Origin of the sequence: Acinetobacter calcoaceticus (genome assembly GCF_900520355.1) — a bacterium.
Classification (GTDB): domain Bacteria; phylum Pseudomonadota; class Gammaproteobacteria; order Pseudomonadales; family Moraxellaceae; genus Acinetobacter; species Acinetobacter calcoaceticus_C.
Map to the genome: position 1 here is coordinate 634,091 of NZ_LS999521.1, position 115,343 is coordinate 749,433.

Consider the following 115,343-nt stretch of genomic DNA (forward strand, 5'->3'; position numbering starts at 1 on the left):
GGATTTTTAGCAAACAGACTTTGCTGATCAAGCGGATGCTCTTGCTCGCCAATCTCCCACATCCATTTTAAATCAAGTAAATCGCCACCTTTAAAAAAGCGTTTGTAATCGATAAATTCAGGACGTAGTGAGTGATCAATATAAAATGTTAACGTGCGGCCTTGTTGACCTGCTAAGTAGTTTGCAACGTTGGTTGAGCCAGATGACACGCCAACATATAAATCGAAAGGATTGAACTGTTGTTGTAAAAATGCGTCAAGTACACCACTGGTAAAGGCACCACGCATGCCTCCACCCTCTACAACAAGTGCATTACGGGAAAAATCTGTCATTTGATATCTAATTACTGAGTTGAGTTCTGATGTTCTTTCATATCCATTTCAGACATGTTGTTACTATGTTGAGCGTGTTGCTCTGTGGAATTTTCAGCTTTTTGCTGCATTTGCTCTTGTTGTGCTTTGCGCTGAGCTCCTGGCATATAGTCAGGTTCATTACTCATCGCTAAATAGAAAAAGCCAAGGAAAATCGCACTCAAAACACCAACGATCAGAACAAATTTCCAGCCTAAAGCTGCTGACTCGGAAGAATTTTTATCGGACATAAGGATTTCTCGAATGTGCTGTAGAAGCACAAAAATGAAGTCTATTTATAGCATATTTAGGCGTGAGGCTGAAATCTTAAAGGTCATAAAGAAAAACCCATATAAATAAAATATATTTATATGGGTAAGGTTTATGCAGTTTTTAAATATTCGTTAAACCTAAGTTATTGAATATTTTGTTTCTGCTCAGCTTTAGTTTTTAGTAATACTGGCGGTGTAAAACGTTCGCCATATTTGGCAGCCAATTCTTCAGCTCGCTTCTGTGCTTTCTCGATACCATATTGGTTGAGGAACTGGATTGCACCTCCGGTCCACGGAGCGTAACCAATTCCAAATATAGAACCAACATTGGCATCAATCACCGACTCCAATACGCCTTCTTCATAACAGCGTAGAGTGTCTAAAGCCTGTACAAACAAAATGCGATCAATCATATCTTGCTCAGAAATATCATGATCTTTTTGCCAGCGATTTAAGCCTTCCCAAAGGTGCTTTTTACCATTTTCAGGATAGTCATAGAAACCTGCACCCGCTGCTTTACCTTTACGGTTCAATTCATGAATCATGGTATGAACCACTTCATCTACAGGCGTTTTAGGTAAATCTTTACCTTCAGCTTGTAATGCTTTACGTGCTTCACTGGCAACATGTTCGGTTAAGGTTAGAGATACTTCATCTTGAATAGCGAGAGGACCTATAGGCATGCCTGCCTTAAGTGCTGCCATTTCAATACGCGCTGGGTGGACACCTTCAGCAAGTAGACGCATACCTTCTTGAATGAAAGTACCAAATACACGACTGGTAAAGAAGCCACGGCTATCATTTACAACAATCGGGGTTTTTCCAATTTGTTGTACAAAGTCGTAGGCTTTAGCAAGTGTGTCGCTTGAAGTGTTTTTCCCTTTAATAATCTCAACCAACTGCATTTTGTCGACTGGGCTAAAGAAATGTAGTCCAATAAACTTCTGGGCATCTTTACTCGCCGTTGCCAAACCTGTGATTGGTAGGGTGGAGGTATTCGATGCAAAGATTCCACCTCCAACTAAATATTGTTCAGCTTCTTGAGTGACTTTGGCTTTGAGCTCTTGGTTTTCAAATACGGCTTCAATAATTAAGTCACAACCTTGGAGGTCTTCCGCTGAAGCTGTAGCCGTAATCAGAGATAAAACCTGATCACGTTTTTCTGCGGTCATACGACCTTGAGAAACACGTTTATCAAGAAGCTTTTGTGAGTAAGCTTTACCTTTCTCAGCATTCTCAGAAGAGACATCTTTCAACACTACAGGAATGCCTTTAATTGCGGCTGAATAGGCAATGCCTGCACCCATCATGCCCGCGCCTAGCACACCAACTTTGGTCGCTTGCCATTTGGCAACATCGGCAGGACGGCTAGCCCCAGACTTAATTGCATTTAGACCGTGCCAGAACGTACCGATCATATTTTTAGAGATTTGACCGGTGGTGAGTTCGGTGAAGTAGCGAGATTCGATGCGTAAAGCAGTATCTACATCGACCTGAGCACCTTCAACCGCTGCCGCCATAATTGCTTCAGGGGCAGGATAACAACCTTTGGTTTTGTCTCTTAACATGGCTGGGGCAATCGCAAGAACTTGAGCAACTGCCGGAGTTTTTGGATCGCCACCTGGAATTTTATAACCTTTAACATCAAAAGGTTGTTGAGACTTAGGATTAGCTTTTACCCATGCGATCGCTTTATCTAAAAGCTCTTGTTCGTTTTCGGCAGTGTCGTGGATTAAGCCTAAAGTTTTTGCTTTATCGACACCAAACTGCTTGCCTTCCATTAAAAACGGGAATGCATTTTGAAGGCCTAGTAAGCGTACCATGCGAACAATACCGCCACCGCCCGGTAATAGGCCTAAAGTAACTTCTGGTAATCCAAATTTACTTTTAGTGTCATTGATTGCAATACGATGGTGACAGCTTAATGCGATTTCCCAACCACCACCTAGAGCTGTACCATTTAATGCTGCAACCACAGGAATGCCTAGAGTTTCAATGGCACGTAAATGACCTTTTAGTTTTTCAACCATATTAAAAAAGTCAGTCGCATTTTCAGGCTGAACTTGAATCAGCTCATCTAAGTCGCCGCCAGCAAAGAAAGTTTTTTTGGCTGAGCGGAAAATAACGCCCGCAAGTGCTGTTTCTGCTTTTAGTTTTTGGGTTGCCTCATCAAGCGAGTCTCGAAACTCGGCATTCATGGTGTTTGCAGATTGACCAGTTGAATCAAGCGTTAAAATGACAATATTGTCGGCATTTTTTTCGTATTGGATTGCACTCATCTTTTATATCCCTAATCTTTATACGCGTTCAATAATGGTGGCAATACCCATACCACCACCAACACAGAGCGTAGCTAAACCGCGCTTTTTATTTTGACGTTCAAGCTCATCAAGTAGCGTGCCTAAAATCATGGCACCCGTTGCACCTAATGGATGGCCTAAAGCAATCGCACCGCCATTTACGTTGACTTTTTCAGGGGGAACGTTAAGTTCATTGATAAAACGCATCACAACTGCTGCAAAGGCTTCATTGACTTCAAACAGATCAATATCATCAATGGTGAGGCCAGCTTTTTCTAAAGCTTTACGTGCAGCAGGAGCAGGGCCAGTGAGCATGATCGTTGGGTCTGTACCAACGAGTGCGGTAGCCAGAACTTTAGCGCGTGGTTTTAAGTTTTGTTCTTTCACAGCTTTTTCTGAGGCTAATAAAACAACAGCAGCTCCATCAACAATGCCCGATGAGTTACCTGCGTGATGAACATGATTTATTTTTTGCGCTTCAGGATATTTTTGTAAGGCGATGGCATCAAAACCCATTTGTCCCATCATTTCAAAACTTGGGTTGAGTTTAGTCAGGCCTTCAACTGTTGTATTTCCTTTAATAAACTCATCTTTTTCTAAAATCAAAATGCCTGAGTGATCTTTTACAGGAATCACTGATTGATCGAAATAGCCGTTTGCCTGAGCCGCCGCTGCTTTTTGTTGAGAATTCACGGCAAATGTGTCTACATCTTCGCGACTATAGCCGTCTAAAGTTGCAATGAGGTCTGCACCGACACCTTGTGGAACAAATGATGATTTAAGGTTTGTTTCAGGGTCTAACGCCCATGGTCCGCCATCAGACCCCATTGGAATACGTGACATTGACTCAACGCCACCTGCAACAACTAAATCTTCCCAGCCTGAGCGAACCTTCATTGCTGCCATGTTGACTGCTTCTAAACCTGATGCACAAAAGCGATTGATTTGCACACCGGCAACATCATCATTCCAACCCGCTGCAATCGCTGCTGTTTTTGCAATGTCACCGCCTTGATCACCAATAGGAGTTACACAGCCCAGCACAATATCGTCGACTTTAGAGGTATCGAGTTGATGGCGTTGCTGTAATTCATTTAATAACGTGGTGAGTAAGGTAATTGGTTTTACTTCGTAAAGAGAGCCATCTTTTTTTCCTTTTCCGCGTGGTGTGCGAATGGCATCAATAATATAAGCCTCGCTCATAACAGTTCCTTTTTTATTACTTAAACTTTGTTGTGTTTTGAGTGTACTGGTTTTAAAAGGCAACGCAATGACGATAAGCGCACCAGTCAGGTGATGATTTTTGCCAATAGAAATACAAAAAAGCCCAAGTTGAACTTGGGCTAAATGTGAAACTCGAAAGTGAAGTTAAGAATTAGTGGTAACCGTGTAGCTGGCGATATAAACCAGGAGTTACACCAGTCCACTTTTTAAATGCGCGGTGGAATGTACTGGTTTCACTAAAACCAACTTGTTGAGCAACATCTTCAAGTGTTAATTCAGGGTTGAGTAATAAGTGAATAGCCGCATCTCGACGTAAAGCATCTTTTACGCCTTGATAGCTTTTCCCTTCAGCAGCCAAGCGGCGACGTAAGGTTTGTGGAGATAAATACAACATTGATGCAACGTCGTTAAGCGTTGGCATTTCTTCACCAATCTGGCTCTTAAGCACTTCACGAATACGAGAAGTTAGCGAGTTGGTGTTTTTGAATTTTACTAAAAGCTGAGCAGGTGCTGCTTTTAAGAACTCTTCTAGTGTTTTTTCATCTTGGCGAATTGGCAAATCAAGATAATCAGCCGCAAATGTAATTTCAGTACGCGGTGCATCAAATTGCATGACTGGTGCAAAAAATAATGCATCATATTCATCTGCATGCGCAGGGCGTGGATAGCTAAAATGAACACGTTCTAATGGCAAGCGGCGTTCAATTAACCATGATGCTAGACCGTGCCAAATCATGAGCATACTTTCAGTAATGAAATGATCTGGATCTAAAGTTTTTGGAATGAGCGGAACTAGACGTGCTTCATGTTTGTCACGCTCTAGGCTTACAGACCATTCATCGCCAAATAATTTGTAAAATTGAGATGAGAGTTCAAGGGCTTGGCCCAATGTTTTTGCGTGAATAATCAACTGACACATAATGGCAAAAGTGCCCAGACGACGTGGTTGTACATCAAAGCCAACGTGTTCATCTTGTGTGACCATCCACAACATTTTTATAAAACGAGTGTATTGTTCTGGTGAGATTCGAGCTTTAGGTTGACGTAATAATTCCGCTTCAATGCCCACATGTGAAAGGAGTATTTCAACATCCATGCCAAGGCGCTTTACGCCTGTTAAAGCCGCATTCACGAAGTGGATGCTAATCGTATCGCGACTCATATTGAATCCTTCAGTCTCTTTGATGTTCACTTTAAATTGACCTAAATGACCGTCTAAAAAAATAAATTGGCTATTTACAACAGAGTAAAAGCACTTTTTACATGTTAAATTGCCGAAATGATCAAGGTAAATGGCTGAACATGACATTGTTTTAGAATATTTGCTTAACTAATATAAAAGAAAATATGAATAATAGTGGTTAATAAAACGATGACGACAGCATTAAATGGACTTAAAGTTCTCGATTTCTCGACACTCTTACCCGGACCTTTTGCCACAATGTACTTAGCCGATATGGGGGCTGAAGTCATCCATATTGAATCTCCATCGCGCCCAGATTTAATTCGGATCATGCCACCCTACGCAAATGGACAAGCAACGGCACATAGTTATCTAAACCGAAATAAACAATCGATTGTTCTCGATTTAAAAGATCTGGCGAGTATTGATCTAATTAAAGCCAAGATTTCCGAATTTGATATTGTCATCGAGCAGTTTCGGCCTGATGTCATGCGCCGTCTAGGATTAGACTATTCAACGCTTGCAGAGATTAATCCACGTTTAATTTATTGTTCAATTACCGGATATGGACAGACAGGAAGCTATAAAGACAGAGCTGGGCATGACATTAACTATCTAGCTTTAGCTGGTATTGCTGGGTATAGCGGCCGACAAGACAGTGGTCCACCACCGTTGGGCATTCAAGTTGCAGATATTGCAGGTGGTTCACTTCATGCTGTCATTGCTATTTTAGCGGCGGTCGTTGAACGTGGTCGCAGTGGTATGGGGCAATATATTGATATTTCCATGACTGATTGTGTTGCTAGTTTAAATAGTATGGCTGCATCAGCCACACTTGCTGCACAGGTCGAGCAGGTACCAGAGCAGGGCATGCTCAATGGTGGCATTTTCTATGATTACTATATGACACAAGATGGGCGCTATCTTTCAATTGGCAGTCTTGAACCACAATTTATGTCAGGTTTATCAATAGCGCTTGATCTGCCTTTATTATTACAAAAGGGTGCTTCATTAGATGCCGAAGATCGACAAGAAGTTAAACAAGCTATTCAAGAAAAAATTAAAACCAGAACATTTAAAGAATGGCATGAAATATTTGCAAATCTTGATGTGTGCGTAGAACCTGTCTTAAGTCTAAATGAGGCGTTAAATTCGCCTTTAGCACAACAACGTGGATGGATTGTGGATGTACCATTGCAAAATAATACAGCAGATACAGAACCACAGTTGGCTTGCCCAATTAAGTTTTCAAGATCAAAAATGAGATATTCCTTTATAGGTCAAAAGCTTGGTGAAGGGCAATGGTAAAGAGCTGAGGCCATTTCTTATACAATGTGTAGTAAGATTATTATTAGATTAATCAATTGATTAACATTTTGAATAATTTCTTTACATAAAATTAGCGTACCCTTTATAAACAAAGACATAAAAGGTATGTAAACATGAAAACACATAAATCCTTGATGGCTTCCTGTTTATCCGTTTTATCAATTACTCTTTTTATACAGCACGCACAAGCTGCTGCTGCATTTGACCCAAATAGTCCGTGGATGTTGGGTGATTGGAACGGTCAACGCTCCGCGTTACAAGCACAAGGTTATGATTTTTCTTTTGGATATACCGGTGAATATGCCGGTATTTTAGATTCAAAAAATACATCTACGCATGGTAGTGCTTATACGGGGCAACTTGCTCTAGGAACCCATTTTGATCTAAACAAAATTTTAGGGTGGCAAGATACAGAAGCTCAAATCACATTAACTTATCGTGATGGTCAGTCGCTTTCTGAGCATTCACCAGCTTTAGCGGGACATTTGAGTTCTGCACAAGAAGTGTGGGGGCGCGAGCAAACTTGGCGTTTAACAGATTTATGGATTAAGAAAAAATTCATGGATCAAAAATTAGACGTTAAAGTGGGTCGTTTTGGTGAAGGTGAAGACTTTAATAGTTTTGACTGTGATTTCCAGAACTTGGCACTGTGTGGCTCGCAAGTGGGGAACTGGGTAGGCGATCAGTGGTATAACTGGCCAGTCAGCCAATGGGCAATGCGTGTTAAATATAACTTGCAACCAGACTTATATACGCAAGTGGGTGTATATGAATACAACCCAGAAAATCTGGACCGAGGCAAAGGTTTTAACTTAAGTACAGACGGCTCTCACGGTGCAATTATTCCAGCTGAAGTAGTCTGGTCACCGAAACTCGGTACACAAAGCATGGCTGGTGAATACCGTTTAGGTTATTACTACAGCACTGCTGATGCTAAAGAAATTACAGATGAAACCAAAAACTCTCATAAGCAAGGTGTTTGGGTTACTGCAAAACAAAAATTATTCCAGCCTGCTGATCAAACAGACCGTGGTTTGACCGGTTTTGTGAATCTGACATTCCACGACTCTGATACCAACAAAATTGATAACATGCAAAATGTAGGCTTAGTCTATAAAGGTTTGCTCAATCAACGTCCTCAAGATGAGTTGGCATTAGGTGTTGCGCGTATCCATATCAACGATGATTGGAACGATGTCCAAAATAAAGAATACGACACTGAATACAATACCGAGCTTTACTACGGTATTCATGCTACCAACTGGCTGACTATTCGTCCGAATGTACAATATGTTCGTCATGTGGGTGCATTAAAAAATGGTGATAATACTTGGGTAGGCGGTGTTAAATTCTCAACCGCATTCTAAGCGTATTTACTACTAAAACGGATTGTCGAGATTAAATCACTGATTGAAATAACTTGACCTTCCGTTTTTTGTTTATGCCTGAGTTTTGTTTTAGATGTATCGATGATGCCGAATTTTTAATTAAAAGTTTGGCCTATCTTTCCGATAAAAATGATGATTGATAAGAGGTGGTTTATGACTCAACCTACTTCAAGATCAGGATTAACGACTTTTACCGTAATTATTGTTGGGTTATTGGCGTTATTCCTGTTAATTGGAGGTATTTGGCTCGCTACATTAGGCGGTTCAATTTACTATATTATTGCTGGTGTATTACTCCTTATTGTTGCATGGCAACTCTATAAGCGCGCTTCCACAGCATTGTGGGTGTATGCTGCTTTAATGCTAGGCACCATTATTTGGGGAGTCTGGGAAGTTGGAACTGACTTTTGGGCTCTTGCACCTCGTTTAGATATTTTAGGTATTCTTGGTTTATGGTTATTGGTTCCAGCTGTAACTCGTGGAATCAACAACCTTGGATCAAGTAAAGTTGCCTTATCTTCAACGTTAGCAATTGCAATCTTGTTGATGGTCTATTCGATTTTCAACGATCCGCAAGAAATTAATGGTGAAATCAAAACACCTCAGCCGGAAACTGCTCAAGCTGTACCTGGTGTTGCAGAGAGTGACTGGCCAGCTTATGGTCGTACTCAGGCAGGTGTGCGTTATTCTCCGTTGAAACAGATTAATGACCAAAACGTAAAAGATTTGAAAGTTGCTTGGACTTTACGTACTGGCGATCTTAAAACGGATAATGACTCTGGCGAAACAACCAATCAGGTTACTCCGATTAAAATCGGTAATAACATGTTTATCTGTACGGCTCATCAGCAATTAATTTCGATTGATCCTGCTACAGGTAAAGAAAAATGGCGTTTTGATCCGAAGCTTAAAACGGATAAATCGTTCCAGCATTTAACTTGTCGTGGTGTGATGTATTACGATGCAAACAACACAACTGAGTTTGCAACAAGTCTTCAAGGCAAGAAATCTAACTCTACGCAATGTCCGCGTAAGGTCTTTGTTCCTGTTAATGATGGCCGTTTAGTTGCTGTAAATGCAGACACTGGTAAAGCATGTACTGACTTCGGTCAAAATGGTGAAGTGAACTTGCAAGAGTTTATGCCATATGCTTATCCAGGCGGTTACAACCCAACATCTCCAGGTATTGTGACTGGTTCAACCGTGGTGATTGCTGGTTCAGTAACAGATAACTACTCAAATAAAGAGCCATCTGGTGTGATTCGTGGATACGACGTTAACACTGGTAAACTTCTTTGGGTATTTGATACAGGCGCGGCAGATCCAAATGCAATGCCAGGTGAAGGTACGAACTTTGTTCATAACTCACCAAATGCGTGGGCACCTTTAGCATACGATGCCAAACTTGATATCGTTTATGTGCCAACAGGTGTAGGTACTCCAGACATCTGGGGTGGTGACCGTACTGAGCTTAAAGAGCGTTATGCAAACTCAATGTTAGCGATTAATGCCTCTACAGGTAAGTTGGTATGGAACTTCCAGACAACCCATCACGATTTATGGGATATGGATGTACCATCGCAACCATCTTTAGCTGATATTAAAAATAAAGCTGGTCAAACTGTTCCTGCAATCTATGTATTGACGAAAACAGGTAATGCCTTTGTTCTTGATCGTCGTAATGGTCAACCAATTGTTCCTGTGACTGAGAAACCAGTTCCACAAACAGTTAAACGTGGACCACAAACTAAAGGTGAGTTCTACTCAAAAACTCAGCCATTCTCTGACTTGAACTTAGCTCCACAAGACAAATTGACAGATAAAGATATGTGGGGAGCCACTATGCTTGATCAGCTCATGTGTCGTGTTTCTTTCAAACGTCTAAATTACGATGGTATTTACACTCCACCATCAGAAAACGGTACTTTAGTTTTCCCTGGTAACTTAGGTGTATTTGAATGGGGTGGTATGTCAGTTAACCCTGACCGTCAAGTTGCTGTAATGAACCCGATTGGTTTACCATTCGTAAGCCGTTTAATTCCTGCTGATCCAAATCGTGAGCAAACTGCAAAAGGTGCGGGAACTGAACAGGGCGTACAACCGATGTACGGCGTACCTTATGGTGTAGAAATTAGCGCATTCCTATCTCCGCTTGGTTTACCTTGTAAACAACCAGCTTGGGGATATGTTGCAGGCGTTGATTTAAAAACTCATGAAGTGGTATGGAAAAAACGTATTGGTACAATTCGTGACAGCTTACCGAACTTGTTCCAGTTACCAGCTGTGAAAATTGGTGTGCCTGGTTTAGGCGGTTCAATTTCTACTGCCGGTAATGTCATGTTTGTTGGTGCAACTCAAGATAACTACATACGTGCGTTTAACGTCACTAACGGTAAGAAACTTTGGGAAGCACGTTTACCAGCTGGTGGACAAGCAACACCAATGACGTATGAAATCAATGGCAAGCAATATGTTGTGATTATGGCCGGTGGTCATGGTTCATTTGGTACGAAAATGGGCGACTATTTAGTGGCTTATGCCTTACCAGATAACAAATAAAAAGCTTCTCTTGAAAGGGCCCGGATTTATCCGGGCTTTTTTTATATCGATTTATATTAAAGCTTATCAATAAAACCGTTATTAAATATGCAAAAAAAGCATTTTATTGATGAATAAAAGCTCGCTATGCTATCTGCCTTAATAATGAAACTACTAGCCGTACGCCATGTATTTATATACCGATTTCGATCAGCAGCTGATTAATCAACGAGTTGCTCAGTTCCGCGATCAGACAGAGCGCTATTTAGCGGGCAAACTTTCTGAAGATGAATACCGTCCATTACGTTTGCAAAATGGTTTATATGTGCAACGCTATGCGCCTATGCTGCGTATTGCTGTGCCGTATGGCTTAATGAGTTCAAAACAATTACGTAAAATTGCTGAAGTTTCAACTGAATATGATCGTGGCTACGCACACGTATCTACACGTCAGAACATTCAGTTAAACTGGCCAGCTCTTGAAGATGTACCAGAAATTTTAGCTGAACTTGCAACGGTACAAATGCATGCCATTCAAACCAGTGGTAACTGTATTCGTAACACGACGACTGACCAATATGCGGGTGTGGTTGCAGGTGAAATTGCAGACCCACGTCCAACATGTGAATTGATCCGTCAGTGGAGTACGTTCCATCCTGAATTTGCATTTTTGCCACGTAAGTTCAAAATTGCCGTTTCTGCACTTGAAGAAAAAGACCGTGCAGCAACAGCATTTCACGATATTGGTGTATATATCGTGCGTAATGAAGCGGGTGAAATCGGCTACAAAATTATGGCTGGTGGTGGTTTAGGCCGTACTCCAATCATTGGTAGTGTTATTCGTGAGTTTTTACCACGCGAAGATTTAATTTCTTACTTAGAAGCAGTTCTACGTGTTTATAACTTGCATGGCCGTCGTGATAACAAATATAAAGCGCGTATCAAAATTCTAGTTAAAGCGTTAACTCCTGAAGTTTTTGCTCAGAAAGTTGAAGCTGAATTTGAACATACACGTGAATCATTAAGAATTCAGCCAGAAATCTTGAAAAAACTGGATGAAGAGTTCATCCCATTTGATTATCAAGATTTGGCAGATGAAGACTTCACTGCTTTATTTGCTGAGCATCCAAAATTCAAACAATGGTTCAATATCAACACACATGCACATAAAGTGAAGGGCTATCGTATTGTTACGATTTCTCTGAAACGTGCAGGTATTGCACCGGGTGATATGACTACCGAAGAAATGAACTTTATTGCAGATCTTGCTGATAAATATACTTTCGGTGAACTTCGCACGACTCACGAACAAAACATTGCTTTGGCAGATGTACCTCAAAAAGATTTGTTCGATGTGTGGCAAGCGCTTGAACAGCAAAATATGGCACGTGCGCATATTGGTTTCATTACCGATATTATTAGTTGCCCGGGCGGTGATTTCTGTTCACTTGCAAATGCAAAATCAATTCCAATTGCTGAAGCAATTACACGCCGTTTCGATGACTTAGATAAAGTGTATGACCTTGGTCATTTGGACTTAAATATTTCTGGTTGTATGAATGCCTGTGGTCACCATCACGTAGGTAACATCGGCATTTTAGGTGTAGATAAGAAAGGCGCTGAATTCTACCAAATTACATTAGGTGGTAATTCAGACCATGATGCATCAATCGGTGATATCTTAGGGCCATCATTTGCAGCAGATGCTGTTGCCGATGTAATTGAAGAAGTATTAAATACTTATCTTGATTTACGTACTGAAGGTGAGCGTTTTGTTGACACATATCGCCGTGTAGGAATTCAACCATTTAAGGAGCGTGCATATGCTTAATACAGCTCTACCAGTGCTTTATAAAGATGGCACGATTGCAGATAATACTTATCAAATCATTGCTGAAGATGGTGTTATTCCTCAAGGTGACGTTGTGGTAACAACGGCTCAACTTGATCAATTAGCAAACATTCAAGGTAAAAAAGCTTTGTATGTAACTGTGAATGATTCGCCTGAAGATCATACGTTCCCATTAAATGAACTTGATGCAATTTTTATTGAGTTTGCTGGTTTTGGCGATGGCCGAGGCTACTCATTTGCAGCACTATTACGTCGCCAAGGTTTCCAGGGTGAGTTACGGGCAACGGGAGATGTGTTTAAGGATGTCTTAAACTACTTAAAGCGTTCTGGTTTTGATAGCTTTGTCGTAAAAGAAGGCAAAGATGTGCAAGAAGCAGCGGCGGGTTTACAAGACTTTACCAACCCGTATCAAGCTTCAACGGCTGTACCGCAAGCAAGTTATCAAACAGGTGCTGAATAAGTCCTGATATAAAAAATCCCGCAAATTGCGGGATTTTTTATGCTGAAATTTATGTGTCCAATTGGCAATTAACCATCCACTTTATGCCAAATTGATCGGTAAAAGCGCCGTACAATGCGCCCCAGAATGTTTTTTCTAGAGGCATTTCAATTTGACCATTTACAGATAAAGCATCAAAAAGTTGTTTTGCTTTCTCTTGCTCATCCTTTTCAAGATTAATCGAGATGTAGTGATTATTACCTTGGGTAAAAACACTGTTAGGAGCACAGAACTGATCATTTGTATCTGATGCCATAAGTACGGTATATTCATTAATTGGCAGTGAAACATGAAGAACCAGATTCTTATCAGCTTCAGATAAAGTCACACCTTCTGTTGGTGGCATATCACCATAGCGGCTCAATATGCCGAACTCGCCGCCAAAAACTGACTTATAAAAATTAAAGGCTTGCTCTGCCTGACCTTGAAAGTTGAGATAGTGATTGAGTTGCATTGTTATTGTCCATTGTTGTTTTCGTTTAAAAGAATAAGTTAAAACTTAAAAGTGATTTTGTGGGTCATTTTTTGTAGCTTTTTCATAAAAAATCCCACCGAAGTGGGATTTTAAAATAGTTATTTTTAATTAAATGAGTTCAATTGCAACGGCTGTAGCCTCACCACCACCAATACAAAGTGCAGCAATACCTTTTTTACCACCCGTGCGTTTCAATGCATGAATAAGCGTAAGAATAATACGAGAACCTGTAGAACCTACTGGATGGCCTAGTGCACAAGCACCACCATTGATATTGACTTTTTCAGCATCAAGTTTGAAGTCATCAATTGGGCACATGGTAACCATGGCAAAAGCTTCGTTAATTTCCCATAGGTCAACATCTTGAGCATTCCAGCCAGCTTTTTTCAGAACTTTCTCGATGGCACCCACAGGAGCGATTGTAAATTCTGAAGGATGCTGAGAGTTTGAAGCTGTTGCGATAATTTTCGCAAGCGGCTGTAAACCACGTTGAGTGGCAACTTCACTCGATGTTAATACTAATGCAGATGCACCATCTGAAATAGAACTCGCGTTTGCTGCGGTGATTGTTCCGTCTTTTGCAAAAGCTGGTTTAAGTGAAGGAATCTTGTCGATTTTTGCATTTAAAGGTTGTTCATCTTGGTCAACAACAACATCGCCTTTGCGACTAGGTACGGTAACAGGAACAATTTCATCTTTGAAATAACCTTCGGTAATTGCTTTTTGAGCACGTTTCAAAGAACGAATTGCAAAGTCATCCATTTGCTCACGTGTATAGCCACGTGTATTTGCCATATCTTGAGCAAAAGAACCCATTAAACGACCAGTTTCGGCATCTTCAAGCCCATCAAGAAACATATGGTCCTTAATTTCACCATGGCCCATGCGGTAGCCAGCTCGTGCTTTTGGCAAAACATAAGGTGCATTTGTCATAGACTCCATGCCGCCAGCAACAACTACTTCAGCACTACCTGCTTTAATCATATCAGCAGCTTGCATAACAGCTTTCATGCCAGAACCACAAAGCTTGTTAATTGTTACTGCACCTGTAGAATCTGGTAAGCCAGCTTTACGCATGGCTTGACGAGCAGGGCCTTGTTTTAAGCCAGCAGGAAGGACACAACCCATAATAACTTCTTCGACATCAGTAGGCTGTAAACCTGCTCGTGCGATTGCTTCTTTAATTGTTACCGCACCCAATTCAGGCGCCGTAAGTCCTGATAGTGATCCTTGAAAACCACCCATGGCAGTACGAGCACCATTAATAATTACGATGTCAGTCATTGTTGTAATCTCCGGTTATTCTTAATCTCAAAATAAGAAATGTTTAAAACCTAGGCAGTATATTGCAAAAAACACAGAGAGATATCTTCTGCATTAGACTGTAGAGTTCTAACAATTTTTAAGGTCTTCTAAACGAATATGTCCCATTTTGCTGAGAACTAATTTAAAGTTTTTAAGCTGGTCATAAGAACAATATGTAAAACTGCCGTTAGACTCGCGTGGCAGTCCAGTGTCTCCCTGAAATACGATACTATTTAATTTTTTTCCGAATTTTTGAAATTTTAAAGAACCATAACGATGATTAAGTTCAACATTGGTCAATATCTCTTCGTCGTTTTCTCTTTGTAGATTATGATTTGTGTCTACAAAGCTTATAAGGCTTGTATCCCAATTACTATTACACAGCGTTAAATCAACACTTGGGCAAAGTACGACACTCTTATGTCGTAGAATTGCGTCGTATTTGGCTTTTTGTATATGAATTGTCAGTAGTCGAGGCGTGTTTTTTAATTCTACCGAAGCCATAAATTGATGGTATAAAGGAAGCGCTATAGTGAACATAATCATAAGAATTGCGAGCGTTATAGTGAGTTCCATCAATGTGAAACCAAGAGATTTGAACATTAAAATTCCTTAATATATGAATTGATATTTTGATTTTATGCGTTCTATCAATGATTTATAAGGCTTTTTATAATGAGGAAACACAAAATTAAATAAAGGTTATCAGGACGCTAGAATACTGGTAAAATCACCCTAAGCGAAAGAAAGAAGTTGTCCATATTTGCTAGTTGAGTAAAAAATTACCGAATTACAACGGAAATTGTAAGTAATTTTGTCAATAATTTACTTGATTAAAATTATCAAGCACTTGGAAAGTCTATCAAGTGTTTGTATGATTCAAATGTGAATAGCTTAAAAATAATACTGGGGTAAAAATATCTCAGGGGCCAATAAATTTAGGCTGAGCTTGAACAACAATTGTTATCTCTGGAGGATATCCATGAAATTGAGTCGTATTGCACTTGCTATGCTTGTCGCTGCACCTTTAGCTGCTGCTAATGCTGGCGTAACTGTTACACCATTATTGCTTGGTTACACTTTCCAAGACAGTCAACACAACAATGGCGGTAAAGATGGCGAGTTAACTAACGGACCTGAACTACAAGACGATTTGTTCGTTGGTGCAGCTCTTGGTATTGAGTTAACACCATGGTTAGGTTTCGAAGCTGAATATAGCCAAGTAAAAGGTGATGTAGACACTAACTATGGTGAATACAAACAACAACAAATCAACGGTAACTTCTATGTTACTTCTGATTTAATCACTAAAAACTATGACAGCAAAATCAAGCCATACGTATTATTAGGTGCTGGTCACTATAAATATGAATTTGATGATGCGCGTTTAGCTTATCGTGATGGTGAAGAAGGTACTTTAGGTAACGCTGGTTTTGGTGCTTTCTGGCGCTTAAACGATGCTTTATCTCTTCGTACAGAAGCTCGTGGTACTTATAACTTTGACGAAAAATTCTGGAACTATACAGCTCTTGCTGGTTTAAACGTAGTTCTTGGTGGTCATTTGAAGCCTGCTGCTCCTGTAGTAGAAGTTGCTCCAGTTGAACCAACTCCAGTTGCTCCACAACCACAAGAGCTAACTGAAGACCTTAACATGGAACTTCGTGTGTTCTTTGATACTAACAAATCAAACATCAAAGACCAATACAAGCCAGAAATCGCTAAAGTTGCTGAGAAGTTAACTGAATATCCTAACGCTACTGCACGTATCGAAGGTCACACAGATAACACTGGTCCACGTAAGTTAAACGAACGTTTATCTTTAGCTCGTGCTAACTCTGTTAAATCAGCTCTTGTAAACGAATACAATGTTGATGCATCTCGTTTGTCTACTCAAGGTTTCGCTTGGGATCAACCGATTGCTGACAACAAAACTAAAGAAGGCCGTGCTATGAACCGTCGTGTATTCGCGACAATCACTGGTAGCCGTACTGTAGTTGTTCAACCTGGTCAAGAAGCGGCAGCTCCTGCAGCAGCTCAATAATTTGAGTTCTTGAATAGTAAAAAAGCGACTCGTTAGAGTCGCTTTTTTTATTGCGGTTTTTAAAATATTTAGTCATTTCTATATCTCCTTCATAATAATTACTTTCGATTTTGGTTTAAATTATTTACCAATCACCTTTTTTCAATTGCTGTTTAGTATCTTGTCTATCTCTACGGTGTTGGGCACGAGGCTTTTCCGTTTCATGCATCCCACCTTTGTGAAGTAAAGGGGAAAGAGCCACTTGATTACGGACTTTGATTTTTGACATTTCTTTAATTTTCATATTTTAACCTTTAATACATAAAACTTGTTTAAGTGTATGGACAACTTCAATGAGGTCGGCTTGATTTGCCATGACTTCATCAATATCTTTATAAGCACTTGGGATTTCATCGACAACGCCACTGTCTTTGCGGCATTCAATACCTTGGGTTTGTTCGATAAGATCTTGCTGGTTAAAAAGAGTTTTCGCCTTGCTTCGACTCATCTTGCGGCCTGCTCCATGAGAGCAAGAACAAAATGACTCAGGATTGGCTTTACCTTTGACGATATAAGAGCGTGCACCCATTGAACCTGGGATAATACCTAATTCATCTAAGCCTGCTCGAATTGCTCCCTTTCGGGTAATCAATAAACTTTCGCCGAAATGTGTTTCACGGCTTACATAATTGTGATGACAATTAATAGCCTCCTTGGTCATTTGAAAAGATGGTAGAAGAGGGCGAATCGCTTCTAAAATTAAACGCATCATTTCTTTGCGATTTTCAAAAGCGTATTCTTGAGCCCATTCCACTGCTTCTACATAATCATCGAAACTTTTTGAGCCTTCGGCAAAATAACTTAAATCTTTATCAGGTACATGACCAAAACGATGCTGAGCTTCTTTCTTGGCTAACTCAATAAAATAAGTACCAATGACGTTACCCAATCCTCTACTACCTGAATGTAGCATAATCCATACGTCTTGATTTTCATCAATACAGAGTTCTATAAAGTGATTGCCGCCACCTAAAGTGCCTAGCTGTTTTTGCCATGTTGCATCAAATTGTCGGAGCATTCGAACCAGACCAGGATGCTTTTTGATAATCGGTTCTAAGCTTTTTTCAAGTGGAATAATACTTGAAGCTTTTGCTTTGACTTGTTTATGTAAAGTAAATCCAACCGGTACTTTACGCTCAATTGCATCGCGCAAACGGCTTAAGTTATCAGGTAATTGTACAGCCTTTAGACTTAAGCGGATTGCATTCATTCCACAACCAATATCTACTCCTACAGCAGCAGGAATAATGGCATGTTTAGTTGGAATAACACTGCCTACAGTAGCGCCTTTTCCCACATGAACATCTGGCATTACTGCAATATGAGAATAGATAAATTGCAGCTGCGCCATTTTCTTCAGTTGTTCAATACTTTCACTATCTATATCTTGAGTGAAAATTTTAACGGGAACACCGTAAAGTGCTTCCTCGTTTAATATTTTTTGTATGCCCATAATTTTTCTCTTATTTTTGTCCGTGCAGACATAAAAAAACCTAGCGAATGCTAGGTTTTAAATTTGAGCATTCGGACAAGTGAAGTGAATTTGTACACTTGTCCGTGAGCTGACATCGTGCCAAATTATTTAATCTGTTTTACCTTGTAGTGTTGGCATGATGTCCTCCTTATTTAAAAGCGCCGTTGAAAATATGAACGGCATTTTACGCTTTTTAAATCAAATATCAAGTTTTTGATCTTTGATTTATTTTTAATTACTACTTTTTAGTCTTGCTCTGGCTTCACGTTCATTTGATCGTAAGGGATCAGTTTGGTTTTATTTTTCCACTTATAGCCTAACCAAATAATTAAGAACAATGGCAAGCTAATATAGGTTGAAAGTAGGCCTAACCAGTCAATTTTTCCACCTAAAATGGCTTGATAGTTTTGTCCCAAAATAATGATTGAACAGAGGATAAACGCGAACCAAGGGGCAAATGGGAAAAATTTGGCACGATAGGCTAAATCTTCTAATTTATATCCTTGAGCAATATAACCTTTGCGGAAACGATAATGCGAAATAGCAATTCCTAACCAAACAATAAAACCGCACATACCTGACATATTGAGTAGCCAGTTAAATACTTGTTTTTCACCAATAAAAGTCGTCAAGAAACAAAATGCAGCGATAAATGTTGTGGCATATAGTGCATTCATCGGAACGCCACGACTATCAAGCTTTCCAAACCACTTTGGCGCACGTTCTTCCTGAGCCATTTTAAACAACATGCGAGTTGAAGAGTACATGCCTGAGTTACCTGCTGACAAAATAGCAGTAAGAATGACAGCATTCATTAAACCAGCAGCAAAGGCAAAGCCAACTCTTTCATAGAGCAATGTAAACGGAGAAAGTGCAATATTTTCAGTGGTAGCAGCTTGTAATAAGTTTGGATCATCATAGGCGATGAGGGTGCCGATAATGAAAATACATAAGATATAAAATAATAAGATTCGCCAGAAAATCTGTTTGATTGCAAGAGGAATCGTTTTCTTTGGATCTTTAGACTCACCAGCAGCAACCCCAACCATTTCTGTCCCTTGGAAAGAGAATCCGGCAATCATTGCTACACCGATCATGGCTTGTAAACCACCTACAAAAGGCGCGTCTTTATAGGTCCAGTTTCCAAAAGCTGCGACACCTGGAGTTAGCATAATCTTAATGATCATGGCTAATCCAATAATAATAAAGGCAACGATGGCGATCACTTTTACCATTGAGAACCAGAATTCGCTTTCGCCGAATCCCTTTACTGTCATGGCATTAATCATAAAGATAACGATAAGGAACAGGGCACTCCAATAGAACCCAGGAATATCCGGGAACCAGAACTTCATAATAAACTGAACTGCAACAAGTTCGAATGCAACTGTAATTGCCCAGTTATACCAGTAGTTCCAACCTAGAGCGAAACCAAAGCCTTCTTCGACATAACGACTACCGTATGTAAAAAAAGCACCAGAAGTTGGAGTGTGGGTTGCAAGCTCACCTAAACTGGTCATTAAGAAGTAAATCATAATGCCAATGAGAGAGTAGGCGAGAAGCGCTCCACCTGGGCCAGCATTTGCAATGGTTGATCCAGAAGCAAGGAAGAGGCCTGTACCAATGGAACCACCAATGGCGATCATATTCAGATGACGAGCCCCAAGCTTACGCTGGAGTTTTTCAGGAGCATGTGTTTCGCTCATGGAGATTCCTTACATAGTTTGTTATGCACAGGCATATAACACCTTAAAGCCTTGAAGATCAGTTTTAATCTGGCACTGACCAAAGTGCTTCTCAATTAAGATCGGATAGTTTAAAAAACGGTTTGCTACAATCCATAGCTCACCTGATGCCTTTAAATGTTTTTTAGCGTTCTGGCAGAGTCCTTCACTTGCATCATAGTCGGTATGAATACCTTGATGGAAAGGGGGATTACTGACAATGGCATCGAGTTCTGTTGGAGCGTCTGCAATACCTATAACAGGCTGCAATCTCAACTGGTCTGAACTTATTCCATTTCGACTAAAAGTCATTTCCGTTGACCGTAAAGCGAAAGCATCAATATCTAGGGCATGAATAATATTACTTGAATTTATTTTTGCCAAATAGCAACTGATAATTCCAGCACCACACCCGAAGTCGGCAATTCTACCTGATTTCACCTGATTAAGATAAGGGAGTAAAACAGCAGTTCCGATATCTAGATGATTTTGGCTAAAAACACCGGGTAGGGCGCAAATCGTAAGCTCTTGTTCATTCACCTGAACAGTATAAGTTTTAAGCCATTTTTCCAGAGGTTTAATCTGTTCTGTTTTCTCAATCTTTAAGTGCCACAATTGACAGTGACGGGCACTATCAAGTTTGAGTACTTTGCCGAAGTTTTGTAATTGTTTAGCGGCTCTTTCTACGCCACCCTTTTTTTCACCGACTAAAAAAACAGATTGATTGGTTTTCAGATGGCTCATCACTAAATGCAATATGTAATTTAAGAGCTCTTTAGATTTTGGAACAAAAATGATTGCTTGGTCGAAGTCTTGTGATGGAAACTCAACTGAGAAGTGCGCTTCTGTTCCATTATTTATAAATCCCTGATAGTCGGCATGGTTCCATGTCCAGACTGACGCATCAGTCCCAGCGGGTAATTGACTGACTAAGGCATCATTCGGTGCATTAATTAACAAGATTCTACCTTTTAAATAGTCTTGCTGTCTTAATACCACTTCACTTCTAGGATCCATGTACATCTCTCATGAAGAAGAATGCCCAGTGGGAGCTGGGCAGTAATCAAAATTAAAAGTTAGTTATTTATGAGTTTCAGGAAGTACAACATTTAAAATTAATGCTGCAATACCGCCTGTCGCCACGCCAGAGCTAAAAATATTTTTAAATAATTCTGGAAGGTGCTCTAAAATTTGAGGAACTTGAGCAACACCTAAACCTAATGCAAGTGAGATGGCAATAATTAACAATGCTCGGCGGTCAAGGTGAACAGAAGAAAGAATGTTAATACCTGATGCAGCCACTGCACCGAACATGACCATAACAGCGCCACCTAACACTGCTTGAGGAACTGCTTGTATAACACCAGCTACCGCAGGAAATAAGCCTAATAAAATAAGTAAGGCAGCAATCCATATACCTACATAGCGGCTAGCAACCCCAGTGAGTTGAATTACACCATTGTTTTGAGCGAAAACAGAACTAGGGAAGGTGTTAAATAATCCAGCCAGCAAAGAGTTTGCACCATTAACTAACACGCCACCTTTAATACGTTGCATCCATACTGGACCGTTAACAGGTTGGTTGGAAAGTTTACTGGTTGCTGTCACATCGCCAATTGCTTCTAAAGAAGTCACCAAATAAATGAATGCCATTGGAATGAATAATCCCCAAGAGAAGCTCAAACCAAAGTGCATTGGTGTTGGGATTTGTACAAGTGGCGCATCTTTAATACCAGAGAAATCTAGATGACCCATAAATCCAGCAAGAATGTAACCACTCACTAAAGCGATTAAAATAGCTGAACTTTTAATCCAAACCACTCGAATACGATTTAGAACAACAATAATGGCAAGTACGGTACATGACATAATAAGGTTGTCCGCACTTGCAAAAGTATGATCTTGCATGGCTTGGTAGCCACCACCCATACTAATTAAGCCTTCTTTAATAAGCGTTAAACCAATTAATAAAACAACAATACCTGTCACCAAAGGCGTAATTAGTCTTTTTACCCATGGAAGAATTTGCGAAACCCCCATTTCAATGAAGGAACCTGCAATGACCACACCAAATATTGCAGCCATAACTTGGTTTACAGGTGTTCCTGCGGCCACCATTGCACTACCAATACCAATAATAGGACCAATAAAGTTAAAGCTTGTGCCTTGAACAATCAGAAGGCCTGCACCAAATGGACCAACTTTTTTACATTGTAAAAAAGTAGCAATACCTGAAATCACCAAAGACATCGATAAAATCATGTTAGTTTCAGTGCGTGAAACGCCTAAAGCTAAACAAATTAAAAGGCCGGGTGTAACAATTGGTACAATAATCGCAAGCAAATGCTGGAAAGCTGCTAAAAAAGCGATCAAAGGTTTTGGTCGATCATTTAAACCATAAACAAGGTCTAAATGGTCTTGAGAGTGTTGATTGGACATGGGTGTAGGTCCGCCGCAATTTTGCAAATTGGCGCTATTCTAATCGAGATAACTATCTTTACAAAACGAAATACAGGCTATTAGAAATTTTTTTGTCAATGTCAATAAACTGTCACTACTCAAGAGTAGTGTTTTTCTGTATAATTTGCCCTCAAACTTTAGGCGTATCGAATTTACATGTCAGATATTAAAACACTCCGTAACATTGCCATCATTGCGCACGTCGATCATGGTAAAACGACTTTAGTCGACAAACTTTTACAACAATCAGGTGCATTAGGTGATCGCGCGGGTGAAATCGAGCGTGTGATGGATTCAGGTGCAATTGAAAGTGAACGTGGTATTACCATTCTTGCAAAGAACACTGCAATTAAATGGACCGATGCTCGTACAAATACAGAATACCGCATTAACATCGTGGACACCCCAGGACATGCTGACTTCGGTGGTGAAGTTGAACGTGTAATGTCGATGGTTGACTGTGTATTGTTATTGGTTGACTCTCAAGAAGGTCCAATGCCACAAACTCGCTTTGTAACTCAAAAAGCGTTTGCTCGTGGTTTAAAACCAATCGTAATTATCAACAAAGTTGACAAGCCAAGCGCGCGTCCAGACTGGGTTATTGACCAAGTATTTGACTTGTTCGACAACCTTGGCGGTTCTGACGAACAGCTAGACTTCCCAGTTGTTTATGCATCTGGCTTACGTGGTGTTGCTGGTCCTTCTCCAGAAGAATTGGCTGACGACATGACTCCATTGTTCCAAACAATTGTAGATATCGTTGAGCCACCAGCAGTTGATGTTGATGGTCCATTCCAAATGCAAATCTCTTCACTTGATTATAACAGCTTCGTTGGTGTAATCGGTGTTGGTCGTATTCAGCGTGGTTCAGTTAAATTAAACACACCTGTAACTGTTATCGACAAAGAAGGTAAAACACGTAACGGTCGTATCTTAAAAATCATGGGTTACCATGGTCTAGATCGCGTTGACGTTGAAGAGGCAAATGCTGGTGATATCGTTTGTGTAACAGGTATCGATGCACTTCATATTTCTGACACGATTTGTGATCCGAAAAATGTTGAAGCTTTACCGCCGTTATCTGTAGATGAACCTACTGTTACGATGACTTTCCAAGTAAACAACTCACCGTTTGCGGGTAAAGAAGGTAAATTTGTTACTTCACGTAACATTCGTGAACGTTTAGATCGTGAATTGATTCACAACGTAGCATTACGTGTTGAAGATACTGACAGTCCAGACCGTTTCAAAGTGTCTGGTCGTGGTGAACTTCACCTTTCAGTTCTTATTGAAAACATGCGTCGTGAAGGCTTCGAAATGGGCGTATCACGTCCACAAGTAATTTTGAAAGAAGTTGATGGCGAAAAGCAAGAACCATACGAAAACGTAACATTTGACGTTGAAGAACAGCACCAAGGTTCTGTGATGGAACAAATGGGTTACCGTAAAGGTGAAATGACAAATATGGAAGTTGACGGTAAAGGCCGTATCCGTATTGAAGCAACTGTTCCTTCGCGTGGCTTAATTGGTTTCCGTTCTGAATTCTTGACCATGACTTCTGGTACAGGGATCATGACATCAAGCTTCTCGCATTACGGTCCAATGAAACAAGGTACTGTTGCGAAACGTCAAAACGGTGTGTTGATTTCTATGGTTCAAGGCGTTTGTTTGGGCTATGCATTATTCACATTGCAAGACCGTGGTCGTTTATTCGCTAAACCTCAGTTAGAAGTTTACGAAGGTATGATCATTGGTATTAACTCTCGTTCAGATGATATGGTTGTTAACCCAACTAAAGCGAAACAGTTAACAAACGTACGTGCATCTGGTACAGATGAAGCGTTAACGTTGACACCAGCTGTTGAATACACGCTTGAACAAGCACTTGAATTCATTGAAGATGATGAGTTAGTGGAAGTAACACCAAAATCAATCCGTATCCGTAAGCGTTACTTGACTGAAAACGAACGTAAACGTAACCGTGATAAATAATTTTTCTTAAATGAAAAGAAAAAACCGCTAAATTAATTTAGCGGTTTTTTTAATCGTTAAATCATATTTTTCTTATCAGACAATATGTTGTTAAAGTGTGAAATAACTTTCTTTTTTTGATAAAAATATTAAATTATCAATATCATGGCGAGTACTATCTAAATGGATAAGATGCCAATGAAAAAGAAAAATATAACGTGTTTTAACCCCCGACATCTGGAGATGTTTAGATGAGTATTATTCAAGAATTTAAAGAATTTGCCGTGAAAGGCAATATGATGGATTTAGCCATTGGTGTGATTATTGGTGGTGCTTTTGGTAAAATCGTAGACTCTTTAGTAAAAGATATTATCATGCCGCTTATCAGTGTAATTACTGGTGGTGGTGTCGATTTTTCACAGAAATTCATTGTTCTAGGAGCAAACCCTGCCAATCTGCAATCTTTAGATGCTTTGCAAAAAGCAGGTATCAATGTTTTAACCTATGGTAATTTCCTCACCATTTTAATCAACTTTATTATTTTGGCTTGGGTAGTTTTCTTAATGGTGAAATTATTAAACAGACTTCGCCGTGATAAGAATGAGCCAGAAGCTCCAGCTGCAACTCCTGAAGATGTTCAATTGTTACGTGAAATTCGTGATGAGTTGAAAAAACAGGCTTAACAGTCTTCTCATAAAAATAAAAACGGTACTAAAGGTGCCGTTTTTTATGACTAAGTATTTTATATTGGACTGAAGAAATTGATAAAATTGAAAAGCTACCAATAAGCTCAGCTACGCATATTGTAAAAGGGGTATAAATAAATGAATCAACTTTTTGTATATGGAACCTTATGCCCAAATAAAGCCAATGCTCATATTTTAGAGCAGATCGGTGGCAGTTGGACAAAAGCCAGCTTGCGAGGCGTGATTCATATTTTAGATTGGGGGCCAGATAAAGGATTAACTGCAATTGTTTTAGATCCCAAAGCCGATTGGGTTGAAGGCTATGTGTTTAGTACAGAAAAGCTGGAAGAAAACTGGAAAATGCTTGATGATTTTGAAGGATTTCAATATCAGCGTGTCGTCACGGATGTAAAGCTTGAGTCAGGCAAACAGATTAAAGCCTGGACATACCAACTGAATGCGCAGGCTCAAAGTTTTAAAAACCATAATTAATATAATGGAATCAACGTAAACTGCCCATTCTGAATTTAACTTCTAAAAGATGATAACCAAACTGACTCTTTATTGGACCTTGCAGTACGCGTTCAGCGGCTGTAAAAACGATTTTATCAATAACAGGTACCAGTTGCCCTTTTTTTACTTCACCAAGCTCACCACCGCGTTTTGCTGAGTTACACGTTGAATATTGCTTGGCAATTTTGGCAAAGTCAGCCCCATTTTGTAGCTTCTTTTTTAGCTGTTCAGCTAAGTCTTTATCTTTGACCAGAATATGGCGGACGATTGCTGTTTGCATTTTATCTTCCTCTGAAAATTAGAGCTTGTTGGGCTTTTTGAGGGGCTGGCACTGTGGACAAAATACACTAGCGCGTTGGCCGAGTTTAAGATTTTCTAATGTAGTCTCACAATTAACGCACATTTCTCCAGCACGTCCATAAGCCAAAAGGGTTTGCTGGAAATAACCATTTTCGCCCATAGCATTGCTGTAGTCCCGTAAAGTTGAACCACCTAAATCAATCGCTGATTTTAAAATGCGTTTGATTTCGACCACCAGTTTTTCTATCTGCTGGAAATTTAGGTCAGTAGCAGGCTGAGCTGGGTGAATGCCGACATTAAATAAACTTTCAGTTGCATAGATATTGCCTACGCCAACCACAACATGATTATCCATAAGTGCAATTTTTATGCCGACTGATTTATTTTTAAGTTTTGAAGCTAAATATTCTGCATTGAAGTCATTAGTTAAAGGTTCCGGCCCTAAAGTATCAATTAACTTCCCTTGTGTTTCAGGGTTTAGCCAGAGAATGCAGCCAAAACGACGTGGGTCGTGGTAACGTAATTCATGTTCTTCAAAGCGAATAATGAAGTGATCATGTTTTCGTAATTCATCTTGAGGATTGCATAAACGGAAGCTTCCTGACATTCCTAAATGCCAAAGCATTTGATCTTGTTCGAACTCTGCCAAGATATATTTTGAGCGGCGATTTAATCCAATAAGACGTTGCCCAACAAGTTTTTGAACATCATCAGGTATTGCCCAGCGTAAGCTTGGGTTACGTACTTCCACACTTAGAACTTTTTGATTCAATAGAGGAAATAAACTGGTTTTGGTTGTTTCGACTTCGGGTAACTCAGGCATGCCAACTCGCAGAATTAACAGATATACTGGAATAATCAAGTATATCGTGTGGTATGTAATATTTCAGAGATTACTATGTCAGATATTTTACCATTAAGCTGGTTTCAACGTGAAACTTCACAGGTTGCTCATGATTTAATTGGATGCGTGCTATGTAAGCGACAAGCTGATGGACACGTTGTTCGGTGTACGATTACCGAAACGGAAGCTTATTTAGGAATTCGAGATAAAGCCTGCCATAGCTATAATGATAAACGTACAGCTCGAACTGATGTGATGTATGGTTCAGGTGGCACGATTTATGTCTATTTAATTTATGGCATGTATGAAATGCTCAACCTCATTACTCAGATAAAAGGCATCCCGGAAGGGGTGATGATTCGTTCTGCATTTTTAAGTGGGGCTTCAACCAAAAAAGAATATAAGCTTTTAGCTGGACCCGGCAAACTGACACGCTATTTAGGTATTGATCGGTCTTTAAAAGGCCAGACTTTAGGTGAAGAATCTGGGCTATGGATTGAATCGGCATCAACGCAGCCTGAAGTGGTGATGACTCCACGTATTGGAATTGACTATGCCGAAGAAGCAAAAGATTGGCCGGAGCGCTATTGCTGGAAAGATCATCCATCTTTAAGCCGTTAATTCAAATCTGGAAATCAATTTTCAGATATCGAAAAGGCTGTTTTAGATTTATAACAATGCAGAGCGAATTCAATATCCAGACAAGACACTACTTTTTGTTATCATAACTACAATATAAATAAAGGAAATAAGCATGTCCTTCTTACGCTTAGACCGACTTCATTACTGTATTTTGATGAGTATGGGCTGTATTTCTAGCCCACTTGTTTGGGCAGATGACTTAGCTCAAGACATTACGGTATTGCCAACTTTACATGTTGAAGCAACCCGTACAGATACAACTTATTTGCAAACACCAGCTTCGGTTTTTCGAATAGATGCGCCTCAAGTTGATACTTCTTCACAAGTGAATTTAACTGAAGTTGTGAAAGGTATACCGAGTTTACAGATTCGTAATCGTGAAAATTATGCGCAAGATTTACAGCTCTCAATGCGTGGTTTTGGTGCACGTTCTACTTTTGGTGTTCGAGGTATTCGCCTGTATGTTGATGGTATTCCTGCAACAATGCCAGATGGACAAGGCCAAACCTCTAATATTGATTTAAGTAGTCTGGACCATGTCGAAGTACTAACAGGACCTTTTTCTTCACTGTATGGAAACTCATCTGGTGGAACGATTTTAACGTCTACAAAAGAAGGGCAGGGTAAAGACTCGATTGAGCTGAGTTACTCGGGTGGTAGCCACGATAAAAGTCGAGCGGGGCTTGTGCTACAAGGTGGTGCAAAGGGTGTGAATGAACCAAGTTATGTTATTAGTTCATCATATTTTGATACCGATGGTTACCGAGAACATAGCGGTGCAGAAAAAGTATTAAACAATGCAAAGCTCAGTTGGAATCTTGATGATGGAAGTAAAATCAACTGGGTGACCAACTATGTCAAAATCCATGCGGATGATCCGCAGGGTTTAACCCATGATCAGTGGAATGCTAATCCAAAGCAACAAGTGCCTTTTTTAAAGCAATTTAATGTTCGTAAAGATATTGAACAAACTCAAACGGGCGTGACGTGGTCTAAGCCAATTAATGATAAAAATGAACTTTATGCGATGGCATATTTAGGCAATCGCCAAGTGACACAATATCAATCTATCCCTAAGTCGACACAAGATGCCAGTATAAATCATGCTGGTGGGGTAATTGATTTTGAGCGTAATTATTATGGCGCTGACTTCCGTTGGACGGGTAAAGAACTATTGCCGAATATGACGATCAGTGCAGGTGTTGCACTTGATGCAATGGATGAAGATCGCAAAGGCTTTGAAAACTTTAACTTAGTAAACGGTCAGCCTTCTTATGGTGTTAAAGGTAATTTACGCCGCGAAGAAGATAATACTTTGTGGAATATTGACCCCTATTTACAAGCTTCGTGGCAGTTCTTACCAACATGGCGTTTAGATACGGGCGTACGTTACAGTAATGTCCACTATAAGTCGGAAGATCATTATTTGAGCAATGGCGACGATAGTGATAAAACCGATTACAATAAAGTTTTACCTTCTGCTGCTTTAAGCTGGCAAATTTTACCTGAACTTATGGCGTATGTGAGTTATGCCAAAGGTTTTGAAACACCGACATTTACTGAAATGGCATATCGTCCAGATGGGGAAAGTGGTTTTAATTTTGATTTAACAGCATCAACAAGCGATACCTATGAAACAGGTTTAAAGTCACAGAATCATTTGGGTGATTTTACTTTGGCAGTTTTCCAGACTAAAACCAAAGATGATATTGTTTCAGCAGGGAATTCTAACGGCCGTTCAACATTCCGTAATGCAGATAAAACCTTACGTGAAGGTGTCGAGTTTGCATGGAATAAAAAATTGTGGCGAGATTTAACTGCAACTGCTAGCTATACCTATTTAGATGCAACCTTTGATGCTGATATTCCAGCCTCAGGAAGTGTTGCTCAAATTCCATCAGGGAATGCGATACCGGGTATTGCTAAAAATCAGGCTTACGCATCTTTGGCTTGGCAACCTACGCACGGTTTATATGGTGGTGTAGATATACAGTATATGGATAAAGTATACGTGAATGATACCAATAGTGACGCAGCGCCAAGCTACAGTGTAACCTCAGCTAACGTTGGTTATGCATGGGTGATGGGCGATTGGAAAGTAAATAGCTTTGCCCGTGTTGATAACTTGTTTGATAAAAACTATGCAGGTTCAGTGATCGTAAATGACGGTAATGGACGCTACTTTGAGCCAGCGGATGGACGTAACTGGAGCGCAGGTTTACGTGTAATTAAGCAATTCTAGGAATTAAAAATGGCAAAATTATTTGAAACGGTTAACTTTGGTTCACTACAACTGGTCAATAGAATTGTAATTGCCCCAATGTGCCAATATTCGGCAACAGATGACGGTGAAGTGACCTATTGGCATGAGCAGCAATGGGCAAATTATGCGTTGTCTGGTGCAGGGCTTTGTATTGTAGAGGCGACGGCTGTACAAGCTGAGGGACGTATTAGTTATGCTGACCTTGGACTTTGGAATGATCAGCAACGTGACCAAATCAAAACGTTATTGGGTAAGGTTCGCACACTTTCACCGATGCCATTTGGAATTCAGTTAGCACATGCAGGTCGTAAGGCTTCTACTGAAAAACCGTGGTTAGGCAAAGGGCAAATTGCAAAAGATCAGCCACATGGTTGGCAAACGGTTGCTCCAAGTGAAAGTACCTTTTCAGTGCATGATGCAGCGCCCCATGCTTTGACCATTGCTGAGATTAAACAAGTTCAACAAGACTTTGCAGCAGCAGCAAAACGTGCTGTAGAAGCTGGCTTTGAGTTAATTGAAGTGCATGGTGCGCATGGTTACTTGTTACATCAATTCTTATCGCCAATTGCGAATCAGCGTACTGATGAATATGGCGGTTCTTTAGAAAACCGTATGCGCATGACACTTGAGGTTCTTCAGGCAATTAAACTCGCTGTTCCAGATGGTTATCCAGTAGGAGTTAGATTGTCTGCTACCGATTGGTTGGATGGTGTAGAACACTGGGATGTTGAATCTACAGTTGGTTTATCAAAAGCTTTAGAGCAGTTGGGTGCAGCCTATGTGCACGTGTCTAGTGGTGGTTTGCATGAGCATCAATCTATTCAGATTGGAGCTGGCTACCAAGTTCCATTTGCTGAACAAGTCAAAAAGCATGTGTCTATTCCAGTCATTGCTGTAGGGCTAATTACTGAGCCAGAACATGCCGAACAAATTTTGGAAAATCAGCAAGCTGATGCCATTGGTCTTGCTCGTGCAATGTTATATGACCCACGATGGCCTTGGCATGCAGCAGCGGCTTTAGGTGCGGAAGTTAAAATTGCGCCTCAATATTTACGTTGCCAACCTCATGGGGTAAAACAGCTTTTTAATTCTTTTTAACTGTATCGGGCAAAGTCATCTTTGCCCGTTTTTCTTTAGATGAGTGAGGGTGGGCGGTGGTTTTTCAGGTTATTTTACCTATCTTGATATTGCTATTGATGGGCTATGTTTGTGTCCTCATCAAATTGGTAACGCCTGAACAGATCAAGGCACTTAGTGCATTTGTAATTAAAATTTCCTTACCCACCTTTTTAATTCATTCTTTGGCAAATAAAAATTTACAAGATATTTGGCATCCTGCCTATTTTATTGCTTATGGCGGTGGCTCTTTAATTTTATTTTTCTTGGCTTTTATTCTCTATCGAAAATATTTTAAAAATAGTTTAACCCATAGCGCTGTAATCGCGATGGGCGCTTCTATGTCCAATACTGGATTTATGGGAACTGCTATTTTGACCATGTTGATTGGCAACCATGCAGCAATCTATATTTCTTTAACCTTAATCATTGAAAATTTATTGATTGTGGCACTCATGCTGATTTTGGCCGAGGCTGGGTTACATCAACAACAAAATCTTTTACCGCTGTTAAAACAAACCTTTTTAAATTTACTAAAGAATCCAGTGATTATTGCTATTTTGGTTGGCATGGGATGTATCCTTTTAGATGTTAATCTTCCTACCATGCTTGATCAGTCTTTAGAGTTACTTGGGCGCACGGCATCACCTTTGGCTTTGTTTGCAATTGGCGGCAGTTTAGTTGGGATTGGAATCACAACAGTAAACATGCAAAGTGTTTTATTGGCGACATTTAAAGTCATCTTAATGCCATCTGTTATTTTTGCGCTTTTTTTAATAACTCCCAATGTAAGCCGTGAAATGCTTTACGCAGGAACGTTAATTGCTGCTTTACCAATGCCAATTGCTTTTGGAATTTTTGGACAAGCATATGGCCTAAATGAAAAGGCCTTAACACCTTTAATGATTAGTACCGTTGTTGGCTTTATTGGGGTGAGCGGACTTATCGCTTTGTGGTGGTAAATTAAAAAGCCCCTCGCGGGGCTTAAATCATTCACTATTTTTTCGGGGCTGGCTGTGCAGGAGTAGTGGCTGGTTGTTTACTTTTTTCTGCAATAATTTTATCAACTGAAGCTAAAGATTCTCTAGCATTGGGAACATTTTGGTTAGCTAACTCAGTAAAAATCTTTTTAGCCTGTGGCAAATTTTGCGGAATGATATTGCCATTGGCCATCATGGTCGCTAAAGCCATAGACGCTGGTGCATAACCTTTTTGCGCAATTGATTGTAAAGATTCAATGCCTTGACGTTTCATGAGTGGGTTTTTATTTTCCACACCTTGGCTAATATCATAAAGCGCTTTGACCTGAATCGCAGGGTAATTGCCTTTTCTAATTAAAGGCGCTAACTTTTGCAGGGCAATTTGATGCGACTGCGGTTTTTTCTGAGCAAATAAAATCGTAGCAATTTTTACAGTCGCATCATCAGAACCTTGAGCTGATGCCTTTTGAATATATTGACTGAATTTGTTGCTATCTTTGCCAACTCCTAGTTTACCTGTCTCATAGATTTGAGCGAGTGTGTAACTCGCTTGTGCATAACCTTTATTAGATGCATCTTCATAATATTTAATAGCTTTAGACGAATCTTTTGCTGTGCCTTGCCCCATTTGAGTCATATAACCTAAGTTATAGATTGCTTGAGCATTACCCGTTTGAGCTAGGCGTTGCATTTCCTGAAATGCAGCTGGGTAATTTTTTGCTGCATAGAGTTGTTCAGCTTGTTTAAAAGCATCTGTTTTAGCAGCAGTCGTAGTGTTGTTATCTGCCGCAAAAATTGATGCACTTGAAAGGGTGATTAGGCTTGCGATTAGTAATTTCTTCATTTCTTTTTAACCTTTTACTTCGTAGCTACATCAATCCATTGATGCATTAAATAGTTTCAAGTTTTCATCATAAATCTTGAACGCTGAAAGTAAACAGCCGATTTGTATATAAAGCACTGCACTTTGGGCAAATTGTGGAGAAAATAATAGCCACTCTGACAAAGTTCAAAATGGCTATCTGTATTATTTTGCTGACTTGAGTAATGCTTCAATTTGTTTAGCATCACTTGGTACACCCGAAATTCTTTGACCATCTTGCAAGAATAGGGTAGGCGTTCCATCAATATTTAATTTACTACCTAAAGCTATATTTTTCTGAATTGGAGTTGAACAGTTTTTGCTGGTTGTAGGTAACTTACGGTTAAGCATATAGTTTGTCCAAGATTCTGCCGGATTTTTTGAGCACCAGATTTGAGTTGATATTTTTTCGGCGTTTGGATGCAAACTGGTCAGAGGATAAAGGAAGACATATACCGTTACGTTATCAACCCCAACCATATTTTGTTCTAAGTGTTGGCAATACGGGCAATCCGGATCGCTAAAGATATAGATCGTGCGTTCGCCTTTTCCTTTTACGTATTTAATCGCTTGATTGAGCGGTAAGCTTTTAACATCAATCTTACCCAATTCAGCAATTCGTTCATCAGTCATATTTTTTTGTTGTTTAATGTCGACTAAATTACCTACAAAAAAATATTTGGCATCTTGGTTGGTATAGACAATACGACCGCTTGTATACACTTCATAAATGCCTTGTACAGGAGATTGAAAAACACCCTTTACAGGCAAATCGGGATAATTTGTCTTAAGATTTTGTTCAAGTGTTTTAACGTCAGCATGAGCAGAACCGAAAATAGCCAAACTCAACATGAGTGTAGCAAGTTTAGTCTTCATCTTTTTTCTCTTTAATTTCAACAGGGTTAATGATGGCATATAAAACTTAAAAAATTGACGTTCTAATTTAATGAATTCATTAGTATTTTGTATCTATTAAAAAGCCCACGATGTTAAAGGTGGGCTTTTAACTAACTATAAAATTAACTATTGTGGTCTAGCAACATCACCGCTTAAGGCTTCTGGTAAATCTAGAATTTTAAGGCCTAGTTCTTCAAGGACTGCGGGTTTAGCAACGACCAAGGCAAGATAGCCCTCATCATTTGCAACACTATTGACCACTTCAACATCGTTATGGAGTTGAGCTTTCGCCGCAGGTACTTCACCAATGCCTTGTACTACATGTAACCAATGTTTAGGTTTAGCTTTAAACCAAAGACGTGCCACGATTTCTTGACCTAGGTAACAGCCCTTGTCGTAATTGACACCTTCACGTTGATGTAAACGCAATTCTTGTGGTTGGAATTCATGTTCAGTTGCCTGTGTAATCCAAGCTTGTCCAGAAAGAATCGCTTGTTTTTGCCATTCAGAGATATCTGTTTCTACGGTAGAGAACTCAGTTTGATGACCTGCAATTTTTGGAAAAACAGTGCCTTGTTCACTTAAGGCCATTTTCGAAAAAGCACCAAACTTTTTAATATGTTTGGTAAACTCTTCTGCTTGATCTTGAGCAACTACAATTTCAAAACTTTCCGCATTAATCTTTTTTAACCATAAGCCAAAATGAATACGACCTTTAAGGTCACAAATGGCTGTATAGCGAGTTTCATTTTCAGCTAAACGTTCTGTATCTACAGTAACTTGGCCTTGTAAAAACTTTTGTGCATCTACGCCGTTTAAAGCATATGAGGAGAAAGCAAGCAGACTCATGATTAATCTCAAATTCAATATGTTTCTTTATGATTGCTGACTATTTTGCTCCATTTTTACTAAAAAAACAGCCATAGTTTTCGTAATTTGATTTTCTCCTGAAGATTGCTTTTTGTTTAAAAAAACACCAAAAATATACGTTCGAATAAATCGGAAGGTTTAAGCTAATAAACATAATTTCAATAATTTTAAGGAAATTAAAATAAGGAGAATATGATGGCAACAGGAACAGTAAAATTTCATCGCGTGTTTAAGGCACCAGCCGAGCGAGTTTATCGTGCATTTTTAGATCCAGATGCTTTAGTAAAGTGGTTACCACCTCATGGCTTTACTGCAAAGGTCCATAGTTTTGATGCAAATGTTGGTGGTTCATATAAAATGAGTTTTACCAATTTTTCGACAGGGTCAACTCACGCTTTTGGTGGAACCTATGTTGAGTTAGTTCCCAATGAGTTAATTCGCTATAACGACCAATTTGATGATCCAAATTTACCGGGAACCATGCAAGTCACTATTACATTAAAAACTGTAATGGTGGGTACAGAAGTACACATTACACAAGAAGGCATACCTGAAGTTATCCCTGTGGAAGCATGCTATTTGGGATGGCAAGAATCCTTATCTTTACTGACTTTGTTAATAGAAGCGGATATTCCTGATCAATAAAACGATTAATGAGAAATAAAAAAGCAGGGCTATAGCCATGCTTTTTTGATATTTCAATATAGTTCTAATTGATTGTGTTGTTCCAATATTTTAACTACAGCAGAAAAATCTATGTTTTGAGCATCGGTTTTATGTATCTGGTTAAACTGTTGTTGAATCAGATTTAAGGTGGGGAGATCTAAGTTACTTGCTGTGATCAAATCTATTGCAATACCAATATCTTTTTGCAATAAATTTAGAGCAAAGGTTTTATCAAACTTTCTGCTTAGAACACGTTGAGCCATAATATTTTCTGAAATATTGCTTTTTCCACTGGAGTGATTAATGCAATTTATAGCTGAATGTAAATTAACCCCATGAGCTTTTAGTACACAGAGTCCTTCTGCAAGTGCCCACAAATGGGTTGCCATTAAAGTATTATTTACGGCCTTTACTGCAAATGCTGAACCACTGTCACCGACATATTCAATTAAACCTGCAAAAGCTTGAATAATTGGGCGAGCTTTTTCAAAGGAGATCTGATTTCCCCCAACCATCACTGTCAATGTCCCACGTTCGGCACCTATAGTCTGCCCAGAAACGGGAGCATCTAAATAATCCACACCTTGATGCTTGAGTTGTTGATTAAGTCTTTTGGCTATGTCGGGTACCCCACTTGTACAGTCTATCCAGATACTACCTTGCTTTGGTGAGCAGCTTTCAAGCAGATTTTCTACATTTTGACTCGTGGGCAGACATGAGAAAATAATATCGGCCTGTACAGCTTGTTGCAGACTCACTGCTCTTGTAGCAAAAGTCTGTTGATGTTGTTTTGCTTTTTCGAAGTTGCGATTCCATACATAAACCTGACGAGATACTTTTGTAAGATGAGATGCCATATGCCACCCCATCGCTCCTAAACCAATAAAGGAAACACTTTGAATCAATGGATATCTCCTGATTTAGATATGTGGTACATGGTTAAGAGACTCCACAGGTTTCTCTACAGCATTAGTTCCTGTTGCTTCTGTACGATTGAGTAATAGGTTAAGAACAATTGCTGCAAGTGTCGCAGTTCCAATACCTCCTAAGTCAAATGGCCCAATATGTAGACTGAAATTTCCAGCGCCCATAATTAAGCTGACTGCCGCAATAATTAGCGTACTATTTTTAGTAAAATCAACTTTGTTATCGATCCAGATTTTTGCACCCGCAACAGTAATCAGACCAAATACTACAATCGAGGCGCCGCCTAATAAGGCAACAGGAATCGTACTGATGACTGCTCCAAATTTAGGAGAAAGGCCAAGCAAAATTGCGAACAGCCCCGCAACTACAAAAATAGTGGTGGAATAGACTTTTGTAACGGCCATTACCCCAATATTTTCAGCATATGTTGTCATGCCTGTACCGCCTATCGATGCAGATAAACTTGTACAAATACCATCGGCAAAAAAAGCACGACCCATATATGGAGATAGATTACGCCCTGTCATGGCAGAAACAGCTTTGAAATGTCCTAAGTTTTCAGCCAATAGAATAATCGCGACAGGTGCAATCAGTAAAATAGCATTGGTATTAAAAACAGGGGAATGAAAAGTAGGTAGACCAAACCATGCTGCTTGATTGATCACACTAAAATCAATTGGTTTACCTAACCCTAAGAGATTGGTAAGTAGAAAGTAAATAAAATAAGCACTGACTAGCCCGATGAGTAATAGAAGGCGGCGAATCATGCCTCGTGTAAAAACTGCAACTGTACTAATACATAAAATAGTAAGAACAGCCATCCATGTATCAAAGCTATTAGTAGAGACACTTTTAATTGTTACCGGAGCAAGATTTAAACCAATAATCATGACGATAACCCCAGTGACAATTGGCGGCATGAACCGTTCAATCCATGCAGTTCCAGTTTTCATGACCACTAAACCGATGAGTGCATAGATCAAACCACAAATTATGGTTCCTCCAAGAGCTAATGCAATGTTTGGGTTTGCTCCTACACCTGTGTAGCCTGTTGCTGCTGCGACTGCTCCAATAAATGCAAAGCTTGAACCAAGGTAGCTTGGCATGCGGCCACCCGTGATTAAAAAGAATAGGATTGTACCGATGCCCGTTATAAAAATAGTGAGGTTTGGATCAAAACCCATCAACAATGGTGCTAAAACGGTTGCTCCAAACATGGCAAAGGCATGCTGTAGCCCCAAAATCATACTTTTGCCTGGTGGAAGATATTCATCAAGCTGCACAGGTGTTTCTAAATTACCTGTATAAGGCGTAAATTTAGGAAACCAAGATTCTTTTGTTCGCATAACAGATCCTCTTTTTCATTTTTATCTGCATTAGCATGCTGTTTGTAATTCGCAATAACTGCGGTTGAAGTACATAAGTGCATTAAGTCCACTTTGGTGTTTCATTGCTTTGACCGCACAAAATAAGACATCATGACTACCGATACTCATGCTTTGTACAATTTCACAATCAAAGGACACCAAGGCCTCATTCAAAATCGGAGAACCAGTGATTAGCTTGCTCCATTCCCCATGAGCAAAGCGTTCTGGCATTGGTGTTTTCCCGCCGAATATTGTAGATAGCGTACTTTGATGGGCAGCTAAAGTATTGACGCAAAGCACCTCATTCTGTTTAAAAGTATTAAAAACTGATGCTGAGCGATTCAGGCAAACTAATAGAGTTGGTGGTGTATCGGTTACACTGCATACTGCCGATGCAGTAAAACCAGCCTGTCCAGCAGGGCCTTCTGTTGTAATAACATTGACTGCTGCTCCAAGATTTGCCATTCCTTGTCTAAAAATATCCTGATTAATTTCTAAATGTATAGAACTGGGTTGGATATGAGATGTAGATAATAATAAGTCTGAAGCATTTTTTTTATTACATTTTTGCATGATTGGTCTCCGGCCCCGATACCTTTTTTCATGACGAATCGAGGCTAATACATTGTGTTATACCTGATTTGAGTTGGTTTAATTGTTGCCATCCTTCATCCCACGTGGGCAATTGATGCAATCTCAACTAATGCATCTGGCTTGACCAATCCTGTTTGAATACAGAAACGGGCAGGCTTGTCGCCTGGAAAATATTCTGCATAAACTGTATTGATCGACGCATAATCTGCCCAATCTTTAATAAAAATTGAATTGAAGGTCACATCGTCCATTGAACCGCCAGCAGTTTCGATTACCTTTTTTATAGTTTCTAAAATATGGCGAGTTTGACCAGCAGCATCACCTACGTAGACCACTGTATTATTTTCATCAAAAGCTAGAGTTCCTGAAACATAAACAATATTGTCGGCTTTAGTTGCAGGTACATAAGGGGCTAGAGGAGCCGAGGTTCCTTCAGGAATAACAACTTGTTTTGGCATATTCTTTATCCTCATTTAGGCGTCTTTTTTGAAATATTTTAGGCGCGATGTTTATGCCGATTTACTGAGCAATTCTGGTGTTGTTTGAAAGCTTTCTATAAAAGAATTGGTATCAGATACCCAACCAAAGAAAGTCTTGATGTTATATAAGGCAGCGTCGTGAGCCTCTTGAGGTCCGGCTTGATAGCAAGCATCTTTAAGTGCAACACCGAAATATTCCAAAAAGAAACCATCACGTAAGGTGGATTCAACGCAGACATTAGTCGCAATGCCAACGAAGACTAAATTACGAATACCTCGAGCACGTAAAATGCTGTCGAGTGCAGTGTTAAAGAAACCGCTGTAGCGTGGCTTTTCAATAATGATGTCTTGTGGAAGAGGTTGTAACTCATCAATTAAGGCAAAGTCCCAACCGCCTTTAGATAAAAGTTGACCTTGTAACTCGGGCCGTTTACTCATGGTTTTTAAGGCATTAGATTTATGAAAATTTGGTGAACCTAAACCACCAGCCTCGACGTAGTTCTTATCCCAACCATTTTGAAAATAGATGACTTGAATCCCTGCACTATGTGCAGCATCGATCGCCTTTTTAATATTTTCGACTACAGGTTTAGTCTTTGAGACATCAAAACCTGCTAAATCTAGGTATCCACCTAAAGATGTATAAGCATTTTGCATATCAATCACGATCAGTGCAGTTTGTTCAGGGGCAAGCTGAATAGCTTCTGGTTCAGCTTTTAATACTTTGCCCGTCCCAATTTGTGCAGTGAAATCGGCACACACGATATTAGAGGTAACACTGCTCATGCCGTTTTCTCCAAAATATTCAAGCTAGAAGAAGGTTCAACCTCAATTTCAATATGTTTACGACATGCCATTAGAGGTTGGATACGTTGGCCAAAATCTTCAACACCTTGTACAAAATCATCAAAGGTCAGTAAAATGCCTTCAGTACCTTCAATGCTAGAAATTTCATCTAACATTTCAGCAACCTTTTCATAAGAACCAACCAGAGTTCCCATGTTGATATTGACGGGAGAAACGCTGGATGCCATTTGTCTAATATTGGTGTCATTACCTGATTTTTTATCTTTATTGCCTTGGTTCGTGAGCCAGTTGATAGCCTCCAGATCTGCACCATCGTTGTAGTGCTGCCACTTTGCCATTGCTTCTTCATTTGTTTGTGCGGCAATGACCATAAACAGCACATAGGTTTGAACATTGCGTCCAGTTTTATCGGTGTGTGCTTTTAGACGGTCGTTGATTTCTGCATATGCTGTTGGCGTGTTTAGCCCTTTTCCAAATACAAAGTTGTAGTCTGCATATTTTGCAGAAAAGGCAAGTCCACTTTCAGATTGACCTGCACAAATAATTTTCATATCTGCTTGAGGCCTAGGTTTAACTTGGCAATCTTCCATTTGGAAAAACTCGCCTTTAAAGTCAGATTTTCCTGTTGCCCAAAGCTCTCTTAAAATTTCGACATATTCTGATAAGTACTCATAACGTTTGCCGAAGTACTCATCCCCAGGCCACATATTCATTTGGGTATATTCAGGTGCTTGCCAGCCTGTCACAACATTTAGCCCAAAGCGACCATTTGAAATCGAGTCAATTGTTGATGCCATGCGTGCAACAATTGCAGGGGGCATGACTAAGGTTGCTGCGGTTGCATAAATTTTAATTTTACTGGTGACAGCTGCTAGGCCAGCCATAAGCGTAAATGTTTCTAAGTTATAGTCCCAAAATTCAGTTTTTCCGCCGAAACCACGTAATTTGATCATGGATAAAGCAAAGTCAAAACCATAATGTTCAGCGCGTTGAACAATCTGTTTGTTGAGTTCAAAACTCGGTTTATATTGCGGTGCGTTCTCAGAAAGCAACCAGCCATTATTTCCAATTGGAGTAAAGATGCCGATCTTCATATGGAATCCCCATCATGAGTTTGTAAGATCACACCGAAAATATATAAAGCTTTAAATTTCCGGTGTCTCGTTTTGTGTTTTTAATAATGCATACTATGTGCCAACTTATTAAAATTAATATTTATTAATAACTTGAATATATTGTTTGGTATAAAATTTATCAAATGGTAAAAAATATGGCATTTATGCACCATGATAAGTCCAAAGTGCTTCATTGCGTATCTTCTGATCAATTTTGGAAATAAAAAAACTGCATGTTTAGAGCAGGCAGTTTTTAAAATTTAAAAAAAGAAGGAATGAGCTATACAATTTTGCATGTATCTTCAAAGCTTAAACGTGGCAAGCGCTTATAAACTTTTTGATTATCTCCATAACCAATATTAATTATCAGATTAACATGGTGGTGGGTATGTGCAAAAAACAGTTCATCCACTTGTTTCGCGTCGAAGCCAGACATAGGACCTGTATCTAGTCCTAAGCTACGACAAGCCATAATCAAATAGGCTGCCTGCAAAGAGCTGTTACGAAAAGCAGTTTCGTGTGCCATTGCTTCACTTGATGTAAACCAAGATTTTGCATCGGCGTAGGGAAATAATTTAGGCAATTTTTCATAAAATTTTGTATCGGTTGCAACCAAAACAGTGACAGGAGCTGTCATCGTCTTTTCTATATTGCCAGACGACAATGCTGGCTTGAGTTTTTGTTTAGCTTCCGGTGTGGTTAAAAATACAAAACGAGCAGGACTACAATTGGCAGAAGTCGGTGCCATTTTGGCCAGATCATAAATTTGTTGAATTTGCTCAGGGCTGACGGCTTTGTCTAACCAATTGCTGTGGGTTCTGGCTTCTAAAAAGAGTTGATCTAAAATATTTAATGTTTGTTTATTCATGATAAAACCTTAATGCTATGGAAAAATTGGATGAACGTTTGATTTAGTCGTTGAGATTCGGTCACTGTGGAAGCATGTGCACCAGAAGGCAAAATATTGATTTGAGCATGATCAAGTTGAGTAAACAGATCGTGTGATTTATGTACTGGAACTAAAAAATCATCTTGATTAGCAACGATATGAATTGCGGTGTCTTGCAATGCCTGTAGGTGCTCTGCTTGTAATTGGAAATCCATTAATGCTTTGAGTCGGGCAAATACATTTGTCTTAGGTGGAAAGTTTTGGAGTTGAATATCTTCGGTATTTTTAATGTGACTATGATTCTGAGAAATCCATGCTGGAGGATACAAAAACAATGCCTGTGCACGCACATAGGCTTCAGCGCCTGCTGATGCTAACAATGCAATACGGGCATCAAAACATTTTTGCGTATGGGTATCTAACTCATCCCACGCATTAATCAGTGTAAGGCTGAGCATGGTAATTGAGCTAGATTGTAGTTGTTTTGCGAGTTCCATTCCTATGATGCCACCCAAAGCATGCCCGATCATATGGAACTCATGAATTTGAAGATGTTCTAATAAGTGTAGTACTTGATTCGCCATGTCACACATATGGTAATGTGCAGGTAATAAAGCACTGTCTTGGTGGCAACCTTCTTGGTCATAAGTCACGACGTTGAAATGTGCACTTAACGATTCGAGTTGTGGACTCCAAAAACTAGCATGGCCACCTAACCCAGATGACAAAATCAAATAAGGGGCATCTTTCTGAGATGAAGATGGATAAATATAATATTTCATTTTTTACCATTTGATAAAATAATGAAGAATTAAAAAGCAATTTGTATGCCTGAATTAATGAATAATGGCAAATTTAGACAATATTTAGAGCAAAAGATTCAAATTGTACAGGTAGGCAAATCAATGTGATGATTAAGCCAATACTATTTAGATTAAGCTGAGTAGGTGTCAGAAATGGATATACACATTAAAAGAATTTATGAAAATGTTGACCCTAGTGATGGAAAGCGTATTTTAGTTGACCGCCTGTGGAGTAGGGGAATTAGTAAGGAAAGTGCGCATTTAGATTTGTGGCTAAAAGAAGTGGCTCCTTCAAATGAACTTCGGAAATGGTTTCATGCAGCAACGCCGGACCATTGGCAAGAATTTAAACAGCGTTATTTAGAAGAACTTGAGACCAATCCAGCAGTTAAAGAATTACACGAGATCGCATCGAAGCATAAACTCACGCTCTTATATTCAGCAAAAGATCTTGAAAATAACCATGCAATTATTTTGAAGGAATATTTATTGAACATAAATTAAAGTGAATATATAAATTTTTTTTTGGTAAAAGTCTTTTATATAAAACTTTAAAAAATGAGTCATATCTCGCATAATATACTTTTTGAGGTTTTTTTCATGTCTTTGCCTAATTGTCCAAAATGCCAATCAGAATATACTTACCAAGATGGCGAATTATTGATTTGTCCTGAATGCTCGAATGAGTGGAAAGAGGGTGAAGTTTCAGCATCTGAAGAACAAGAAATTATTAAAGATGCAAACGGCAATGTTTTAGCAGACGGTGACAGCGTAACTGTTATTAAAGATCTAAAAATTAAAGGTTCGTCATCGGTTGTGAAAGTGGGAACTAAAGTAAAAACAATTCGCTTAGTTCCAGATGCAAGTGATGGTCACAATATTGATTGTAAAATTGATGGTATTGGGCAGATGAAGCTTAAGTCTGAATTTGTAAAAAAAGCTTAAACTGTTAATTTTAATTACATTTCAGTAGAGATATACACTTATATCTCTACTTTTTAAATTTCTAACATCATTATAATTTTATTACGAAAAAGTATAAAAAATGGGCTATTCAAGGAATGATTGCCCCTTTATATTGTCATAAATAACAAATAACTTTCGTCCAGAATAATAACGAAAGTCATACCCACACCAACAAAAAAATGAGGTTTTTATGGCAGGATGGTACGAAATTTCACAAGCGAGTGATGGACAATACCGCTTTATTTTAAAGGCAGGAAATGGTGAACCTATTTTAAATAGTGAGCTATATAAAGCAAAAGCTTCTGCTGTAAATGGTATTGAATCAATTCAGAAAAACAGTGGTGATGACGCCCGATATGAGCGTTTAACTGCAAAGAATGGAAAACCCTATTTCAATTTAAAAGCTGCGAATCATCAGATTATTGGCACGAGTCAGTTCTATGCGAGCGAAGCTTCACGAGATAAAGGAATTGAGTCTATTAAAACCAATGGTTCATCAACGAACATCAAAGATTTAACAGTTCAAGCATAAAATTGAGTTAAAAAAAAGCAGCTTTTAAAAGCTGCTTTTTTTATTTATGTATGTAATTAACGCGCTAATTTAGTTAAAAGATCTTCTTTAGTTAAATTGCTCGCTTCAGCATCACGACGGCCTTTATATTCAAAAGTACCAGCATCAAGGCCTTTTTCACCAATCACAATACGGTGTGGAATGCCCATCAATTCAAGGTCAGAGAACTTAACACCCGGACGTTCGTTACGGTCATCAAGCAACACATCAAAACCTTGAGCTTGAAGTTCTGCATAAAGTGCTTCTGCTGCTTCAAGAGTACGTGGAGATTTGTGTGCATTCATTGGAACAATTGCAATCTCAAAAGGTGCAATGGCTTGTGGCCACATAATGCCTTTGTCATCGTAATTTTGTTCAATTGCAGCTGCAACTACACGTGTTACCCCGATACCGTAGCATCCCATTGTTACTGTAAATGGTTTGCCATCTTCACCTAAGACTTTACAGCCTAAAGCTTCAGAGTATTTAGTCCCAAGTTGGAAAATATGACCTACTTCAATACCACGTTTAATTTGTAGCGTGCCTTTACCATCTGGAGATGGGTCGCCTTCAACCACATTACGTAAGTCAAAAACTTCGGTAATTTGCGCATCACGTTCCCAGTTTACGCCTACTGCATGTTTATCAGTTTCATTTGCACCAGCAACGAAGTCTGAAAGAACAGATGCAGCGCGGTCAACAATTACAGTTAAGCCTTTTTCGACTAAACCTTGTGGACCTGTAAAGCCAGCAGTTAAACCAAATGCTTGAAGTTGTTCTTCAGTTGCAAAAGTAAGAGGCGCAGCCACTAAAGGATGCTTCTCGGCTTTAATTTCATTCAGTTCGTGGTCGCCACGTACAAATAGAGCAACGACAGGAACCTGACCTTTTTCGTCAGCAACGCCTTGAACCAATAATGCTTTAACAGATTGCTTCGGATCAGCATTTAAGAATTGGCAGACGTCATCAATCGTTTTTTGATTTGGTGTTTCAACCAATTTAAATTCTTGTGTAGGTGCTGCGCGTTCACCGACTAAAACAGCCTCAGCCATTTCAACGTTCGCTGCATAGTCAGATTCAGTTGAAAATGCGATGTCGTCTTCACCACTTGCAGCTAATACATGGAACTCGTGTGAAGCTGAACCACCAATAGAACCTGTATCGGCTTGTACTGGACGGAAGTCTAAACCTAAGCGAGTGAAAATACGGCTATAGGTGTCGTACATCACATCATAAGTTTCTTGTAGTGATTCTTGAGTTGCATGGAAAGAATAAGCATCTTTCATAATGAACTCACGTGAACGCATTACACCAAAACGAGGACGAATTTCATCACGGAATTTGGTTTGAATTTGGTAGAAATTTACAGGAAGCTGCTTATAACTTTTAAGTTCGTTACGCGCCATATCTGTAATAACTTCTTCATGCGTTGGCCCAAGTACAAATGGGTTCGCATGACGATCTTTAAAGCGTAATAATTCAGGACCATATTGTTCATATCTACCCGATTCTTCCCAAAGACTTGCGGGTTGAGTCACGGGCATGAATACTTCCATTGCGCCTGAGCGGTTCATTTCTTCACGAACAATCGCATCTACTTTTTTAAGCACACGTGTTCCCATCGGCAGCCATGTATATAAACCAGATGCCAATTTACGAATCATCCCCGCACGTAACATGAGCTGGTGTGAAATCACTTCAGCATCATTTGGGGTTTCTCTCAACGTTGCAAATAAAAAGCGGCTTGCGCGCATGGAAAAAGTCCTAAAAGTTAAGCGTTATAAAAACGCAGATTATACGATAATCGCTGCATTATGACATGAATCGTTGAGTTTGACGCAGCATAAAGTTTTTCAAGTCATCTAGATAAGTGAAAATGACGGGTACAACCACAAGAGTCAACAGGGTAGAGGTAATCACGCCTCCAATCACAGCGTGAGCCATTGGTGCGCTTTGCTCACCGCCTTCGCCAAGACCTAAAGCTAAGGGAACCATCCCCATCACCATGGCGCTTGTCGTCATTAAGATGGGACGTAAACGGGTTTTGCCCGCTTGTAAAATTGCATCATAACGGCTTATACCCTGATCCATTGCTTTCTTAATAAAATCGATAAGCAAAATCGCATTTTTGGTAACCAGCCCCATCAACATGATAATGCCAATAATTGAAAAAAGGTTCAGGGTACTTTTGAACAAGAAGAGGGCAAGAAAAACGCCAATGAGTGACAATGGTAAAGAGGTCATAATTGCCGCTGGATGAATAAAGCTATTAAACTGAGAGCCTAAAACAATATAGATAAATACAATTGATAGGGTAATTGCTGTTAATGCATATCCAGCAGATTCGGCCATATCAGCATTGGCACCTTGAGTATCAAACGTATAGCCAGCAGGTAGCTTAAATGCCTTTTGCATTTTATCGATGTCTTGACCAATATCACCACTAGGTCGCCCAGATGTATTTGCCTCAATGAGTACTTCACGCTCAAGATCGCGTCGGTTAATTTGTGAAGCGCCGAGTTTTTCTTCGGTTGTTGCAACTGCGCTAAGTGGAACTAATATATTTTGCCCAGCTGCATTGGTTTTATTAGAGTTGAGATACAGGTTCTGCACATCTTGCGGAAGCATACGTTTACTTTCATTTAAACGAACATTAACGTCATAAGTTTCACCATCGTGATCTTCCCAAGTCGTTACGTTATCGCCAGCAATTAATGGGCGAATCGCGTTCGCAATCTGAGAAACAGACAAACCCAAATCACTTGCCAGTACACGATTAATTTGAACCCCCAGTGTTGGTTTAGGTTCTTTCAGTGAACTTTCTAAATCTACGACACCTTTGATTTTTTCCATTTCAGCAATAAATCGATCTGAAATTTTTTGTAGCTCATTCAGATCTGTTCCTTTAATAGAAATCATGATTGGCTTTTGCCCACCAGAGACTGAATCTTGAGCCGCAGCAATGGAAGTTACTCGAATACCGGCAACTGTTTGCAAGCGTTCACGGAACTTATTATTGAGTGTATTAAGATCTGAGCTACGTTCTTGTTTTGGTTTTAAGGTAATACCTAAACCTGCATGGTTTTTACCGGAGTCTACTTCACTGTTTACAACACCATAAGTGGAAACAACATCGGGAAATTGTCTAATAATCTGATCAACTTGATGTAGTTTAGCTTGGGTATATTCCAAGGAAGCATCTACAGGAGTTTCGAACTGAATGCGAATTTCACCTTTATCTGGGGTAGGTACGAATTCAGTTCCAATGAGTTTAGAAAGTCCTAATGCAGCAAATAATGAAGCGATTGCAATAATCACCGTGATCAAACGGAAACGTAAAGCCAACTTTAAAAGTTTTTCATAAACATGGGTAAGTCGATCTAACACATTAGAAATATGGTTAAAAAAGCGTTGTAGCCAACTATCTTTTTTCTTGACCGGATCTTTCCAATGGGCAGAAAGCATTGGATCGAGCGTAAAACTAATAAACATTGAAATTAAAACGGCTGTACTGACCGTTACGCCAAACTGATAAAAGAAACGCCCAATCAGCCCCCCCATGAAAGCAACAGGTAAAAAGACGGCCACAATCGTAAGGGTAGTTGCGAGTACAGCCAAACCAATTTCTTTTGTCCCTTCAAGGGCCGCTGTGACATGATCTTTGCCAAGTTCTGTATGTCTTACAATATTTTCCCGAACGACAATTGCATCATCAATTAATAGACCAATACTGAGTGATAGGGCTAACAGCGTCATCATGTTAATGCTAAACCCAAAAGCCCAGATAAAAGTTAGGGTTCCAAGAAGGGTAATGGGTAAAGTTAAACCTGTGATGACGGTAGAGCGGAAAGAGCCTAAAAATAATAAAACAATTAAAACTGCTAACGCGGCACCTTCAATAATGGTGCGGGTCACATCTTTAATTGAAGCACGAATGCCTTTAGAGCTATCAGCTACGACTTTATAATTTAAACCCGCAGGCATCTGAGTTTTTAACTTCTCTAAAGTTTGATAAGTTTTGTCGACGACTTGAATTACATTGGCATCGGAACTTTTTAAAATATCAATAGAGACAGCCGTTTTACCATTATAAAAAGCGCTTGATTGTAGTTCTGCTTGAGTGTCTTCAACAGTTGCCACTTGTTTTAAAAAAATCGGTGAACTATTTTTATTGGCAATCACCAAATCGCCAAATGCAAGCGGATGAATAACCTTTGATTGAATCTGTACAACCAGTTCAGAGTTCTTTTGTTGTAAGGTTCCAGCAGGAACTTCAATGTTTTCATTTTTTAGCGTATTGATGACCTGATCAATACCAATACCGTAACTTTGCAATTGCTCAGGAAGAATTTTTATTCGTATTTGCCGTTTGGCATCCCCCAATAAATTCACATTACCGACACCTGAAACTGTTTTGAGTTGAGGCACGATACGTTTATCTACATACGAACTTAATTGAGCCAAACTCATGCTACTAGATTCAAATACAACTGACATGATTGGGCTAGAGGACGGGTCGTAGCGTTGTACAATCGGTGTATCAATTTCATCACGAAATTGAGCTGTAACGGGTGCAATTTTGTCACGAACATCTTGTGCTGCAAGAGCTGATGACGTATCGAGATTAAACTCTGCCACAATCATTGAAAAGCCTTCACTTGAACGTGAAGTGATTTGTTTAATCCCTGATATTGTATTGATCTGATCTTCGAGTTTTTTTGTAATATCTGATTCGACAGCTTCAGGTGAAGCACCAGCATATTGCGTAGTGACTACAACGAATGGGAAATCGATGTTCGGAAACTCTTCAACGGTCATCCGTTTCCAAGAGGCCAGCCCCAGTACCATTAAGCTGATCATCATCATAATAGTAAAAACGGGGTATTTCACACTGATTCGAGTAAACCACATACGCTATTTGCTACCTTATTTATTTTTTTCGGTTGTAACCGTCACTTTTTTATTAATGTCGGAATCTTCAAATTGGATACGGCTCACCAGATCTGTGTTTTGTAAACCATCAACTAAAGCAATATTGTCGTTATAGCGCTGTTCAATCACTCTAATTTTCACTTTTTGAATGGTGTGATTACGTATCACCCATACAAAAGGATCATGTTGCATATTTTGAATGCTGTCTAAAGGAATTGTTTGGCCGTGCTGAGTGTCACTACGAAGAATATTTCCATTAATGAAAGCTCCTATGCTTAACGAATCAATTTTTTCTTTAGGAACTGCAAAAAATTCAATTTGTCGGCTGTTTTGATCTGCAACAGGTGAAATACGCGTAAGAGTCGCGTTTAATTGTTTAGAATTTCCCTGAATCTGATATTGAATGCTGCTACCCACTTTAAGAGCAGACTGTTGCTCAATTGGTAACTTGGCCTGTATTTCAAGTTGGTCTGGATTTACGATTTCAAACAGAGTCTGCCCAACTGATACAGTCTGACCAGGTTCTACTTGTCGTTTAGTAATTACGCCTGAAATTGGACTGGTGATAATACCGTCTTGATCGGCCTTACGGGCAATATCAACATTAGCTTGTTGGGCTTTTACGCTTTCAAGTTGCCCTTTATAGTCAACCTGACTCTGTTCAAATTCGACACGAGCAATAAACCCTTGATTAAAAAGTCGTTGCTTTCGGTTCATTAAATTGCGTGCAAGTTCAGCTTGTGACTGAGCTGAGGCAAGGTTGGCGCGCGCTTGGGCTAATCGTGCAACATTGTCCTGATTATTCAATCTCACTAAAACTTGGCCTTTTTGTACCTGCTGACCAACATTTGTAGTTACAGTGGTGGCAGTAGCACTTACTTGAGCCTGAATTGAACTTTGCTGAACCGCACGAATAGTACCCGTAAATGCAGTTTGAGAGTCAAGTGCTCCCTCTTTAACAGCTATCAGGTCTTGAGGAATGAGTTCAATTTTTGCTGGAGCTGATGCTGTTGTTTTATTTGTTTCTTGCTGATTACATGCAGCTAAAATCAAACATAAACTAATAATACTCAGTTTAAAAATAGTGGAAGGGGTGAGATGCATCTTGTGCATACAGCATCGTCCTATAATTCAAATTTTATTTTGCCCCTATTCTTGATAAACCTTTACAGTTATTCAAGCTTTTTTAAACGTTCGATAATATTTTCATACTCGCTGTTGGTACGGTTGTAGGTCTTGGTAAGTGTTTCAATTGTTTGTTTGACCCTGTAAATATTATTTAGATTGTTTTCAATCAATATCTTATGGTGCTCAGGAATAACTTCTCTCTTTCTGAAATATTCCATTTCTTGACGCTTAAATAAAATTTTGTCTTGTTGTAATTGGTCGAGTTGTTCCTGTTGATAGTTAATTTGCTTCTTTATGGCAAGTAATGTTTGATCTCTTTTAATCGTGGCTGTTTTACTATTGCTATAGGCTTTTTTTAATTTGATATCTAGTTCTCTATGCCGTGCTGACAGTGCTCGTTGACTTGATTGATTTAAATCAGCCTCGGCATTATAAGAGCGATTTCTTTTAATCACTTGCATATTTCGATCTAGAACTTCATAACCATAACGAATATGAGCAGGGGTGACTGATGTACTAATATTGGCTGTACCCTGTTGATCATAATAACGATACCAGACCACTTTAGAAGTATCGGCTAGAGCAAAAGTTGTTGAGAAACAGAGCAAACCGAAGGAAATAATACCTACAGATACAGACAAGCAGTTCCTATAAAAGGCATATTTCATCCGATTATTCATTGAAAATCCCCAAAAAAAGAAAGCTAAATCGCTTATTTTTAAATAATTAATCTTTATTATATTAGTTATTATTTAGCTGAATAAAAATATAGTCATTATAAAAAAATGATAATTTTAATTAAAGTGTGATGAGGTTAAAAGTTATTGTTTATAAATGAGAAAGTAGACAGAAATGCCTCATTGAAAATAGACCGTGAGATATGTTAAAAATACTTATAAATCTGTAAAAACAACTTTAAGTTAAATTGCATTTATATTTTATATTTATTGGGGATGGAAGATTAAATGGAAGATGCATTCCAAAATCTGAAAGTAATGGTAATTGATGACTCAAAAACCATTCGCCGTACAGCAGAAACTCTATTACAGCGCGAAGGCTGTGAAGTGATTACGGCAGTGGATGGGTTTGAAGCTTTGTCCAAAATTGCAGAAGCAAATCCTGATATTATTTTTGTCGATATCATGATGCCTCGTTTAGATGGTTATCAAACTTGCGCTTTGATTAAAAACTCTCAAAATTATCAGAACATTCCCGTTATCATGCTCTCTAGTAAAGATGGTTTATTTGATCAGGCAAAAGGGCGTGTGGTAGGTTCAGATGAGTATTTGACGAAACCTTTTAGCAAAGATGAATTGTTAAACGCGATTCGTAATCATGTAAGTTCATAATTAAGTAATTTAAGGGCAAAGAAATGACACGTATTCTCATTGTTGATGATTCACCAACAGAAACTTTTCGTTTTAAAGAAATTCTAACCAAGCATGGTTATGACGTACTTGAAGCATCTAATGGCGCAGATGGTGTAACTCTGGCAAAAGCAGAACAGCCTGACTTAGTGTTAATGGATGTTGTAATGCCAGGTGTAAATGGCTTCCAGGCAACCCGCCAGATCACCCGTGATGAAGATACTAAGCATATTCCTGTGGTAATCGTGAGTACTAAAGATCAGGCAACTGACCGAGTATGGGGCAAGCGTCAAGGTGCAATCGACTATCTGATTAAACCTATCGAAGAAAAGCAATTGATTGATGTAATTAAACAATTTCTAAAGTAACTCATCCATCCATAAAAACATAAATAACGGGGTTATATGCCCGTTTTATAGGATAGAGTATGGCAGCGAATGGATTTATCGAGTTACTTCGTTTGTCTAAACGGGGTAATAAGAATTACGCTTCAGTTCAAAATGAAGCACAGCGATGGTCAGGGATTGCTTTTGAAATGAGAGGGCAATACTTCGTCGCACCACTTGGGGAAGTGTCAGAAGTTATCTATCCACCGAAATATACGCCAGTTCCAAATGCTCAAAGTTGGGTGAAAGGTTTGGCAAACATTCGGGGAAGGTTACTTTCGGTTTCTGATTTGGCTCATTTTATTTCAGGGCAACGAAGCACATTTTCGTCTGCCCAAAAAGTGTTATGTATTAGCCATCACGACCAGTATGTGGGGTTGGTTGTGGATCAGGTCTTGGGGATTCAGCACTTTAATAAAAAAAGTTTTTTTTCTCAAAGCTTAGACCTAGAGGAAAATCTAAAAGATTATTGCCAAGGTTATTTCCATCAACATAACCAGCATTGGCATGTCTTTTTATTTAGTCGGTTATTGCAAAACCCACATTACATGAATGCATCGACAAAATTTATAAACTAATTTTTACGCTGTGAAAAACAGAGTATTTTCTGGGGAAAAGCTATGGGCTTTAAGCTTAAAAAGAAAGGCGGCAATCGTGTTGCGTCCGAAAAGTCGGGTCTCAATTTTATTGCAAAAATCCAGTCGGAAATTGAGCAATACGCCAGTTTATTTGGGGAAAGTGAAAAGTCCAAGCCTGTCCTTTATGTAGCGTTGTTATGTTTAGTATTTGCTTTAACTTCGCTCGTTTATTTATTTTATAGCGTACCTCGACATAACCAGTTAACACGTAGTTTGGGTGAGTTACGTTTATTGTCACAAACGATTTCTAGACAGGCTACAGAAGCAACGGCTTCTGGATCACCTAAAGCTATGAAAGAGTTAGCTGAATCGAATCAGCTTTTTGCAAAAAATATGAAAGATGTTGAAAATATTCATGGTACATCTTCAAAAGAATACAAAAAGGTTGCGGTTCTGTGGAAAGCTTTGTCTTATGACATTAACTTGATCTCGTCACATCAGGACGTAATTAATCAGCTATATAACATGAATATCTCGATTAGTGATTCTATTCCTGAGATTCAGGCTGAATATAACTTGATGGTTGATAAGATGGTTCGCGAAAAAGCACCAAGTAATCAGGTGATTATTGCAAAGAACCAGGTATTTATTGCAGAACGTATTTTACGTTCTATTAACACCGTTTTGGTGGGTACCGAAAACTCTCAAACCTCAGCACATGACTTTGGTGTCGATATTGAGACATTTGGTGTGTATTTAAATGCACAGCTAAACGGAAATGCTGAATTGGGTGTTGCTAGAGTTGAGTCTCCAGAAGTACGTGAATCTTTGGAAGGGATTAAATCTGAATATGATAACGTTTTAAAATCTGCAGCGGCATCAGTTCTTAAACATACAGATCAGATTGTAAACGTACGTCAGTCATCCGGTGAGATCCTCTCGGAATCTGATGAAATGTTATCTGTATTGGGCGATCTTTCTGAGCAAACACAGTATGGATGGAAAGCCTTTGCTTTAGTGGCAGTCCTTACATTATCCCTTCTTGGCTTAATTAGCTCAGTCTTAAAGCTTTTATCACTTCGTAGTAAAGCAGATAAACAACGCGTAGCTACCTTGCAAGAAGAATATGACCGTAACCAAAACGCAATTTTACGTTTACTGGATGAAATCGCCGACTTGGCAGATGGTGACTTGCGTTCATATGCAACGGTATCTGAGGACTTTACTGGAGCGATTGCCGACTCGATTAACTTCGCGATTGACCAATTACGTGATCTTGTATCCCGAATTCATGAAACTTCTCAGGAAGTTGCTCGCTATACGCAAGATACGCAAAGTATTACTAACCAATTGGCAGAAGCATCAGAGCATCAGGCACAAGAAATTGCCGGTGCATCAACCGCAATGAATGAAATGGCGCAATCAATTGACCAAGTATCTTCAAATGCATCTGAATCTACCGAAGTAGCAGAACGTTCGGTACAAATTGCTTCTAATGGAGCACAAGTGGTAAACCGTTCAATTGAAGGTATGGACACGATTCGTGAACAGATTCAGGAAACCTCTAAACGTATTAAGCGTTTGGGTGAGTCTTCACAAGAAATTGGTAACATCGTATCGCTAATTAATGACATTGCGGACCAAACAAACATTCTTGCATTAAATGCAGCAATCCAAGCATCTATGGCAGGTGAAGCAGGACGTGGGTTTGCCGTAGTTGCAGATGAAGTACAGCGTCTTGCGGAACGTTCAGCATCGGCAACTAAACAGATCGAAACTCTGGTTAAAACAATTCAGACCGATACGAATGAAGCTGTTATTTCAATGGAACAAACAACAACTGAGGTTGTGCGCGGAGCGAACTTGGCAAAAGATGCGGGTATTGCTTTGGATGAGATTCAAAAAGTATCTGGTGACTTGGCAAACCTAATGGCCAGCATTTCTGATGCAGCAAAACTTCAGTCTGCATCTGCAAGTCACATTGCGACAACCATGACCGTCGTACAAGAAATTACTTCGCAAACGACCACTGCAACATTCGATACAGCGCGTTCTGTTTCTGAATTAGCAAATATGGCAGAGTCATTACGTGAATCGGTAACGGACTTTAAATTACCTGATTAAATTGGGGATGAGAATAGCTGTTTCTATAATCGCTATTCTTCTAAAAAGTATTAACAACATCAGATAAATATTGGGGACACAGCTATTTATCTGATGTTGACTCTGTCGTTTTTCTCCATTTAGGAGATAAGCAAAAGAAGCCTTTGCTATGAAAGAAATATTAAAAACTTTAACTGAAGCAATGATGCTACCGGAAGATAGCTATTCTCAACAAGATGCCGAATTTCTTGAAATCTTCGTTGAAGAAATTGAAGAAATTTTTGTTGAATTGCAATCTTCGATTCATGAATGGATGCAATCTAGAAATGTTGCTACGCTGACTGAAATCCGTCGCCATTTTCATACCTTGAAAGGTTCTGGGCGAATGATTGGAGCTAAATCCTCCGCAGAGCTTGCTTGGACTGTAGAAGATACGCTTAATCGGGTAATCAATGAGAGTCTCAGATTAACTCCTAACATCCAACAATATGTTCAGTTGGTATTTAAATTCTATTTCTTTAAATTAGTAGATGACTTTAAATCTAGAAAGGAACATGCAGTAGATTTTAGACCTCTAATTTTATTGGGACAACAATTACAACAACAGCAAAGTTTAGAGCCTGCTTTAGAAGAACTTTTATTATTGTGGGATACTCTTACTGCGGAAACGAAAACTGGTTTAGAGGTAAATGATTTAGAACCGGAATCAGATAATTTAATTCTAGAAACCGCTATAGAAAGTGAACATAACCTTGCTGAAACCTTAGTTTTATTTATGGAAGAAGCGGAAGAACACTTAGCGACTATCGATCAGTTTTTAGAACAAGAAATACATCAGCACGAGAGTTACAATGCGCTCATCCGTGCATTACATACGTTGCGCGGTAGCTCGGCAATGGCTCAGGTAGAGGCAATTTTTGATGCCAGTACCAAGGTTGAGCATTTATTCAAAATCCTATTACAAGAAGAGCTATCTTCTCATTCAAAAGAGATCGTGCTACTCCGTGATTACCGTCAGTTTATTCGAAATTGTTTAGATTTATTAGCTGCGCATTACTCTAATGAGCAATTAGACTCTAACCTGAAACAATTCAATCAGGTTTGGGATGCTTATATGGAGCAGCATGGGGAGCATTCGAGCCCACTCACGCCTCCACATGGTCTAGTATCTCAGCTGTTACAGCTTGATGTTTCAGAATTACTTGATGCAGAGTTAGATTTTGAGAAAGGAATTCGTTCTGAGTTTCCTCACTATCTTGAGCGTTTAAGTGAACAAGCTGATTTGTTATTGCAACATACCCAGTCTCAGGCAATGGTTGGTTTATATGAATACACTAACCAGCTGAAAGATAGCTATGACATGTTGCTTGATCGACCTGATTTATTACAATCAGATTATGTTTTTGAAATTTATCAAAAAGCACATCAACAATTAATTCAGTTATTTGATGCATTAGCTGCGGGTCAAAGAGTTAGTATTATTGAGCAACACCAAAATATTTTGGAAGAGCTAAAACTATATACCCAGCATATTCCAAGTCTTAATTCTGAACTATTAGACATTCATCAAGGAGTTGTTGAGTCGCTATTTAGTGTTGATGTAGAACAAACAGCAAATGAATCTTCGGCATCTATCGAAAGTGTATTAACTGATCATGTAGCAATGAGCCAGAGTGTACATTTAGATCGCCAGTTCATGTCTACTGAGCACGTAAACCGTTATTTTGATCCAGAACTGTTAGATATTTTTCTTGAAGAAGCCGATGAGTTGCTTGAAGGAATGGATACAGATCTTAATATTTGGGTTAATGACCAAGAGAACTTTGCTGCGCTTAATAATCTGATGCGCTATTTGCATACCTTAAAAGGTGGGGCAAATATGATTCAGGCAAATTATATTGGTTTAATTGCACATGAATTAGAAAGTATTTATGAGCGTATAATTCAAAGACAGTTAGTTACTTCATCTGCTCTCATTGATTTTATTCGTCTAGTTCAAGATGATTTAGCCGATCGTCTACAAATAGTACGTGAACAGCACTTAGATTATGCTGCTTCTCATACTATTCAAGCACTTAAGAGTGCGGGTACGGTATATAATTTACTTGGGTTTGCTGTTAAAGAGATGCAAGCAGAGTCTGAAACTGATGTTATATCGGAATCAAGTTTTGAAGTATTACAACAAGAAGCTATACACAATACTGCGTTAAATCTCGATGAGTTAACTTCGAATTTTGAGCAGATTGTTGAGTCTAATATTAGACTTGTTGAACACACAGAATTACAAGTTTTTGATGCAGAAGGCTATACAGATAATATTCAAGATCAGGATATTGACTCTGTTGTCGAGCAGACATTTATGGAGGAAGCGGCCGAACTGTTAGAGATGGCCGATCACCTATTAAAGCAGTGGTTTGAGCAGCGTACCAATCGTAGTATCTTGCTTCAGCTACAAAGAGCAGTGCACAGCTTGAAGGGTGGTTCCCGTATGGTGGGACTTGAAACCGTACAAGCGATTGCTTATCAACTTGAAAACGCTTTTGAAAAATTTGCGCTTTATCATTTTAGCTCAAATATTTATGACAACTTGCTAGAGAGTGCGATTGTTTGGTTAAAAGAGGCAATTTTCAAGCAAAATTATCAACATTTTGACGGTTTACAACAAAGTTTAGAAAATATTCAGTTTATTGAAACTGCAATACAAATTCCAAGTAAGTTGACCAGAACTGATTTATTTAGTACTGAACCTGTAATGAGCTTTGTGCAAGGTGATGGTGCAGAACCGCCGCCAATGATGGGGGCATGGGAACAAGCACAGCATCTTGAACAAAATAATGAGATGATCCGGGTTTCGGCAGATTTAATTGAGAAAATGATTGATTTGTCTGGTGAAAATTCGATTAACCGTTCACGAATTGAAATGGATCTCAGTCAATTTGGTCATACGCTCGTGGAAATGGAATTAGCCATTCAACGACTAGCAGACCAGTTACGTCGAATGGAAGGCGAATTAGAAAGTCAGATTATTGCAAAACACGGTATTGAGCACTCTCGTTATACAGAATTTGATCCTCTAGAAATGGACCAATATTCTTCATTGAATCAATTATCGAAATCACTTGCCGAATCTGCATCGGATTTAGTGGATTTCAAAAATACATTATCCGAAAAAATCAGAGACACCGAAAGTTTACTGGTACAACAATCACGTATTCAGGCCGAAATTCAAGAAGGGCTAATGCGAACGCGATTAGTACCATTCTCTCGATTGCTACCTCGTTTACAAAGAATTGTGAGGCAGACTTCTACTGCGTTGGATCGACCAGCAGAGCTTTTTGTTAATAATACCGAGGGTGAATTAGACCGGACGATGCTAGAGCGTTTGGTTACACCACTTGAGCACATGCTTCGAAATGCAATCGACCATGGTTTAGAAGATCGTGTGCAACGTGAACAAGCGCAAAAACCAGAGACTGGGCGTATTGAACTGAATATTCATCGTCAAGGTACGGATATTGTTGTTACATTTAAGGATGATGGCCGAGGTATTGATATCGAGAAGGTCCGTCAAAAGGCTCTCTTGTCTGGTTTGATTAAGTCTGAACAAGTATTAGAACATCAAGATATTTTACAGTTGATTTTCCATCCCGGGTTAAGTACAGCCGATCAAGTCACTCAGATTTCAGGTCGTGGTGTAGGGCTAGATGTTGTACAAAGTGATATTAAAGCTTTGGGCGGACATGTGAGTGTCGACTCTGTGTATGGGCAAGGAACAATCTTTACAATACGTGTTCCAACCACAGTAGCGGTTAGTGATGCATTAATGGTTAAAGTTGCTGATCAGCAATTTGCAATTCCATTGGCTCAAATTGATCGAATTGTTCGAGTTTCACCAACCTCATTAGAACAGTATTTTGGAAGCGCACAAGAATTCTTTGAGTTTGAAAATAAACGTTATCCATTACGCTATTTATCTGAGTTTGTTGGTAATCAACCAATTCCACGTTTAAGTGGGATGATGTATTCACTACCAGTATTAATGATTAAGACTAATAATGGACAAACAATTGCATTATTAGTTGATCAGCTTATTGGTTCACGTGCGCAGATTGTGGTCAAGCCAATCGGGCAGCAGTTCTCTAGTATTGGCGCGATTGCAGGCGCAACTATTTTAGGTGATGGTCAAGTTTGTCTAATTTTAGATGGACAAAATATTGCTCGCCAAATTCAGTCTACCCGCCGACATAAGCCGCTTAATGAAGCTATCTATAGACAACGTGAGTCTGATGAGCGCCGTCTTATTATGATTGTAGATGACTCTGTTACAGTCCGTAAGGTAACAACTCGTTTACTCGAACGTCAGGGCTATGATGTAGTAACTGCTAAAGATGGTATCGATGCAATTGAGCAGTTGGAAAATATTAAACCAGATCTGATGCTGCTTGATATTGAAATGCCGCGAATGGATGGCTTTGAGGTGCTTAACCTCGTACGACATCATGATCTACATCAAGATATGCCAGTCATTATGATTACATCAAGAACTGGCGAAAAACACCGTGAACGAGCATTTACTTTAGGGGTTAACCAATACATGGGTAAACCTTTCCAAGAAGAAGACTTACTTCACAATATTGAAGCTTTTTTCATGACACGTGAAGAGGAACTTGCCTAATGGATAGTCATATCAGTACATCATTAATTAGTGAAATGGATCAGCAAGAACTTCAACATTTAATTACTGTTTCAACTGGTTTTATTGATGCATATATTATTGAATGTGATCAGCAAGTGCCGATGCTATTGCCACAAAATATAGTGTTATCAGCTATGGATGTTAAAAATGGTATCAAGCATATTGAATGGCATGACGTAAAACTCTCGGTCTATTCTGTGCACAATGAAGTTGATTCGCGAGCGGTGGCATTAGTTATTGAAAGTGAAGATATCAACCAACGTTTTGCGCTCATATGTAAATCGATGCCAGTTTCAGTCCGTTTACGTATTTCTGAAGTCGTAGATGAAAATGAGGATATACAAGAGACTTTACAGCGCCCAACGGTATTTAAATATGTGCGTATGGAGAATCAACGCTACCACGTTCCTAATTTGCAATATATCCAAAATTCGCTTCATCTATAAAAAAAGGAACTCATTGTGAGTTCCTTTTTAATTTTTATTTAGCTAATAAATTTTCTAAAATTTGCTCATAAATATCAGTCAGTGGATCGAGGTCATGTACGTCAACATGTTCATTAATTTGATGAATTGTTGCGTTAAGAACGCCTAATTCTAAAACCTGTGCGCCTGTTGGAGCAATAAAACGTCCGTCAGAAGTACCACCACTTGTTGAAAGCTCGGTTTCAGTGCCAGTTACATTTAAAATAGCAGTTTGAGCCGCATTAACGAGTTCACCAACTGGAGTCAGGAAGGGTAAACCAGACAAATTCCAAACGATTTCATATTGTAAACCGTGTTTATCTAAAATCTCATGAACACGTTGTTTAAGCTGTTCAGCAGTCACTTCTGTTGAATAGCGGAAGTTAAAAGTAACTTCTAAAGTACCTGGAATGACGTTGGTTGCACCCGTTCCGGAATGAATATTTGAAATCTGAAATGATGTTGCCGGGAAATATTCATTTCCATTATCCCAAACACTTTGGCATAGCTCTGTTAAAGCAGGTGATGCTTCATGAATTGGGTTTAGTGCTAAATGTGGATAGGCCACATGGCCTTGTTTACCTTGGACTTTTAATACTGCATTAAGTGAACCACGGCGCCCATTTTTAACAATATCACCTAATTTATGAGTACTTGAGGGTTCACCTACCAGACACCATTTAATTTTTTCGTTACGTTCTTCAAGAGTCTCAATAACCTTGACCGTACCGTTAACCGCAGGACCTTCTTCATCAGAAGTAATCAGAAATGCAATAGATCCTTTATGGTCTGGATGTTTTGCTACAAAACGCTCAGATGCGACAACCATAGCTGCCAAAGCTGTCTTCATATCTGCCGAACCACGACCATATAATTTTCCATCACGGATTTCAGGTGCAAATGGGTCCGAATTCCACGCTTCTAATTTACCTGTTGGGACGACATCAGTATGACCTGCAAAACAAAATACAGGTTCTTCAGTTCCACGACGTGCCCATAGATTATCTACCTCACCAAAACGCATTGGTTCAATATGAAAACCAACTTGGCTTAAACGGTCTGCCATGATGGTCTGGCAAGTGTGATCAATTGGAGTAACAGAAGGTTGCTGTAAAAGTTCTAGGCTAAGCGAGAGAGTATCTGAATGGTTCATACCGGAAATTGTGTACTGATCAGGTGAAATATAGTCCGATATAATAGGCGAATCTCTACGTGATGGGTACGTAAAAATAAAAAAACCTTATCAGAGCGATAAGGTTTTTCAGTGATAACTCTAACTTACATTTTATCTTGTGTTTTTTCAGCAGTATTCGTTACAGCATCACCTGCTTTAGAAACATCTTTACCAAAACCCTTAAACGTATTACAGCCTGTTAAAACAACAGCAATCATGACAGAAGCAGCTAAAACTTTTTTCATCATTTTCTCCGTTTAAATTTAATAATGAAGTAAATTTAGATTAAAAAACAAACGGAAAAAGAAACATGACTGTTTAATAGTAAAAACGTTATAAAATGTTTCTAGAATCTTAAAGTTCTTGTTAATTATTTAAATTTCTGCGTGTTGGACTTAAATTTTAAGTATGAAGGGTGTCTAAACATATAAAACAGAGCCTCCTGACCATTTTTACAATATAAACCGTCTGTCCACCAATGTGCCGGACCTGAACTAGGTTGTTTATTTGGACACAGCCATTCATGTCTTTCTAATCGATAAAAAGAAGAATGAGGAATTGTTGTGCCCCAATATCCCAAACGACGCTTTAAATTTATCCAGTCAGGTAGGGGCTGCTGCAAATTTAAATCCAAAGGAAGATAAAGTTGTCCCTTTAAAACAGCAAAACGTTGTTGAATTTCGAAGTTTAAGGCTTCAGGAAACTGAAATTGTTTGTTGGTAAAGTGATAAAGCTTTTTGCTTAAAGTATCCTGACGGTTTAGGCCAATCCATTGTTCTAAATGTAAATCTGCTTCACCCAGATAATATTTTAAGGCGACCTCCCAATGTTCAATTTTTTGAGTTTCTTTATTTAAAATTAAAAAATCCAGTTCGCCTAAGGTTTTTGCCCCCTCAATTTTTTGAATACTATGTCCCAATAATTCATAGGGATGATACTGATCCTCTTGCAACCAAAACCAAAGTAGATGTTCAAAACGTAAACCTAGGCGTGTACTTTTAAGCTGAGATAAAAACTGAATTAAAGGCTCAGGTGACTGATCGAGTTCTATTAAACGCGGTAAATAGTTTTGAAAATGAACTTCCCAAAACTCACTTGGATGTAGCTTAAAGCGATGTTGTATACATAAACTTTTTGGTAGTTGGTAAAGTAAATTTGGACTAGCAATACAAAATGCAAGCTGTCGAACGATAGGATGTTGAAATTGAAGCCATGGTTCGAAATAGGACGTTTTAACTGAGGCAATATTCATACATTTAATACTCGAAGTAATTCATCCTAATTTCATAACGGATCAACAAAAAATATTAGAAAAACACTTTATACTAACGCTAACAGCAGGTTAAGGTTTATATATGCGAACATTGTTCTGGCGCACTTTAGTCGTGATTTTTATCACGCTAGGCATTATTGGAGCAATTTTACCAGGTATGCCGACCACAGTGTTTTTGATTCTGGCTGCTTGGGCTGCTTCAAAAGGCTGGCCACAAATGGATAATTGGTTGTTAAATCACCCTAAATATGGACCAACATTACGTAATTGGCGAGCCAATGGCACAGTACCTCGTAAAGCGAAGTGGATTGCAAGCATAATGATGGCAATTAGCGGAATTATAATGCTATTTACTTCAGCGCCACTTTTTGTCAAGGCTTTTACTGATATTACTATGTTCATCGTTGCAGTTTGGTTATGGCTACGCCCTGAGCCAAAATAAAAGATTAATAATCTTTTATTTTGGTGCAAGACAAGCAGTGAAACTGCGCGTAGATAGAAGAAGATTGATAATCTTTTATTTTCACTGCAAGAGAAGTCCTTACAATAATTTTTTACTTAAACTCAATGTATTTGAGTTGATATAAGAGAATGAGTTCAATGTCTCAATTTAAACTCGAAGATGCAGATGTTCTCATCGATTTAGCAAATCAAACATTAACTTTGCCTAAACATAATAAGTTTTATGTTATCTCTACAGGAAAGAATGGAATCGGTGAGCAGGAAAACACGGGTAGAACACCACGTGGGTGGCATAGAGTGGCAAAGAAAATTGGTGCAGAGTCTCCCCGAAATGCAGTTTTTATCGCGCGTAAGCCAACAGGGGAGGTTTATAGCACTGAGTTAGCTGCGCAATATCCTGAGCGAGACTGGATACTTTCTCGTATTCTCTGGTTAGATGGTCTAGAGACTGGGTTTAATAAAGGGGAAGGCTACGACACTATGCAACGTTATATCTACATTCATGGAACTCCAGACACGCAGCCAATGGGGGTGCCAATGTCACATGGGTGTATTCGAATGCGTAATGAAGAAATCATTGAGCTATTTGATTTAGTGGCTGAAGATGCATTAGTTTATTTGTCTGAACAATCTTTAACCTGAATGTGAGTTTTAGATATTCTTGATGAGGTGTGCAAACGCAGAAAATATTGAAATAAGTGTTTAAATAAAATACAAAAAATTGTTTTTTACTTAATAATGACTTATTTTTAATCATTCATTCGCATTTTTTTAAAAAGAAGTCGAAAAGCGTTTGACACCTGTTAAAGATTCTCTATAATGCACCTCACAAACGATGAAGACGTTAAAGGGCGCTTAGCTCAGTTGGTAGAGCGTCTGCCTTACAAGCAGAATGTCGGCGGTTCGATCCCGTCAGCGCCCACCAAGCCTTTACGTTAAGCTCTCAAGTGCAGCGGTAGTTCAGTTGGTTAGAATACCGGCCTGTCACGCCGGGGGTCGCGGGTTCGAGCCCCGTCCGCTGCGCCACTTAAGACTTAACATCGTTTTACCCCACAATTTCGATATTGTGAAAGTGCAGCGGTAGTTCAGTTGGTTAGAATACCGGCCTGTCACGCCGGGGGTCGCGGGTTCGAGCCCCGTCCGCTGCGCCACTTTTCAGTTCGGGTTGTGTTTGGAAGATGATTTAAGATGTTAAAATCTTATATCAATAAATTAATGAATAATTAGTTTTTCTTCTGGGGCGCTTAGCTCAGTTGGTAGAGCGTCTGCCTTACAAGCAGAATGTCGGCGGTTCGATCCCGTCAGCGCCCACCATATATGTGACCATACTTTACTTTTAAAGTATTGTAGTGCAGCGGTAGTTCAGTTGGTTAGAATACCGGCCTGTCACGCCGGGGGTCGCGGGTTCGAGCCCCGTCCGCTGCGCCATTCTCTTGATTCCCTTGTCTAGAGAATGTAGAGTATAAAGATACATTCGTTATCTTTTCTCATTAAGGGCGCTTAGCTCAGTTGGTAGAGCGTCTGCCTTACAAGCAGAATGTCGGCGGTTCGATCCCGTCAGCGCCCACCATTATTTCTTTCAAAAAATTAAACTCTTCTCCTATTCAAATCGCTTATTTTCTTATACTTTTAATTTTCATGTAGAATTATTTGTTATATGAACAATTCTAAATTAATTTTTCTATTGTGAAATTAAAGTTCCTATATCTTTAGATGAATAATTCTTAAATTATTGTTTTCATTCACCGCTTGTCTCTTCGTTATATACACTTGAACGACTTGAATCTGTAATTTGAATTATTTAATAGCTAAACGAATTATTTGACTGTTTTAAGTATTATGGTCTGAATTATAAATTAAAAATATTTTTCAAAAAAATTATTAAAAGCTTTAGTTCATTTAAACCTAATAAGTGCTTTATTCTTATAAACTCACCTTACTCGCTTGCACCTAAAGGTCTATATTTGTGCTCATTATTTATAATCTTTATTAAATACATTTGTAGCAAGAGCGAATATTTGTTAGATAAAAAAACTGCTATTTTTTAATAGCAGTTTTGAAATAGGTCAGTCTTAATATTCTTTTAAAAACCATCCACTTGCAAAAGCAAAGTATTCTCGTAACCAAGAGTTGTAGCGAGTAGCTAATGGTGTTTCTGCCGCCACTGTATAAACTTGCGTATAACCTTGTTTTTTAGCAATAGCCGCTGCTCGTGGAGTGTGAAAATCGCTTGTCACAATAGCTATGGGTTGGTCTAGGGTAATGTGGTGTTGTGCTAATAGTGGTTTACTATTTTTTAAATTAAGCTCAGTACTTGTACTTTTATCTCCAAGTATCATTCGTTCTTTTGCTAAATGATAATGTTGTTCTAGATAACGCGACATTACTAATGCTTCGCTTTCCTTTTCTGAAAAATCAAGGCCTCCCGTTACAACAACTTTTGCTTGGAGCTGTTTTAGAGCAATAGGGGCAGCTGTATCTAAACGTTTTGCAAGAGTTTTGGATGGTTGACCATTTTCAACGCCACTACCTAATACAATGATTGCCTTTACTGGAGGGAGGTTTTGACTTGTTTCTTTATTCTTTTTAATAAAATCAAAAAAATAGCCTAAGCTAATTAGCCATATCCAGAGGCATAACCAGCCGAAACGCCAAAGTGTGTGTAAGCGGTAATGATAGAAGAAAAAACGCTCTAAATGATAATAAAATAAAGAATAGAGGCAGAAGAAAGCACCTAAAATTAAAGGGATAATTGTGCCGACATTAATTTTATTGAGACAAATTAAAATTAATCCATCCAGAAATAAAATCGTACCAATGATTGCTAGGAAAATACGGATCCACTTACTGACTTGCATTGTGTTTACAGTTGCAATTTAAATTGCAGACAGTGTATGCAAAATCATTCTGAATGCAATAAAAAACCGAGTAAAGCATTTGCGCTATTACTCGGTTTTTTTAATTTATTGAGCTTTAATAAACATCACGACGATAACGACCTTGTTGTCTTAATTCATCTAGCTGTTCATCACCTAGAATTTCAACAAGTGCTTGGTCGACTCCGCTTGCCATGCCATCAATACTTCCGCAGACATAGAGAACAGCGCCACGTTGTATCCAGTTTACTAATTCTGCTGCATTCTGACGGATTATATCTTGAACATACATGCGTTGTTCTTGATCTCTGGAGAATGCTAAATCTAGATGTTTTAACATTCCTGTTGTTTGCCATGCTTCAATAGTTGATGCATAGAAGAAATCACATGCTTTTTGACGTTCTCCAAAGATTAACCAGTTCTCGGTGTAGTCATGACGAGTACGTGTATGTAATAGGCTCATTAAACCTGCAATACCAGTACCGTTACCAATACAAATAATAGGGCGGTTGTCATCAATAAGATGGAATGATTCATTGGTACGAATGCGCAAAGCAATCTCATCATTAATTTGCGTATGTTGAGTCAGCCACCCAGAACCTAACCCTAAATTTCCAGACTCATCATATTGTTGACGAACAACTAAACGAAGCACTTGCTGGGAAGGGATGCTGGCAATTGAATATTCGCGTGTTGGTAGCGTAGGGAGCTGTTCCAATAAATGATCTAGATTAGCAAATGGTTCAATTTCACCAGTTAAATCTTTATTCCAAAGTGCTTTCTCAATTGAAATCTGTAATGAATCAACTTGTGAATTTTTAAGAATATGGTGCTTCTGTAAAAAATCGTGAATACGTTCAAGGCTATTACCAGGTTGAATTTCGGCAATATCACCCGCTTGCCATATCGCTTCGTGCTTTGCATTAAGCTCAATATTATAAGCAGGTTGACCTAAGCTACTCGGGTTGAGTAAGTTGCGTTGTTGTAATATCCAGGTATCAAAAACTTTTTCTAAATTTACAGCATGCAAATCTAATTTAGTTGCTTTCGCAAGTGCTTGATTCCAGTTTTGAATATCCGATAGGTGTGCATTATCAACTTCAACTGTATTAAAGAGGGCATGAGCACCATTCGTTTTAAGCCAAGCATCTACTGCATGACCAAAACTACAATAAGTATCAGGATATTCTTTAGAGCCTAATGCCAAAACAGCATAGTTCATATGTTTAAGGTTCAGATTCACTTTTAAAAGCTTTTTAGCAAAACCTGTAGCAAGATCAGGAGCATCACCAGTACCGTAAGTACTGATCACAAATAGAACCTGCTCATGCTGCTCTAAATCAGATTGTGTTAGCTGCTGTACAGGTTTAACTTGAACTGGCTGATGAGCTTCTTGTAAACTTGTTGCTGTACTCCAAGCGAGTTGTTCAGCTACACCAGTTTGAGTTGCGTAGGTAATAAGCCAAGGCTTTGCATTTGGATCAATGTATTGTCCTGCTAAAGTCTGACGAGCAGCCTGTGTTAATTTTTTCTGTTTGCGGCGTTTAAGATAAAGCATCAACCCTGTAACAAAGAATAAAGGCATTGCCAATGAAGCAAGCATTGCAAAAAATTGATAAATTGGTCCAAAGAAGCTACCTCGATGCACGGGTAACATGCTACTCATGATCTTTTGGTTAAGCTTTTTATCTTCATAAAGTTCAATCTTTTCGATATTGCCATTTTTATAGTTATAGATTGCTTGGTTGCGTGCACGTTCATGTGATGGTTTAGCATCGAGAAAGCTTAATTCAATTTTTCCATCATCTTTTTTAGGTAGGCTCAATGTTAGCGTCGAATAGTCACGTCCGATCTGACTATTGAATCCACTCCATGTTTGATTAAGTGCTGTAATGAGCTGAGTATTATCTAATTGAGGTCCTGATTTTGTATCAGTATTACGGTCAGCTCGTTTGTTTTGTTGCATTCCTCGATTTTGAGGGGGAGCGCCATGACTTTGAGGTTTAGGTTGTTCAACGCCCATCACTTTGAACATGCCATTACGCCACCAGTCATAAGACCAATATAGACCTGTACATGCAAAAAGAAGATAAAAAACAATTACCCATGTCCCAACAACAGCATGTAGATCCCAAATAAAATTTCGGCCTTTCAGTTTTGGTTTAACCGCGAGCCATTGACGGGCAGAATGCTTTTTAGGCCAGCGTAAATATAATCCACTCAAGACAAAATAAATGAGCATTAAGGCACAAGCACCAGTAATTTGCTTGCCAACTTCGCCTGCGGTTAAATTACGGTGAATTTTTTGTATGAGTAACAACAGTTGTCGACCTTTAATATCGGGCAGAACCTGAGCGTTATAAGGGTTAACCATCATATTGTAGCCTCGGCGTTCTCCTTCTTTTTCAATGTTGACAGTAGAAGAAGCAGTTGGGTCCTTGGCAATCGTAATGCTATTAATTTTAATTTCAGGCTGAGTTGTATTGAAATATTGATATAGCTGAGCAGGGGTTAATTTTGGTGTGTTTTCAGCTTGAACAACATAACTATCAGAATTCACCCATTTTAAAATTTGTTGGTCATAAGAATAAATTGCACCTGTTACACCCATAATGGATAAGATTAGGCCAGCAGTAATACCCAGAAACCAATGAATTTGAAATAAAATTTTTTTAAACATGGTCGAAAATGTAAATATGATGGAGATCTTGTAATGAAGTATAGCCGAAGATTGAGTAGATAATATGGATTTTGTAGATAATATTAATTTTCATTATCATTTGTTTTTACCGCAATAAAAAACCTCCATAAGGAGGCTTTTTTATGAAATCAAAACTTACAGGGTTTTCGGTTCGCCTACAGCTTCTTTTAAATGCGTGCGAATCGTATTGAACGAGAAATTTTTAGAATCCATGCGCTTAGGTAAAATATAAGCACCTTGTTGTTCTTGGCCTTTTGGATCTTTTACTTTGAAATTTACCAAGATGAAATCAGGTGCATTGTACCATTCGTAGATATTTTTCCATCCAATTGTACCAACGCCTTCTTGTTGGCCCATTTTTTGGCGCATCACAATACCATGAGGTTGCACGCCCAAACGAATACCTTTGATTTCCTGCACCGGAAATTCATTCATTTTGCGTTTAACGTACCATTCTAATCCGTATTTACGACCTAGGTAGTAAAGTACTACAGAGACAATAGCAACCCAGCAAAAAATAGTAGAGTAGTTCTTGATAAAAACAAGACCCAAAATAGCGAGGGCTAAAACTACACCCATAATCGCCCAAATTTTTGTGCTGATTTTATTGGTACTGCGCCAGATAAGAAGCTGTGCATTACGTTGTTCAGCTTCTGACACGTCATAGGGAACAGGCTGAAGCGTATAAGCGTATAAATTTTTCGCGGTCATAGTGCAAATAACAAATTGTAAACTGTTTTAAGTTTAGCACTAATTGGCATAAGTCAGGAAAGGTTATTATGCCAATTTAATACTAAATTCCGACTCAAATTTATAACGATGCAAGCTCACTGGCATCATTATCAAGATCATGACTTAGACGTTGTTTTAGCATACTAAATCGGTTCAACACACCAAGCATGAGCGATAGTTGTTGTAAAATAATGAGTGATTTTTGATCGTTTTCATCATTTTGGCTTAGACGTTGACGTATCGTTTGGAGCATATTTTGTGCTGTAAGATCAGGCATTTCATCTCTTAATAGAGCCCCTTGAATATCATCTAAGGCTTGGTCTAATAATTTAAGAACAGCTTGATCTTGGAGGCTTTCTCGGTGTGCCCCAAGTGCTGCGATATAGCTTAAAAATGTATGGTTTAAACATAAAAACTCAAAAATATCGGATTTACGAGTCGGGTCAAAGTCTGGTTCAGTTGCTAAAGTAGAAATAAGTGAAGCAACTTCAGCATCTGTATTATGTGCAGCTCGACGTACAATCCGGTAATTTAGCGCATGATTACGGCCTTCATGATATTGTCTGACGACTTCAGCTAAATAATTGCATTGAGCTTGTAGGGAGCGCCTGATGTTGCGAGGCAGGCGTCGGAATTTCCAGTCAGGCCAAATAAATGTCACGCCAAACCAAGCTAAAGCACATCCTATTAAAGTATCTATAAATCTTGGAATTGCCGCAGCCATCGCTGAACCATCTAGATTAAAGTTAATTAATGCCAAAATTGTGATGAAGGCCGTTGCCTGCGCATATTGTTTACTGCGTAATTCAAAAAACAGGACTCCACTTACTATCAACATGAATAGTTGTCCTTCGGTTGAAGGAATTAAGAAGATAATCGCAAGTCCAACAATAATACCCACTAATGTTCCAACAATTCGTAGACGTAAGCGGCGCTTGGTCGCGTTAAAATTAGGTTGGCTTACAAATAGAGCTGTAAGCATAATCCAGTAGCCATATTCAATATTGGTCATTTGGATGAGCACATATCCAATAAATAAAACAATCGATACACGAATCGCGTGGCGGAACAGCACAGATTCAGGAGTTAAATTTTGTTTTATCCGAATGACAATATCATTCCATCCTTGTAGATCATCATCTTTAAGCTGGTTTTCGGCTTGTTTCACTTTATCAGATTGGATGTGTTGTTCTGTTTCTAAGTTGAGTAACTGGGAGTCGATAGATTTTAAATTCTGGTATAAAGCGAAAAGCGCATTTACCCATAAAATGTCGTAATGCTGATCACGACGTAACTTTTCTAATGAGAGGCGTAGGTTTTCAAAGCTTTGTTTAAACCTTTTATTATGGTTATAAGGTTTACGTTGCAAGATACATTCATTTAACTCTTGGCAAGCTTTGCCTTGGATCGCCAAAATTCGTTGGAATCTAAATAAAATATCACTGTGCTGAAAAATTTTAGCTAATTTTTGATAGTCGATATGAGCGGAGTCTGCACGTTCATGAATGTCTTGAGCGACAAAATAATAATGTAAGCTTCGGCGTGTATCTTTTTGCCCACGGTCGCCTTTTAAACGAGTTAATAAAGCTGTTTTTAAGTCATTAAAAATCGTAATTAACTTACCGTTTTCTAATGACAGTTCGATCATACTTTGCTGATAGCTGGCAGCAGTCATATCTACATCAAACAAATTTGATTTTGCAAATAGAAAATCACCTAGCGATGCATAAGAGGCAGCCAGTTTGTCTTGCAGTTGACGAACAGGAAAGAGTAAAAAGCTAATGGTTGCAATGAGGCCATACCATGCAGCACCTGCAACTAAAAGGGTAGGTTGGATATACCAGTGGTCGAAGAGGTGAACACCTAGCATGGTATAGACTGAAACAACCAAACATCCATAAGAGATGGTTGCGTAACGACGTCCCAGCGAACCTAATAAAATCCAGCCAATACATGAAGCAATTAACCCCAAAGCAAAAGCCATTGGGTAGGGGAAAAGTAGTTGTACGGAAGCTGCGGTAACAAAGAACCCAATATAGGTATAAATCAGGTTCATGATTCGTACTGAAAAGCGATCATCAATATCGCTTAAACCTGCTGCGACTACACCTAAAGTAAGTGGAATTGTTGCTAATTGATAGCCTAAAAAATAAGGCACGAAAGCAGTTCCTGAAAAGGCTATCAGCATTCGCACGTTATACATAAATGTTGTGTTATAAGTCGCTCTTTTTAGGCGTTTAAACCAAGATTTCAAAGGAAGTCCTTGCTGATCAACCTGAGTGATAAGGATTTGTGTATTTCTACACCAATGTTGCACAAATCATACGATAGACAGTGTAAGCTTGTCTGTATGCAAATGATTGAAAAATGAAATATCGTTATGTCTGAACAAACAGCCCAGCGTCAATATTCTATTGGCTGGATTATGTTGCTCGCTTTGCTTACGGCTTTAGGGCCATTATCCATCGATATGTACTTACCTGCTTTGCCACAAATGGCCGATGACTTTGGGGTAAGTACGCAAATGGTGGCAAATACACTACCAGCTTACTTTTTTGGTTTAGCTGTTGGGCAATTGATTTATGGTCCTCTAAGCGATCGGATCGGTAGAAAAAAACCACTTTATTTTGGTCTAGCACTTTATGCAGTCGCAAGCTTATTTTGTGTATTGGCTACAAATGAATGGGGCTTGATTGCTGCTCGTATTTTGCAAGCTTTAGGTGGCTGTGTCGGCGTGGTTATGGCTCGTGCAGCAATACGCGATAGATTAGATGTTCAAGGCTCGGCACAAGCTTTTTCAAGCATGATGATTGTAATGGGGTTAGCACCTATTTTGGCACCTATGATTGGGGCATGGATTTTAATTTGGTTTCCGTGGCAAGCGATTTTTATTGCGCTTTCAATCGTGGGAGCAATATGCTGGCTATGTGTACATTTCTTTTTTAAAGAAACTTTGGCAACCGATAAAAGACTCAAGCTGTCACCATATCAGGTAGTTACCCTCTATGGGGCTATTTTCAAAGATGCGAGTTTCCGTTTACCTATGTTTGCAGGCTGTTTAACAGGGGCGGCGCTATTTTGTTATATCAGCTCAGCACCAGCAGTTTTTATGGATCAATACGGACTGAATCAGCAAGAGTTTGCTTATGCCTTTGGACTAAATGCTTTTGGCATTATGTTGATGTCATCTTTAAATAAGCATTTAACATCACGTGTTGAAATCACTAAACGGTTAAAGGCAGGTTCACTCGTGCAAGTGACTGGCGCCATTATCGTATTTATTGCGGGTTTAATTCCTGCGGCACCTTTATGGCTTGTGATGTTAGGGTTGTTTTTAGCTATTTCAGGCATTGGTTTAACAGGACCAAATGCAATGGCGCTCGCAATGTCTAAACAAGGTGCCCGTGCAGGAACAGCCAGTGCAATTATGGGAAGTATGCAATTCGCTTGTGGCCTCTTGGGTGGCGTACTGCTTAACTTCCTGATTTGGTCTGCATCGCTCAATATGGGTGTGATGATGGTGTTATTTACGCTGAGTGGATTTGTTGTCGTGTTAAAAGCGGCGCAGCAAGTAAAAGCCAAGCCATTCTCATAGTTTAAAAAGAATGGCGACTTAGATATTATTCGTCTAGAAAAACTGCAAAATTTTCAACAGGTTCTCTAGGAGTAATGAAGGTATTTACAATGTGGTTGGGATCAGCATGACCTAACGCAATTGCACAAACTAGCTCTTCATCATTTGATGCACCCAACACATCTAAAACAATAGGGTGGAAATGGTTCCAGGCTGCTTGTGGGCATGTATCTAAACCGCGCGCCTTGGCAGCAACCATCACGTTTTGGATCATCATTGCGATATCCATTTTAGACCCGATTCCCATCGTTTTATTTACTGTAAAGAAAAGGCCGACTGGTGCATCAAACAGTTTAAAATTACGTAACTGCTGTTCAGCCATTTTTTCTTTTTCACCTTTCTTAATGTCGAGTAGACCATAGAGCCCCCAACCATTTTCGCGTCGGCGGTCAATAAAAGGGGATACCCATTTTTCAGGGTAATAGGCAAAAGTTTCTTTATATTGTTCTGCAAGTTCTGGATTTTTTGAAATTTCAATTTGTGCTGCACAGACACGTTCAACCATTTGATTACGCTTGTTGCCTGTTACTGCATAGACTTTCCATGGTTGAGTATTTGTTCCAGAAGGTGCTCGACTTGCGACTTGTAATATATTTTTAATGACTTCTGGCTCAATTGGAGTATTTAAAAAAGCGCGGACAGAATGTCGAGAAGTGATAGCTTCATCAACGAGACGAACTTGTTCCAGATTCATGAGTACTCCTATATCTTTTTCTTAAATATTTCATACTTTTTGAAGCTTAATTTCATGTTTTGAAAGTACTTCATTTATAAGCAAAAAATATTAGAAAAGAGATATCCTTACAGGTATGATAATTTAATTAGTTTAGACATATTGTCTGATTAATCATAATTCGAATATGCCACTTTAGATTTAAATAGACAAAATAGAGTGATTTTGTCGGTTATAAAAATAAAAGCATAACAGTGAGTGGGTGAAAAATATTCAATTGAAAAAAAGGTATAATATGTTTAAAAACAGTACAAAACGGATAGTTTTATATAAAATATGACCATTTTTTATATAAAACTTTAATGAAAAATATACACAAAACGTTAAATTTCTGCATAATACCGACTTTTTTACGCAGGTATGATTTCTCCATACTCACGTTAGGAAATATTGGCTGCAAACAAAATCCCTTTACAAAAAGGATCTAGGTGCAGAAATGGAGAAATACACGAGGTATAGGAGCTTTACATGAGTCTATCACTCATCAACAAGCAGTTCATGAAACAAGGATTGGCGATTACCATTGCAACCATGAAAATGAACGTAACTCACGCAGCTACTGAGTCACAAAAAATACAACAGCTTAGTACAGGTCTCAACGCACTCTTCTTTGATCATGGAGATCAGAGCTCAGATAGTCGCGTTATGGCGATCGCTTGTTACAGTCTTTGAAATTTATATCCAGTTTAGACATTTGCTCAAAAGTATATGTAAATATGCTTATTGGCTTAAATCCAGATTTTGTATAACTCGCTTAATTGATGGGAATCATTAGACGAGTTTATTTAGCGGTGGTCATTTGTTAGTTTTCAAGTTTACAGCTGAGTCGATGCATGCTGTTTTTCCGAAAGCGGAAAAGTTCAGTCGTGCAATGATATTATTTTATCTGAAGGTCGCTTTCTCTCATGCAACCTTCAAAGGCTTAGTGTTGGGCATGATGTTGCTTAAACTTGTGACGATAATTGCTATTCAATTGACATTAAAAGTTTTTTCTTGAATTTACTGAAAAGTCCCAGTTTTTTGGGGCTTTTTTGTTTATTGCAGTATTTTGGCATGTGCTCTTAGCACATTAGCAAGGAATGTAAGCGGACCGAGTATGAATGAACAACTCAATGCCACACTGATGTCGTGGGTAAAATTTTTTAATGACCCTTTATGGGACTTTTTGGTTATTTTCTTGCTGGCTGTAGGTATTTTTTATACGGTCTTAACAGGTGCAGTGCAAATTCGCATGTTCTTGCAAAGTATCCGTGTTATGAAAAGCAGTCGTACAGAAGGAGCAGATGAGCATGGTCTTACACCTTTTCAGGCGTTTGTAACAGGCCTTGCGAGCCGTGTTGGGGTTGGTAATATTGCTGGTGTAGCAATTGCCATCGCAATTGGTGGTCCTGGTGCAGTGTTCTGGATGTGGGTTACTGCTGTTCTTGGTATGAGTTCTGCTTTTATTGAGTCTACACTTGCTCAACTATTTAAAGTTAGAGATAGTAAGACTAAACAGTTCCGCGGTGGACCAGCCTACTATATTACTCAAGGTTTACGCAGTAAAACCTTTGGTGTGGTCTTCGCACTTGCATTGATCTTTACCTATGGTTTCGTATTCAACTCAGTTCAAATCAATGCGATTGCTAATGCATCTTCACATGCTTGGGGTTGGGACAAAGCTAATCTTATTGCTCATTTAGGTGGCGTTGATTTAGAAATTTCATGGGTTGGCCTTGCTCTTGTCGTTTTAGTGGCATTGGCAATTTTTGGTGGTATTAAACGTATCGCTAAATTTGCAGAGATGTTTGTACCTTTAAAAGCAGGTCTTTACCTAGCTGTTGCTCTATATATTGCAATCAGTAACTATGCAATTTTGCCTGATATTTTAAAGCTGATTGTGACCGAAGCTTTCAATTTTAATTCTGCAGCAGGTGGTTTCTTTGGTGCGGCAGTATCAATGGCAATGATGCAAGGGATTAAGCGTGGTTTATTCTCTAACGAAGCTGGTATGGGTTCTGCACCAAACGCTGCTGCTGCATCTGATGTAAAACATCCTGTAAACCAAGGTTTGGTACAAATGCTCGGTGTATTTGTAGATACTTTCATTGTATGTACAAGTACTGCAATCATCATTTTGGTTTCTGGTGTTTATCAAGATACAGCTTTTGTCGGTGTTGAATTAACACAACGTGCCTTAGAAACTCAAGTTGGACATTGGGGCTCAGACTTCCTTGCAGTTCTATTATTCTTATTCTGTTATTCAGCTGTACTAGGTAACTATGCCTATGCAGAAGGTAATGTACAGTTTATTAATAACAATCCGAAAGTAATGTTCATCTTCCGTATTTTTGTATTGGTGATGGTGTACTTTGGTGCAATTGGTAGTGTTCCGCTCGTTTGGTCTATGGCTGACTTGTTTATGGGTATCATGGCAACCATTAACTTGATTGCAATCGTACTATTAACGCCGATGGCACGCACATTGTTGAAAGATTACCGTGAACAATTGAAAAAAGGCATTAAAGAGCCTGAGTTTAAAATTGATAAGTATCCGGAATTGAAGAAAAAAGTTGATTCAGATATCTGGTAAGTTTAAAAAAGGCCTCTTATAAATAAGGGGCCTTTTTCATAAGGGTATAGATAAAATACTTGAGTCTAAATTTTAAACATGACAAATTAAATAAATTCGATACAGCTTTTCACGAGACTAGCAACTAAAATTGCAATCCGAACTTAAACCTCATAGTGCGAAGATAGGCCATGAAACAGCTTAAATTGTGGGTTCTCGGACTCTCTATTGTGTTGGCAGGGTGCCAGACCACTACACACTTATCTGCTGCTCTAAAATCACCAACAGCGGAGGCTTATGCTCGCTCTGTTGATCAGCCATTTGCGCGAATTAAAAAACAGCAAAAACGTCCAGTTGTTGCGCTCGTATTGGGTAGCGGTGGAGCACGAGGTTATGCTCATATCGGTGTTATTGAGGTTTTAGAACAACATGGTATTCGGCCAGATTTTATTGTAGGTACCAGTGCCGGTAGTATTGTTGGAGCACTTTATGCAAGCGGTAAAAGTCCTGCTCAATTACGTGATACCGCATTAAAAATGAAAGCTGGCGATGTGCGTGATATTAGTATCGGGCTAAAAGGTTTTTTTGATGGTAAAAAAGTAGAAAACTACGTTAACCAGCAAGTTAACAACATGCCACTCGAAAAAATGAAAATTCCAATGTATGTAGTTGCAACAGAATTAAAGCATGGCACTAAAACTGTATTTAACTATGGCAATACGGGACAAGCGGTTAGGGCATCTGCTTCAATTCCAAGTATGTTTGTACCCACTAAAATTGGCAAATCTGAATATGTAGATGGCGGCTTAGTCAGTCCAGTACCCGTTGAAGTCGCACGAGATTTAGGCGCTGATGTGATTATTGCGGTTGATATTTTAGCTCAGCCTATTTATACAGAAACATCGAATGTCTGGGGACTGTTTAACCAGAATATTAATATTATGCAAGGTCGCCTAGCGGCAGAAGAATTACAATATGCAGATGTTGTTATTCAGCCAGATTTAAGAGAAAAAGCGCATATTTTTGATGTGAAAGGCCGTGAAGCCACCATGAAATCTGGCATAGATGCAGCTAACGCTAAACTTTCCGATATTCAATTTGCAATTGATGAAAAAATAGCTGAACAAAATTTATCTACGGATGGTTTGAGCGCACAAACCCAATGATTTAACGTTAATCTTTTGAAAATTAAATAAAAAGCCTGAGTAGGGCTTTTTTTTATGTGAGTTTAAATCCTTAATTTTTGGAATAAAAATTTTTGTATATTAGGTACATGTTGGATATGCTGAAAACTCTTATGACCAATATGAAATATTGAGGTCATTTTTAAAAAATAATTGATTTGTAATGTATTGAGGCTGACTAGATAAATGATACAGCAACAGGTTAAAAATGGGTTTCCAACATTAGATGATGTTCATGCTGCCGCAGAGCGTTTGGAAGGTTTAGTCGTAAAAACTCCTTTTGTTTTCTCAGAAACCATTTCTAAAACCTTAGGGGCTGAAATGTGGCTGAAATTTGAAAACTTACAATTTACAGCTTCTTTTAAAGAACGGGGCGCACTGAATAAACTGCTGTGTTTATCTGATCAAGAAAAACAAAATGGCGTTATTGCAGCTTCGGCAGGTAATCATGCGCAAGGTGTAGCCTATCATGCTCAGCGCACAGGTGTAACAGCGACCATTGTGATGCCGAAGTCTACGCCTAATGTAAAAGTGCAGCGAGTGCGTGAATATGGAGCACGGGTAATTTTACATGGGCAAGATTTTTCTGAAGCTGCTGCTGAAATGCATCGCATTGCTCAAGAAGAGTCTTTAACGATTATCCACCCGTTTGATGATGCAGAAATCATTGCAGGTCAAGGAACCATTGCACTCGAAATGCTTGCAGCTGTGCCTGATCTAGACATTTTAGTGGTGCCAATTGGTGGCGGTGGCTTAATTTCAGGTATTGCGATTGCTGCCAAAGCCATAAATCCAAAAATTAAAATTATTGGGGTGCAGTCAGTCGTTTACCCAAGTATGGCTAAGTTGCTTTGTAACTATCAACTTGCTGTTTCAATGGGTTCAACAGTTGCTGAAGGTATTGCAGTTAAAACCCCAGGTGAGCTTACGACCCAAGTTGCTAAAGAATATGTTGATGACATTGTTGTTGTCACCGAAGATATGATTGAAGAGGCAATTGCGCTGTTACTCAATATTGAAAAAACAGTCTGTGAAGGGGCAGGTGCGACAGGTATTGCTGCAATTATGTCTCGTCCAGATCTATTTTTAGGTCATAAATTGGGTGTGGTGCTGTCTGGTGGCAATATTGATACACGTGTTATGGTCTCTGTATTGCAACGTCACTTAACGCGTACAGGTCGTATGGTTCGTATTCGTGTTGAATTACCAGACAATCCGGGGGCTTTAGCTCGTTTAACCGCAATTATTGCTGAGCAAGGCGGTAATATTTATGAACTTCGCCATGAGCGATTCGCGGCTACAAGCCGTGCTAAGGAAAGTGCAGTAAGTGTTGACGTTGAGCTTAAAAGTGCCTCAGACCTAGATTTGCTCATTCAGGCAATGCAGTTGGAAGGTTATATTGTCCGTAAAGAAGAGATTTAATCTCTGATATTGCTGTGTTATAAAAGCCGTATATGGCTCTATTGAGGGTCATATACAAGGCAATTTAAATGGATTAAATTGCCCAAAAGGGATGAATTTACAAAAAAACGATCAAATCCTTCAATGAAACGAGAAAAACTGACAATTCTCTAAACTTTGCACTTCACAATTTTAAGGTTTAGGTTTTAGTATTCTTCTCATTGTAAATTTGAAGAAATATAAGGATATCCACGCTTAATGTTCAAATCATTTTTTCCATCACCACGATATTTTTTTATATCAGTGGTCGTTTGGCTCGCGCTAAATATGGTGCTCTGGTATACAGGTGGGGATCATTGGGGGGAGTATTTAGGCTTTCCTCATGGTTATGTAGATGCTGAGTTACCTATTGGTGTAAGTCGATTTTGGTCACCTGCATTTTTATGGTTCTATCTCTGGTTTTTAGTCTCTACTGCTCTTTTTGCTGGTTTTTGGAAAATTATTTCTAATAATCCATGGCAGCGTTGGTCTATATGGGGTTCTGCATTTATTTTGTTCAATATCTGGTTTGCTGTTCAGGTCAGTGTTGCAATTAATGCATGGTATGTACCATTTTGGGATTTAATCCAGAAGATGCTTTCCAATGGGGGGGGGAATGTTTCGGCACTTTATAGCGAGACCTTAGTGTTTCTTTATATTGCAATGGTGGCTGTAACTCTAGCCGTGATTAATGCTTTTTTTACCAGTCATTATGTATTTCGTTGGCGTACGGCAATGAATGAATACTACACAGAACATTGGGAAAAGCTGCGTCATGTAGAAGGTGCCTCACAACGTGTGCAAGAAGATACAATGCGTTTTGCAACTATTTTGGAAGATTTAGGAGTCGAATTGGTAAAAGCTCTAATTACTTTAATTGCTTTCTTACCCATTTTATTCCAATTGTCTAAACATGTGCCTGTTTTACCCATTGTTGGTGAGTTAAATCATTCTTTAGTATGGGCTGCAATAGTATGGTCAATTTTCGGTACCGTTCTGTTAATGGTCGTAGGCGTAAAGTTACCAGGCTTGCAATTTAATAATCAGAAAGTTGAAGCAGCCTATCGTAAAGAGTTAGTCTATGGCGAAGACCATGCAGACCGCGCAAAACCTGCTACCTTACGTGAGCTATTTAGTAACGTACGTAAAAACTATTTTAGACTTTATTTCCACTATGCCTATTTTAATATGACGGCAATTTGGTATGGCCAACTTGATGTTCTGTACAACTTGGTTGTCCTTTTTCCATCGATTGCTGCTGGTAAACTTACATTAGGTTTAATTCAACAAATTGCAAATGTGTTTGGGCGTGTACGTGAATCTTTCCAATATTTAATTAGTTCATGGAAAACAATTATTGAACTACTTTCAATTTATAAGCGTTTAAAAGCCTTTGAATCGATATTACACAAATAAAAGAAAGCCCGCGAAAGCGGGTTTTTTATGAGTTTGGGTTTAATGAGTTGCGTTATAAAAGTTGAGAATAGGGCCAACCAAAGACTGTTGCGATTTATCTAAGGTCACCTGAATATCTTTATAGTTAAACGTGTCTTCGTCGTAATATTTCGCAATGCCATGTGTTTTATTATTAAGTTGGGGAATTTGATAACTAAAAAAAGCCACTTTCTTTGATGGATGAACAATATTGATCAGTTTTTTAGAGTCTTTATAACCACCAAACTCATTTTCAAGACTTTCTTTTAAAAGCTCTGGAAAATAGAGCGTTGCGTTTGGTAGTCCGCAGCCGACACAAAAAGAAGAATCGTAAAGTTCTATGGCCTGTTTTTGATCTGTACTCATCGCTAAAGCAAAACCGCTACCGTTGGCACCTGCATTTGCCTGCACGTTTTGCCAATTCCTAGGCACAAGCACTAACCCTATTTCAGGTAATGCAAGAAGCTTAAGCTGCTTGGCATGTTGAGCATCGAGTTTAAAATTAAAGCGGCAATTTTTTAGTGTGCATTTTTCAAAATCTTTAAGTAACCCATCATCTGTTGGGCTTAGCGCAGTAACACCATAAAACGGTACTGTAACGCTATTTAAAAATTTTGCCTCTCCAAGCTTGTAGAACTGATTATCTGCTTTGCGGGTTGCGGCAGAGCTATAAAACTTTGGGAAATGGGGTGTAAAGCTTTTTACTTCGGCATGTGTAATTGAAGCTGTACTCACTAATGCGATACATAGTAAAAAATATAGTTTTTTCATTTTTAAAAAGTAATCATTTAAATTTTATATCAACCTAGCATATTCTTTTAAACTAGACGGTAACCCAAAATTTTATACTGTTTTAATTTAATAATAAAACAGACCTGTAGAGACATGAAAAAATGAAAAAAATGCTTTCAATCTGCTGTTTAGCAGTGATGAGTTCTTATAGTTTTGCTCAAGAAATAAAAGGTATTTCATTTTCACACCAAGAATGGGAAATTTCTTGTAGCAACACAGGAACTTGTAAGGCGGCAGGTTATCAAAATGAAGAAAATGGTGATAATCCAGCGTCGCTGCTATTGGTGCGTCAAGCGGGCCCAAAGCAACCTGTACAGGCTGAATTTGCTTTATCGGACTACGAACAAAGCTTGCCTGCAAGTCAGCTTAAAAATATCCACTTTTATGTGAATGGCAAAGATTTAGGCACCGTTACTGTAGATGGTGTTGAGCTGCCATTAATGGGTAAATTGAACAATTCGCAAGTCAACGCTTTACTCCAGCAGTCTAAACAAAGAACTGAAATTGTATTTAAAAATGCACAGCATCAATGGAAAATTTCTGATGCAGGAATGACTGCTGTTTTATTAAAAATGGATGATTTTCAAAAGCGTGTAGGAACGGTCGGTGCTTTGGTTAAAAAGGGAAATGCTAATGAATCAAAAGTGTTGGCAGCCCAACCCAAATTAATTGTAAAGCATGTCAAAACTGCGGCTAAGCCATATTTGACGTTACAGTCAAACAGTAAACAATATCAAGCAATACACCGTAGCTTGATGGCAGCTCAAGCGAACCCTAAAGAACAAGGTTTTTGCGAGGGAATCTATGGTGGTAGCGATGGATCTGAGCCGCAGAAAATTGAACTTTATAAACTTACCAATAAGAGAGTTTTAGCAACTACTCTATGTTGGAGAGGCGCCTATAACGAAGGGAATGGTGCTTGGGTACTTGATGAGTCTTTGACTGGTAAAGCCACTTTTGTAACTGAGACAGCATCGGATTTTGACAGTGGAATTATTAGTAGCGCTCAAAAGGGAAGAGGCATTGGAGATTGCTGGGCAAGTGAAGAATGGGTGTGGGATGGACAAAAGTTTGTACATACGAAAGATATGTGGACAGGTATGTGCAAAGGTTTGGCAGCAGGGGGCGTATGGGAGCTTGATAAAATTGAGTCTATTGTCAAATAGCTTGGTGGTCGACTAAAAATATCTTTAGGAAAAGAATAAATGATTAAAAGGAAAAAAGAGATAGCTTTCTTGGTTGTAGCTGGAATGTTTGCTTGTTTTGCCAGTCCTGCTTTTGCTGCACCTTTGGATATTTTAGAGTTTAAAAAAACACAGTTAAGCCAAAATGAGCAGGACCAAGTTTGTATACAAGTTAAAAATATTTGCGAGCATCCTGATCAATGGCGGATTTTAAAAACAGTAGATCAGAAATTATGGCTTCTGTCGGGTGGCGATATTATTCAATTTAATCACTCTGCGGCGGGGCTTAAAGTATTGAGACAGTGGCATGTAGATTTTTCTAATCAAAAGGAGGGCACATCTGTTGGGCAATTTATTTTTCCCAAGCTTTTTCCTATGGCCCAAAACCGTTATGCCATTGCTGTAATCGACTCATTTTCTGAAATGTATTCAGGAGGCGGTGCAAATATTGAGCGTGCTAGTTTTTATGAGTTAACTGATTCTGGAAAGACACACCAGTTTATTGCGAACTATCCATTTAGTTTTAGTCGGATGATCAGAGCCTGTTTTTCTGAGCAAGACTATGAAAGTTCCAAAGGGAATTGTCATGATGAGGATTCTTTAAGTCTGGATATTCGTCCCCTCAAACCGTTATTGTGGCAATTTCGCTATCGTTATAGTTTAGGCGTATCACCCGCCTCAGATTCGGGTGAGAAATCATATAAGGATAGTCGAAACTTAAATATTGACTTAAATAAAGCACCAGAACAACCGAGCATTCCTGAAACATGGAATTATGCTGGAATGGGTTAAGGATTAAATCAGTTGATAAATTTGAAGAAGTAGACGATTTACAGAGTCATAACAGGTAACTCCACTCGCTCTGTGATACAAAGAACAGATTGTTTATTGGAGCTAGACCTATGTCACGTCATGTTTATGCGATTGCCCGCCGTAAGTTTTCACATCTGAGCCGTTCAGTTGGTATGGCAATTGCTGTATTGGGTACAACTCAAATCGCGATGGCTGGTCCAACAGTCGATCAGTTGAGTGACTGTTTAGTTAAGGCCACAACCACTTCAGACAAGACCACTGTACTTCAATGGACATTTACGGCTTTAGCTGCCCATCCTGATTTAAAAGCATTTAGTAATGTAACACCTGAGCAAAAAGATCAGTTAGACCAAAAACTGGCACAGGTTTTACAACGTGTGATTGTGGAGCAATGTTCTACCCAAACTAAAGCTGTGATTCAAGCGGAAGGTGTTAAGGCAGTCGGCGAGGCTTTCCAGCAGTTAGGTCAAAGCGCGGGTGAAGATATTGTTAAAGACCCAGCAGTTAAACAGCAGTTGCAGGGAACATTGCGCTATATCGACTTAAATAAATTAGTAACAACGTTTTTAACACCAGAGATTTGGAATAAGTTGGGCATTACAAGATAAAAAATCTAGTTTTCTATTTTAGTAATAAAGCCTGCTCTTAAATAGCAGGCTTTATTTTAATTAGAATAAAGAGATCTATTTAGATACTAATTGTTGCCCCTAAAACTTTCACAAATTGCGCTAACCAAGCAGGATGTGCAGGCCAAGCAGGCGCAGTCACTAAATGTCCATCTGTAACAGCTTCGGTCACAGCAATATCTGCGTATTGTCCACCTGCTAATTTTACTTCGGCAGCACATGCTGGATAAGCCGAACACAAGCGGTCTTTTAATACGTCTGCCGCAGCAAGTAACTGAGCGCCATGGCATACGGCTGCAATTGGTTTTTTCACTCGATCAAACTCACGCACAATTTCGATAACACGTTCATTCATGCGTAAATATTCTGGTGCACGACCACCCGGAATGACTAAGCCTACATAGTCTTCAGTATTAACCGCCTCAAAATCATAGTTAATGGCAAAATTGTGACCGCGTTTTTCGCTATAGGTTTGGTCACCTTCAAAGTCATGAATAGCAGTAGCAATATGGTCGCCGTTTTTTTTATTTGGGCAAACAGCATGTACGGTATAACCTAAACCAGTTAAAAACTGAAAAGGAACCATAGTTTCATAGTCTTCAGCGTAGTCACCGACCAACATTAAAATCTTTTTAGACATGATTTATCTCTCTTTTTAAAATATAAGTTATCTAAAGTTTTAATTTAAATTAGCACAGTCACTGTGTAGTTTTTTAGGAAAAAGCGCATTCTTTAGTCGAAGGATGTTTCATAAGTGATATAAAAAAGCCTCGATAAATCGAGGCTTTTTAAAGCTCATTAGGTCTTTTCTTATAACTGGCAAGCTTTACCTTGATATTCATAACGGTTGACGATGTATTCCTTACCATTCCATCGATAAATAGCAAAACAGAAGCCTGGACCGCCATTTTCAATATCAAGCCAACCATCTTTGCCTTTAGTTTTCAAAAAGGTAGGTATGCCAGAGTCACTAAATAGTTGTTTCCATTTACCGTCTTTTTGCTGTGAAATAATATGGTAGCCAACGCCAGTATTGCCATAGCACATGCTACTATCTTGAATAATGGCATCTTTACGGCCATCACCATTTAAATCTTGATAAATAATAATTTCACCAGTATCGCAGTTGCCTTTCCAGCCATGTTTTGTTTTTTTGAAATCTGCAGCTTTAAAAATAGATGCCACTTCACTTTTTGGAATTTGAATAGATTGAGCGAAAAGTGTCGAGTTTATTAACAATAAAGAAGTCGTAATAAGTAATCTAATTTTCATGGTTAACCTATTAGGGATGGTTTTAGTTTAAAAATTTATTGTGGGTTCATTAAGTTTATAAAACAGATAAAAAACCCGCTCTAAAGCGGGTTTCTTTTTAAAGTAGATTAGCTTAACCAATTAATTTCTTCATTAATTCATTTACTTGCGCAGGGTTGGCTTTACCCTTAGACGCTTTCATGACTTGACCTACAAGACCGTTAAAGGCTTTTTCTTTACCAGACTTGTATTCTTCAACCATTTTTTCATTGGCTGCAAGTACTTCTTTAATGATTGCTTCAATTGCACCAGTGTCGGTTTCTTGCTTTAAGCCTTTTTCCGCAATAATGTCATCGGCAGATTTACCTTCCGATTCCCACATAAAGCCAAAGACTTGTTTCGCAATCTTACCGCTGATGGTGTTATCAACAATACGTGCAATCATGCCACCAAGCTGTTCAGCAGAAACAGGTGAGTCTGCTAAGTCTAGGTTTGCTTTGTTTAAAGCACCTGAGAATTCACCCATTACCCAGTTTGCAGATACTTTACCTTGTGCGGCACCGCCCGCAGCAGCCACAACAGCCTCGAAAAAGTCCGCCATTTCGCGTGAGAGCGTAAGTACATGTGCATCGTACTCAGTTACACCAAAGTCTGCGATAAAGCGTGCACGGCGTGCAGCAGGTAGTTCTGGAAGCGCAGCACGAGCAGCTTCAATTTGCTCATCTGCAATAATCACTGGTAACAAGTCTGGATCTGGGAAGTAGCGGTAATCATTCGCTTCTTCTTTAGAACGCATTGAACGCGTTTCCATTTTGTTTGGATCGAATAAACGTGTTTCTTGGTCGATGCTTCCGCCGTATTCCAAAATTTCCATTTGGCGTTCAATTTCAACATTGATCGCTTGCTCGATGAAACGGAATGAGTTGAGGTTTTTCAACTCACAGCGTGTACCAAATGGCTGTCCCGGACGACGTAAAGACACGTTACAGTCTGCACGGAATGAACCTTCAGCCATGTTACCGTCAGAAATACCTAACCAACGCACAAGTGTGTGAATTGATTTGATGTAAGCCACAGCTTCTTCAACCGAACGCATATCTGGTTCAGATACGATTTCAAGTAACGGCGTACCAGCACGGTTTAAGTCAATGCCAGACATGCCTTCAAATTGGTCATGAATAGATTTACCCGCATCTTCTTCGAGGTGAGCACGTGTTACGCCAATACGTTTGATTGTGCCATCTTCAAGCTGGATATCAACATGGCCCAAGCCAACAATCGGGTTATCCATCTGGCTAATTTGGTAGCCTTTTGGCGAGTCAGGATAGAAATAGTTTTTACGTGCGAACACAGAAGCTTGGTCGATGTATGCATCGATACCCAAACCAAAGCGAATCGCAAGATCAACCACTTTTTGATTGAGAACAGGCAAAACACCTGGCATGGCCAAGTCTACAAGGCTCGCTTGAGTGTTTGGGTCTTGACCGAATTCAGTCGATGAACCAGAGAAAATTTTAGAGTTGGTTGCAAGCTGAGTGTGGATTTCGATACCAATAACGACTTCCCAACCGTCAATCAATTTCAACTTTTGAGCTTCAGCCATTATGCATTCTCCTCAGCAATTGCCGCACGTTTGGTATGCCAGTCAGTAGTTTGTTGGTATTGATGAACAATTGACAACAATTGTGATTCGGACCAATAGTTACCAATCAACTGTAAGCCGACAGGTAAGCTGTCTTTGTCAAAACCAACAGGAGCATTAATCGCTGGTAAGCCTGCTAAGTTCACTGCAAGTGTATAGATATCACCTAAATACATTTCAGTTGGACTTAAGTTTGCACCAATTTTATAAGCAGTGGTTGGTGCAGAAGGAGCAGCAATCACGTCTACATTTTCAAATGCTTTTAAGAAGTCTTGTTGAATTAAACGACGTACTTTTTGCGCTTTCACATAGTAAGCATCGTAATAACCCGCAGAGAGGGCATAGGTACCAATTAAGATACGGCGTTGAACTTCTGGACCAAAACCTTCTGAACGCGAACGCTTGTAAAGATCCATCAAGTCAGCCGGGTTTTCACAGCGATAGCCGTAGCGAACACCATCGTAACGAGACAAGTTAGAAGATGCTTCTGCTGGTGCGATGAGGTAATACGTTGGAACATAGGCTTCAGTCATATTGAGATCAATCTCAACAAGAGTTGCACCCATTTCTTCCAGCTTTTTCAAAGACTCTTCAACACGAGCTTTTACGTCAGCATCTAAACCAGCAACGTTGAAATACTGTTTAGGAATACCAATACGTAAACCTTTTACAGATGTGCCATTTAAGTTTGCAACGTAGTCATCAACTTCTTTTTTAACAGAAGTTGAGTCTTTTGCATCGTGACCTGCCATTACATTCATTAGGAAAGCACAATCTTCAGCAGAACGTGCCATTGGACCTGCTTGGTCAAGTGATGATGCGTAGGCAATGATTCCGAAACGAGATACGCGACCATAGGTTGGTTTTAAGCCCGTTAAACCACAGAAAGAGGCTGGTTGGCGAATTGAACCACCTGTATCAGTACCCGTTGCAAAAGGCGCTAAATCAGCTGCTACTGCCGCAGCAGAACCACCAGATGAACCACCCGGAACATGATCAAGTGCCCATGGGTTGTTCGTTGCACCTACATATGAGCTTTCCGAAGTTGAACCCATCGCAAACTCGTCCATATTCACTTTACCTAAAGTGACAAGACCAGCTGCTTTAGTTTTTTCAACAACAGTTGCATCGTAAGGAGAGATGAAATTGTCTAATATTTTTGAACCAGCAGTTGTTTTAATGCCTTTGGTACAAAAAATATCTTTGTGTGCCAGAGGAATACCCGTTAGAGCAGTTGCATTACCTGCTTTTAATGCAGCATCGGCAGCGTCTGCTTCTGCAAGCGCTTGTTCAGGTGTAACCGTCACATAGCTTTTAACTTGTGAGTCGATTTTAGCAATACGTTTTAAATAGTGTTCAGTCAGTTCGCGAGATGAAAACTTCGCTTGGCTTAAGCCCTCAGCAAGTTCACGAATTGATAAGCGATGTAAATCAGTCATGAGTAAAATTTCTTTACATTCAAAATAGGGAAGATGGGTTAATTGAGTAAAAGTTATTCAATCACGCGAGGAACAAGATACAAACCATCTTGAGTTGCTGGTGCAACTGCTTGGTACTCATCTCGATGATTGCTTTCAGTTACCACATCAGCACGTAAAGGTTGAGGATTGTCAAAAGGACTTTTCAAAGGTTCTACGCCTTCCGTATCAATGCCTTTTAAGGTTTCCATCATGCCTAAAATTTTATTTAGACTTTGAGCATATTCAGCAGATTGCGTATCATTGAGCGACAATCGAGCAAGATTGGCGATTGCTGAAACTGTTTGTGCATTTAAATCTGCTGAATGCTGTGCATCCGATGTAGACATAACATCACCTAATCAGTATTAAAAATTTTCAAAATATCGTGCGTTATAATAAGCGATTGACTTGTTCAAATCATCACATTTAGTTTAAAGTTGCCACCTTGCATCCACATGAAAGTTTAACTGAGAACGAACCGTGATTCTAAAACGACTAATTGGCTTGTTTTCGCCGGATCTAGCCATTGATTTAGGTACAGCAAATACACTTATTTATGCACCAGGCCGCGGCATTATATTAAATGAACCAACAGTTGTGGCAATTCGTCACAGTGGTTCACAAAAAATTGTTGCTGCTGTAGGTCTAGATGCTAAGCAAATGTTAGGCCGTACACCTGCGAATATTTCTGCAATTCGTCCAATGAAAGACGGTGTAATTGCGGATTTTGAAGTGACTGAAACCATGTTAAATCAGTTTATTGGTAAAGTTCACGAAAAACGTTTGTTCCCACCTGCACCTCGTGTGGTTGTATGTGTACCATGTAAATCAACTTTGGTCGAGCGTCGTGCAATTCGCGAAGCAGTATTTAATGCTGGTGCCCGTGATGTTCGTCTCATTGAAGAGCCTATGGCTGCTGCAATTGGCGCAGGTATGCCAGTTGAACAGGCGTGTGGTTCTATGGTTGTGGATGTTGGTGGCGGTACAACAGAAATTGCAATTATTTCATTGCAAGGTTGTGTCTATGCTGACTCTTTACGCATCGGTGGTGACGTATTTGATGAGCAAATCATCAATTATGTTCGTAAAGCTCATGGTTGCGTGATTGGTGAAACCACAGCAGAAATTATCAAAAAAGAAGTCGGTATGGCTGTTTCTGATGGCACAACATTAGAAATTGAAGTACGTGGTCGTAACCTTGCAGAAGGTGTACCTCGTGCAATTACCGTAACTTCTGACGAAATTACTCAAGCAATTTCTGATCCATTACAAAACATTGTAAGTGCAGTAAAATCAGCACTTGAGCAAACTCCTCCAGAACTTTCTTCTGATATTGCTGAGCGCGGTATTGTGTTGACAGGTGGTGGTGCATTGCTCCGTAACCTCGATAAATTATTAGCTCAAGAAACAGGTTTACCGGTTGTTGTTGCTGAAGATCCTCTTACTTGCGTGACCCGTGGTGGTGGTAAAGTATTGGAATTCTTTGACAACCCGAACCATGACATGCTTTTTGTTGGTTAAGTTTAAGGATTAGGCGGTGCAACAGAATATTTTTTCAAGACAGCCGCCATCTTTCCGCTCGTTCATTATTGCGGTCATTACATGTTTGGTTGTGCTGTTTTTTGACTGGCGCATGCCTTATGTAATTCAGCCAGCAAGGGATGTCTTGTACGCTGCATATAATCCAATTTATGCATTGGCTAGCTATCCGGTACTGTCGAGAGAATGGCTGAATCAACAAACAAAATCTGAAGCACAGCTGCGTCGTGAAAATACTGCGATGCAGGCTGAGTTGTTACAAGCCCAAGTCCGATTACAGAAGCTTTCTGAACTATCAGCTGAAAATACCCGTTTGCGAGGTCTGCTTGATACGCCATTAATTATTGATGGTCGTATGGAGATTGCCGAAGTGATTGGTACCGATGCGGACCCATTGCGTCATATCATCATTATTAACCGAGGCTCTATGGACCATCTTAAGGTCGGCCAAACGGTTTTAGATGATAAGGGGATTATGGGGCAGATCATTAATGTATATCCTCATAGCTCACGTATAATGCTGTTATCAGATAAAGAACATTCACTTTCTGTGCGCCTTGAACGCACCGGAATGCGGGCAATTGTTTCTGGTACGGGTGATTTGGGCCGTTTGAAAATGGAATATGTTCCGACCAGTGCGAACATTCAGGTGGGGGATAAAGTGTTTAGCTCAGGTTTGGGTGAACATTTCCCAGCAGGTTATGCAGTGGGTACAGTTGCTAAAATAAGACGTCATAATTCAGGTGAATTTGCTGAAATTGATGTAACACCAGCAGCGCAATTAGCAACAGGACACCATGTTGTAGTGCTTTTCTCTGAGTCATTAGCGAAGGAGCAACCTTATGCCGATCGCTAAACTAAAGCGAGAAAAGAACAATGATCCATTATGGGGGATTATTATCTCCGTTATTATTGGATCAGTACTCATGATTTATCCGTTGTCTTACGATATTTCAGGCTGGCGTCCATTATTCATGCTGATGATTACGCTATTTTGGGTCGTCTGTCAGCCTTCTTGGTGTGGTGTCTGGTTTGCATTTGGAATGGGAATTTTTACAGATTTATTGCTTGATGCACCGTTAGGACTCAATGCTTTAAGTTTTGTCATTATGACTTTTCTAACCCGTTTTTTAATTCGGGAACGCCGTATTTTAACTTTTGGTAATTTGTGGACAATTGCAACTCTGGTCATTATTGCCCATTTAGTATTTATGTGGGTAACACAAACCATGGGTGGTATTCACTTTTCGCTTGCTAGACATTGGCAACCATTGATGACAAGTATCATCACTTGGCCAATCGTCTATTATTGTTTGGCAAAATGGCGCATATAGTTTTAGCTTCTAGTTCTCCTCGTCGGAAGGAACTATTACAACAATTGGGTTTGGTTTTTGAAATCTATAGCCCAGATATTGATGAACCAGTTCATAAGGATGAACTGGTTCATCAATATGTTGAACGTTTAGCGAGAGAAAAAGCGCAAACTGTATTAAACCTTTTTCCAGAAGCAATTGTTATCGCTGCCGATACGAGTCTTGGGCTTGATGGCCAAATTATTGGCAAGCCTGAATCGAAAGATCATGCTTTTGAAATATGGAAACAACTATCTGGACGCTGGCATGACGTATTTTCAGGGATATGTATTGCCACTCAACAACAAGTTTTGAGTCAGGCGGTACAAACACAAGTTGAGTTCCAACATCTGACTATACAAGATATGGAAGACTATTGGGCCACAGGTGAGCCTGTAGGGAAGGCCGGTGGGTATGCAATTCAAGGAATAGCTTCTCAATATATTCCCCAAATTCAAGGAAGTTATAGTAATGTGGTAGGACTTCCTTTATACGAATTTGCACAGTTATTAAAAAGAGTAAAGACATAAAGGGGTTGTTATCATTCTTAATTGAATAGCATTGTCGATGAACACTAGACAAAGTTAAAGTTAACAGCTTCTCTGACTCTTTAATAAAAATTTTATAATGCTTTGAGTTTATGTATGTCAGAAGAATTACTTATTAATGTCACGCCTATGGAGTGTCGGGTGGCATTAATCGAAAATGGAACTGTTAATGAGCTGTATGTTGAGCGTACGGTCAAGCGCGGTCTAGTCGGTAATATTTACAAAGGCAAAGTCGTGCGAGTGCTTCCGGGTATGCAAGCTGCTTTTGTTGATATCGGTTTATCTCGAACAGCCTTCTTACACATCAATGATATGGTTTGGCCTCGTTCACAACCTACCCCCAATGTCTTTGAGCTATTACATCCCGGTCAAACCCTGACCGTTCAAGTCATGAAAGATATGTTAGGAACGAAAGGGGCACGTCTGAGTACAGATCTTTCAATTCCTTCTCGTTATCTGGTTCTCATGCCATATGGTAACCATATTGGCGTATCGCAGCGTATTGAGTCTGAAGAAGAGCGAGATAGATTACGTAATATTATTGAAGGTATTCAATCTGAACATAATCTGCCGGGTAGTGTGATTGTACGTACGGCTGCCGAAGGTGTGGATGAGGCAGAAATTGCACGGGATATGTGCTATCTGAGTAAATTATGGGAATACATCCAACGTAAGCAGATTGATGTTGCAGTTCCTTCCTTAATTTTTGAAGAACTTCCATTACCTCAGCGTATTATTCGAGATTTAGCAAGCGAAGAGACGGCAAAGATCTATGTCGATTCGAGAGAAATTCATGCCAAACTTATGGAGTTTGTTGAAGAATTTGTTCCGAATATGCAGAGTCGACTCATTCATTATCCGGGTGAGCGACCGCTATTTGATCTTTATAATGTCGAAGAAGATATCCAAAAAGCCCTTCAAACCCGTGTAGCTTTGAAATCTGGTGGTTATCTTATGATCGACCAGACTGAAGCCATGACAACGATTGACGTGAATACCGGTTCATATGTCGGTGGTCGTAGTCTTGAAGACACGGTTTTTAAAACCAATATGGAAGCGACACAAGTCATTGCACGTCAACTTAGACTGCGTAATTTGGGTGGTATTCTCATTATTGATTTTATTGACATGCAAGAAGCAATTCACCGTGAAGAGGTGATGCGTCAATTTGAAAAAATGCTTGAGCGCGATCACGCCAAGACAAAAATTACTCAAGTGTCAGAACTTGGGCTGGTCGAAATGACCCGTAAACGAACACGTGAATCGTTAGAACATTTGCTGTGTGAGTCGTGTCCAACGTGCCAAGGGCGTGGTTTTGTCAAAACAGCAGAGACAGTGTGTTACGAGATATTTCGTGAGATATTACGCTATACCCGCGCATTTGAGTCAACGAGTGGCTTTACTGTCGTTGCCCATCCTTCTGTGATTGACCGGTTATTAACAGCAGAAGCGCCAGCAGTGGCTGATTTAGAGCATTTCATCAACCGTGTGATTAAATTTCAGGTCGAAAATTTATATACGCAAGAGCAATACGATATCATTTTAAGTTAAAGTTGTAACAAGATATCGCTTAATCCTTGTTACAACTGAAATTTTACTTTCATTCATGAATTTTAAATACTACTTACATACAGTAGCCGTAGACGTTCTCCCTATTTAACGTCTTAGCAAACAATAAGAGGTATAACCCATGAATGTAAGTGAAAACTTAATTAGCAACGGTCTTAAACATGTTTTAGATAGCACGCCAGTCAATAGCTGCTATATGTTGAATGACCAAGGTAAAGAAGTGCCGATTACAACTGCGATGATTCGTTCAGTATGTCATCAGTTGCTTAACCAGTGCCGCACAATCAAAAAATAAGGGGCCATTTCAAAGCCCCTTAACTTTTTCTAACTTGCTGAATGATGTTTCAGCTGCTTCTCTGCAATAATTTCTTCAAAACGTTGAATCTCATCTTCTAAATGAGTCAAAAGGTTTTGCATTTTTGGCAAAGCATTTCGACAAGCTGTTAATCCCACTTCAAGCTTATCTAAATAACTAGTCATGGTAATATTTAAAGCTTGTCCATCCATAACAATGGAAGCAGGGTAGAGAGCGTCTAATTTCGCGCCATTCCAATAAAGTGGCTCACGTGGCCCTGGTACATTAGAAATCACTAAATTGAACGCCTGACGCTTAGGAAGCATTCCTGACATGATGTTTAATCCTGCCGGACCATAAACCACCGCACTATAGTTTAAAATTTCATTAGCAGTCATACGGCTAAAGCGTTGCTTTGAATTCTGCATACTGCGACGAATAATTTCTAGACGTTCTAATGGTTGGTCTTTATGAGTGCCTAAATTTGCTAGAATCATGGTAATTCGGTTACTCATATCAGAATCATCTGTGCGTAATGAAGCTGGAACCATGGCAATAAGTGGCTTTTTAGGTAAGCTATTTTGACTAATCAAATATTCACGTAATGCACCCGAACATACTGCTAGTACAACATCGTTAATCGTTACGCCTAATGCTTTTGAAATTTTTCTAAGGCGGCTCAGTTCAAAGGATTGGGCCGCAAAACGACGTGAAGCACTTACTCTTTGGTTCAAAATCGAAACTGGCGCCTGAAAGGTAGAAACATAATCAGGATTTTTGCCCATTTCTTTAAATATAGTCTGAGATAACTCTTGCATTACTTTAGGAGCTATGTCGAGTTGAGACTTAATGCCTCCTAAAATACTCTTAATTTTACTTGTACTTGGAGTCGGCACTTTTAAGCGTTTAGTTCTCTTGCTTTCGACACACCATAAAGGAACCACGTGTTTCTCTTCAGGTGTTTTTGAAAGTGATTTTTCAATTAAACGCATGCCTGCAACGCCATCAACCATTGCATGATGGATTTTAAAATACATCGCAAAACGATTGCCTTCGATTCCTTCAATAATGTCACAGGTCCAAAGTGGCTTTGCACGATCAATTAATGAACTATGTTGCTGTGAAATATAAACCAGAAGTTCACGAATGCGCCCCGGATGGGGTAAAGCAATGTGGCGAAAATGATGATCGATATCGAACTCTTCATCCTCATCCCAAAATAGACCATTTAAACGGTTATTGAAGGGCGGAATAGGAATACTTTTTGAGCGTTTAATATCTTCTACTAAATCATGTACAAAGGTTTCAGGTGCATTTTCAGGAATTTCAAATAAAAATAATCCACCGACATGCATGGGTTGCTGTCTTTTTTCAAGTGACAGAAAAATGAAATCAATTGGGTGTAATGGACGCATAAATCATTGTGCCTCATGCATTTTTCTAAGAAGCCCTTATCTGAGCTCTTATTAGAATTATAGAACCGTAAAATTAAGTATATAGCGTTTAGAGTAGATAAAATATGACTTTGTGTACGTAACATGACATAAAAAAAACCACTGATTTAGCAGTGGTTTTTTGATAACAAATTACTTTTTCATGTTGCCTGCATGTAATCCGCACTCTTTTTGAGTCGCTTCTTCCCACCACCAACGTCCTTCACGCTCATGTTGGTTCGGTAATACAGCTCGTGTACACGGTTCACAGCCGATAGAAACAAAACCACGTTCGTGAAGAGGGTTATATGGAATTTCCATCATACGGATGTAGCTCCATACCTCAGCACTTGTCCAGTTCGCTAAAGGGTTATATTTAATGAGTTGCTTATCTGGACCAGAGAAGCCTGCATCAGCTTGTACGACAGGAATTTCTGTACGTGTACCAGGGCTTTGATCTTTACGTTGACCTGTAATCCAGCCATCTAAAGTAGCAAGTTTTTTACGTAAAGGCTGAACTTTTCGAATACCACAACATTCCTGATGCCCATCTGTAAAAAAGCTGAATAAACCTTTTTCGTTTACCATGTTTTGAACAGCTTCAGATTCAGGGAAACAAATTTCGATATTGATATTGTAGTGTTTACGGACAGTTTCAATAAATTGATATGTTTCAGCATGGAGGCGGCCAGTGTCGAGACTAAAGACACGGAAAGGCTTACCCAAACGTGAAGCAATATCAATTAAAACAACATCTTCTGCTCCCGAAAAAGAAATTGCGATTTCACCTTGTTGGCTTAAGGCAAGTTCTAAAATTTCCCGAGGGCTTTTGGTTGCATATTCAGCAGCAAGAGCATCTACGATATCAATAGTCGGAATAACGGTCATGTGTGTTCCTGGCAAAAGGCTTGGGCGCATTGAGTTATGAAAAATATTCTAAAGGATAGTTGATAAACTGCTTAGCACTTTAATTTCGATCCTTATGAATAAAATTGATTTGATCAATAACAACGCAAAACTGAAAATCTTAATGGTATGATACAGCAATTTTTAACCAACGTTGGAAGCATTCATGGAAATCGTATGCCTAGATCTTGAAGGGGTTTTAGTTCCTGAAATCTGGATCAATTTCGCTAAAAAAACAGGGATTAAAGAACTCGAGGCTACAACTCGTGATATTCCGGATTATGATGTTTTAATGACTCAGCGTCTTAATATTTTAAAACAACACGGTCTAGGCTTAAATGACATTCAAGAAGTCATTGCTGAGATGGGGCCTTTACCAGGTGCAAAAGAGTTTGTTGAATGGGTGAGTACTCATTTCCAACTCGTGATCCTGTCAGATACTTTCTATGAGTTTGCACACCCTTTAATGAAGCAATTGGGTTGGCCAACCATTTTCTGTCATAAATTAGAGACAGATGAAGAAGGAATGATTACGGCTTATAAGCTACGTCAACCAGATCAAAAACGTGAGTCTGTTAAAGCACTACATGGCTTAAATTTCCGCGTAATCGCTGCGGGCGATTCATATAACGATACAACCATGCTGGGTGAAGCCGACCATGGTTTCTTATTTGATGCGCCGACAAACGTAATTGCTGAGTTTCCACAGTTTCCAGCAATTAATGGATATGATGCATTAAAAGAAGCAATCCGTTCAGTTTCGAAACGTACGATCCCAGCTTAAGAGTAAATAATAAAAAGGCGCTTTAAGCGCCTTTTTATATGGATAAGTTTGAAACTTAGAATTTATAACCAAGTTTTAAACCATAAGCGATCGCATTGTTGTCAGAGAACTCTGCAAGATATTGGTCGCTACCAGCTTGTGCGCCAGTTTGAGCTTTAGCATCGCCCAACCAGAAGTATTTTACGCCACCAGCAATAAACGTTTGTGGAGTAGGGCTATATTGAAGGCCTAAACCTACGTTCCAGTAGCCTTCAGTTGGACCTAGAGTTGTAATTGGGTCACCTGCTCCAGAGTCCCAACCTACAGAAACGTTACCAGCCCATTTGTCATTAAGTTTGCGACCAACACCTGTGGTGACTGTCCATTGGTCATCTGCATAGCTAACTAAATCGAAACCATTTGGACGGTTGACAATCGGCCCTACAACTTTTGATAGTTGCCCAAATTTGTATGGTTGAACGGAGAAATCTTTCCAGTTCACCCAACGTACGTTGGCAAAGGCAACAGTGTCAGCCATGATTCCCGTTTGGAAATCAAAGTTAACTGATTGAGGCGTCGTAATTGTGGTGTCTGCTGAGCTATTTTTAATTGCCTCACCAGCAGCGGCTTGCCCTAATAGTGAAAGAGCAGGAAGAGTAGGTAAGTTTTCACGGATATTGACATCATGGTCAACTTCAGAACGATACGTTAAAGAGGCTTTTAATGCAATTTCAGGAATTTGATAAGCAAAACCTGCTAACCAACCTACGCCGCCAGTTTCTTTGATGTCTGCATCATAGCCATTGTAGATGCTATAAGCTTGTCCACGAAGACTGATGTTCCCCTTAATTGTCTGGTATACACCACCTGCATAGAGGTTCCAGTTCTTATTCGGTTGAAAACCAAAAACCATAGCAAGGTTTTGAGTATCAACTTCAACTTTGGTACCACCTTTGCCAAGTAAACCATTAATTTCATTTATTCCAGCATCTACTCTTGCTGCGACGCCTTGTTTTACACCTGCATCGATAGCAGCTTTAGTAGTTGCATCATTATTATAAGCATTTAAAGTAGCAGCAAATTGTGCTTGACCTGCTGGAGTAGATAAGTTTACTCCTTGGGCTTGCAGAGCGGCACCGACACGTTGATTGGCAGTTAAACCATTAAATGTATTATCAATAGTACTAGCACGGATAGACTCTAATGCTGCTGGTGCTAAAATTGTGTTAGAAGAGTCTGACACAAATACATTTTTCCCAGAATATTCTGCATCTGCACCAAATGGTTGATCGTAAAGTAAACCAAACGAGAATTTATCGTTAATTTGTAGTTTTAATGCTGCATTAGGGAAGTAATAATCCTCACCCATATCGGCAATATCACGGCGAGTTGCGCTTGATCCTGCTTCTTTACCCGATACATCCGGGTCTAGAGCAGTGATACCAGCTTCAAAGTAGTTACCAGGCTGCAAAAATGCAGACATTGATTGTCCAGAGCGATCCAATGCTGCTGCAAAAACCCCAGTTGCAGGCAGCGTTGCTAAAATCATTGCAGTGCTCAGATGTTTTAATTTCATTTTAATCTTTCCTTGAACTTCAAGACATTTTTTTAAAAGTAACAGAGTTAAACCGTTTAAACTGTGTTGCCTTCAAAGCTTCTAATTACAACTTATAAAAGCTTTGATAACTCCATGTAACAAAAATAGCATAATTACAATAAGAGTAAATCTGTTATATGAACTGAAGAGTACTCACTTTTTATACAAATAGTGTCAATAATGGATGAAATATGAAGGAATATTATTATTGTAAAATTGATTTAATTAATTGATATTTATATTTTTTATCTATTAGTAATATGGTTTATTTTAATGACATTTTTGTCGCAAACCTAAAAAAAATGGTCAAAGATTTTTTTGTAAAAATATGAGCTAAGTGATTATGGAATGAGTATTGGTCGTCATTTTTACTTGATAAGTCTAGTTTCTCTACATCTGTATATTATTGATTCAGTTTTATATTCTTAATTTTATGAAAAAGTTTCCCTTAATTTTTTTTACCATTTGATCTATTTCTTGAGTAACTTTAGTCTCCTGTTTGGGAATGACCATAAGAGAGAATAACCAAAAATAAAAGATAGATTTGGCTATTCTATTTTTAGAGCTAAAACACAGCGTTAGAGTGGATATAGCTTTTCATCAAATTGCTCAAGCTTGGGAAAGTTTAGTGGTTCAAGTTGATCCAGATGAGTGAGATACGTCACATAGTCTTCGAGAAGGATTTCTCGTGCTTCTTGGCTAATGTAAGGCACATGGTAGGCAGTGAATGGTGGTAGAACTTCAAAACCAGCATATGCCAAAGTACCGCGCTGAATCGGGGATAGATAATTTTCGATTGGGCCATGAATAGAGTTCTCCCCAAACATGTGTGTTCTACCACCGAGTGTTAAACACAACATCGCTTTTTTACCAGCCATTCCGCCGTGGTTATAAAAACGTTTACCACCGTAAAAGAGTCCTGAAACAAACACACGATCAATCCAGCCTTTTAAAATTGCTGGCACAGATGTCCAGTAGAGTGGGAAATTTAAAATGACTAAATCAGCTTTTTTAACCTTTTCAATTTCTGCTTGAATATCAGGAGCTAGAAGTTGATTTTTACTGGCATTTCTTTGCTCTAATGCATAGTTAAAATAATCAGGTTGGTTGAGTTCTAAAAAATCTTCTTTTGATGCAACTGGATTAAATTGCATTGCATATAAGTCTGAAACCTCTACCCGATGGCCCAGTTTTTCAAAGGTTTGTTTAGCTGTACTTTTTAATGCGGTCGTAAAAGATAATGGTTCTGGATGAGCATGGACAATCAAGATATTCATAGGGGAGACCTGTATTTTTTTGGAAATTGTACTGCCTAGAGCAATTCAGCGGATTTTATTTTGTATAACTATGCATCAATCTAAAAGCATGGCATAGTTCATGAACCGACAGTTTTTACCATTTCACGCCATTTTATTTTGTTCAATCGGTGCCTATGAATCCAGAATTACCCGGGACTTATATTAACTTAATCGTCAAGACTGTTAGGCAGTGGGGTGTCTCTAGTGAGCAGCTTTTGGAGGGAAGCGGCATAACAGTAGATCAATTAAAAAAACCTTATTGGTATGTTGAGTTCAATACCTTAAATCAGCTTATTGAACGGGCGATTGAGTTATGCAAAGAGCCAGCACTAGCAGGGTATTTAGCTTTAGAAATGACGGCTTCATGTTATGGTTCAGTCGGAATGGCTGCTATGGTTTCTCCAAACTTAGGAGAAGCATTGAAAATACTTGAACAGTTTATTGGGTCACGTTGCGAAGTTTTTAAACCAGAATTAAAGCAAGGAAATAATTCTGCATGTTGGTCAATTCATCAACCTGTCAAAGCATTTCAGTTGAGCCGAAATGCCAACTTTTTTTTGTTAGTCGGTTTTGTTCAAATTGCAAAAAAACTAACAGGCTTATCCAATTTGGGAAAAGTTGAATTACGAATGCCGGAACCGACAGGTTTTGCCAAAATGAGTAATCAGCTGGCTGTGACTTGTTTATTTAATCAAAAACGCAACAGCTGGATATTTCCAAAAGAATATTTAGTACAGCCTATATTAACGGCAGACCCGATGTTGGCGCCTTTGCTAAATGCACAATGTAAGCGAGATATCGAAAAATTAAAGTTACAAAGTGGCTGGAAAGGGCGAGTTAAACAAGTTACTGAAAAATTGCTTGTGAATGGGGACGGTGAGACATTGAAAGTCGGACAAGTAGCTAAAATCATAAATATTTCAGAGCGAACTTTGCAACGTTATTTAGCAATTGAAAATACAAGTTTCACTGTCTTGGTTGACTCACTTAGAAAGCAACATGCTCAAAAACTTTTGGCTCAAAATAACATGTCGATTGAAAAAGTTGCTTTAACTTTAGGATATGCCGACACCTCTCATTTTACCCGTGCATTTAAACGTTGGATGGGAGTCACGCCCAAGTATTTTCAGACGCAACGCAAAATGGATGAATTAAGTTCAAATTTGAGTTAAAAAGGCCACTGATTTAATTGCGTGACCTCTAAAACTGATTCGAGAGCTTTAAACCGTTTGTTCTGGCTTGGATGAAAGCGACTGAATTACTTTAAAATAGCTAGGTGGTGTTGGAACATGTCCGCGGTCTCTCAATAAACGATGCATACGCGGCAATTTGAAGTAGGGTACAGAAGCCATTAAATGGTGTTCCATGTGGTAATTAACATGAATAGGCGCCACAAAGCTTCTAGCAATCCAACCCGCTTGTGTTGTACGGGTATTGGTTAAGGCTGTATTACTTGTTTGCATCCCTGCATGTTCGGCCATTGAGCGAATTCTTAAAAATAGGGGAAATGGTGTTAAATAAGCCAACGGCCATAACCAATAAAAACGTTGCTGACCAAATCCTTTTAAAATACCATATAGCGCCGCGTTGGTTGCAATGGCTCCGCTACTATTTTTTACAATACTTTTTGCATAATCAATAAGATGTTTATTGCTGCGGTCTAACCAGACTTGATCATTTGCAACGGTCCATTTCATTAAATCGAGATCCATCAACACTCGACCAAAGCTAAATTTTAATCCCGTCATACCCGTTAAGTCGCGTAAGAATTTTCGAGTAAGTGATTTTTTGCTTACAGGAAAACCAGAAACTAGAGAAAGGTCAGGGTCATCTGGAGTAGACGTTTTTGCATGATGACGAACGTGATGTTGACGATATTTATGTAAATCATTCCAGATCGGGCGAGCACATAACCATTCACCTACGAAGTCATTTACTTTCTTATTTTTGAATAAGCTTTTATGTGATGCATCATGCATCAAAATTGCTAAACATAACTGGCGACCAGCCAATATGGCCAAGGCAAGCATACAAGCAAGTAATTTGCCCCAACTTGGCAAGTAATCCCATATCATGATTAAGCTAGCAAATGTTCCGCCAATAACAGCCCACGTACTTGCAACAGCCCAAGCGCCGTATGTATCTGAAGGCTCTGTGAGTTCTTGTATTTCTTCTCTGCTAAATAGATCAGTCACACTCACCTGCGCATTCATTTTTATTCTCCCAAATTAGATTTTGGTTTCCATATTTTATATTACAAATATAATCATTAAATTTTAAAATGTGAAATATTTGTTTGTAAAAAAATAAATCGACCTTTAATGGGCTAATTCATTTTCATAAAGTTTTTGCCACAGTTTCTGCCCAATTAAATCGAGCTGCTGTACATTTTGAGCAAACTGATTGCGGGCATGTTCATTAACAAAGGGAGAGGGCAGCAAAGGATCATTCATTAGCAAAGTAATGGTTTCTCGCCCTAATAGCAAAGCTTGAGCAGCAGCGTTATTGAGCGGTAATTTTTCATATTTTAAAAGCCATTGCTGAATATCTTGGCTATAGTTTTTGTAGTTTAATTCGAGCTGTTGGGTATCCCACAAAGAAGCAATTAACTGAACTGTTTTTGAGTCAAATTTTTGAATAACACAAATTTTAGCTTCATTTTCAAGGCCTGCTAAAACAAGTTCTTCACATGTTTTTTCGAAACTATAGGCTAAATTATCTGGACGAATATAAATACCGGTTTCGAGTTCTTTAAAGCCAAATTGACGTAATGCTCGTTCTCTCTTTTTTAAAGCAGTGCGATCTATACGACCTAACGTGCCAGTAAATACTGCCAGATAATGCTGTTGCCATTCTTTGGTCTGTTTAATGCCATTTTTACGGTTCAAAATGACTTTAGCCCATTCTTTTGTTGATGGCGAAAGTTGATAAATACCGCGCTCGACACTTTCTATCATGCCTTCATTTAATAACCGAGTCGTAGCAACACGAATACCATTTTCACTTAAGTTGAAAAGTTTGGCGGCAATCAATATTTGTTTAATGGTGAGCTGAGGATATGCTGAGGAAAGAAACAAATCGATAATAAGATGGCGTGCATTAATTTTGGTATTTTTCATTCAGATATAATTTTTGATATGAGCTGCATTTAATCACAATAATATCATGTTTTTTTAAGGGCTTTTTAAGATCATTTTGTAGAGTAGGCTCAGACAAAAAAGCTTTATCTAGAGCAAGAGAAATTTTGGCAGTTCTTTACCAAGTTTTATCTTTTTACGATAGTTAACCCAAGTTTGTCATCATGATGTGATACATTATCGCACTTTAAATAAACTGCCTTTAACTAGGGGCAATAACCACAAACGTTAGAAATGATCTGATATTGAACATGTGTTAAGTCAAATTTGAGGCTTACAATTGCGATAAAATAAATTTTAGATCGTTCTAATGATTAACTTTCTTTGAGCAAGTTATGGAAAATTTTGAAGTTATAAAAGCACTGTTTTTAGGCTTTGTCGAAGGCTTAACTGAATTTTTACCAATCTCGAGTACAGGCCATCTAATTTTATTTGGTCATATTATCGATTTCCATTCAGACGGCGGTCGTGTATTTGAGGTCGTAATTCAGTTAGGTGCTATTTTAGCAGTGTGCTGGTTATACCGACAAAAAATTGTTAACTTGATTAAGGGCTTCTTCAGTGGTGATGTGGAATCACGTCATTTTGCCATAAGTGTACTTATTGCATTTTTCCCAGCAGTCATTATTGGGGTTTTGGCAGTAGACTTTATTAAAAGTGTTTTATTCAGCCCAATTGTGGTTGCGATTGCCTTAATTGTTGGTGCTCTTATTATTTTCTGGGTTGAATCTAGACAATTTGAACATAAGACAGACGATGCGACCAAAATTACTTTTAAACAAGCACTTTTAGTCGGACTTGCTCAATGTGTTGCCATGATTCCGGGAACTTCACGTTCAGGTGCGACTATTGTGGGTGGAATGTTTGCGGGTTTATCACGTAAAGCTGCTACAGAATTTTCTTTCTTCCTCGCTATGCCAACCATGTTAGGCGCTGCAACTTTTGACTTGATTAAAAATGCTGACGTACTGACCGCCGATAATATGATTAATATTGGGGTAGGTTTTGTTGCCGCTTTTATTGCCGCTTTATTTGTTGTAAAAGCATTGGTACTGTTTGTAGAGCGTCATACGTTACGCGTATTTGCGTGGTATCGAATTGCATTAGGTGTAATTATTTTGATTGCAGCAATGTTCTTTAATTTATCGGCTTAAAATAATCTGATGAAATGAAAAACCTAGAGTGTTCTAGGTTTTTTTATGCCTAAAAATTAATTTGAATTGTCTATTTATACAAAGTAAACGTAAGACACATGTTTTCATTTTAGGTTCATTGTTATATTGATTTAAACAAGATATGGAGCATATGAATGACCTTTCCAACAACTATGAAAATTATTGAAATTACGGCTCCTGGTGGACCTGAAGTCCTAAAAGTTCAAGAGGTGAATATTCCCGTACCTCAAGCAGATGAAGTCTTAATTGAGGTAAAGGCTGCTGGAATTAACCGACCTGATGTCTTACAGCGTATGGGGCTATATCCGATGCCTAAAGGCGTTACTCAAATACCGGGCCTTGAAGTTGCCGGTGTTGTGGTTGCTGTTGGTGAGCAAGTGGAACAGTTTAAAGTTGGAGACAAAGTCTGTGCTTTAACCAATGGCGGTGGCTATGCAGAGTACTGCGCGGTAACCGCAACTCAAGTATTACCAATACCTAAAAATTTATCATTTACACAAGCTGCTGCGATTCCGGAAACATTTTTTACGGTTTGGGCGAATCTATTCGATATTGGCCGTTTAAAAGAAAATGAAACGGCACTCATTCATGGTGGAGCAAGTGGAATTGGAACCACAGCTTTAGCCATTTGCCATGCTTTAGGGATTAAAACTTTTGCTACGGTTGGAAGCGAAGATAAAGTTGAAGCACTCTCAAATTTCACTACAGCAATAAATTATAAAACCCAAGATTTTGAACAAGAAATATTGAAACAAACTCAAGACCAAGGTGTTGATGTTATTTTGGATATTGTGGGTGGGTCTTATTTCCAGAAAAATTTAAGCCTATTAAAACGTGATGGTCGACTTGTTATTATTGGCTTTATGGGAGGGCGCATTGCAAAAGAATTTGATTTACAAAAATTGATTTTAAAACGCGCTACCATTACAGGCTCAACCATGCGAGCACGTACGGCCCAAGAAAAAGCACAAATTGCCCAATCTTTGCATGAGCATGTGTGGCCATTACTGGCACAAGGTAAGTGTTTACCTCAAATTTATACAACGTTTGCTTTTTCAGATGTACAAAGTGCCCATGCGTGTATGGAGCAGGGTGATCACATCGGAAAGATCGTTTTAGAGATGAATATGTAAAGCCGTAATAATTAAGGTTTAGGTGAACGACAGGCTTGCCTAAACTAAGCTTAGTAATTTCTTATCAAATTTGTGTATTCTCTTGGTGCTTTAGATAAAGGAACGAACATCGACATTGGTTATATGCCAGGCGCCTCACCTTGGCTAGTGGGTGAAAACCTTGAAAAACTCGGTGTCGAAATTTTAAATGATGGTATTACAGGTCAATGTCATAGAGACCATAAACTATGAACAGGCGATAGCCCACTTGCTTCTAATAATTTAGGCAAACTGACAGCTGAAACGTTGTTGGCTGAAGTGAAGGATTGAGAATATTGTTTTATAGAAATAGGGCTTTTTATTAAGTCCTATTTTTTTATAATAAATAGAGTGTTAGGTGGAAATTTGAAAATGGTAAATGATGTAAAATCAGTATAATAAGTAAGGGATAGGAGAATATTAAAATGATAAAAATAGAAGATATAAATCTACTTGAGCAAGGATATAAGTTGGTTTTTGATTTAAGGTCATCTTCTTCAATATTGATGGATGAAAATTATATCAAAAATATACAACAAACTACGTTGGATAAGGGAACAACTATGGGGCTTAAGGGTGACAATGGTTTATATGCAACAGCTGAATGGTGGGGAAATATCGAAAATGGTAATATAGAAAATTACTATGTTAGAGGGTTAATAGTTGAAATAAATGAAGAAAATCCATTTATAGATGGAAGTACCATGATTACAATTAAAGTAAATGGAACTGATAAAGAAATATTTCAAGATATAGTTTTTACTAATGAAAAAGAAAAGGCTATAAGTAAAGAGCTCTATAAAGTTGGAAATGAAATAGTATCCATTTATATTTTGGATAAATTAAAAGAGGATGATGTTTGGAATTGGGTAGTAGAAGAAAAACTAGGTGTTTCTCCATTACTTAATAGGGTTTATATTAAGGGTGGGGATTAAAATTATTCTATATTGATGGCTTGTAGGTGTTTAATATGAATGAAGATGAAATTAATATTATAGCCTATAACTATGTGGGTTATATTAAGTTAAATAAAGATATTATTTTTCCTGCTGATGGTAATAAAAATGATATTATTTATAACCAAAGTGGAGTTAATAGGAGAGTTTTTTCGGGATACGTTAGCTTTCCCGAAGTTGAAAAGAACACTTTATTTTATATGAAAGCTTTTTTGCTTACTCTTACTGTAGATATACCTTGTAAGGAAGAAATTCATTCTTTAATTAAAATATTTTCATATTGTGACAACCACTCTTCATTAATTGAAAAATTATCATTAGGACTAAAATATAATTCAAAAGGTCTTATTTTTAATGGGCTTAAAGAAATAATAGGTGATTTTTACTTGTTTGAAAAAATTGATGATTTATTTTTCTATGATGGAAGAGAGGAGTTGTACAATAATTTTTTTAAAAATGATAAATAATTTAGATGATTGTAAAGTATAAAATGGATAAAGATTAAATAAAATGATAGAGAATTGTGCACTGATTGATCAAGGGTATAAATTGATTTTTGATTTAAAAATGTGGTTGGAAAAAAATGGAAAAGATGAGATTAGGTCTACACATGCTTTGACTCTGGATAGTACTACTAATAGTGGTTTAAGTGGAGTGTATGGTTTATATGGAACAAGTGAGTGGTGGGATAATATTGAAAAAGGTAATATTGAAACATATATTGTAAGTGGGGTAATAGCTGATCTTTGTAAGGGAAATATTTTTGTGGATGATGGTGCAATGATAACTATTATTTCAGATAATAATGAAGATGGTATATATGAAGGAGTAATATTTACAAACGAAATTTTGAAGAGAGATTTCGGTAATCTTTATTCTAAAGGAAATAAAATAGTTGTTTTTTATATTTTGGATGAATTAAAAGATAAAGATGCTTTCAATCCTTTAATTAAGGATAAAGTAGGTGTTTTACCTATAACAAGTAAGATTTATATTAAAGAGGGAAAATGATTTTTTATATTGTTGATTTTATTTGTGATTTTTGCCATTTTGGGAGTAAAAAGCATATAATTAAATGTTTTAAATTGTTAATGAAAATTCTGATCAAGAAGATTCAATAAATATAAATAGATGTTTGAATGAGTTAGTAGTTGTTACTGAATGTAAATTTTAAGATTAAGGGGTAACATTATAAAAACCGTGGTGCTGGAGGTAGCTGTTAATTAGGAATTTGTATAGCTTACTATTTATACTAGTGTTAGTGGCATGCTCTGGTACAGTTGATTTAATTGTTTCGGGTAATGCTAATAGCGGAATTATATTTCAGCTATCTAAAAGTGATGCCAAAAAGCTTGATAGTGGTTTTCGATTTTATGTAATGGATAATAGTGCTGTTTCTGCCGGTACAGTGAAAGAAACAGTATGGGAGATTAAGATAAGTAGGGAAATAAAATGGTTTAATTTTAAAAATGATTATGCCTATAAATGGACTTATGGAGTTAAACCAAGCGGATTTAAAGAGATTAACAAACCCAAGCAGCTAAAGTTAAATACTCAATATTACTATTCGATTGATGGTGGGGTAGGCTATCATGGTTCAGGTTGTTTTTATTTAAATGAAAACAAAATGGTTATAAATAGTAAGAGCTGTTAAATAAAACTGACTTCTAATATATATATAAGATATAAATTCTAATGTTTTTAGTATATACATTAATTTTTAATTTTGGAATGTTTGTAAAATATATTAAAATTATTGCTAATGAAGTGGTTTTTTTATGTTTTAATAATCAGATTAAATTGATTCATTTATCTGATGCTATATTGTGTTGGGTTTATTGAAATGAATAAGTTAGTAATAAGTATAGCCAAAAATAAATTTACTATCTATATGGTGTGGATGATGTTGGTAATACCTATATTGGCAATAGCAACCACGACAGATATTATTTACTCTCCAATTATTTTTATATTATTGGTCTTTTATTTAAGTAAGGAGCGTAAATACATGCTTGCTATCGCTTTTTTATATGGTTTCTTTGTTTTTTTATCATCCTTATTTTTATTTTATACGCTGGTTTGAATCTTTTATTAGAGGGGATATTCCACTTAAGGAGTGCTTGGAGTAAATTTATTCACTGCTTAAGGTAAGATCAACGACGTATTTTAATCCACCTAGTGCAATATTTGCAGTGTTAGCTATACCTTCTATTTATTTTATTAATTTGAGGAATAAATTAAATGACAGTAAGTAGATGGAGCTTGAGTATTAAAAATTAAATCATGGGTTATATTATTTTTAATTTAAAAGGTATATTTTTTTAGAATATACCTTTGTATTTTAGAAGGACTAATTTTTTACTTGTTCAACTAAGTATATGTGTGACCCTACTAAAACTGCAAATGCCACCTATTTTAATCAGAATTTTAATATTAAGGCTTTACGGGGAAATACGATATTGAATTTTGATCGTACCTCATCAGATTTTTTTAATCATATAACAAAATATGACTTTAATATAAGCACAGCTAATACAATTAGTGGGATATGAGAATATTCATTAATAATCCTAAGGCGGCTGCTTCGATAAATTTTCCTTACTACCCTAGAAACAGGAAGCAATAATTATGAATGAGTTAGATTTAAGTGTTAAGGTGGTACAGGGGAGAGATTCGTTAGAGATAAATCATATCGCCTTTGAAAATTCAGCCTTTATATGGCCTAGCGATAAATCTGATTTAAAGTTATTCGTTGATCAAGGTGCCTTACTTGTACCATCTGAATTAGAAAAATCTATTTACTCTTCTGGAGTTTATTTAATATTTACAGATGTCTCTGGAATAGCTGATGATGGAGGGTGGACTTATATCAAGGTTACTCATAAGAATAACCTAGTTTATTGGGAAGTGTGGTTTAATAATGGCTGGGTTGAGTTAGTTTTTGACTTAACTGTGTATCAAAAAGAGCTTATTGAAATTATGAATCAACTGAAAGTATTGCCACCAAATATTATTGTACAGCCTAGTCAGATTATATTTCCAGAATAATAGTAATTGAAAGCTGGGCATGTGCCCAGCTTTTTATTAGTGAGCTATTGTCTTGAAAATTTTTTTAAATTTTAGTCTATTTAATATGGTTAATATATTTATCTTATATAATCATATATAGAATTTTAAAATTATTGCTATATAAAATTTATAGTTATTAGCAATATATATAGCGGTCAATTTGAAAATTAGTATTAATTCTGGTACTGCGATTCCATCTGGTATTAATAGGCAAGAATTTGATGTGTGGAAAAAACAGTACTGGAAAGAAAGAGCTAAAGATTTTAGATAGAAGGTGATATGTATGAGTATTGATGATGTTAATAAGGCCATCGCTTTAATAAATTTACATCTTGATGAGGCTGATTTTGAGGGGAGTAAAGAGGAACGTCTAGTAAAATTAGCTGAGGATTATTTGGGAATAACTTTCCCAGATAGTTATAGATATTTTCTAAAAAAATTAGGATGTGGAGACATTGCGGGGAAAGAGTTTTATGGAGTAATTAATGAAGAAAAAATTAATTCGGGAATTCCTGATGCTACCTGGATTACATTAAAGCATAGAAGGCAATCTGATTTACCTGCTAAATATATTATTTTTTATGACTTTGGTGATGGTAATTATGCAGTCTTAGATTGTGAGAAGAACAATCAAGGTAATAATATAGTTGAAATTTGGTCTCCTGGTGAGAACACATTTCAATTTTTCTCAGCTGATTTTGGTAGCTTTTTTTATAATCAAATTAAACAAATGTTTGATTAATTGATTTAATGGTATTTTTAGCACGCTATAGTAACTTATGAAAAATTATATTATAAATTTATCTGATGACTTTTCTAAATATGCTTGGGAAATTGAGTTAAAGGGATGTTTTGAAGTAGATATACAGGTATTTGATAAACTATATACATTTAATTTTTATGATCCTATTAGATTGAAACAAACTATTGAAGATGATTTGAGATCAAATCAATATTTTTTCTGTGAAAATCTGGTTGTATTGCCAAAAGTGAGTTTAGATAATATTGAAAAATTTATAGAAAATATAATTAACACACCTTATTTATTATCTTTTTCTACAAAAAGATAAATTTTTATTATATGTGCGCCCTGCGGGACTCGAACCCACGTCGGTCGCTTAGGAGGCAACTGCTCTATCCAGTTAAGCTAAGGGCGCATAATTTTCTGATTATAAACAAAAAAGCCATTGTCTAGACAATGGCTTTTTATATTTATTTATTCTTCAGGATTCTCAATGGAATTTAGTTTTTTAGGATTTAAATAGTCAAAAAGTACGAGCATTGCTGTAATCCAAATAGGAATCATCATTACTGACTCTTTGAAACCTTGAGTCCACATAATATAGAGAACCACAGCAATAAACGCTAAAACTAAGTAATTACTAAAAGGTGACCATAACGCTGGAAAAGATGTCTTAATATTCGCATGCTTAACAAAGCGTCTATACTTCAAATGTGTAATTGATATCATTGCCCAGTTTAGAACAAGTGCACCAACCACAACGTACATAAGATGTCCAAGAGCATCTTCAGGCACAAAGTAATTTAAAAGAACACAACCAAAGATTAATAAAGCAGAAAGTAAAACAGCGGGAATAGGAACCCCTTGTTTATTGGTTTTCGCAAAAACTTTTGGCGCATTCCCTTGTTGAGCGAGACTGTAAAGCATACGACTATTTGCAAACATCCCACTGTTATAAACAGATAGGGCAGCAGTTAAAATAATAAAGTTAAGTAAGTGTGCAGCCCAACCAATTCCCATTTGGCTAAAAATCATAACAAATGGACTTTTGTCGAGACCGCCAAGATCTAATTGGTTCCATGGTACTAATGAAAGTAAGATTGTTAGTGAACCGATATAGAAAATCAAGATACGGAAAACGACTTGGTTAATTGCTTTTGGAATGGTTTTTTTCGGATCTTTTGCTTCTGCTGCGGCCATACCAATCAGTTCAATACCACCAAAGGCGAACATCAAGAAAGCCAACATATAGAAGAGGCCGCTAAAGCCATTTGGAAAAAATCCACCATGAGACCAAAGGTTACTAAATGAAATGCTTGAACCTACATCTGCTGTAAATAGCAAATAAAGTCCAAATACAATCATAGAGATGACCGCAGCAACTTTAATAATAGCGAGCCAGAATTCGGACTCACCATAAAATTTGACGTTGGTTAAGTTAATTGCAGTAATGACTACAAAGAAAAATAAGACAGAAGTCCACGCTGGTATATGGGGCCACCAATAATTAATATATTTGGCTACCGCGGTGAGTTCGCTCATCGCGACCAGAACGTAGAGTATCCAATAGTTCCATCCGGTTAAAAATCCGGGAAATTTCCCCCAATATTTATACGCAAAATGGCTGAACGATCCTGCAACAGGTTCTTCAACAATCATTTCTCCCAAGTGGCGCATAATCAAAAACGCGATTAAGCCGCCAATGGCATATCCTAAAATAATGGATGGTCCCGCAGATTGAATCACTTGCGCCGAGCCTAAAAATAATCCGGTACCAATTGCTCCACCCATAGCAATTAATTGGATATGTCGATTTTTTAGTCCTCGTTGCAGTGTAGAAGATTCGTTGGTCAAAGGTCTTCACTCACAATGAATAAGTAAATTATTCTAATAGATGGAGTTATTTTAGCCTAGACTACAAATTAATAAGCTGTGACTGAAAAGTAATATTAAAATATATTTAAAATCATTGGTTTACTTTTAATATTTCAATATAGAGTGAAAAGTGCTCTAAAAAATATAATTTCATATAGACTTTTTTTCTTAGATTTTGCTTAGATTAAGTCATTGCAAGCACATTGCTAAATTCTCAAAATATGCTCGCGTCAATATGATTGATGTATAAAAGCAGAGTGCTATCTCTTGACCTTAAAACAATTTAAGATGAAGAGAAGGGTAAACAAGAATGCTTGTTTTGATATAGAAGAACATAATAGTAAGGATAACAGTTGATATGAGCTCAGTACCGCAAATTAAAATTCCAGCAACTTATATGCGTGGTGGAACCAGTAAAGGTGTATTTTTTAAGCTTGATGATTTGCCGGAAAAAGCCCAAGTTGCAGGACAAGCACGAGATCAACTCTTACTCCGTGTAATTGGTAGCCCAGACCCATATGGAAAACAAATTGATGGGATGGGGGGAGCTACTTCTAGTACGAGCAAAACTGTTATTCTCGCTAAAAGTACTCAGCCAGATCATGATGTGGATTATTTATTTGGTCAGGTTTCAATAGATCAGCCTTTTGTAGACTGGAGTGGTAACTGCGGTAATTTAACTGCTGCTGTTGGCTCTTTTGCGATTTCAAATGGTTTGGTTGATGCAGACCGTATTCCTGAAAATGGCCTATGCACGGTTCGAATTTGGCAAAAAAATATTCAAAAAACCATTATTGCGCATGTGCCTATGACGAATGGTCAAGTTCAAGAAACTGGAGATTTCGAGCTTGATGGGGTGACATTCCCCGCAGCCGAAGTGCAAATTGAGTTTTTAGATCCGGCCGATGATGGTGAAGAAGGCGGCGATATGTTCCCTACAGGAAATGTTGTCGACGAATTAGATGTCCCTGATATTGGTCGTTTTCAAGCGACATTTATTAATGCCGGAATTCCAACCATTTTCTTAAATGCAGAAGATTTGGGTTACCACGGTACAGAATTACAAGATCATATTAATAGTGATGCAGCAGCACTGACACGTTTTGAAAAAATTCGTGCATATGGCGCGGTACAGATGGGTTTAATTAAAGACATTTCAGAAGCGGCTGCGCGTCAGCACACACCAAAAATTGCTTTTGTTTCTAAACCGAAAAACTATACCGCTTCAAGTGGTAAGCCTGTTTCAGAGAGTGATGTTGATTTACTTGTTCGTGCCTTGTCGATGGGTAAATTGCACCATGCCATGATGGGAACGGCGGCAGTTGCGATTGGTACAGCAGCTGCAATTCCTGGCACATTGGTAAATTTAGCTGCGGGTGGAGGTGAACGTGAAGCGGTACGTTTTGGCCATCCATCAGGAACATTACGTGTTGGTGCTCAAGCTGAGCTTATTAATGATCAATGGGCAGTTAAAAAAGCTATTATGAGTCGTAGTGCACGTGTGTTAATGGAAGGTTGGGTTCGCGTTCCGGGTGACAGTTTCTAAACTTCCTCTAAATAAAAAGCCTCTCAATGTGTAGAGGCTTTTTTACACTTGCCTTTGAAAAACTCATCACCCACTTTTCACGGTGAATCGTGTATGATGTAGCGCATGAATGCTTCATTACATTCAATAAAATTTCTCTACTGATTTTATCGAGGCGACTGTGTCATCACTCTCTCAAGTTAATGCGGATGTTTTAAACCAAGCTCAACAACGTATTCAACAAGATTTATTGACGACATTGGCCGCATTTTCGATTCCTGAACCTTTAAAAAGTGCAGTACACCATGCGGTTATGCTTGGTGGAAAACGTGTACGTCCGGCTTTGTGTTATGCCACTGCTTCTTTACAGCCAAATCCAAATTTTGCTGCTGCACGCCGTGCGGCGGTAGCAGTCGAGTTAATTCATTGTTATTCACTGGCTCACGATGACTTGCCTTGTATGGACAATGATTTACTGCGTCGTGGTCAGCCGACTTGTCATGTTGCGTTTGGTGAAGATACTGCTTTGCTTGCAGGTGATATTTTACAATCGATGGCTTTTGAGGTTTTAGGTAGCCGTTTGTTTGATGAACAAGGGCTGGGTACTGACGCCACGATTGTATTAAAACAAATTCAGATTCTAGCAACAGCCACCTCTAAAATGGTCTGTGGACAAGTGTTAGACTTACAAGCTGAAGCTAAGCAAATTGCTCAAGATGAACTTGAAAATATTCATCGTAATAAAACTGGCGCACTCATTCAGGCCGCAATTATGATGGGTGCAGTCACCATTTTTTCTGGAACAGATCAAGCAATTCCAAAATTACGCCAATATGGGCAGACCATTGGACTGGCTTTTCAGGTATTAGACGATATTCTCGATATTACGTCGAGTACCGAAGCTTTGGGTAAAACAGCTGGTAAGGATGAGCAAGTTCAAAAATCGACATATCCAGCTTTAATGGGTCTCGAACAAGCACAGATTTATGCCAAAGCATTGCATGATCAAGCTTTTGAAGCCTTAGCCTATTTTGGTGATGATGCAAAAGAATTAACTGAGATCTCACAATTTCTTTTAGCACGTACCAATTAATAATATTAAATCAATATTCATAACTTCTATTCATGCGAAATGAATAAAGGAGAAAAGAATGAATGGTGAACAACTCCATCAAAAAGCAATTGAAATTGCGCTTAATCTTCCCTTTAGTCAACAGACTCATCCTTTTGGGCCAGATTATGAAGTTTTTAAAATTTTAGAAAAAATATTCATGCTGACAACAGAAGTGGCAGGCGTCAAAATGATTAATGTGAAGTGTGATCCGTATAAGAGTCAGGAATATCAGGAGCTTTATTCATTTATTATTCCGGGCTATCACATGAATAAAAAGCACTGGATTTCGATTACACCGCATAAGAACTTAACAAGCGATTTACTTGAAGATTTAATTCACGATTCTTATGATTTAGTCGTAAAAAAATTACCTTTGAAAGATCAGAAAAGATTAAAAAACCAGTAATATAAAAGATAAATAAAATAAAAAAACGGCGACCTTTAGATCACCGTTCCGATATTAATTTTGCTAATCAAATAATAGGGTTAGCTATGTTTTCCCATAATACCGCGAATAGTATTTAAAACATCGGCAGGTAAAACCACAGTTTTGGCATTATTAGATTTCGCCATATCTTGCATGGCTTTTACATATTGTTCACCCAAAAGGTAAGCAACAGGAATCTCTTTATCTCCAACAGCACTGGTCACCATTGTAATCGCTTTTTGAGATGCTTCAGCTAAAACAACTTGAGCTTCTGCGTCACGACGTGAGGCTTCTAAACGACCTTCTGCACTTAAAATAGCTGCCTGTTTTTCACCATCGGCTTTAGTAACAGCAGCACGACGTTGACGTTCTGCAGCAGCTTGTTCTTCCATGGCAGCTTGCATGGTATGAGAGGGTTGAATGTCCTGAATTTCGACTGTTTTTAGGGTAATGCCCCAATCTGAAATATCGTCAGAAATAGCAGCTTTTAATTTAGCTTTGATGTGATCTCGTGAAGACAATGCATCATCTAGATCCATTTCACCAACAATAGAACGTAATGAAGTTTGTACAAGGTTTTGAATCGCCCATGTATAGTTTTCAATACCATATACTGCTTTTTCTGGTGTGGTTAAATTAATATAAGCTACTGCATTCATCAGCAATACAGCGTTGTCACGTGTAATTACTTCTTGCGATGGAATATCCAGCACAATATCTTTAGTGGTGATTTTATAAGCCACTTCATCTACATAAGGGATAACAAAATTAAGCCCCGGATTAAGGGTAGAGTGGTATTTACCTAAACGCTGAACAATCCATTTATAACCTTGAGGAACAATACGGACCCCCTTAAAAATGGTAATACCAACAAAAGCCAAAAATGCTAAAACAATAATAGTACCGACTGGCATGAAAATACCCTCTCTTTATCTTTAATGTTTATGAAGTACTGTGGGCCTGAACAATTAAGTCATTGCCCGAAATGTCAATAACTCGAACCCGATCACCCACTTTAACAGGAGTGATACTTCGGCAGTTCCACTCATCCGCCCCTAAAAGAGGCATGGGAAAACGAACAATAATCTGGTCATGAGCCAAGTTAGTTTGAATCACCATTCCAATTTGACCAATGGTCGCTTCACGGGGTAATCCCGCTTTGGTTTTATCAATGGATAAGGGTTTAATAAATTTGAACCAAAGAATGGTGCATAGCACTGATAGTATTATCCACAATACAATTTGTGTTGTGAGGCTAATATCTGGAAATAACCAATAGAGAACGCACACCATAATGGCGGCAATACCAAACCAGAGTGCAGCAAAGGCAGGGAGGATCAGTTCAGAAAGAATAAGTAAGATACCCAATACAAACCAATGCCAAGGTTGTACAACAAACTCCATAGATCTGCTCTTTTATATATATTTATGTGAGTAAAAGTGACTCAATATCACTTTTACCACTGTAGCAGATGATCGGAAATGTGGATAGAAAAAAACCACCTCTATTAGAATTTAGGGCGTGGTGTGGGCTTAAATGCTGCTGGAGATTTTTTGAAGTTTGCAATTGCACCTTCAATTTGGCGAATTTGAGCTTGAGCAGCTTTTTCACCTTCCAAAATTGCTTGATTACTTGATTTGAGGTCAAGTGTACCTAAATGGCCTACTTTGGGTTGAATGACCACATTGGCTTGCT

General features: G+C 38.6%; 110 protein-coding genes, 7 tRNA genes and 2 pseudogenes (2 of these 119 running past the window's edge). 63 read left to right on the forward strand and 56 right to left on the reverse strand.

The window, feature by feature from the left end; translation table 11 throughout:
* The 5 genes from AC2117_RS03080 to AC2117_RS03100 all read right to left on the reverse strand — a co-directional run.
* Positions 1–332, reverse strand: the start of a protein-coding gene (locus AC2117_RS03080) for a patatin family protein (RefSeq protein WP_133971851.1). The gene continues 529 nt to the left of window position 1, outside the view; the window shows 332 of its 861 coding nt (coding positions 1–332); the start codon lies at positions 330–332; the stop codon falls past the left edge of the window.
* 11 nt (positions 333–343) lie between these two features.
* Positions 344–601 carry a hypothetical protein gene (locus AC2117_RS03085; protein ID WP_133971853.1) on the reverse strand — a complete coding sequence of 86 codons (258 nt, stop codon included), beginning with the start codon at positions 599–601 and terminating at the stop codon, positions 344–346.
* A 164-nt stretch (positions 602–765) separates the two neighbouring features.
* The gene (locus tag AC2117_RS03090; protein ID WP_133971855.1) at positions 766–2,901 is read right to left on the reverse strand and encodes a 3-hydroxyacyl-CoA dehydrogenase NAD-binding domain-containing protein; all 2,136 of its coding nucleotides are present in this window, start codon (positions 2,899–2,901) and stop codon (positions 766–768) included.
* An 18-nt stretch (positions 2,902–2,919) separates the two neighbouring features.
* A complete protein-coding gene (locus tag AC2117_RS03095; protein ID WP_133971857.1) occupies positions 2,920–4,125 on the reverse strand; it encodes an acetyl-CoA C-acetyltransferase in 1,206 nt (401 codons plus the stop codon).
* 172 nt (positions 4,126–4,297) lie between these two features.
* Positions 4,298–5,308, reverse strand: a complete 1,011-nt coding sequence (locus AC2117_RS03100) for an AraC family transcriptional regulator (RefSeq protein WP_042897494.1) — start codon at positions 5,306–5,308, stop codon at positions 4,298–4,300.
* A 210-nt stretch (positions 5,309–5,518) separates the two neighbouring features.
* Here AC2117_RS03100 and AC2117_RS03105 point away from each other — a divergent pair, with 210 nt between their 5' ends.
* From AC2117_RS03105 to AC2117_RS03125, 5 genes are all read left to right on the forward strand, one after another.
* Positions 5,519–6,637 (forward strand): CaiB/BaiF CoA transferase family protein, encoded by a 1,119-nt coding sequence (locus AC2117_RS03105; RefSeq protein WP_133971859.1) that lies wholly within the window; start codon positions 5,519–5,521, stop codon positions 6,635–6,637.
* Positions 6,638–6,792: 155 nt separating this feature from the next.
* Positions 6,793–8,025 carry a carbohydrate porin gene (locus AC2117_RS03110; RefSeq protein ID WP_133976157.1) on the forward strand — a complete coding sequence of 411 codons (1,233 nt, stop codon included), beginning with the start codon at positions 6,793–6,795 and terminating at the stop codon, positions 8,023–8,025.
* Positions 8,026–8,199: 174 nt separating this feature from the next.
* Positions 8,200–10,605 carry a glucose/quinate/shikimate family membrane-bound PQQ-dependent dehydrogenase gene (locus AC2117_RS03115; protein ID WP_133971861.1) on the forward strand — a complete coding sequence of 802 codons (2,406 nt, stop codon included), beginning with the start codon at positions 8,200–8,202 and terminating at the stop codon, positions 10,603–10,605.
* 166 nt (positions 10,606–10,771) lie between these two features.
* Positions 10,772–12,415, forward strand: coding sequence for a nitrite/sulfite reductase (locus AC2117_RS03120; protein WP_042897474.1), 1,644 nt, complete (start codon positions 10,772–10,774; stop codon positions 12,413–12,415).
* Positions 12,408–12,896 (forward strand): DUF934 domain-containing protein, encoded by a 489-nt coding sequence (locus tag AC2117_RS03125; protein WP_133971863.1) that lies wholly within the window; start codon positions 12,408–12,410, stop codon positions 12,894–12,896. The genes AC2117_RS03120 and AC2117_RS03125 overlap by 8 nt, the downstream gene beginning before the upstream one ends.
* 49 nt (positions 12,897–12,945) lie before the next feature.
* On the opposite strand, the gene AC2117_RS03130 is transcribed toward AC2117_RS03125, so the two are convergent.
* From AC2117_RS03130 to AC2117_RS03140, 3 genes are all read right to left on the reverse strand, one after another.
* Complete coding sequence (locus AC2117_RS03130; protein WP_133971865.1) at positions 12,946–13,389, reverse strand: VOC family protein; 444 nt, start codon at positions 13,387–13,389, stop codon at positions 12,946–12,948.
* Positions 13,390–13,518: 129 nt separating this feature from the next.
* Positions 13,519–14,694, reverse strand: a complete 1,176-nt coding sequence (locus AC2117_RS03135; RefSeq protein WP_133971867.1) for a thiolase family protein — start codon at positions 14,692–14,694, stop codon at positions 13,519–13,521.
* A gap of 108 nt (positions 14,695–14,802) precedes the next feature.
* Positions 14,803–15,318 carry a GspH/FimT family pseudopilin gene (locus tag AC2117_RS03140; protein ID WP_133971869.1) on the reverse strand — a complete coding sequence of 172 codons (516 nt, stop codon included), beginning with the start codon at positions 15,316–15,318 and terminating at the stop codon, positions 14,803–14,805.
* A 379-nt stretch (positions 15,319–15,697) separates the two neighbouring features.
* Here AC2117_RS03140 and omp38 point away from each other — a divergent pair, with 379 nt between their 5' ends.
* Positions 15,698–16,756: an outer membrane protein Omp38 gene (gene omp38 / locus AC2117_RS03145; protein WP_133971871.1), complete on the forward strand. Its 1,059-nt coding sequence runs from the start codon at positions 15,698–15,700 to the stop codon at positions 16,754–16,756.
* Between the two features lie 124 nt (positions 16,757–16,880).
* On the opposite strand, the gene AC2117_RS18825 is transcribed toward omp38, so the two are convergent.
* The 5 genes from AC2117_RS18825 to AC2117_RS03165 form a co-directional block, all read right to left on the reverse strand.
* Positions 16,881–17,039 (reverse strand): hypothetical protein, encoded by a 159-nt coding sequence (locus tag AC2117_RS18825; RefSeq protein WP_171459050.1) that lies wholly within the window; start codon positions 17,037–17,039, stop codon positions 16,881–16,883.
* 3 nt (positions 17,040–17,042) lie between these two features.
* On the reverse strand, positions 17,043–18,248 hold the full coding sequence (locus AC2117_RS03150; protein WP_133971873.1) for an RtcB family protein: 1,206 nt from the start codon (positions 18,246–18,248) through the stop codon (positions 17,043–17,045).
* Between the two features lie 266 nt (positions 18,249–18,514).
* Positions 18,515–19,975, reverse strand: coding sequence for an amino acid permease (locus AC2117_RS03155; protein WP_042897465.1), 1,461 nt, complete (start codon positions 19,973–19,975; stop codon positions 18,515–18,517).
* A 21-nt stretch (positions 19,976–19,996) separates the two neighbouring features.
* Positions 19,997–21,010, reverse strand: a complete 1,014-nt coding sequence (locus AC2117_RS03160) for a class I SAM-dependent methyltransferase (RefSeq protein ID WP_133971875.1) — start codon at positions 21,008–21,010, stop codon at positions 19,997–19,999.
* Between the two features lie 63 nt (positions 21,011–21,073).
* Positions 21,074–22,432, reverse strand: coding sequence for a uracil-xanthine permease family protein (locus AC2117_RS03165; RefSeq protein ID WP_042897464.1), 1,359 nt, complete (start codon positions 22,430–22,432; stop codon positions 21,074–21,076).
* A 177-nt stretch (positions 22,433–22,609) separates the two neighbouring features.
* Between AC2117_RS03165 and typA the strand changes: the two genes are divergently transcribed.
* The 3 genes from typA (at position 22,610) to AC2117_RS03180 (ending at position 25,602) form a co-directional block, all read left to right on the forward strand.
* Positions 22,610–24,445 (forward strand): translational GTPase TypA, encoded by a 1,836-nt coding sequence (typA, locus tag AC2117_RS03170; RefSeq protein ID WP_042897462.1) that lies wholly within the window; start codon positions 22,610–22,612, stop codon positions 24,443–24,445.
* Positions 24,446–24,675: 230 nt separating this feature from the next.
* Positions 24,676–25,107: a large conductance mechanosensitive channel protein MscL gene (mscL, locus tag AC2117_RS03175; protein WP_133971877.1), complete on the forward strand. Its 432-nt coding sequence runs from the start codon at positions 24,676–24,678 to the stop codon at positions 25,105–25,107.
* Positions 25,108–25,248: 141 nt separating this feature from the next.
* Positions 25,249–25,602 (forward strand): gamma-glutamylcyclotransferase family protein, encoded by a 354-nt coding sequence (locus AC2117_RS03180; protein WP_133971879.1) that lies wholly within the window; start codon positions 25,249–25,251, stop codon positions 25,600–25,602.
* Positions 25,603–25,612: 10 nt separating this feature from the next.
* On the opposite strand, the gene AC2117_RS18905 is transcribed toward AC2117_RS03180, so the two are convergent.
* Together AC2117_RS18905 and mutM are read right to left on the reverse strand one after the other, a co-directional pair.
* Positions 25,613–25,903: a peptidylprolyl isomerase gene (locus AC2117_RS18905; protein WP_042897457.1), complete on the reverse strand. Its 291-nt coding sequence runs from the start codon at positions 25,901–25,903 to the stop codon at positions 25,613–25,615.
* A gap of 18 nt (positions 25,904–25,921) precedes the next feature.
* Positions 25,922–26,746, reverse strand: a complete 825-nt coding sequence (gene mutM / locus AC2117_RS03190; RefSeq protein ID WP_133971881.1) for a bifunctional DNA-formamidopyrimidine glycosylase/DNA-(apurinic or apyrimidinic site) lyase — start codon at positions 26,744–26,746, stop codon at positions 25,922–25,924.
* 75 nt (positions 26,747–26,821) lie between these two features.
* Between mutM and AC2117_RS03195 the strand changes: the two genes are divergently transcribed.
* From AC2117_RS03195 to AC2117_RS03210, 4 genes are all read left to right on the forward strand, one after another.
* Positions 26,822–27,388: a DNA-3-methyladenine glycosylase gene (locus AC2117_RS03195; RefSeq protein WP_133971883.1), complete on the forward strand. Its 567-nt coding sequence runs from the start codon at positions 26,822–26,824 to the stop codon at positions 27,386–27,388.
* A 133-nt stretch (positions 27,389–27,521) separates the two neighbouring features.
* Positions 27,522–29,651 (forward strand): TonB-dependent receptor, encoded by a 2,130-nt coding sequence (locus AC2117_RS03200; protein WP_197730977.1) that lies wholly within the window; start codon positions 27,522–27,524, stop codon positions 29,649–29,651.
* A gap of 9 nt (positions 29,652–29,660) precedes the next feature.
* Positions 29,661–30,770, forward strand: coding sequence for an NADH:flavin oxidoreductase/NADH oxidase (locus AC2117_RS03205; protein ID WP_133971885.1), 1,110 nt, complete (start codon positions 29,661–29,663; stop codon positions 30,768–30,770).
* Positions 30,771–30,826: 56 nt separating this feature from the next.
* On the forward strand, positions 30,827–31,750 hold the full coding sequence (locus AC2117_RS03210) for an AEC family transporter (protein ID WP_133971887.1): 924 nt from the start codon (positions 30,827–30,829) through the stop codon (positions 31,748–31,750).
* A gap of 34 nt (positions 31,751–31,784) precedes the next feature.
* Here the strand turns inward: AC2117_RS03210 and AC2117_RS03215 are convergent, their stop codons facing one another.
* From AC2117_RS03215 to AC2117_RS03230, 4 genes and pseudogenes are all read right to left on the reverse strand, one after another.
* Entirely contained in the window at positions 31,785–32,612 is an 828-nt protein-coding gene (locus tag AC2117_RS03215; RefSeq protein ID WP_133971889.1) for a tetratricopeptide repeat protein, read from the reverse strand.
* A gap of 183 nt (positions 32,613–32,795) precedes the next feature.
* On the reverse strand, positions 32,796–33,506 hold the full coding sequence (locus tag AC2117_RS03220; protein ID WP_133971891.1) for a DsbC family protein: 711 nt from the start codon (positions 33,504–33,506) through the stop codon (positions 32,796–32,798).
* A gap of 147 nt (positions 33,507–33,653) precedes the next feature.
* Positions 33,654–34,376 (reverse strand): YgfZ/GcvT domain-containing protein, encoded by a 723-nt coding sequence (locus tag AC2117_RS03225; protein WP_133971893.1) that lies wholly within the window; start codon positions 34,374–34,376, stop codon positions 33,654–33,656.
* Between the two features lie 59 nt (positions 34,377–34,435).
* A pseudogene (locus AC2117_RS03230) lies at positions 34,436–34,551 on the reverse strand (hypothetical protein).
* Positions 34,552–34,589: 38 nt separating this feature from the next.
* Between AC2117_RS03230 and AC2117_RS03235 the strand changes: the two are divergent.
* On the forward strand, positions 34,590–35,042 hold the full coding sequence (locus tag AC2117_RS03235) for an SRPBCC family protein (protein ID WP_133971895.1): 453 nt from the start codon (positions 34,590–34,592) through the stop codon (positions 35,040–35,042).
* 53 nt (positions 35,043–35,095) lie between these two features.
* Here AC2117_RS03235 and AC2117_RS03240 read toward each other — a convergent pair whose 3' ends face one another.
* The 8 genes from AC2117_RS03240 to rutD form a co-directional block, all read right to left on the reverse strand.
* The gene (locus tag AC2117_RS03240; protein WP_133971896.1) at positions 35,096–35,968 is read right to left on the reverse strand and encodes an NAD(P)-dependent oxidoreductase; all 873 of its coding nucleotides are present in this window, start codon (positions 35,966–35,968) and stop codon (positions 35,096–35,098) included.
* Between the two features lie 15 nt (positions 35,969–35,983).
* Positions 35,984–37,336, reverse strand: coding sequence for a pyrimidine utilization transport protein G (gene rutG / locus AC2117_RS03245; protein ID WP_133971898.1), 1,353 nt, complete (start codon positions 37,334–37,336; stop codon positions 35,984–35,986).
* Positions 37,337–37,366: 30 nt separating this feature from the next.
* Complete coding sequence (gene rutF / locus AC2117_RS03250) at positions 37,367–37,930, reverse strand: NADH-dependent FMN reductase RutF (protein WP_133971900.1); 564 nt, start codon at positions 37,928–37,930, stop codon at positions 37,367–37,369.
* 95 nt (positions 37,931–38,025) lie between these two features.
* On the reverse strand, positions 38,026–38,409 hold the full coding sequence (gene rutC, locus AC2117_RS03255; RefSeq protein WP_133971902.1) for a pyrimidine utilization protein C: 384 nt from the start codon (positions 38,407–38,409) through the stop codon (positions 38,026–38,028).
* Positions 38,410–38,460: 51 nt separating this feature from the next.
* A complete protein-coding gene (gene rutB / locus AC2117_RS03260; protein WP_133971904.1) occupies positions 38,461–39,216 on the reverse strand; it encodes a pyrimidine utilization protein B in 756 nt (251 codons plus the stop codon).
* A complete protein-coding gene (gene rutA, locus AC2117_RS03265; protein WP_133971906.1) occupies positions 39,213–40,331 on the reverse strand; it encodes a pyrimidine utilization protein A in 1,119 nt (372 codons plus the stop codon). Before rutA ends, rutB begins: the two co-directional genes overlap by 4 nt.
* Before the next feature lie 301 nt (positions 40,332–40,632).
* Positions 40,633–41,220, reverse strand: a complete 588-nt coding sequence (locus AC2117_RS03270) for a malonic semialdehyde reductase (RefSeq protein WP_133971908.1) — start codon at positions 41,218–41,220, stop codon at positions 40,633–40,635.
* Positions 41,217–42,023: a pyrimidine utilization protein D gene (gene rutD / locus AC2117_RS03275; RefSeq protein ID WP_133971909.1), complete on the reverse strand. Its 807-nt coding sequence runs from the start codon at positions 42,021–42,023 to the stop codon at positions 41,217–41,219. The genes AC2117_RS03270 and rutD overlap by 4 nt, the downstream gene beginning before the upstream one ends.
* 174 nt (positions 42,024–42,197) lie before the next feature.
* Between rutD and AC2117_RS03280 the strand changes: the two genes are divergently transcribed.
* From AC2117_RS03280 to AC2117_RS03290, 3 genes are all read left to right on the forward strand, one after another.
* Positions 42,198–42,548 (forward strand): DUF488 domain-containing protein, encoded by a 351-nt coding sequence (locus AC2117_RS03280; protein WP_133971911.1) that lies wholly within the window; start codon positions 42,198–42,200, stop codon positions 42,546–42,548.
* 96 nt (positions 42,549–42,644) lie between these two features.
* A complete protein-coding gene (locus AC2117_RS03285; RefSeq protein ID WP_042897436.1) occupies positions 42,645–42,989 on the forward strand; it encodes a zinc ribbon domain-containing protein YjdM in 345 nt (114 codons plus the stop codon).
* A gap of 211 nt (positions 42,990–43,200) precedes the next feature.
* Complete coding sequence (locus AC2117_RS03290; RefSeq protein WP_042897435.1) at positions 43,201–43,542, forward strand: YegP family protein; 342 nt, start codon at positions 43,201–43,203, stop codon at positions 43,540–43,542.
* A 56-nt stretch (positions 43,543–43,598) separates the two neighbouring features.
* Here AC2117_RS03290 and AC2117_RS03295 read toward each other — a convergent pair whose 3' ends face one another.
* The 4 genes from AC2117_RS03295 to AC2117_RS03310 form a co-directional block, all read right to left on the reverse strand.
* Positions 43,599–45,314 (reverse strand): proline--tRNA ligase, encoded by a 1,716-nt coding sequence (locus AC2117_RS03295; protein WP_133971913.1) that lies wholly within the window; start codon positions 45,312–45,314, stop codon positions 43,599–43,601.
* A gap of 58 nt (positions 45,315–45,372) precedes the next feature.
* On the reverse strand, positions 45,373–48,471 hold the full coding sequence (locus AC2117_RS03300) for an efflux RND transporter permease subunit (protein WP_133971915.1): 3,099 nt from the start codon (positions 48,469–48,471) through the stop codon (positions 45,373–45,375).
* A gap of 15 nt (positions 48,472–48,486) precedes the next feature.
* Positions 48,487–49,596: an efflux RND transporter periplasmic adaptor subunit gene (locus tag AC2117_RS03305; protein ID WP_133976161.1), complete on the reverse strand. Its 1,110-nt coding sequence runs from the start codon at positions 49,594–49,596 to the stop codon at positions 48,487–48,489.
* A 68-nt stretch (positions 49,597–49,664) separates the two neighbouring features.
* Complete coding sequence (locus AC2117_RS03310; protein WP_197730978.1) at positions 49,665–50,300, reverse strand: hypothetical protein; 636 nt, start codon at positions 50,298–50,300, stop codon at positions 49,665–49,667.
* Positions 50,301–50,585: 285 nt separating this feature from the next.
* Here AC2117_RS03310 and pilG point away from each other — a divergent pair, with 285 nt between their 5' ends.
* The 6 genes from pilG to AC2117_RS03340 all read left to right on the forward strand — a co-directional run bounded on the left by pilG (position 50,586) and on the right by AC2117_RS03340 (position 59,196).
* Positions 50,586–50,969, forward strand: a complete 384-nt coding sequence (pilG, locus tag AC2117_RS03315) for a twitching motility response regulator PilG (protein WP_042897425.1) — start codon at positions 50,586–50,588, stop codon at positions 50,967–50,969.
* A 23-nt stretch (positions 50,970–50,992) separates the two neighbouring features.
* A complete protein-coding gene (locus tag AC2117_RS03320; protein WP_005036319.1) occupies positions 50,993–51,355 on the forward strand; it encodes a response regulator in 363 nt (120 codons plus the stop codon).
* A 59-nt stretch (positions 51,356–51,414) separates the two neighbouring features.
* On the forward strand, positions 51,415–51,951 hold the full coding sequence (locus AC2117_RS03325) for a chemotaxis protein CheW (RefSeq protein WP_005309806.1): 537 nt from the start codon (positions 51,415–51,417) through the stop codon (positions 51,949–51,951).
* A 42-nt stretch (positions 51,952–51,993) separates the two neighbouring features.
* Positions 51,994–54,075 (forward strand): methyl-accepting chemotaxis protein, encoded by a 2,082-nt coding sequence (locus AC2117_RS03330; protein WP_042897421.1) that lies wholly within the window; start codon positions 51,994–51,996, stop codon positions 54,073–54,075.
* A gap of 148 nt (positions 54,076–54,223) precedes the next feature.
* Positions 54,224–58,729: an Hpt domain-containing protein gene (locus AC2117_RS03335; RefSeq protein ID WP_133971917.1), complete on the forward strand. Its 4,506-nt coding sequence runs from the start codon at positions 54,224–54,226 to the stop codon at positions 58,727–58,729.
* Positions 58,729–59,196: a hypothetical protein gene (locus AC2117_RS03340; RefSeq protein WP_197730979.1), complete on the forward strand. Its 468-nt coding sequence runs from the start codon at positions 58,729–58,731 to the stop codon at positions 59,194–59,196. Before AC2117_RS03335 ends, AC2117_RS03340 begins: the two co-directional genes overlap by 1 nt.
* A gap of 34 nt (positions 59,197–59,230) precedes the next feature.
* Here the strand turns inward: AC2117_RS03340 and dapE are convergent, their stop codons facing one another.
* From dapE to AC2117_RS03355, 3 genes are all read right to left on the reverse strand, one after another.
* Positions 59,231–60,367 carry a succinyl-diaminopimelate desuccinylase gene (gene dapE / locus AC2117_RS03345; RefSeq protein ID WP_133971919.1) on the reverse strand — a complete coding sequence of 379 codons (1,137 nt, stop codon included), beginning with the start codon at positions 60,365–60,367 and terminating at the stop codon, positions 59,231–59,233.
* A gap of 125 nt (positions 60,368–60,492) precedes the next feature.
* The gene (locus AC2117_RS03350) at positions 60,493–60,636 is read right to left on the reverse strand and encodes an entericidin A/B family lipoprotein (protein ID WP_003655297.1); all 144 of its coding nucleotides are present in this window, start codon (positions 60,634–60,636) and stop codon (positions 60,493–60,495) included.
* Between the two features lie 122 nt (positions 60,637–60,758).
* Entirely contained in the window at positions 60,759–61,640 is an 882-nt protein-coding gene (locus AC2117_RS03355) for a DUF1853 family protein (RefSeq protein ID WP_133971921.1), read from the reverse strand.
* 103 nt (positions 61,641–61,743) lie between these two features.
* Here AC2117_RS03355 and AC2117_RS03360 point away from each other — a divergent pair, with 103 nt between their 5' ends.
* The 8 genes from AC2117_RS03360 to AC2117_RS03395 all read left to right on the forward strand — a co-directional run bounded on the left by AC2117_RS03360 (position 61,744) and on the right by AC2117_RS03395 (position 63,693).
* A complete protein-coding gene (locus AC2117_RS03360; RefSeq protein ID WP_133971922.1) occupies positions 61,744–62,103 on the forward strand; it encodes a YbaN family protein in 360 nt (119 codons plus the stop codon).
* 158 nt (positions 62,104–62,261) lie between these two features.
* On the forward strand, positions 62,262–62,765 hold the full coding sequence (gene elsL, locus AC2117_RS03365) for a cell wall-recycling L,D-carboxypeptidase ElsL (protein ID WP_133971924.1): 504 nt from the start codon (positions 62,262–62,264) through the stop codon (positions 62,763–62,765).
* Between the two features lie 207 nt (positions 62,766–62,972).
* Positions 62,973–63,048: transfer RNA gene (locus tag AC2117_RS03370), tRNA-Val, on the forward strand.
* A 24-nt stretch (positions 63,049–63,072) separates the two neighbouring features.
* Positions 63,073–63,149 (forward strand) — tRNA-Asp (locus AC2117_RS03375).
* 48 nt (positions 63,150–63,197) lie between these two features.
* Positions 63,198–63,274 (forward strand) — tRNA-Asp (locus AC2117_RS03380).
* Positions 63,275–63,361: 87 nt separating this feature from the next.
* Positions 63,362–63,437: transfer RNA gene (locus AC2117_RS03385), tRNA-Val, on the forward strand.
* Positions 63,438–63,474: 37 nt separating this feature from the next.
* Positions 63,475–63,551, forward strand: a tRNA-Asp gene (locus AC2117_RS03390).
* A gap of 66 nt (positions 63,552–63,617) precedes the next feature.
* Positions 63,618–63,693: transfer RNA gene (locus AC2117_RS03395), tRNA-Val, on the forward strand.
* A gap of 502 nt (positions 63,694–64,195) precedes the next feature.
* Here AC2117_RS03395 and AC2117_RS03400 read toward each other — a convergent pair.
* The 4 genes from AC2117_RS03400 to yccS form a co-directional block, all read right to left on the reverse strand.
* A complete protein-coding gene (locus tag AC2117_RS03400; RefSeq protein ID WP_133971926.1) occupies positions 64,196–64,981 on the reverse strand; it encodes a YdcF family protein in 786 nt (261 codons plus the stop codon).
* A gap of 115 nt (positions 64,982–65,096) precedes the next feature.
* Positions 65,097–67,679 carry a PepSY domain-containing protein gene (locus AC2117_RS03405; protein WP_133971928.1) on the reverse strand — a complete coding sequence of 861 codons (2,583 nt, stop codon included), beginning with the start codon at positions 67,677–67,679 and terminating at the stop codon, positions 65,097–65,099.
* Positions 67,680–67,835: 156 nt separating this feature from the next.
* Positions 67,836–68,411: an SdpI family protein gene (locus AC2117_RS03410; protein WP_133971930.1), complete on the reverse strand. Its 576-nt coding sequence runs from the start codon at positions 68,409–68,411 to the stop codon at positions 67,836–67,838.
* A 100-nt stretch (positions 68,412–68,511) separates the two neighbouring features.
* Positions 68,512–70,686, reverse strand: coding sequence for a YccS family putative transporter (yccS, locus tag AC2117_RS03415; protein WP_133971932.1), 2,175 nt, complete (start codon positions 70,684–70,686; stop codon positions 68,512–68,514).
* A gap of 126 nt (positions 70,687–70,812) precedes the next feature.
* On the opposite strand from yccS, the gene AC2117_RS03420 reads away from it, so the two are divergent.
* Complete coding sequence (locus AC2117_RS03420; RefSeq protein ID WP_133971934.1) at positions 70,813–72,027, forward strand: multidrug effflux MFS transporter; 1,215 nt, start codon at positions 70,813–70,815, stop codon at positions 72,025–72,027.
* A 25-nt stretch (positions 72,028–72,052) separates the two neighbouring features.
* Here the strand turns inward: AC2117_RS03420 and AC2117_RS03425 are convergent, their stop codons facing one another.
* Complete coding sequence (locus tag AC2117_RS03425) at positions 72,053–72,760, reverse strand: nitroreductase (protein ID WP_133971936.1); 708 nt, start codon at positions 72,758–72,760, stop codon at positions 72,053–72,055.
* A gap of 507 nt (positions 72,761–73,267) precedes the next feature.
* On the opposite strand from AC2117_RS03425, the gene AC2117_RS03435 reads away from it, so the two are divergent.
* From AC2117_RS03435 to sbmA, 6 genes are all read left to right on the forward strand, one after another.
* Positions 73,268–73,471 carry a hypothetical protein gene (locus tag AC2117_RS03435; protein ID WP_133971938.1) on the forward strand — a complete coding sequence of 68 codons (204 nt, stop codon included), beginning with the start codon at positions 73,268–73,270 and terminating at the stop codon, positions 73,469–73,471.
* A 157-nt stretch (positions 73,472–73,628) separates the two neighbouring features.
* The gene (locus tag AC2117_RS03440; RefSeq protein WP_133971940.1) at positions 73,629–73,796 is read left to right on the forward strand and encodes a hypothetical protein; all 168 of its coding nucleotides are present in this window, start codon (positions 73,629–73,631) and stop codon (positions 73,794–73,796) included.
* Positions 73,797–73,895: 99 nt separating this feature from the next.
* A complete protein-coding gene (locus tag AC2117_RS03445; protein ID WP_133971942.1) occupies positions 73,896–75,371 on the forward strand; it encodes an alanine/glycine:cation symporter family protein in 1,476 nt (491 codons plus the stop codon).
* Between the two features lie 170 nt (positions 75,372–75,541).
* A complete protein-coding gene (locus tag AC2117_RS03450) occupies positions 75,542–76,516 on the forward strand; it encodes a patatin-like phospholipase family protein (protein ID WP_227549223.1) in 975 nt (324 codons plus the stop codon).
* A 204-nt stretch (positions 76,517–76,720) separates the two neighbouring features.
* On the forward strand, positions 76,721–77,956 hold the full coding sequence (locus AC2117_RS03455; RefSeq protein ID WP_042897705.1) for a threonine ammonia-lyase: 1,236 nt from the start codon (positions 76,721–76,723) through the stop codon (positions 77,954–77,956).
* A 237-nt stretch (positions 77,957–78,193) separates the two neighbouring features.
* A complete protein-coding gene (gene sbmA, locus AC2117_RS03460; RefSeq protein WP_133971944.1) occupies positions 78,194–79,390 on the forward strand; it encodes a peptide antibiotic transporter SbmA in 1,197 nt (398 codons plus the stop codon).
* Positions 79,391–79,429: 39 nt separating this feature from the next.
* Here the strand turns inward: sbmA and AC2117_RS03465 are convergent, their stop codons facing one another.
* Complete coding sequence (locus AC2117_RS03465; protein WP_133971946.1) at positions 79,430–80,179, reverse strand: DUF4850 domain-containing protein; 750 nt, start codon at positions 80,177–80,179, stop codon at positions 79,430–79,432.
* Between the two features lie 122 nt (positions 80,180–80,301).
* Between AC2117_RS03465 and AC2117_RS03470 the strand changes: the two genes are divergently transcribed.
* From AC2117_RS03470 to AC2117_RS03480, 3 genes are all read left to right on the forward strand, one after another.
* The gene (locus tag AC2117_RS03470) at positions 80,302–81,366 is read left to right on the forward strand and encodes a DUF1176 domain-containing protein (protein ID WP_133971948.1); all 1,065 of its coding nucleotides are present in this window, start codon (positions 80,302–80,304) and stop codon (positions 81,364–81,366) included.
* 39 nt (positions 81,367–81,405) lie between these two features.
* Positions 81,406–82,176, forward strand: coding sequence for a hypothetical protein (locus AC2117_RS03475; protein WP_133971950.1), 771 nt, complete (start codon positions 81,406–81,408; stop codon positions 82,174–82,176).
* Positions 82,177–82,286: 110 nt separating this feature from the next.
* A complete protein-coding gene (locus AC2117_RS03480; RefSeq protein WP_197730980.1) occupies positions 82,287–82,805 on the forward strand; it encodes a hypothetical protein in 519 nt (172 codons plus the stop codon).
* A 79-nt stretch (positions 82,806–82,884) separates the two neighbouring features.
* Here the strand turns inward: AC2117_RS03480 and AC2117_RS03485 are convergent, their stop codons facing one another.
* From AC2117_RS03485 to gatC, 5 genes are all read right to left on the reverse strand, one after another.
* The gene (locus AC2117_RS03485; RefSeq protein WP_197730981.1) at positions 82,885–83,463 is read right to left on the reverse strand and encodes a DJ-1/PfpI family protein; all 579 of its coding nucleotides are present in this window, start codon (positions 83,461–83,463) and stop codon (positions 82,885–82,887) included.
* A gap of 170 nt (positions 83,464–83,633) precedes the next feature.
* Positions 83,634–84,095, reverse strand: coding sequence for a hypothetical protein (locus tag AC2117_RS03490; protein WP_133971952.1), 462 nt, complete (start codon positions 84,093–84,095; stop codon positions 83,634–83,636).
* Between the two features lie 112 nt (positions 84,096–84,207).
* Entirely contained in the window at positions 84,208–85,677 is a 1,470-nt protein-coding gene (gene gatB / locus AC2117_RS03495; protein WP_133971954.1) for an Asp-tRNA(Asn)/Glu-tRNA(Gln) amidotransferase subunit GatB, read from the reverse strand.
* Entirely contained in the window at positions 85,677–87,155 is a 1,479-nt protein-coding gene (gene gatA / locus AC2117_RS03500; RefSeq protein ID WP_133971956.1) for an Asp-tRNA(Asn)/Glu-tRNA(Gln) amidotransferase subunit GatA, read from the reverse strand. The genes gatB and gatA overlap by 1 nt, the downstream gene beginning before the upstream one ends.
* Before the next feature lie 53 nt (positions 87,156–87,208).
* A complete protein-coding gene (gene gatC / locus AC2117_RS03505; RefSeq protein WP_000107699.1) occupies positions 87,209–87,523 on the reverse strand; it encodes an Asp-tRNA(Asn)/Glu-tRNA(Gln) amidotransferase subunit GatC in 315 nt (104 codons plus the stop codon).
* A 133-nt stretch (positions 87,524–87,656) separates the two neighbouring features.
* Between gatC and AC2117_RS03510 the strand changes: the two genes are divergently transcribed.
* The 6 genes from AC2117_RS03510 to AC2117_RS03535 all read left to right on the forward strand — a co-directional run bounded on the left by AC2117_RS03510 (position 87,657) and on the right by AC2117_RS03535 (position 92,479).
* The gene (locus AC2117_RS03510; protein ID WP_004789315.1) at positions 87,657–88,697 is read left to right on the forward strand and encodes a rod shape-determining protein; all 1,041 of its coding nucleotides are present in this window, start codon (positions 87,657–87,659) and stop codon (positions 88,695–88,697) included.
* A gap of 16 nt (positions 88,698–88,713) precedes the next feature.
* The gene (mreC, locus tag AC2117_RS03515; protein ID WP_133971958.1) at positions 88,714–89,571 is read left to right on the forward strand and encodes a rod shape-determining protein MreC; all 858 of its coding nucleotides are present in this window, start codon (positions 88,714–88,716) and stop codon (positions 89,569–89,571) included.
* Positions 89,558–90,049 (forward strand): rod shape-determining protein MreD, encoded by a 492-nt coding sequence (mreD, locus tag AC2117_RS03520; RefSeq protein ID WP_042897684.1) that lies wholly within the window; start codon positions 89,558–89,560, stop codon positions 90,047–90,049. The genes mreC and mreD overlap by 14 nt, the downstream gene beginning before the upstream one ends.
* Complete coding sequence (locus AC2117_RS03525; RefSeq protein ID WP_133971960.1) at positions 90,037–90,597, forward strand: Maf-like protein; 561 nt, start codon at positions 90,037–90,039, stop codon at positions 90,595–90,597. The genes mreD and AC2117_RS03525 overlap by 13 nt, the downstream gene beginning before the upstream one ends.
* A 114-nt stretch (positions 90,598–90,711) precedes the next feature.
* Entirely contained in the window at positions 90,712–92,166 is a 1,455-nt protein-coding gene (gene rng, locus AC2117_RS03530) for a ribonuclease G (RefSeq protein WP_042897681.1), read from the forward strand.
* Positions 92,167–92,305: 139 nt separating this feature from the next.
* The gene (locus AC2117_RS03535; RefSeq protein WP_075431535.1) at positions 92,306–92,479 is read left to right on the forward strand and encodes a PA1571 family protein; all 174 of its coding nucleotides are present in this window, start codon (positions 92,306–92,308) and stop codon (positions 92,477–92,479) included.
* A gap of 29 nt (positions 92,480–92,508) precedes the next feature.
* On the opposite strand, the gene AC2117_RS03540 is transcribed toward AC2117_RS03535, so the two are convergent.
* Both AC2117_RS03540 and AC2117_RS03545 read right to left on the reverse strand, forming a co-directional pair.
* The gene (locus tag AC2117_RS03540) at positions 92,509–93,894 is read right to left on the reverse strand and encodes a WS/DGAT/MGAT family O-acyltransferase (RefSeq protein ID WP_042897680.1); all 1,386 of its coding nucleotides are present in this window, start codon (positions 93,892–93,894) and stop codon (positions 92,509–92,511) included.
* 171 nt (positions 93,895–94,065) lie between these two features.
* A complete protein-coding gene (locus tag AC2117_RS03545; RefSeq protein ID WP_004639063.1) occupies positions 94,066–94,800 on the reverse strand; it encodes a phosphoadenylyl-sulfate reductase in 735 nt (244 codons plus the stop codon).
* Between the two features lie 184 nt (positions 94,801–94,984).
* Here AC2117_RS03545 and thrH point away from each other — a divergent pair, with 184 nt between their 5' ends.
* A complete protein-coding gene (gene thrH / locus AC2117_RS03550; RefSeq protein ID WP_133971962.1) occupies positions 94,985–95,602 on the forward strand; it encodes a bifunctional phosphoserine phosphatase/homoserine phosphotransferase ThrH in 618 nt (205 codons plus the stop codon).
* A gap of 55 nt (positions 95,603–95,657) precedes the next feature.
* On the opposite strand, the gene AC2117_RS03555 is transcribed toward thrH, so the two are convergent.
* Together AC2117_RS03555 and AC2117_RS03560 are read right to left on the reverse strand one after the other, a co-directional pair.
* Positions 95,658–97,157: an outer membrane protein transport protein gene (locus AC2117_RS03555; RefSeq protein WP_133971964.1), complete on the reverse strand. Its 1,500-nt coding sequence runs from the start codon at positions 97,155–97,157 to the stop codon at positions 95,658–95,660.
* Between the two features lie 599 nt (positions 97,158–97,756).
* Positions 97,757–98,455 (reverse strand): NAD(P)H-dependent oxidoreductase, encoded by a 699-nt coding sequence (locus AC2117_RS03560; RefSeq protein ID WP_133971966.1) that lies wholly within the window; start codon positions 98,453–98,455, stop codon positions 97,757–97,759.
* A gap of 155 nt (positions 98,456–98,610) precedes the next feature.
* On the opposite strand from AC2117_RS03560, the gene AC2117_RS03565 reads away from it, so the two are divergent.
* Positions 98,611–99,648 (forward strand): AraC family transcriptional regulator, encoded by a 1,038-nt coding sequence (locus AC2117_RS03565; protein WP_133971968.1) that lies wholly within the window; start codon positions 98,611–98,613, stop codon positions 99,646–99,648.
* Between the two features lie 48 nt (positions 99,649–99,696).
* Here AC2117_RS03565 and AC2117_RS03570 read toward each other — a convergent pair whose 3' ends face one another.
* Both AC2117_RS03570 and AC2117_RS03575 read right to left on the reverse strand, forming a co-directional pair.
* Positions 99,697–100,689 (reverse strand): fatty acid desaturase family protein, encoded by a 993-nt coding sequence (locus AC2117_RS03570; RefSeq protein ID WP_133971970.1) that lies wholly within the window; start codon positions 100,687–100,689, stop codon positions 99,697–99,699.
* 105 nt (positions 100,690–100,794) lie between these two features.
* Complete coding sequence (locus AC2117_RS03575; RefSeq protein ID WP_133971972.1) at positions 100,795–101,595, reverse strand: PaaX family transcriptional regulator C-terminal domain-containing protein; 801 nt, start codon at positions 101,593–101,595, stop codon at positions 100,795–100,797.
* 353 nt (positions 101,596–101,948) lie between these two features.
* On the opposite strand from AC2117_RS03575, the gene AC2117_RS03580 reads away from it, so the two are divergent.
* The 11 genes and pseudogenes from AC2117_RS03580 (at position 101,949) to AC2117_RS03630 (ending at position 109,034) form a co-directional block, all read left to right on the forward strand.
* Positions 101,949–102,767 (forward strand): undecaprenyl-diphosphate phosphatase, encoded by an 819-nt coding sequence (locus AC2117_RS03580; RefSeq protein WP_133971974.1) that lies wholly within the window; start codon positions 101,949–101,951, stop codon positions 102,765–102,767.
* 155 nt (positions 102,768–102,922) lie between these two features.
* Entirely contained in the window at positions 102,923–103,921 is a 999-nt protein-coding gene (locus AC2117_RS03585) for an NAD(P)H-quinone oxidoreductase (RefSeq protein ID WP_133971976.1), read from the forward strand.
* Between the two features lie 59 nt (positions 103,922–103,980).
* Positions 103,981–104,230: pseudogene (locus AC2117_RS03590) on the forward strand (protein deglycase HchA); the annotation flags it as partial.
* 134 nt (positions 104,231–104,364) lie between these two features.
* Positions 104,365–104,874 carry a hypothetical protein gene (locus AC2117_RS03595; RefSeq protein ID WP_017392521.1) on the forward strand — a complete coding sequence of 170 codons (510 nt, stop codon included), beginning with the start codon at positions 104,365–104,367 and terminating at the stop codon, positions 104,872–104,874.
* A 35-nt stretch (positions 104,875–104,909) separates the two neighbouring features.
* A complete protein-coding gene (locus tag AC2117_RS03600) occupies positions 104,910–105,362 on the forward strand; it encodes a hypothetical protein (RefSeq protein ID WP_133971979.1) in 453 nt (150 codons plus the stop codon).
* Positions 105,363–105,405: 43 nt separating this feature from the next.
* Positions 105,406–105,906: a hypothetical protein gene (locus AC2117_RS03605; protein ID WP_133971981.1), complete on the forward strand. Its 501-nt coding sequence runs from the start codon at positions 105,406–105,408 to the stop codon at positions 105,904–105,906.
* A 250-nt stretch (positions 105,907–106,156) separates the two neighbouring features.
* Positions 106,157–106,549: a hypothetical protein gene (locus AC2117_RS03610; RefSeq protein ID WP_227549224.1), complete on the forward strand. Its 393-nt coding sequence runs from the start codon at positions 106,157–106,159 to the stop codon at positions 106,547–106,549.
* Positions 106,550–106,738: 189 nt separating this feature from the next.
* Positions 106,739–106,978: a hypothetical protein gene (locus tag AC2117_RS18830; RefSeq protein ID WP_133971985.1), complete on the forward strand. Its 240-nt coding sequence runs from the start codon at positions 106,739–106,741 to the stop codon at positions 106,976–106,978.
* Positions 106,979–107,523: 545 nt separating this feature from the next.
* A complete protein-coding gene (locus AC2117_RS03620; RefSeq protein ID WP_133971987.1) occupies positions 107,524–107,943 on the forward strand; it encodes a hypothetical protein in 420 nt (139 codons plus the stop codon).
* Between the two features lie 304 nt (positions 107,944–108,247).
* On the forward strand, positions 108,248–108,706 hold the full coding sequence (locus AC2117_RS03625) for an SMI1/KNR4 family protein (protein WP_133971989.1): 459 nt from the start codon (positions 108,248–108,250) through the stop codon (positions 108,704–108,706).
* Positions 108,707–108,743: 37 nt separating this feature from the next.
* Complete coding sequence (locus tag AC2117_RS03630; RefSeq protein ID WP_133971991.1) at positions 108,744–109,034, forward strand: hypothetical protein; 291 nt, start codon at positions 108,744–108,746, stop codon at positions 109,032–109,034.
* Positions 109,035–109,048: 14 nt separating this feature from the next.
* Here AC2117_RS03630 and AC2117_RS03635 read toward each other — a convergent pair.
* Together AC2117_RS03635 and AC2117_RS03640 are read right to left on the reverse strand one after the other, a co-directional pair.
* Positions 109,049–109,121, reverse strand: a tRNA-Arg gene (locus AC2117_RS03635).
* Between the two features lie 59 nt (positions 109,122–109,180).
* Positions 109,181–110,560, reverse strand: coding sequence for an amino acid permease (locus AC2117_RS03640; RefSeq protein WP_133971993.1), 1,380 nt, complete (start codon positions 110,558–110,560; stop codon positions 109,181–109,183).
* Positions 110,561–110,939: 379 nt separating this feature from the next.
* Between AC2117_RS03640 and prpF the strand changes: the two genes are divergently transcribed.
* The 3 genes from prpF to AC2117_RS03655 all read left to right on the forward strand — a co-directional run bounded on the left by prpF (position 110,940) and on the right by AC2117_RS03655 (position 113,626).
* Positions 110,940–112,127, forward strand: a complete 1,188-nt coding sequence (gene prpF, locus AC2117_RS03645) for a 2-methylaconitate cis-trans isomerase PrpF (protein WP_133971995.1) — start codon at positions 110,940–110,942, stop codon at positions 112,125–112,127.
* 160 nt (positions 112,128–112,287) lie between these two features.
* Positions 112,288–113,199, forward strand: coding sequence for a polyprenyl synthetase family protein (locus AC2117_RS03650; RefSeq protein ID WP_133971997.1), 912 nt, complete (start codon positions 112,288–112,290; stop codon positions 113,197–113,199).
* Positions 113,200–113,257: 58 nt separating this feature from the next.
* Positions 113,258–113,626: an MmcQ/YjbR family DNA-binding protein gene (locus AC2117_RS03655; RefSeq protein ID WP_133971999.1), complete on the forward strand. Its 369-nt coding sequence runs from the start codon at positions 113,258–113,260 to the stop codon at positions 113,624–113,626.
* A gap of 80 nt (positions 113,627–113,706) precedes the next feature.
* Here the strand turns inward: AC2117_RS03655 and AC2117_RS03660 are convergent, their stop codons facing one another.
* The 3 genes from AC2117_RS03660 to AC2117_RS03670 form a co-directional block, all read right to left on the reverse strand.
* Positions 113,707–114,561: an SPFH domain-containing protein gene (locus tag AC2117_RS03660; RefSeq protein ID WP_133972001.1), complete on the reverse strand. Its 855-nt coding sequence runs from the start codon at positions 114,559–114,561 to the stop codon at positions 113,707–113,709.
* Between the two features lie 28 nt (positions 114,562–114,589).
* Positions 114,590–115,051: an NfeD family protein gene (locus tag AC2117_RS03665; protein WP_133972003.1), complete on the reverse strand. Its 462-nt coding sequence runs from the start codon at positions 115,049–115,051 to the stop codon at positions 114,590–114,592.
* Positions 115,052–115,155: 104 nt separating this feature from the next.
* Positions 115,156–115,343, reverse strand: partial view of a patatin-like phospholipase family protein gene (locus AC2117_RS03670; protein ID WP_133972005.1) — the 3' end only. The gene runs 730 nt beyond the window's last position; the window shows 188 of its 918 coding nt (coding positions 731–918); its start codon lies off the right edge, out of view; its stop codon occupies positions 115,156–115,158.

Excerpts from the sequence above, each read along its gene's own strand:
- AC2117_RS03220 (WP_133971891.1), bottom strand. The coding sequence starts at position 33,506 with ATGAAGACTAAACTTGCTACACTCATGTTGAGTTTGGCTATTTTCGGT.
- dapE (WP_133971919.1), bottom strand. The coding sequence starts at position 60,367 with ATGAACCATTCAGATACTCTCTCGCTTAGCCTAGAACTTTTACAGCAA.
- rng (WP_042897681.1), top strand. The coding sequence starts at position 90,712 with ATGTCAGAAGAATTACTTATTAATGTCACGCCTATGGAGTGTCGGGTG.
- AC2117_RS03570 (WP_133971970.1), bottom strand. The coding sequence starts at position 100,689 with ATGAATGCGCAGGTGAGTGTGACTGATCTATTTAGCAGAGAAGAAATA.
- AC2117_RS03110 (WP_133976157.1), top strand. The coding sequence starts at position 6,793 with ATGGCTTCCTGTTTATCCGTTTTATCAATTACTCTTTTTATACAGCAC.
- AC2117_RS03135 (WP_133971867.1), bottom strand. The coding sequence starts at position 14,694 with ATGACTGACATCGTAATTATTAATGGTGCTCGTACTGCCATGGGTGGT.
- AC2117_RS03595 (WP_017392521.1), top strand. The coding sequence starts at position 104,365 with ATGATAAAAATAGAAGATATAAATCTACTTGAGCAAGGATATAAGTTG.
- AC2117_RS03280 (WP_133971911.1), top strand. The coding sequence starts at position 42,198 with ATGGATATACACATTAAAAGAATTTATGAAAATGTTGACCCTAGTGAT.
- AC2117_RS03205 (WP_133971885.1), top strand. The coding sequence starts at position 29,661 with ATGGCAAAATTATTTGAAACGGTTAACTTTGGTTCACTACAACTGGTC.
- AC2117_RS03330 (WP_042897421.1), top strand. The coding sequence starts at position 51,994 with ATGGGCTTTAAGCTTAAAAAGAAAGGCGGCAATCGTGTTGCGTCCGAA.
- AC2117_RS03105 (WP_133971859.1), top strand. The coding sequence starts at position 5,519 with ATGACGACAGCATTAAATGGACTTAAAGTTCTCGATTTCTCGACACTC.
- AC2117_RS03160 (WP_133971875.1), bottom strand. The coding sequence starts at position 21,010 with ATGGATCCTAGAAGTGAAGTGGTATTAAGACAGCAAGACTATTTAAAA.
- AC2117_RS03485 (WP_197730981.1), bottom strand. The coding sequence starts at position 83,463 with ATGTCTAAAAAGATTTTAATGTTGGTCGGTGACTACGCTGAAGACTAT.
- AC2117_RS03130 (WP_133971865.1), bottom strand. The coding sequence starts at position 13,389 with ATGCAACTCAATCACTATCTCAACTTTCAAGGTCAGGCAGAGCAAGCC.
- rutG (WP_133971898.1), bottom strand. The coding sequence starts at position 37,336 with ATGCGAACAAAAGAATCTTGGTTTCCTAAATTTACGCCTTATACAGGT.
- AC2117_RS03490 (WP_133971952.1), bottom strand. The coding sequence starts at position 84,095 with ATGAAAATTAGATTACTTATTACGACTTCTTTATTGTTAATAAACTCG.
- AC2117_RS03200 (WP_197730977.1), top strand. The coding sequence starts at position 27,522 with ATGTCCTTCTTACGCTTAGACCGACTTCATTACTGTATTTTGATGAGT.
- AC2117_RS03095 (WP_133971857.1), bottom strand. The coding sequence starts at position 4,125 with ATGAGCGAGGCTTATATTATTGATGCCATTCGCACACCACGCGGAAAA.
- prpF (WP_133971995.1), top strand. The coding sequence starts at position 110,940 with ATGAGCTCAGTACCGCAAATTAAAATTCCAGCAACTTATATGCGTGGT.
- pilG (WP_042897425.1), top strand. The coding sequence starts at position 50,586 with ATGGAAGATGCATTCCAAAATCTGAAAGTAATGGTAATTGATGACTCA.
- typA (WP_042897462.1), top strand. The coding sequence starts at position 22,610 with ATGTCAGATATTAAAACACTCCGTAACATTGCCATCATTGCGCACGTC.
- AC2117_RS03585 (WP_133971976.1), top strand. The coding sequence starts at position 102,923 with ATGACCTTTCCAACAACTATGAAAATTATTGAAATTACGGCTCCTGGT.
- AC2117_RS03090 (WP_133971855.1), bottom strand. The coding sequence starts at position 2,901 with ATGAGTGCAATCCAATACGAAAAAAATGCCGACAATATTGTCATTTTA.
- AC2117_RS03525 (WP_133971960.1), top strand. The coding sequence starts at position 90,037 with ATGGCGCATATAGTTTTAGCTTCTAGTTCTCCTCGTCGGAAGGAACTA.
- AC2117_RS03235 (WP_133971895.1), top strand. The coding sequence starts at position 34,590 with ATGATGGCAACAGGAACAGTAAAATTTCATCGCGTGTTTAAGGCACCA.
- AC2117_RS03335 (WP_133971917.1), top strand. The coding sequence starts at position 54,224 with ATGAAAGAAATATTAAAAACTTTAACTGAAGCAATGATGCTACCGGAA.
- AC2117_RS03165 (WP_042897464.1), bottom strand. The coding sequence starts at position 22,432 with ATGTCCAATCAACACTCTCAAGACCATTTAGACCTTGTTTATGGTTTA.
- rutA (WP_133971906.1), bottom strand. The coding sequence starts at position 40,331 with ATGAAGATCGGCATCTTTACTCCAATTGGAAATAATGGCTGGTTGCTT.
- sbmA (WP_133971944.1), top strand. The coding sequence starts at position 78,194 with ATGTTCAAATCATTTTTTCCATCACCACGATATTTTTTTATATCAGTG.
- AC2117_RS03630 (WP_133971991.1), top strand. The coding sequence starts at position 108,744 with ATGAAAAATTATATTATAAATTTATCTGATGACTTTTCTAAATATGCT.
- AC2117_RS03295 (WP_133971913.1), bottom strand. The coding sequence starts at position 45,314 with ATGCGCGCAAGCCGCTTTTTATTTGCAACGTTGAGAGAAACCCCAAAT.
- AC2117_RS18905 (WP_042897457.1), bottom strand. The coding sequence starts at position 25,903 with ATGCAAACAGCAATCGTCCGCCATATTCTGGTCAAAGATAAAGACTTA.
- AC2117_RS03125 (WP_133971863.1), top strand. The coding sequence starts at position 12,408 with ATGCTTAATACAGCTCTACCAGTGCTTTATAAAGATGGCACGATTGCA.
- thrH (WP_133971962.1), top strand. The coding sequence starts at position 94,985 with ATGGAAATCGTATGCCTAGATCTTGAAGGGGTTTTAGTTCCTGAAATC.
- AC2117_RS03440 (WP_133971940.1), top strand. The coding sequence starts at position 73,629 with ATGCATGCTGTTTTTCCGAAAGCGGAAAAGTTCAGTCGTGCAATGATA.
- AC2117_RS03475 (WP_133971950.1), top strand. The coding sequence starts at position 81,406 with ATGATTAAAAGGAAAAAAGAGATAGCTTTCTTGGTTGTAGCTGGAATG.
- AC2117_RS03450 (WP_227549223.1), top strand. The coding sequence starts at position 75,542 with ATGAAACAGCTTAAATTGTGGGTTCTCGGACTCTCTATTGTGTTGGCA.
- AC2117_RS03435 (WP_133971938.1), top strand. The coding sequence starts at position 73,268 with ATGAGTCTATCACTCATCAACAAGCAGTTCATGAAACAAGGATTGGCG.
- AC2117_RS03195 (WP_133971883.1), top strand. The coding sequence starts at position 26,822 with ATGTCAGATATTTTACCATTAAGCTGGTTTCAACGTGAAACTTCACAG.
- AC2117_RS03285 (WP_042897436.1), top strand. The coding sequence starts at position 42,645 with ATGTCTTTGCCTAATTGTCCAAAATGCCAATCAGAATATACTTACCAA.
- AC2117_RS03420 (WP_133971934.1), top strand. The coding sequence starts at position 70,813 with ATGTCTGAACAAACAGCCCAGCGTCAATATTCTATTGGCTGGATTATG.
- mutM (WP_133971881.1), bottom strand. The coding sequence starts at position 26,746 with ATGCCTGAGTTACCCGAAGTCGAAACAACCAAAACCAGTTTATTTCCT.
- AC2117_RS03560 (WP_133971966.1), bottom strand. The coding sequence starts at position 98,455 with ATGAATATCTTGATTGTCCATGCTCATCCAGAACCATTATCTTTTACG.
- AC2117_RS03665 (WP_133972003.1), bottom strand. The coding sequence starts at position 115,051 with ATGGAGTTTGTTGTACAACCTTGGCATTGGTTTGTATTGGGTATCTTA.
- AC2117_RS03455 (WP_042897705.1), top strand. The coding sequence starts at position 76,721 with ATGATACAGCAACAGGTTAAAAATGGGTTTCCAACATTAGATGATGTT.
- AC2117_RS03470 (WP_133971948.1), top strand. The coding sequence starts at position 80,302 with ATGAAAAAAATGCTTTCAATCTGCTGTTTAGCAGTGATGAGTTCTTAT.
- AC2117_RS03215 (WP_133971889.1), bottom strand. The coding sequence starts at position 32,612 with ATGAAGAAATTACTAATCGCAAGCCTAATCACCCTTTCAAGTGCATCA.
- AC2117_RS03480 (WP_197730980.1), top strand. The coding sequence starts at position 82,287 with ATGTCACGTCATGTTTATGCGATTGCCCGCCGTAAGTTTTCACATCTG.
- AC2117_RS03355 (WP_133971921.1), bottom strand. The coding sequence starts at position 61,640 with ATGAATATTGCCTCAGTTAAAACGTCCTATTTCGAACCATGGCTTCAA.
- AC2117_RS03620 (WP_133971987.1), top strand. The coding sequence starts at position 107,524 with ATGAATGAGTTAGATTTAAGTGTTAAGGTGGTACAGGGGAGAGATTCG.
- mreD (WP_042897684.1), top strand. The coding sequence starts at position 89,558 with ATGCCGATCGCTAAACTAAAGCGAGAAAAGAACAATGATCCATTATGG.
- AC2117_RS03085 (WP_133971853.1), bottom strand. The coding sequence starts at position 601 with ATGTCCGATAAAAATTCTTCCGAGTCAGCAGCTTTAGGCTGGAAATTT.
- rutB (WP_133971904.1), bottom strand. The coding sequence starts at position 39,216 with ATGAGCAGTGTTACCTCTAATATCGTGTGTGCCGATTTCACTGCACAA.
- AC2117_RS18825 (WP_171459050.1), bottom strand. The coding sequence starts at position 17,039 with ATGAAAATTAAAGAAATGTCAAAAATCAAAGTCCGTAATCAAGTGGCT.
- AC2117_RS03155 (WP_042897465.1), bottom strand. The coding sequence starts at position 19,975 with ATGAGCGAAACACATGCTCCTGAAAAACTCCAGCGTAAGCTTGGGGCT.
- gatB (WP_133971954.1), bottom strand. The coding sequence starts at position 85,677 with ATGGCTGAAGCTCAAAAGTTGAAATTGATTGACGGTTGGGAAGTCGTT.
- omp38 (WP_133971871.1), top strand. The coding sequence starts at position 15,698 with ATGAAATTGAGTCGTATTGCACTTGCTATGCTTGTCGCTGCACCTTTA.
- AC2117_RS03360 (WP_133971922.1), top strand. The coding sequence starts at position 61,744 with ATGCGAACATTGTTCTGGCGCACTTTAGTCGTGATTTTTATCACGCTA.
- AC2117_RS03270 (WP_133971908.1), bottom strand. The coding sequence starts at position 41,220 with ATGAATAAACAAACATTAAATATTTTAGATCAACTCTTTTTAGAAGCC.
- rutF (WP_133971900.1), bottom strand. The coding sequence starts at position 37,930 with ATGCAAAAATGTAATAAAAAAAATGCTTCAGACTTATTATTATCTACA.
- AC2117_RS03310 (WP_197730978.1), bottom strand. The coding sequence starts at position 50,300 with ATGAATAATCGGATGAAATATGCCTTTTATAGGAACTGCTTGTCTGTA.
- AC2117_RS03540 (WP_042897680.1), bottom strand. The coding sequence starts at position 93,894 with ATGCGTCCATTACACCCAATTGATTTCATTTTTCTGTCACTTGAAAAA.
- AC2117_RS03180 (WP_133971879.1), top strand. The coding sequence starts at position 25,249 with ATGAATCAACTTTTTGTATATGGAACCTTATGCCCAAATAAAGCCAAT.
- AC2117_RS03425 (WP_133971936.1), bottom strand. The coding sequence starts at position 72,760 with ATGAATCTGGAACAAGTTCGTCTCGTTGATGAAGCTATCACTTCTCGA.
- AC2117_RS03340 (WP_197730979.1), top strand. The coding sequence starts at position 58,729 with ATGGATAGTCATATCAGTACATCATTAATTAGTGAAATGGATCAGCAA.
- AC2117_RS03535 (WP_075431535.1), top strand. The coding sequence starts at position 92,306 with ATGAATGTAAGTGAAAACTTAATTAGCAACGGTCTTAAACATGTTTTA.
- AC2117_RS03400 (WP_133971926.1), bottom strand. The coding sequence starts at position 64,981 with ATGCAAGTCAGTAAGTGGATCCGTATTTTCCTAGCAATCATTGGTACG.
- AC2117_RS03565 (WP_133971968.1), top strand. The coding sequence starts at position 98,611 with ATGAATCCAGAATTACCCGGGACTTATATTAACTTAATCGTCAAGACT.
- AC2117_RS03575 (WP_133971972.1), bottom strand. The coding sequence starts at position 101,595 with ATGAAAAATACCAAAATTAATGCACGCCATCTTATTATCGATTTGTTT.
- AC2117_RS03320 (WP_005036319.1), top strand. The coding sequence starts at position 50,993 with ATGACACGTATTCTCATTGTTGATGATTCACCAACAGAAACTTTTCGT.
- AC2117_RS03605 (WP_133971981.1), top strand. The coding sequence starts at position 105,406 with ATGATAGAGAATTGTGCACTGATTGATCAAGGGTATAAATTGATTTTT.
- AC2117_RS03600 (WP_133971979.1), top strand. The coding sequence starts at position 104,910 with ATGAATGAAGATGAAATTAATATTATAGCCTATAACTATGTGGGTTAT.
- AC2117_RS03120 (WP_042897474.1), top strand. The coding sequence starts at position 10,772 with ATGTATTTATATACCGATTTCGATCAGCAGCTGATTAATCAACGAGTT.
- AC2117_RS03655 (WP_133971999.1), top strand. The coding sequence starts at position 113,258 with ATGAATGGTGAACAACTCCATCAAAAAGCAATTGAAATTGCGCTTAAT.
- AC2117_RS03465 (WP_133971946.1), bottom strand. The coding sequence starts at position 80,179 with ATGAAAAAACTATATTTTTTACTATGTATCGCATTAGTGAGTACAGCT.
- AC2117_RS03555 (WP_133971964.1), bottom strand. The coding sequence starts at position 97,157 with ATGAAATTAAAACATCTGAGCACTGCAATGATTTTAGCAACGCTGCCT.
- AC2117_RS18830 (WP_133971985.1), top strand. The coding sequence starts at position 106,739 with ATGAATAAGTTAGTAATAAGTATAGCCAAAAATAAATTTACTATCTAT.
- AC2117_RS03325 (WP_005309806.1), top strand. The coding sequence starts at position 51,415 with ATGGCAGCGAATGGATTTATCGAGTTACTTCGTTTGTCTAAACGGGGT.
- AC2117_RS03580 (WP_133971974.1), top strand. The coding sequence starts at position 101,949 with ATGGAAAATTTTGAAGTTATAAAAGCACTGTTTTTAGGCTTTGTCGAA.
- AC2117_RS03350 (WP_003655297.1), bottom strand. The coding sequence starts at position 60,636 with ATGATGAAAAAAGTTTTAGCTGCTTCTGTCATGATTGCTGTTGTTTTA.
- AC2117_RS03545 (WP_004639063.1), bottom strand. The coding sequence starts at position 94,800 with ATGACCGTTATTCCGACTATTGATATCGTAGATGCTCTTGCTGCTGAA.
- AC2117_RS03300 (WP_133971915.1), bottom strand. The coding sequence starts at position 48,471 with ATGTGGTTTACTCGAATCAGTGTGAAATACCCCGTTTTTACTATTATG.
- AC2117_RS03660 (WP_133972001.1), bottom strand. The coding sequence starts at position 114,561 with ATGCCAGTCGGTACTATTATTGTTTTAGCATTTTTGGCTTTTGTTGGT.
- AC2117_RS03445 (WP_133971942.1), top strand. The coding sequence starts at position 73,896 with ATGAATGAACAACTCAATGCCACACTGATGTCGTGGGTAAAATTTTTT.
- elsL (WP_133971924.1), top strand. The coding sequence starts at position 62,262 with ATGTCTCAATTTAAACTCGAAGATGCAGATGTTCTCATCGATTTAGCA.
- gatA (WP_133971956.1), bottom strand. The coding sequence starts at position 87,155 with ATGACTGATTTACATCGCTTATCAATTCGTGAACTTGCTGAGGGCTTA.
- AC2117_RS03305 (WP_133976161.1), bottom strand. The coding sequence starts at position 49,596 with ATGCATCTCACCCCTTCCACTATTTTTAAACTGAGTATTATTAGTTTA.
- AC2117_RS03625 (WP_133971989.1), top strand. The coding sequence starts at position 108,248 with ATGAGTATTGATGATGTTAATAAGGCCATCGCTTTAATAAATTTACAT.
- gatC (WP_000107699.1), bottom strand. The coding sequence starts at position 87,523 with ATGTCTACATCGGATGCACAGCATTCAGCAGATTTAAATGCACAAACA.
- mscL (WP_133971877.1), top strand. The coding sequence starts at position 24,676 with ATGAGTATTATTCAAGAATTTAAAGAATTTGCCGTGAAAGGCAATATG.
- AC2117_RS03225 (WP_133971893.1), bottom strand. The coding sequence starts at position 34,376 with ATGAGTCTGCTTGCTTTCTCCTCATATGCTTTAAACGGCGTAGATGCA.
- AC2117_RS03115 (WP_133971861.1), top strand. The coding sequence starts at position 8,200 with ATGACTCAACCTACTTCAAGATCAGGATTAACGACTTTTACCGTAATT.
- AC2117_RS03150 (WP_133971873.1), bottom strand. The coding sequence starts at position 18,248 with ATGGGCATACAAAAAATATTAAACGAGGAAGCACTTTACGGTGTTCCC.
- rutC (WP_133971902.1), bottom strand. The coding sequence starts at position 38,409 with ATGCCAAAACAAGTTGTTATTCCTGAAGGAACCTCGGCTCCTCTAGCC.
- AC2117_RS03290 (WP_042897435.1), top strand. The coding sequence starts at position 43,201 with ATGGCAGGATGGTACGAAATTTCACAAGCGAGTGATGGACAATACCGC.
- AC2117_RS03100 (WP_042897494.1), bottom strand. The coding sequence starts at position 5,308 with ATGAGTCGCGATACGATTAGCATCCACTTCGTGAATGCGGCTTTAACA.
- AC2117_RS03410 (WP_133971930.1), bottom strand. The coding sequence starts at position 68,411 with ATGACCGCGAAAAATTTATACGCTTATACGCTTCAGCCTGTTCCCTAT.
- AC2117_RS03140 (WP_133971869.1), bottom strand. The coding sequence starts at position 15,318 with ATGTTCAAATCTCTTGGTTTCACATTGATGGAACTCACTATAACGCTC.
- AC2117_RS03405 (WP_133971928.1), bottom strand. The coding sequence starts at position 67,679 with ATGTTTAAAAAAATTTTATTTCAAATTCATTGGTTTCTGGGTATTACT.
- rutD (WP_133971909.1), bottom strand. The coding sequence starts at position 42,023 with ATGAAATATTATATTTATCCATCTTCATCTCAGAAAGATGCCCCTTAT.